The 115,343-nt window shown below is 42.0% G+C and carries 112 protein-coding genes, 3 pseudogenes and 2 riboswitches (1 of these 117 running past the window's edge); of the genes and pseudogenes, 23 read left to right on the top strand and 92 right to left on the bottom strand.

Features of this window, described 5'->3' with window-relative positions:
* The 6 genes from AB1K91_RS07680 to AB1K91_RS07655 all read right to left on the bottom strand — a co-directional run.
* On the bottom strand, positions 1-434 hold the 5' portion of the coding sequence (locus AB1K91_RS07680) for a 2-keto-4-pentenoate hydratase (protein ID WP_413089187.1). Its footprint begins 361 nt before the window's first position; only the first 434 of its 795 coding nucleotides appear in the window; the start codon lies at positions 432-434; its stop codon lies off the left edge, out of view.
* A gap of 202 nt (positions 435-636) precedes the next feature.
* The gene (locus tag AB1K91_RS07675) at positions 637-825 is read right to left on the bottom strand and encodes a hypothetical protein (protein WP_413089186.1); all 189 of its coding nucleotides are present in this window, start codon (positions 823-825) and stop codon (positions 637-639) included.
* 142 nt (positions 826-967) lie between these two features.
* Positions 968-1,597, bottom strand: a complete 630-nt coding sequence (locus AB1K91_RS07670) for a DUF2306 domain-containing protein (RefSeq protein ID WP_413089185.1) — start codon at positions 1,595-1,597, stop codon at positions 968-970.
* 56 nt (positions 1,598-1,653) lie between these two features.
* Positions 1,654-2,193, bottom strand: a complete 540-nt coding sequence (locus AB1K91_RS07665; RefSeq protein WP_413089184.1) for a TetR/AcrR family transcriptional regulator — start codon at positions 2,191-2,193, stop codon at positions 1,654-1,656.
* 439 nt (positions 2,194-2,632) lie between these two features.
* On the bottom strand, positions 2,633-3,199 hold the full coding sequence (locus AB1K91_RS07660; protein ID WP_413089183.1) for an NADPH-dependent FMN reductase: 567 nt from the start codon (positions 3,197-3,199) through the stop codon (positions 2,633-2,635).
* Complete coding sequence (locus AB1K91_RS07655) at positions 3,196-4,266, bottom strand: LLM class flavin-dependent oxidoreductase (protein WP_413089182.1); 1,071 nt, start codon at positions 4,264-4,266, stop codon at positions 3,196-3,198. Before AB1K91_RS07655 ends, AB1K91_RS07660 begins: the two co-directional genes overlap by 4 nt.
* Before the next feature lie 120 nt (positions 4,267-4,386).
* On the opposite strand from AB1K91_RS07655, the gene AB1K91_RS07650 reads away from it, so the two are divergent.
* Entirely contained in the window at positions 4,387-4,755 is a 369-nt protein-coding gene (locus AB1K91_RS07650; protein WP_413089181.1) for a winged helix-turn-helix transcriptional regulator, read from the top strand.
* 38 nt (positions 4,756-4,793) lie between these two features.
* Here the strand turns inward: AB1K91_RS07650 and AB1K91_RS07645 are convergent, their stop codons facing one another.
* The 5 genes from AB1K91_RS07645 to AB1K91_RS07625 all read right to left on the bottom strand — a co-directional run bounded on the left by AB1K91_RS07645 (position 4,794) and on the right by AB1K91_RS07625 (position 8,696).
* Positions 4,794-5,432: an FMN-dependent NADH-azoreductase gene (locus tag AB1K91_RS07645; RefSeq protein WP_413089180.1), complete on the bottom strand. Its 639-nt coding sequence runs from the start codon at positions 5,430-5,432 to the stop codon at positions 4,794-4,796.
* 177 nt (positions 5,433-5,609) lie between these two features.
* Positions 5,610-6,116 (bottom strand): DUF3231 family protein, encoded by a 507-nt coding sequence (locus tag AB1K91_RS07640; RefSeq protein ID WP_413089179.1) that lies wholly within the window; start codon positions 6,114-6,116, stop codon positions 5,610-5,612.
* Between the two features lie 341 nt (positions 6,117-6,457).
* The gene (locus AB1K91_RS07635) at positions 6,458-7,108 is read right to left on the bottom strand and encodes a DUF421 domain-containing protein (protein WP_413089178.1); all 651 of its coding nucleotides are present in this window, start codon (positions 7,106-7,108) and stop codon (positions 6,458-6,460) included.
* Between the two features lie 67 nt (positions 7,109-7,175).
* The gene (locus AB1K91_RS07630; protein WP_413089177.1) at positions 7,176-8,036 is read right to left on the bottom strand and encodes an SDR family oxidoreductase; all 861 of its coding nucleotides are present in this window, start codon (positions 8,034-8,036) and stop codon (positions 7,176-7,178) included.
* Between the two features lie 180 nt (positions 8,037-8,216).
* Positions 8,217-8,696, bottom strand: coding sequence for a GNAT family N-acetyltransferase (locus tag AB1K91_RS07625; protein WP_413089176.1), 480 nt, complete (start codon positions 8,694-8,696; stop codon positions 8,217-8,219).
* 150 nt (positions 8,697-8,846) lie between these two features.
* On the opposite strand from AB1K91_RS07625, the gene AB1K91_RS07620 reads away from it, so the two are divergent.
* From AB1K91_RS07620 to AB1K91_RS07610, 3 genes are read left to right on the top strand one after another with little or no spacing between them, the layout of a single operon-like run.
* Positions 8,847-9,179 carry a PadR family transcriptional regulator gene (locus AB1K91_RS07620; protein ID WP_413089306.1) on the top strand — a complete coding sequence of 111 codons (333 nt, stop codon included), beginning with the start codon at positions 8,847-8,849 and terminating at the stop codon, positions 9,177-9,179.
* Positions 9,179-9,676 (top strand): hypothetical protein, encoded by a 498-nt coding sequence (locus AB1K91_RS07615; RefSeq protein ID WP_413089175.1) that lies wholly within the window; start codon positions 9,179-9,181, stop codon positions 9,674-9,676. Before AB1K91_RS07620 ends, AB1K91_RS07615 begins: the two co-directional genes overlap by 1 nt.
* Before the next feature lie 3 nt (positions 9,677-9,679).
* Positions 9,680-11,098 (top strand): serine hydrolase domain-containing protein, encoded by a 1,419-nt coding sequence (locus AB1K91_RS07610; protein ID WP_413089174.1) that lies wholly within the window; start codon positions 9,680-9,682, stop codon positions 11,096-11,098.
* Positions 11,099-11,132: 34 nt separating this feature from the next.
* Here the strand turns inward: AB1K91_RS07610 and AB1K91_RS07605 are convergent, their stop codons facing one another.
* The 24 genes from AB1K91_RS07605 to AB1K91_RS07490 all read right to left on the bottom strand — a co-directional run bounded on the left by AB1K91_RS07605 (position 11,133) and on the right by AB1K91_RS07490 (position 34,108).
* The gene (locus tag AB1K91_RS07605) at positions 11,133-12,161 is read right to left on the bottom strand and encodes a DUF2332 domain-containing protein (protein ID WP_413089173.1); all 1,029 of its coding nucleotides are present in this window, start codon (positions 12,159-12,161) and stop codon (positions 11,133-11,135) included.
* 117 nt (positions 12,162-12,278) lie between these two features.
* Entirely contained in the window at positions 12,279-12,647 is a 369-nt protein-coding gene (locus AB1K91_RS07600; RefSeq protein WP_413089172.1) for a VOC family protein, read from the bottom strand.
* Positions 12,648-12,676: 29 nt separating this feature from the next.
* Positions 12,677-13,105, bottom strand: a complete 429-nt coding sequence (locus AB1K91_RS07595; RefSeq protein ID WP_413089171.1) for a DinB family protein — start codon at positions 13,103-13,105, stop codon at positions 12,677-12,679.
* Between the two features lie 498 nt (positions 13,106-13,603).
* Entirely contained in the window at positions 13,604-14,047 is a 444-nt protein-coding gene (locus tag AB1K91_RS07590; protein ID WP_413089305.1) for an SRPBCC family protein, read from the bottom strand.
* Between the two features lie 396 nt (positions 14,048-14,443).
* Positions 14,444-14,929 (bottom strand): hypothetical protein, encoded by a 486-nt coding sequence (locus AB1K91_RS07585; RefSeq protein WP_413089170.1) that lies wholly within the window; start codon positions 14,927-14,929, stop codon positions 14,444-14,446.
* Positions 14,910-15,740 (bottom strand): DUF3100 domain-containing protein, encoded by an 831-nt coding sequence (locus AB1K91_RS07580; RefSeq protein WP_413089169.1) that lies wholly within the window; start codon positions 15,738-15,740, stop codon positions 14,910-14,912. Before AB1K91_RS07580 ends, AB1K91_RS07585 begins: the two co-directional genes overlap by 20 nt.
* The gene (locus AB1K91_RS07575; protein WP_413089304.1) at positions 15,724-17,004 is read right to left on the bottom strand and encodes a M20/M25/M40 family metallo-hydrolase; all 1,281 of its coding nucleotides are present in this window, start codon (positions 17,002-17,004) and stop codon (positions 15,724-15,726) included. The genes AB1K91_RS07580 and AB1K91_RS07575 overlap by 17 nt, the downstream gene beginning before the upstream one ends.
* A 329-nt stretch (positions 17,005-17,333) precedes the next feature.
* Positions 17,334-17,633, bottom strand: a complete 300-nt coding sequence (locus AB1K91_RS07570; protein ID WP_413089168.1) for a hypothetical protein — start codon at positions 17,631-17,633, stop codon at positions 17,334-17,336.
* 33 nt (positions 17,634-17,666) lie between these two features.
* The gene (locus tag AB1K91_RS07565) at positions 17,667-18,944 is read right to left on the bottom strand and encodes a M24 family metallopeptidase (RefSeq protein WP_413089167.1); all 1,278 of its coding nucleotides are present in this window, start codon (positions 18,942-18,944) and stop codon (positions 17,667-17,669) included.
* Entirely contained in the window at positions 18,941-19,069 is a 129-nt protein-coding gene (locus AB1K91_RS07560; protein WP_413089166.1) for a hypothetical protein, read from the bottom strand. The genes AB1K91_RS07565 and AB1K91_RS07560 overlap by 4 nt, the downstream gene beginning before the upstream one ends.
* Positions 19,070-19,102: 33 nt before the next feature.
* A complete protein-coding gene (locus tag AB1K91_RS07555) occupies positions 19,103-19,927 on the bottom strand; it encodes a dihydrodipicolinate synthase family protein (protein WP_413089165.1) in 825 nt (274 codons plus the stop codon).
* Between the two features lie 292 nt (positions 19,928-20,219).
* On the bottom strand, positions 20,220-20,759 hold the full coding sequence (locus AB1K91_RS07550) for a PadR family transcriptional regulator (RefSeq protein ID WP_413089164.1): 540 nt from the start codon (positions 20,757-20,759) through the stop codon (positions 20,220-20,222).
* Between the two features lie 42 nt (positions 20,760-20,801).
* A complete protein-coding gene (locus tag AB1K91_RS07545) occupies positions 20,802-21,977 on the bottom strand; it encodes a YhgE/Pip domain-containing protein (RefSeq protein ID WP_413089163.1) in 1,176 nt (391 codons plus the stop codon).
* A 180-nt stretch (positions 21,978-22,157) separates the two neighbouring features.
* Positions 22,158-23,306 carry a family 43 glycosylhydrolase gene (locus AB1K91_RS07540; protein WP_413089162.1) on the bottom strand — a complete coding sequence of 383 codons (1,149 nt, stop codon included), beginning with the start codon at positions 23,304-23,306 and terminating at the stop codon, positions 22,158-22,160.
* A gap of 15 nt (positions 23,307-23,321) precedes the next feature.
* On the bottom strand, positions 23,322-24,107 hold the full coding sequence (locus tag AB1K91_RS07535) for an HAD-IIA family hydrolase (protein ID WP_413089161.1): 786 nt from the start codon (positions 24,105-24,107) through the stop codon (positions 23,322-23,324).
* Positions 24,108-24,129: 22 nt separating this feature from the next.
* Positions 24,130-24,387 carry a DUF6171 family protein gene (locus AB1K91_RS07530; protein WP_413089160.1) on the bottom strand — a complete coding sequence of 86 codons (258 nt, stop codon included), beginning with the start codon at positions 24,385-24,387 and terminating at the stop codon, positions 24,130-24,132.
* Positions 24,384-25,598, bottom strand: coding sequence for a sn-glycerol-1-phosphate dehydrogenase (locus tag AB1K91_RS07525; RefSeq protein ID WP_413089159.1), 1,215 nt, complete (start codon positions 25,596-25,598; stop codon positions 24,384-24,386). Before AB1K91_RS07525 ends, AB1K91_RS07530 begins: the two co-directional genes overlap by 4 nt.
* Positions 25,598-27,088: an alpha-N-arabinofuranosidase gene (locus AB1K91_RS07520; protein ID WP_413089158.1), complete on the bottom strand. Its 1,491-nt coding sequence runs from the start codon at positions 27,086-27,088 to the stop codon at positions 25,598-25,600. Before AB1K91_RS07520 ends, AB1K91_RS07525 begins: the two co-directional genes overlap by 1 nt.
* Positions 27,089-27,117: 29 nt before the next feature.
* Complete coding sequence (locus AB1K91_RS07515) at positions 27,118-27,741, bottom strand: YesL family protein (RefSeq protein WP_413089157.1); 624 nt, start codon at positions 27,739-27,741, stop codon at positions 27,118-27,120.
* Positions 27,742-27,772: 31 nt separating this feature from the next.
* Positions 27,773-28,612, bottom strand: a complete 840-nt coding sequence (locus tag AB1K91_RS07510) for a carbohydrate ABC transporter permease (RefSeq protein WP_413089156.1) — start codon at positions 28,610-28,612, stop codon at positions 27,773-27,775.
* The gene (locus AB1K91_RS07505) at positions 28,612-29,550 is read right to left on the bottom strand and encodes a carbohydrate ABC transporter permease (protein WP_413089155.1); all 939 of its coding nucleotides are present in this window, start codon (positions 29,548-29,550) and stop codon (positions 28,612-28,614) included. The genes AB1K91_RS07510 and AB1K91_RS07505 overlap by 1 nt, the downstream gene beginning before the upstream one ends.
* Before the next feature lie 28 nt (positions 29,551-29,578).
* A complete protein-coding gene (gene arfA, locus AB1K91_RS07500; protein WP_413089154.1) occupies positions 29,579-31,099 on the bottom strand; it encodes an arabinosylfuranosidase ArfA in 1,521 nt (506 codons plus the stop codon).
* A 238-nt stretch (positions 31,100-31,337) separates the two neighbouring features.
* Complete coding sequence (locus AB1K91_RS07495) at positions 31,338-32,678, bottom strand: ABC transporter substrate-binding protein (protein ID WP_413089153.1); 1,341 nt, start codon at positions 32,676-32,678, stop codon at positions 31,338-31,340.
* A gap of 299 nt (positions 32,679-32,977) precedes the next feature.
* On the bottom strand, positions 32,978-34,108 hold the full coding sequence (locus AB1K91_RS07490) for a GntR family transcriptional regulator (protein ID WP_413089152.1): 1,131 nt from the start codon (positions 34,106-34,108) through the stop codon (positions 32,978-32,980).
* Positions 34,109-34,333: 225 nt separating this feature from the next.
* Between AB1K91_RS07490 and AB1K91_RS07485 the strand changes: the two genes are divergently transcribed.
* A complete protein-coding gene (locus AB1K91_RS07485; protein WP_413089303.1) occupies positions 34,334-35,023 on the top strand; it encodes a YjjG family noncanonical pyrimidine nucleotidase in 690 nt (229 codons plus the stop codon).
* Positions 35,024-35,188: 165 nt separating this feature from the next.
* On the opposite strand, the gene AB1K91_RS07480 is transcribed toward AB1K91_RS07485, so the two are convergent.
* Together AB1K91_RS07480 and AB1K91_RS07475 are read right to left on the bottom strand one after the other, a co-directional pair.
* Positions 35,189-36,064: a LysR family transcriptional regulator gene (locus AB1K91_RS07480; protein WP_413089151.1), complete on the bottom strand. Its 876-nt coding sequence runs from the start codon at positions 36,062-36,064 to the stop codon at positions 35,189-35,191.
* A 15-nt stretch (positions 36,065-36,079) separates the two neighbouring features.
* The gene (locus AB1K91_RS07475) at positions 36,080-37,384 is read right to left on the bottom strand and encodes a CitMHS family transporter (RefSeq protein WP_413089150.1); all 1,305 of its coding nucleotides are present in this window, start codon (positions 37,382-37,384) and stop codon (positions 36,080-36,082) included.
* Positions 37,385-37,587: 203 nt separating this feature from the next.
* On the opposite strand from AB1K91_RS07475, the gene AB1K91_RS07470 reads away from it, so the two are divergent.
* A complete protein-coding gene (locus AB1K91_RS07470) occupies positions 37,588-38,202 on the top strand; it encodes an RraA family protein (RefSeq protein WP_413089149.1) in 615 nt (204 codons plus the stop codon).
* Here AB1K91_RS07470 and AB1K91_RS07465 read toward each other — a convergent pair.
* A complete protein-coding gene (locus AB1K91_RS07465) occupies positions 38,192-39,046 on the bottom strand; it encodes a LysR family transcriptional regulator (protein ID WP_413089148.1) in 855 nt (284 codons plus the stop codon). The two genes, AB1K91_RS07470 and AB1K91_RS07465, sit on opposite strands and share 11 nt — an antisense overlap.
* A gap of 30 nt (positions 39,047-39,076) precedes the next feature.
* Entirely contained in the window at positions 39,077-41,794 is a 2,718-nt protein-coding gene (gene acnA / locus AB1K91_RS07460) for an aconitate hydratase AcnA (protein WP_413089147.1), read from the bottom strand.
* Positions 41,795-42,113: 319 nt separating this feature from the next.
* On the opposite strand from acnA, the gene AB1K91_RS07455 reads away from it, so the two are divergent.
* On the top strand, positions 42,114-42,386 hold the full coding sequence (locus AB1K91_RS07455; protein WP_413089146.1) for a hypothetical protein: 273 nt from the start codon (positions 42,114-42,116) through the stop codon (positions 42,384-42,386).
* Positions 42,387-42,514: 128 nt separating this feature from the next.
* On the opposite strand, the gene araA is transcribed toward AB1K91_RS07455, so the two are convergent.
* The 19 genes and pseudogenes from araA to abc-f form a co-directional block, all read right to left on the bottom strand.
* Positions 42,515-43,987, bottom strand: coding sequence for an L-arabinose isomerase (araA, locus tag AB1K91_RS07450; protein WP_413089145.1), 1,473 nt, complete (start codon positions 43,985-43,987; stop codon positions 42,515-42,517).
* A gap of 15 nt (positions 43,988-44,002) precedes the next feature.
* Positions 44,003-45,694, bottom strand: a complete 1,692-nt coding sequence (locus tag AB1K91_RS07445; RefSeq protein WP_413089144.1) for a ribulokinase — start codon at positions 45,692-45,694, stop codon at positions 44,003-44,005.
* A 12-nt stretch (positions 45,695-45,706) separates the two neighbouring features.
* Positions 45,707-46,405 carry an L-ribulose-5-phosphate 4-epimerase gene (araD, locus tag AB1K91_RS07440; protein WP_413089143.1) on the bottom strand — a complete coding sequence of 233 codons (699 nt, stop codon included), beginning with the start codon at positions 46,403-46,405 and terminating at the stop codon, positions 45,707-45,709.
* A 153-nt stretch (positions 46,406-46,558) separates the two neighbouring features.
* Positions 46,559-47,974: a M20 family metallopeptidase gene (locus AB1K91_RS07435; protein WP_413089142.1), complete on the bottom strand. Its 1,416-nt coding sequence runs from the start codon at positions 47,972-47,974 to the stop codon at positions 46,559-46,561.
* A 158-nt stretch (positions 47,975-48,132) separates the two neighbouring features.
* Positions 48,133-48,465, bottom strand: a complete 333-nt coding sequence (locus AB1K91_RS07430) for a PTS sugar transporter subunit IIA (RefSeq protein WP_413089141.1) — start codon at positions 48,463-48,465, stop codon at positions 48,133-48,135.
* Between the two features lie 11 nt (positions 48,466-48,476).
* Positions 48,477-48,803, bottom strand: coding sequence for a PTS sugar transporter subunit IIB (locus AB1K91_RS07425; protein WP_413089140.1), 327 nt, complete (start codon positions 48,801-48,803; stop codon positions 48,477-48,479).
* 14 nt (positions 48,804-48,817) lie between these two features.
* Positions 48,818-50,251, bottom strand: a complete 1,434-nt coding sequence (locus AB1K91_RS07420) for a glycoside hydrolase family 1 protein (protein ID WP_413089139.1) — start codon at positions 50,249-50,251, stop codon at positions 48,818-48,820.
* A gap of 59 nt (positions 50,252-50,310) precedes the next feature.
* Positions 50,311-51,648, bottom strand: coding sequence for a PTS sugar transporter subunit IIC (locus tag AB1K91_RS07415; protein WP_413089138.1), 1,338 nt, complete (start codon positions 51,646-51,648; stop codon positions 50,311-50,313).
* Positions 51,649-51,736: 88 nt separating this feature from the next.
* A complete protein-coding gene (locus AB1K91_RS07410) occupies positions 51,737-53,608 on the bottom strand; it encodes a BglG family transcription antiterminator (protein WP_413089137.1) in 1,872 nt (623 codons plus the stop codon).
* Positions 53,609-53,697: 89 nt separating this feature from the next.
* Positions 53,698-54,288 (bottom strand): type 1 glutamine amidotransferase family protein, encoded by a 591-nt coding sequence (locus AB1K91_RS07405; protein WP_413089136.1) that lies wholly within the window; start codon positions 54,286-54,288, stop codon positions 53,698-53,700.
* 21 nt (positions 54,289-54,309) lie between these two features.
* Complete coding sequence (locus AB1K91_RS07400) at positions 54,310-54,738, bottom strand: GNAT family N-acetyltransferase (RefSeq protein ID WP_413089135.1); 429 nt, start codon at positions 54,736-54,738, stop codon at positions 54,310-54,312.
* Between the two features lie 11 nt (positions 54,739-54,749).
* Positions 54,750-55,217: a GNAT family N-acetyltransferase gene (locus tag AB1K91_RS07395; protein ID WP_413089134.1), complete on the bottom strand. Its 468-nt coding sequence runs from the start codon at positions 55,215-55,217 to the stop codon at positions 54,750-54,752.
* Positions 55,218-55,337: 120 nt separating this feature from the next.
* Positions 55,338-56,054: an AAA family ATPase gene (locus AB1K91_RS07390; RefSeq protein ID WP_413089133.1), complete on the bottom strand. Its 717-nt coding sequence runs from the start codon at positions 56,052-56,054 to the stop codon at positions 55,338-55,340.
* Positions 56,055-56,759: 705 nt separating this feature from the next.
* Positions 56,760-57,161 carry a YvaD family protein gene (locus tag AB1K91_RS07385; RefSeq protein ID WP_413089132.1) on the bottom strand — a complete coding sequence of 134 codons (402 nt, stop codon included), beginning with the start codon at positions 57,159-57,161 and terminating at the stop codon, positions 56,760-56,762.
* Complete coding sequence (locus AB1K91_RS07380; protein ID WP_413089131.1) at positions 57,158-57,736, bottom strand: TetR/AcrR family transcriptional regulator; 579 nt, start codon at positions 57,734-57,736, stop codon at positions 57,158-57,160. The genes AB1K91_RS07385 and AB1K91_RS07380 overlap by 4 nt, the downstream gene beginning before the upstream one ends.
* A 515-nt stretch (positions 57,737-58,251) precedes the next feature.
* Positions 58,252-58,338: a putative holin-like toxin gene (locus tag AB1K91_RS07375; RefSeq protein ID WP_413089302.1), complete on the bottom strand. Its 87-nt coding sequence runs from the start codon at positions 58,336-58,338 to the stop codon at positions 58,252-58,254.
* 347 nt (positions 58,339-58,685) lie between these two features.
* Positions 58,686-59,873, bottom strand: a complete 1,188-nt coding sequence (locus tag AB1K91_RS07370) for an acyl-CoA dehydrogenase family protein (RefSeq protein ID WP_413089130.1) — start codon at positions 59,871-59,873, stop codon at positions 58,686-58,688.
* Between the two features lie 196 nt (positions 59,874-60,069).
* A riboswitch (SAM riboswitch) is annotated at positions 60,070-60,171 on the bottom strand.
* Positions 60,172-60,628: 457 nt separating this feature from the next.
* A complete protein-coding gene (locus AB1K91_RS07365) occupies positions 60,629-60,715 on the bottom strand; it encodes a putative holin-like toxin (protein WP_280137069.1) in 87 nt (28 codons plus the stop codon).
* Positions 60,716-60,877: 162 nt separating this feature from the next.
* A pseudogene (abc-f, locus tag AB1K91_RS07360) lies at positions 60,878-62,088 on the bottom strand (ribosomal protection-like ABC-F family protein); the annotation flags it as partial.
* Positions 62,089-62,278: 190 nt separating this feature from the next.
* Between abc-f and AB1K91_RS07355 the strand changes: the two are divergent.
* Complete coding sequence (locus AB1K91_RS07355; protein ID WP_413089129.1) at positions 62,279-62,974, top strand: FadR/GntR family transcriptional regulator; 696 nt, start codon at positions 62,279-62,281, stop codon at positions 62,972-62,974.
* 33 nt (positions 62,975-63,007) lie between these two features.
* Here AB1K91_RS07355 and AB1K91_RS07350 read toward each other — a convergent pair whose 3' ends face one another.
* The 9 genes from AB1K91_RS07350 to AB1K91_RS07310 form a co-directional block, all read right to left on the bottom strand.
* Complete coding sequence (locus tag AB1K91_RS07350; protein WP_413089128.1) at positions 63,008-63,151, bottom strand: hypothetical protein; 144 nt, start codon at positions 63,149-63,151, stop codon at positions 63,008-63,010.
* Positions 63,152-63,185: 34 nt separating this feature from the next.
* Positions 63,186-64,517, bottom strand: a complete 1,332-nt coding sequence (locus AB1K91_RS07345; RefSeq protein WP_413089127.1) for an MFS transporter — start codon at positions 64,515-64,517, stop codon at positions 63,186-63,188.
* A 56-nt stretch (positions 64,518-64,573) separates the two neighbouring features.
* Positions 64,574-65,332: an SDR family NAD(P)-dependent oxidoreductase gene (locus AB1K91_RS07340; protein ID WP_413089126.1), complete on the bottom strand. Its 759-nt coding sequence runs from the start codon at positions 65,330-65,332 to the stop codon at positions 64,574-64,576.
* Positions 65,333-65,345: 13 nt separating this feature from the next.
* Complete coding sequence (locus tag AB1K91_RS07335) at positions 65,346-66,293, bottom strand: transketolase family protein (RefSeq protein ID WP_413089125.1); 948 nt, start codon at positions 66,291-66,293, stop codon at positions 65,346-65,348.
* Positions 66,290-67,126: a transketolase gene (locus AB1K91_RS07330; protein ID WP_413089124.1), complete on the bottom strand. Its 837-nt coding sequence runs from the start codon at positions 67,124-67,126 to the stop codon at positions 66,290-66,292. Before AB1K91_RS07330 ends, AB1K91_RS07335 begins: the two co-directional genes overlap by 4 nt.
* A gap of 241 nt (positions 67,127-67,367) precedes the next feature.
* The gene (locus AB1K91_RS07325; RefSeq protein WP_413089299.1) at positions 67,368-67,802 is read right to left on the bottom strand and encodes a GNAT family N-acetyltransferase; all 435 of its coding nucleotides are present in this window, start codon (positions 67,800-67,802) and stop codon (positions 67,368-67,370) included.
* Positions 67,803-67,814: 12 nt separating this feature from the next.
* The gene (locus AB1K91_RS07320) at positions 67,815-68,117 is read right to left on the bottom strand and encodes a DNA-binding protein (RefSeq protein ID WP_093727381.1); all 303 of its coding nucleotides are present in this window, start codon (positions 68,115-68,117) and stop codon (positions 67,815-67,817) included.
* 661 nt (positions 68,118-68,778) lie between these two features.
* The gene (locus AB1K91_RS07315; RefSeq protein WP_413089123.1) at positions 68,779-69,645 is read right to left on the bottom strand and encodes a YitT family protein; all 867 of its coding nucleotides are present in this window, start codon (positions 69,643-69,645) and stop codon (positions 68,779-68,781) included.
* Between the two features lie 195 nt (positions 69,646-69,840).
* On the bottom strand, positions 69,841-70,722 hold the full coding sequence (locus AB1K91_RS07310; protein WP_413089122.1) for a DMT family transporter: 882 nt from the start codon (positions 70,720-70,722) through the stop codon (positions 69,841-69,843).
* Between the two features lie 367 nt (positions 70,723-71,089).
* Here AB1K91_RS07310 and fbp point away from each other — a divergent pair, with 367 nt between their 5' ends.
* From fbp to AB1K91_RS07295, 3 genes are all read left to right on the top strand, one after another.
* On the top strand, positions 71,090-73,021 hold the full coding sequence (fbp, locus tag AB1K91_RS07305) for a fructose-1,6-bisphosphatase (protein WP_413089121.1): 1,932 nt from the start codon (positions 71,090-71,092) through the stop codon (positions 73,019-73,021).
* Positions 73,022-73,139: 118 nt separating this feature from the next.
* Positions 73,140-73,559, top strand: a complete 420-nt coding sequence (locus AB1K91_RS07300; RefSeq protein WP_413089120.1) for a MarR family winged helix-turn-helix transcriptional regulator — start codon at positions 73,140-73,142, stop codon at positions 73,557-73,559.
* A gap of 15 nt (positions 73,560-73,574) precedes the next feature.
* Positions 73,575-73,967 carry a rhodanese-like domain-containing protein gene (locus AB1K91_RS07295; RefSeq protein ID WP_413089119.1) on the top strand — a complete coding sequence of 131 codons (393 nt, stop codon included), beginning with the start codon at positions 73,575-73,577 and terminating at the stop codon, positions 73,965-73,967.
* A 213-nt stretch (positions 73,968-74,180) separates the two neighbouring features.
* Here the strand turns inward: AB1K91_RS07295 and AB1K91_RS07290 are convergent, their stop codons facing one another.
* The 5 genes and pseudogenes from AB1K91_RS07290 to AB1K91_RS07270 form a co-directional block, all read right to left on the bottom strand.
* A complete protein-coding gene (locus AB1K91_RS07290; RefSeq protein WP_413089118.1) occupies positions 74,181-75,410 on the bottom strand; it encodes a CynX/NimT family MFS transporter in 1,230 nt (409 codons plus the stop codon).
* A gap of 403 nt (positions 75,411-75,813) precedes the next feature.
* Positions 75,814-77,444, bottom strand: a pseudogene (locus AB1K91_RS07285) (pyridoxal phosphate-dependent decarboxylase family protein).
* A gap of 208 nt (positions 77,445-77,652) precedes the next feature.
* Positions 77,653-78,804: a methyl-accepting chemotaxis protein gene (locus AB1K91_RS07280; protein ID WP_413089117.1), complete on the bottom strand. Its 1,152-nt coding sequence runs from the start codon at positions 78,802-78,804 to the stop codon at positions 77,653-77,655.
* A 49-nt stretch (positions 78,805-78,853) separates the two neighbouring features.
* Positions 78,854-79,564: a hypothetical protein gene (locus AB1K91_RS07275; protein ID WP_413089116.1), complete on the bottom strand. Its 711-nt coding sequence runs from the start codon at positions 79,562-79,564 to the stop codon at positions 78,854-78,856.
* Positions 79,565-79,607: 43 nt separating this feature from the next.
* Positions 79,608-79,976 carry a hypothetical protein gene (locus tag AB1K91_RS07270; protein WP_413089115.1) on the bottom strand — a complete coding sequence of 123 codons (369 nt, stop codon included), beginning with the start codon at positions 79,974-79,976 and terminating at the stop codon, positions 79,608-79,610.
* Positions 79,977-80,058: 82 nt separating this feature from the next.
* Positions 80,059-80,145: riboswitch (cyclic di-GMP riboswitch) on the bottom strand.
* A gap of 310 nt (positions 80,146-80,455) precedes the next feature.
* Here AB1K91_RS07270 and AB1K91_RS07265 point away from each other — a divergent pair.
* From AB1K91_RS07265 to AB1K91_RS07220, 10 genes are all read left to right on the top strand, one after another.
* Positions 80,456-80,950: a hypothetical protein gene (locus tag AB1K91_RS07265; protein ID WP_413089114.1), complete on the top strand. Its 495-nt coding sequence runs from the start codon at positions 80,456-80,458 to the stop codon at positions 80,948-80,950.
* Between the two features lie 106 nt (positions 80,951-81,056).
* Positions 81,057-81,659: a glycerol-3-phosphate responsive antiterminator gene (locus AB1K91_RS07260; RefSeq protein WP_413089113.1), complete on the top strand. Its 603-nt coding sequence runs from the start codon at positions 81,057-81,059 to the stop codon at positions 81,657-81,659.
* Between the two features lie 246 nt (positions 81,660-81,905).
* Complete coding sequence (locus AB1K91_RS07255) at positions 81,906-83,198, top strand: ABC transporter substrate-binding protein (RefSeq protein ID WP_413089112.1); 1,293 nt, start codon at positions 81,906-81,908, stop codon at positions 83,196-83,198.
* Between the two features lie 134 nt (positions 83,199-83,332).
* Positions 83,333-84,223 (top strand): carbohydrate ABC transporter permease, encoded by an 891-nt coding sequence (locus AB1K91_RS07250; protein WP_413089111.1) that lies wholly within the window; start codon positions 83,333-83,335, stop codon positions 84,221-84,223.
* On the top strand, positions 84,213-85,037 hold the full coding sequence (locus AB1K91_RS07245; protein WP_413089110.1) for a carbohydrate ABC transporter permease: 825 nt from the start codon (positions 84,213-84,215) through the stop codon (positions 85,035-85,037). The genes AB1K91_RS07250 and AB1K91_RS07245 overlap by 11 nt, the downstream gene beginning before the upstream one ends.
* Before the next feature lie 13 nt (positions 85,038-85,050).
* Positions 85,051-86,148 (top strand): ABC transporter ATP-binding protein, encoded by a 1,098-nt coding sequence (locus AB1K91_RS07240; protein ID WP_413089109.1) that lies wholly within the window; start codon positions 85,051-85,053, stop codon positions 86,146-86,148.
* A 6-nt stretch (positions 86,149-86,154) separates the two neighbouring features.
* Complete coding sequence (locus AB1K91_RS07235) at positions 86,155-86,967, top strand: sugar phosphate isomerase/epimerase family protein (protein ID WP_413089108.1); 813 nt, start codon at positions 86,155-86,157, stop codon at positions 86,965-86,967.
* A complete protein-coding gene (locus tag AB1K91_RS07230; RefSeq protein ID WP_413089107.1) occupies positions 86,954-87,766 on the top strand; it encodes an HAD-IIA family hydrolase in 813 nt (270 codons plus the stop codon). The genes AB1K91_RS07235 and AB1K91_RS07230 overlap by 14 nt, the downstream gene beginning before the upstream one ends.
* A 460-nt stretch (positions 87,767-88,226) precedes the next feature.
* Positions 88,227-89,639 (top strand): YhgE/Pip domain-containing protein, encoded by a 1,413-nt coding sequence (locus tag AB1K91_RS07225; RefSeq protein WP_413089106.1) that lies wholly within the window; start codon positions 88,227-88,229, stop codon positions 89,637-89,639.
* A gap of 149 nt (positions 89,640-89,788) precedes the next feature.
* Entirely contained in the window at positions 89,789-90,445 is a 657-nt protein-coding gene (locus AB1K91_RS07220) for a TetR/AcrR family transcriptional regulator (RefSeq protein ID WP_413089105.1), read from the top strand.
* 230 nt (positions 90,446-90,675) lie between these two features.
* On the opposite strand, the gene AB1K91_RS07215 is transcribed toward AB1K91_RS07220, so the two are convergent.
* The 20 genes and pseudogenes from AB1K91_RS07215 to groES form a co-directional block, all read right to left on the bottom strand.
* Positions 90,676-90,825 carry a hypothetical protein gene (locus AB1K91_RS07215; RefSeq protein ID WP_413089104.1) on the bottom strand — a complete coding sequence of 50 codons (150 nt, stop codon included), beginning with the start codon at positions 90,823-90,825 and terminating at the stop codon, positions 90,676-90,678.
* A 676-nt stretch (positions 90,826-91,501) separates the two neighbouring features.
* Positions 91,502-91,843 carry a hypothetical protein gene (locus AB1K91_RS07210; protein ID WP_413089103.1) on the bottom strand — a complete coding sequence of 114 codons (342 nt, stop codon included), beginning with the start codon at positions 91,841-91,843 and terminating at the stop codon, positions 91,502-91,504.
* Positions 91,844-93,682: a DUF6792 domain-containing protein gene (locus AB1K91_RS07205; protein ID WP_413089102.1), complete on the bottom strand. Its 1,839-nt coding sequence runs from the start codon at positions 93,680-93,682 to the stop codon at positions 91,844-91,846.
* A 5-nt stretch (positions 93,683-93,687) separates the two neighbouring features.
* Entirely contained in the window at positions 93,688-94,305 is a 618-nt protein-coding gene (locus AB1K91_RS07200) for a hypothetical protein (RefSeq protein ID WP_413089101.1), read from the bottom strand.
* 666 nt (positions 94,306-94,971) lie between these two features.
* Complete coding sequence (locus AB1K91_RS07195; RefSeq protein ID WP_413089100.1) at positions 94,972-95,739, bottom strand: ABC transporter ATP-binding protein; 768 nt, start codon at positions 95,737-95,739, stop codon at positions 94,972-94,974.
* Between the two features lie 41 nt (positions 95,740-95,780).
* Entirely contained in the window at positions 95,781-98,135 is a 2,355-nt protein-coding gene (locus AB1K91_RS07190; RefSeq protein WP_413089099.1) for an FtsX-like permease family protein, read from the bottom strand.
* A 570-nt stretch (positions 98,136-98,705) separates the two neighbouring features.
* Positions 98,706-99,047: a hypothetical protein gene (locus tag AB1K91_RS07185; protein ID WP_413089098.1), complete on the bottom strand. Its 342-nt coding sequence runs from the start codon at positions 99,045-99,047 to the stop codon at positions 98,706-98,708.
* A complete protein-coding gene (locus tag AB1K91_RS07180) occupies positions 99,048-100,886 on the bottom strand; it encodes a DUF6792 domain-containing protein (RefSeq protein ID WP_413089097.1) in 1,839 nt (612 codons plus the stop codon).
* Positions 100,887-100,891: 5 nt separating this feature from the next.
* The gene (locus tag AB1K91_RS07175) at positions 100,892-101,503 is read right to left on the bottom strand and encodes a hypothetical protein (protein WP_413089096.1); all 612 of its coding nucleotides are present in this window, start codon (positions 101,501-101,503) and stop codon (positions 100,892-100,894) included.
* Positions 101,504-101,933: 430 nt separating this feature from the next.
* A pseudogene (locus AB1K91_RS20005) lies at positions 101,934-102,658 on the bottom strand (hypothetical protein).
* A gap of 250 nt (positions 102,659-102,908) precedes the next feature.
* Positions 102,909-103,685 (bottom strand): putative hydro-lyase, encoded by a 777-nt coding sequence (locus AB1K91_RS07160; RefSeq protein WP_413089093.1) that lies wholly within the window; start codon positions 103,683-103,685, stop codon positions 102,909-102,911.
* Between the two features lie 76 nt (positions 103,686-103,761).
* The gene (locus AB1K91_RS07155; RefSeq protein ID WP_413089092.1) at positions 103,762-103,950 is read right to left on the bottom strand and encodes a hypothetical protein; all 189 of its coding nucleotides are present in this window, start codon (positions 103,948-103,950) and stop codon (positions 103,762-103,764) included.
* 12 nt (positions 103,951-103,962) lie between these two features.
* Entirely contained in the window at positions 103,963-105,159 is a 1,197-nt protein-coding gene (locus AB1K91_RS07150; RefSeq protein ID WP_413089091.1) for a class I SAM-dependent rRNA methyltransferase, read from the bottom strand.
* Between the two features lie 184 nt (positions 105,160-105,343).
* Positions 105,344-106,321, bottom strand: coding sequence for a Gfo/Idh/MocA family protein (locus AB1K91_RS07145; protein ID WP_413089090.1), 978 nt, complete (start codon positions 106,319-106,321; stop codon positions 105,344-105,346).
* 1,160 nt (positions 106,322-107,481) lie between these two features.
* Positions 107,482-107,871, bottom strand: a complete 390-nt coding sequence (locus tag AB1K91_RS07140) for a hypothetical protein (RefSeq protein WP_413089089.1) — start codon at positions 107,869-107,871, stop codon at positions 107,482-107,484.
* Positions 107,831-108,115, bottom strand: a complete 285-nt coding sequence (locus AB1K91_RS07135) for a hypothetical protein (RefSeq protein WP_413089088.1) — start codon at positions 108,113-108,115, stop codon at positions 107,831-107,833. The genes AB1K91_RS07140 and AB1K91_RS07135 overlap by 41 nt, the downstream gene beginning before the upstream one ends.
* A 297-nt stretch (positions 108,116-108,412) precedes the next feature.
* A complete protein-coding gene (locus tag AB1K91_RS07130; RefSeq protein ID WP_413089087.1) occupies positions 108,413-109,042 on the bottom strand; it encodes an Ntn hydrolase family protein in 630 nt (209 codons plus the stop codon).
* 578 nt (positions 109,043-109,620) lie between these two features.
* Complete coding sequence (locus AB1K91_RS07125) at positions 109,621-111,405, bottom strand: ATP-dependent nuclease (protein ID WP_413089086.1); 1,785 nt, start codon at positions 111,403-111,405, stop codon at positions 109,621-109,623.
* A gap of 673 nt (positions 111,406-112,078) precedes the next feature.
* The gene (gene groL / locus AB1K91_RS07120; protein ID WP_413089085.1) at positions 112,079-113,710 is read right to left on the bottom strand and encodes a chaperonin GroEL; all 1,632 of its coding nucleotides are present in this window, start codon (positions 113,708-113,710) and stop codon (positions 112,079-112,081) included.
* Between the two features lie 51 nt (positions 113,711-113,761).
* On the bottom strand, positions 113,762-114,046 hold the full coding sequence (gene groES, locus AB1K91_RS07115; protein WP_413089084.1) for a co-chaperone GroES: 285 nt from the start codon (positions 114,044-114,046) through the stop codon (positions 113,762-113,764).
* Positions 114,047-114,312: 266 nt separating this feature from the next.
* Here groES and AB1K91_RS07110 point away from each other — a divergent pair, with 266 nt between their 5' ends.
* The gene (locus tag AB1K91_RS07110) at positions 114,313-115,041 is read left to right on the top strand and encodes a CPBP family intramembrane glutamic endopeptidase (RefSeq protein ID WP_413089083.1); all 729 of its coding nucleotides are present in this window, start codon (positions 114,313-114,315) and stop codon (positions 115,039-115,041) included.
* A 6-nt stretch (positions 115,042-115,047) separates the two neighbouring features.
* Positions 115,048-115,251 (top strand): DUF4305 domain-containing protein, encoded by a 204-nt coding sequence (locus AB1K91_RS07105; protein ID WP_413089082.1) that lies wholly within the window; start codon positions 115,048-115,050, stop codon positions 115,249-115,251.
* Positions 115,252-115,343: the final 92 nt, after the last annotated feature.

The following is a 115,343-nucleotide window of genomic DNA, read 5'->3' as shown; positions in this document are numbered from 1 at the left end:
CGGGAGTCAGGAACCTCTATGCCTGCAGACAAAACACTTTTCTCCAAGATTTCCTCCTCTTCTGCTCCGATACTCAAATCCTCTTTCAGAACAAAAATGATCTCCGGTTCGAGTAAAGGCGACATCATGGAAGCAAGCTCTAGTTCTGTATCACCTGTATGTATCGTATCTTCGAACAAGGTGCCATAAGCTGGCTCCGTCGCTCCGAATAATGCCTGCGTGGCTGGACTTGTCATACTGATTTTATGACCTTTTCTCTCTTTTCCTGCACGCCCTTCCCTCGCCGAAGCAAATGCCTCTTGCACTTCATAGGCTTGTTCCGCCGTGAGCGCATATTGGCGGCTGATAAAATCTATCGGTTCCCTCGTTTCATACACTGCAAGCAGTCGTCCTGCTAATTCTTCTTTATCAACTTCTTTTATCTGTTCAGCCATCTTTCCCTCTCCTTTTATTAGAATTATCTGATTTATAAGATTATATTATATGAACAATATTATAGCTAGGGAATTTCTGGTTTGTATAAAAATCACATACTTCTTTTTTCAAGAAATATAGACTATCCAATATCCAGGTTGGAACCCCCGTAATATTGATCATAAAAAACACCTATCCACTGATAGGTGCTCCTTTTTCGCTTTATTTTTCAATCACTTTCGCAGATGTCACATTCGCCAGATTCACCACTTCTCCTGCTGCCCCGAACCAGCCGTTCTCGCTTGCTTTTATTTCATTTACCACATGGACATAGGATCCTGACTGATAGTCTGTGAATGTGTATTTCTCCCCGCCAATAAACGTAAACTCTACATCAAACTTCTCCTGCACGAATAGTGCCTCCTTTAGAATTTATCTTCTTAAATGAATTTCCCCTTGCTTGCTATGTTAAACGCTTCTTTTTTGGTTGACGCAATATTCAATACTTATGATGGGAACGTGTTATTCTTGGTAAAACATCGAGATCAAAGGATTAATACACAAAGTTGGTTTTTCGTTTAAGATAAAAAGCGATGAGCAGTAAATTCGGTACCCAGCATATCCAGGCGATATACGGATAATAAACTTCATAGAGGGAAGGCCCGAAAAGTAGCATGAATATCCCCAGCCATATGCGTAAGGTCACAGCTGCGAATGTCAGACTGTAATTGATCATGGTCCAGCGTCGATGCTGGGCTATTTTTCGTTGGACGGCCGCTCTGACTGCAAGAAATACAGTAATCAGCCACAGGATGGCAAGCATTCCAAAGCCAAATTGCGCGATTACTCCCCCGGTGGCATAGTAAGCCAGATACAGGCCAGATAGTCCCCCTCCGGTTACTCCCGCTGTGTAGAGATAACCCATTCGCTTGTGAAGCTTATCCTTCTGCTTGTTTCGATTCATAAGCAGAAAAGGTCCAAGTACGAGCGCGAAAATACTGGTGACAATATGAACACCAAGCATCCACTTCCACATACTCGATAGAACCTCACCAAGGCTTAATTTCTGCAAAATGAACCCTGCCTTATCCAAACCTATGATTCCATATTGAACAATCGAATAACCCGCAATCCCGACAGCCAGCACTATTACAGCACCCATTCGGACCCTTTTCATCATCATATTGTTTGTCCTCCTCTTTTTACCAGTGGTCAAATGCAACTATAATAAAAGACCATTCAAATGGTCTTTCTTAAAAAATCGACATACCTTCCAGCTGCTTTCGCTGCTGCTTCAAAATTTGCTGCGCGATGCAAATGAAGAGATACAAATCCATGAAGTGCAAGAAATATCGAATAAATTTCTCCATTCTGCGGATTAATGCCGCCTGCTTCTTTTACGGCTGCTTCAAATCGTTCAAAGCTTTCTGTCGCAGGTCGCTGCATCAAACTATCCATTTCATTACTTTTCAGCATAAACATCAGCTCATACTGATGCGGATAGTCGAGCCCGAATCGGATGTATTCCAAGAATAAATCCTGCACCTTATCGCCCTCTTCTTGCTGCATGATTCGATCAATAACACTATTCAGTTCTTGAAAATAATAGTCAAGCACTTCAGAGAACAACGCAGTTTTATTCTTGAAGTGATAATATAATGCACCATGGCTGCAGCCTAAATGCTTGGCAATTTCCCGCATCGATACTTTTTCATATCCTTGTTCGATGAATAGCTTCCTGGCCTGCTGTATAATTTTATCTTTTGTTAATTCCGCCATTTCAATCTCCCTTTTTGACCAGTGGTCAATTGGATTATATGCAATATAATTTGTTTTGTCTACCATATTCTGAAAAGTAGAATATCCCCTTTTATTCGACACTTTCTCTTATAGAACTACAATTTATCCCTCTATAAAGCCATAATCAAAGCCCTTACATATAAATAGGACAAGTATAAAACGAACGGAAGGAAGATGCTGAATGTTCCTAAAGAAGAAATGTATCTCCATCTTACGTGCTTTTAAGAAAGGTGATCCCGGCGGTGCTTCCATTCTTTACATGCGTTATCTCCAAATATCTACTGTTAAATTGTTTTCGCTCGCAGCCCTACACCCCGTTAATCATTAGACTATCCCACAAACAGGCATTTTTCGTGTACAGAGACTAACGATTATAAATCAATATACAGAAGACTCCCAATAAGGGAGCCTTCTCACTTTAGAAATCATATTCCGCTTCTTTTTTCGCTCGCACGGCTGCTTGGGCATCCGCCAAATCAAAAGCATCTTCAACCAGTCGCTGAAGCCGGAAATGTACATCATCATTAATGATTTTCCCGTTCAGGAAATCCTTTTCTTCTATGAATACGTAGGAAGATACTAGATGCGCCTTCATATACGAAAGGATTGGCTTGAGCTGCTGCTCTGCCACAAGGAAATGTCTGGCCGAACCGGCAGTTACCACGATACCTGCAACTTTATCACGTAACGCTTGTGTCGGCAGGAGATCAAATATATTCTTCAGCGTTCCCGGGATCGAGGCTTGGAAAATCGGCGTACCGATAAATAGGATGTCCGCTTGCATGATCTGCTCGGTCACATATCCTGTATCACCTGGGTAATCCAAGTAGTTTCTCCCATCGCTGAACTGAATCTCATAATCAGCCAAATCCAATAAAATATGTTCCGCATCTGGATAGGCTTCGATCATTTCTTCCCACAGTAAAGACAATGCATTTTTTGTCTTTGACCCGACAATTGAGCCGGATATACCTACCACTTTCATTGCTCAGCGCCTCCCTGCTTCGTATATTTCTTGATAGCCGGCAAAATCTCTGTACCGATATACTCGATATTCCGCTCCATTTTCTCGAAAGGTACACCGCCGAAATCAAGCTGTGCCAAGTAACGCTGATGCCCGAATTGCTCATGCTGGTAAAGAATTTTCTCAATGATCTGCTGCGGGCTGCCGACATTGATGATGCTGCGATGATCTGCTCCTTGAGCGAATAGCTGTTTTGGGAATCCTTGGCCATTTGTCTTTTTCATGCCTTCATTGATGTGCGGATAATAATCGCGCAGTGCTTCTTGTGTCGTTTCAGCAGCATAGAAGAATCCTGTCGTTGCCACTGGCAGCTGGGCTGGATCGAATCCACGTGCTGTCAATGCTTCCCGGTAAGCATCTATTGTTTGTTTGAATACGCTAGCTGGTCCGCCTAGCATTGCCACTGTCATCGGGACTCCGGCATAGCCTGCTTTTATGGCACTGACTGGCGTTCCTCCAACAGCACGCCAAATCGGCAGAGAGCCGTTGACTGGTCGCGGCAGTACCTCTGCGTTTCGCAGAGGTCTGCGGAATTCACCACTCCAATTTATGATTTCTTGCTCGTTTATTTGAAGAAGCAGATCGAACTTTTCCTCGAAGAGAGCCTCATAATCATGCAGGTCATAGCCTAGCAGTTCAAACAGCCCGACTCGGGATGCACGGCCGGCAATCAGTTCCGTCCGTCCATCCGATAGAAGGTCGATCGTTGCAAAATTTTCATATACACGAACTGGGTCCGACGTACTGATGATAGTTGAGGAACTCCCGATTTTGATATTTTCTGTTGCCTGCGCAATTGCTGCCAATATGACAGCATGGGCCTGGGATGCAAAGTAAGGCTGATGGCTCTCACCAACACTGAAGAAATCGATTCCCGCTTGATCTGCCAGCTGTGCCAGACGAACGATCTGCTGAATTCTTTCCTTGGCAGAGATGCGTTCTCCTGTTCGTGGATCTGCCAAATGATCCCCTAATGTGTATATTCCGAATTCCATACCTTTACTTGGATCAATGCGATATTTTTCCATAATACTGTCTCCCTATTCTTTATCGTAAAACCATTATCCTCCAAAGCTCACTTGTTGGAAAGTACGCACTTGAAAGTGGTATAGTATAGAAAAAGATACTGTGGATTGGGGGATATGAAAATGAAGGATATACCTGAAGAAATTGAGCCAGAAATGTGTAAGGTGACGGATGCGCTCGGAATCCTCGTTGGAAAATGGAAACCAGTCATCCTGCTGCATTTGCTTAAAAATGGTACGCAGCGCTTTAACGAACTGAAACGCAGTTTACCCGGTATCACGCAGAAGATGCTGACAAACCAGCTGCGTGAATTGGAAGAAGAAGATATCATCGAGCGCAAGGTGTACGCACAAGTTCCTCCAAAAGTCGAATATTCCATTACAGACTATGGCAGAAGCCTCGAACCGATTCTGCATGCAATGCATGAATGGGGAGCCAAGCACACGATTCATAAACAATCAAAGAAACACGATCAAGCAGAAGCTAAATAAATAAAAAAGATGAACTGTCGCCAGTTCATCTTTTTTATTTATGCTTGGTTTTTCAAACGTGCCGCTGCTTCTTTCACTTGTGCAAGACCAGCTTCAACGATAGAAGCTGCTTCGTTAGGAGAAGCGTTATGTCCTTCGATGATCACTTCGTCGATGATTTCCATTCCGAAGATACCACCGAAAACATTGCGCATGTAGTTAACAGACATATCCATTGTGGAAGCTTCAGGTGTAGAGTATACACCGCCGCGTGCGTTCAGGAAGATTGCTTTTTTGTCTGTCATCAATTGGATCATGTTGCCTTCTGCATCATATTTGAATGCAAAGCCAGCAGCATAAACGTAATCGATGAATGTCTGCAATTTAGCAGGAATCGTCAAGTTCCAAAGCGGGAACGCAAATACAACAACATCAGCCGCTGTCAGAAGATCCATCGCTTTTTGTTTAGCTGCCAATAGACGCTGCTCTGTATCGTTCAATTCCGCACCGTTTTGCACTTTACCAAAAGCATCGAACAACTCTTGGCCGAAATATGGTGTATCCTCTGCGAATACATCATAAGTAGTGACAGAAAGATTTTCTGCACCTTCAATTTCCTGCATGAAAGTTTCATACATTTTACTAGAAATCGCCTCGGAAGCCGGGCGGTTATTTGCTTTGACTATTAATACGTTCATTCTGTAAAACCTCCGTTATTCCCCATTCAGGATTCGTATTCCCCCTAAATCCCCTAACATCTATTATTAATTTTTTTATCTAAAGCAGCAAGTACGCACTTTAAAGTGGCATAGTATCTTTTATGATACTATTGGGAATGGCAGCAAAAAAAGCAGCCGATTCAGGCTGCTTTCACTTTAGTCCTTTTTATCCTGATGCAGTGGCGGCGGGATCAACCAGCCTTTTTCCTTCAACAGCTTCAAGAATTTTGCACCAAGCATTGCTTTATTTGTATGGAACTGTCCGAACATCATTCCCACATCTTCCCTGATCGACTGCCCCATCATCGTACTGCAGCTGACAAGTCCGGCAGCAATAGCGGCCGATGCAGTGGCTGCCACATCCGGGTCAATGAAGCGTGCGCCGACCGGGATCGATTCAAGTTCCACTTTCGGCGGTTCCGGTGCTGCCGGAGGCAGGGCAACCCCATTTGCCTTCAGTATTTCTGAAACCTGCTTGACCTCTGCCTGCCCTCCATCGATTGCTTCCCCGATCAATTTCTTCAAATCATCATCGCCAACATGATTCAATAGCATCTGATGATTGGCGATCATTTTATTACCCGTCAGAACAAACGTCCACAAACCGTATACTTCGCCATAATGCAACGGCTCATCCTGCGGGTTTCCGCTCAAAATTCCCATCGTCATCCTCCTAAACAAGTTCATACTCGTGCCGCCTTTCCCTTGCACACTGTTAGAATTACCAGTTTTACCGAGTTTATGTAGATGTTTAAGAATGTCTTTCATCAGGTAAAAAGAATGGAAAAGTGTTGACGACAATGGATATACTTCTGCTCTAATTGCACTTGCTATTTTGGAATTTGGACAACACTTGGAGGGCAAGAGGCGTTATGCCCGATTACGATTGCTGAATGGTCAATAACAGACTCCGGCATGCCTTCCATTGCGTTCGCTTATTTAATAAATGTAGTGTGTGCAGTGAATACAAAAGGGATATGCAAGAAAATGCCCCTTTCAAAACATCAGTCCAGCTGTTGAGGAGGTTCAGGCTGATGTTTACCCTTGATTTCTGAAAACAGATTGGATGCTGCCGTTTGTGCCGGCGGAGGGCTTGGGTTACTTTGATTTCCTTTTAAGATTCCTTCGATCATCTCTTTTAGTTCGGCTACTTCCCCCTTGGTTGCTGGTTGTCTATTGTCTTTCAAAAGATAGCCCAGCTGACCGCTAGGCTCAACAGTGGCCCACATAACATCTTGAATGGTGGAAATCCCTTGCTGCCGGAGACGCATTTCCAGCTTATCCACGGATAATTTCAATTTTTGAAGTGTTTGTACGTCTAATTGTCCATTCTCAATGATGACTTTTGCTCTGCCAGTAAAAAAGGATTCTGCCTTATCCCATTTTAATTGGATATATTCAATGACATGCAATGTAAAAATTAAAATTGCAGCAATGCCAAATGTCCCCCAAAGGTTTTTCCCGCTCACTGGCTGGATCAGCAATGTACCAATCGATATCATGATGACGGTTTGGGAAATGGTCATCTGAGAAATGGACCTTCTCCCCGAAAACCTGATCAGTAATATACCAACGATAATAATAAGGACAGCTTTCCAAATAACGTTCCAATCCAATTTCAACTCACCTTCCACAACCTTCGTTTCTCTTAACATCTCCCTTCAAACCAAAAAACATGCTTGAAATCTAAAAAAGCCAGCCCTTATAGGCTGACTCTAATTATCAATGAGCATTTTTCAATTGAATGATTCCTTTACGAAGCGGTGTCACTGGTCTGCCAAGCAATTTTTCAAAATCATCGCTTGCTACTTCAAGGGCCCCTTCCCGGATTCCTTTTTGGATATCGACGAGCATCGGCAGAAGGAAATCAGGTACACCAGCTTCTTTCATGACTCCTGTATAAGCTTGGTCATCGACTTGCTGTACTTGAACATCTTTGCCAAGGACTTTTCCTACTTCGGCGGCTATTTCTTCTTGGCTAAGGAGTGGTCCGGACAGCTCATAGATTTTGTTTTCATGACCTTCTCCTGATAGCACGGCTGCCGCCGCTTCCGCATAGTCCTGCTGCAGAGCCCAGCCAACTTTCCCGTCTCCCGCAGAAGTCACCCACGGTGCACCTGCAAGCACGCCTTGAATACTTGCTGCTTCGTTCTCAAAATACCAATTGTTGCGCAGGAAAGTGTAAGGAATACCTGTATCCATGATGGCTTGCTCTGTTGCCTTATGCGTCGGGGCCAAGAACAAATCGCTCTCCTGTGCATTCACCAGGCTAGTATAAGCAATGAATTTCACATTCGCCTTTACAGCTGCTTCCACTGCTTGTGTATGCTGGCGAATCCGTGTTTCGTTGTCTCCATCTGCAGATATGAGCAAAAGACGATCTATTCCGGCAAATGCTTCATCCAGTAAAGCAGGTTCATCAAAATCCCCACGACGGATTTCCACTCCTTGAGTACGAAGAGACACTGCTTTTTCCGGGTTGCGGACACTTACCGCAATGTCCTCTGCCGGAACTGTTTCCAGCAGTTTCTTTACAACTTTGCTGCCAAGCTTACCGGTGGCGCCAGTTACTAGAATTTTCATATGTATAACCTCCATATAGATGTAATTAACGCAGATACTTGTAATTAATATAGTTACCAGTTCCGGTTTTGTCAAACAGATCGCTTTGACATTTCCTAAAACTTAAAAAGTGACAGAGATTGGTTTACACGTCATCACTTTAGTAAAGGCATCATTATCATCCTAGTGTTTCACCTAAGCTTATACCTTAACCGCTAACGGATAGCTCATCACGATCAGGATCCCTTTTGAACCCATTACTCGTCGGCCGGTGTCCTGGTAACCATATTTTCCATACAGCTTACGGGCAAATTCATTGGCTTCATTCACTGCAAGTACAATCTCGTCTATATGAGGGAATTGAATCTGGACAAATTCCGGAAGCTGCAGCAGCGCAGCTTTACCGTATCCTTTCCCCAGGTGATGATAATCCGTGGAGAGCGTGCGTAAAAGTATGGCATTGGGATTATCCGAAAAAGGCTGCACACCCTCCTGTTCATGTAATAAGAAATAAGTCACAAGACGGTTTTCGTCCATCCCCAAAATGGCATGGCGGTTCGGTTCCTCCCTGCATAGCGGGATGCTCTTGGCTGGGTGGCCGGTAAATCGCAGTTGTTCTTCTGATAATGAATACGTATTGACTACATTCGTATGCTCTTCTTGAAAGCGTATCAGTTTCATATTTTTCTCCATTTTCATTTTTTGATGAACTAAATTTAAACTGAATCTTGTCATTAATCAAGAACTTTTGAATCAGATTACACACCCCCATTTTATAATCAAAACAACTATATACTTGATTGAAATATATAATTGTTTTATCCTTATGCTATGAACAAAACCAGCTTACTCAAAGGTCACTTGGAAATGTGTGTATTATCGATTCTGAAGAAGCAAAAAAGCTATGGGTATGAAATTATGAAAGAACTGGAGAAGTATAACTTAAAACTGAAAGGAGTCAGCAGCATTTACCCTATCCTAACCAAATTAAAGGAGCAGCAATGGGTAGATGTCAGCAGCGAAATTACCGATAACGGTAAAGCACGTATCTACTACACCATCAATCAGCACGGTGAAAAGCATTTAGAGAAAATCATCGGTGATTGGATAGAACTGCAGACCAATATCAAGGCTTTACTCACGAATAATGAGGAGGAATTGTAATGGATGTAGAACTTACATGGAAAGAAAAGGAGTATTTGAAGAATGTCTCTCAGGAGTTAATCAGCAGAAAGGCTGCGAAGGAACAAATTCATCTCATCGAACAACAGCTCCTGGAACATATGGAGGAATCCAGACTGCATGGCATCGATCCACTTGAAGACTTGGAAACACCAGCAGAATTCGTTAAGGATTACTTAGAAATAAATCAGACACGAACTGCTTCCCAACATAAAAGATCCTTATCAAGGAAGCATTATCTTCTGGGATTTTCATCTTTTATCACGACATATTTATTATCCCAGCTCATATTATCCATGTTCCTCACACCATCATTCAGTCCGGCATATGACAATGCTGACTTCAACTACAATATTCTTTACAACATCTCAGATAATTTATGGTGGAATACCACACTTGTCATGATTAGTTTGCTTGCTGCAGCAATCATCACATCTTTCATAAGCTTTTACGGTTTTAGAAGAATGAACAGGTCCTAAACGATGAAGCATATTTTCCCTGGCTTCCTACTCATTATCTGCTTCATGCTCTTTCCATACTCTGTCCAAGCAGAAACAAACAAAGATATCAAATTGACAGACTACTTGGAGAGGTATCTGGAACAAGAAAAAATACCCGGTGCATCCATTTCCATCGTTAGCAAAGGCGAGACAGTGTATACATATAACTGGGGTGTTACAGGGGAAGATGAACAGCCCGTCACCTCCCAAACTCCTTTTGCTATAGGTTCCATCAGTAAATCCTTCACCGGTCTGGCAATCGCTGAGCTAATCGATGAGAGACGGCTTTCACTTGATGATCATATAAGTGATTTTCTGCCTTCCCTGCACTTACATGGCGCAGAAAATCGTATCACGATACGTCATTTGCTGACGCATACAAGCGGCATCAGCAGCTATGACGGATTAAAAATTTCCGATATAGGAATTGCCGAACAAATTGAATTAAAGAAAATTGCCCAGAGACTGTCCGGCATATCACTTACCAAAGAACCAGGTTCCGTTCATCAGTATAGTGCTGCAAATTATTTGATTCTTGGGGCTATCATCGAAGAGGTAACAAAGCAAAGTTTTGCTGACTATATGCAGCAACATATTTTTACACCTCTTGGAATGACACATACTGCAGCCGATGAGGATGCAGCCAATCGTACTGGTTATCGCTCAGGCTACCAATCCTGGTTCGGTTTTCCGGTTAAAAGCAAGGTGGCATACGACAATAGCGGCGCACCATACAGCACGATCACTTCAAGCACAAAGGATATGACACAATTCATCTTACTGCTCTTGGGCAGGCACAACGAAGATGTAGGCGCCTCCATTTTAAATAGATACACCGAAAAACTCTACGAAAGAAAATCTGATGTCTATTACGGTTTTGGACTTCGGCATACCAAGCTGGATTCCGGACAGGATATTATCTGGCACTCCGGATCCACACCAGATGCTCATGCTGAATTATTCTATATTCCAGAGGAAGATTGGGGAGCTATCATATTAACGAATAAAAATCACATCTTCGAAGAAACTTCCCTGCCACTGCTTAAGCAAGGTATCATTGATATTATGCACGACCATAAACCTGGAAACATCCCTAGCTACCATCCAACCTTTCAACTTATTTTGTGCTTGTTGTTAACGGCACTTTTTCTATGGACGATTTTTTTGATAATAAAAAGAAAAAACCTCAACAGGAAGAAGGGATTGCTTATAATAGGCACACTTTCCTTGGTACTAGGAGTCATTATCATACCAATCTTGATCTATATGACACAGTCACCATGGAGAAGCATCTCGATATTTGCTCCCGATATAGCTTTCCTGACACTGTCGCTTGCAGTTTTAATAGTGATGAGCGGAATGATTTGCTTTTTGGCTTATTTTCGTAAATCAGCAAAATAGAAGAGCACATTATCATCCAGTGTGCTCTTCCAGTTTAGATCAGCCATGAGAAATACCAGCCATGACTGTCTGTTTCAGCTACGGTGGAAAAGTGCCCTTTCCCATTTTCATAGTAATCCAGATGAAGCTTAGCATCTTGAATATTATTATAAATATGATAGACGTTTCTAGTTGCCCCGATGGTTTCAATCTTTCTTAATAACAACTTTTTATCATCTATAGATAATTGGTTCGCAACATGAGTATGGTAAACGCAAAGTGTATTAGATAACGGAATATCATCAACATAACGATTGATCAAGTCCAACCCATTCCCCTCTATCAAGGACAGTTCGTTATGCAGCACATAGTCAACTGCTTGATTGAACATTGCAACTCTCTCTTTATGTTCGGGCCAGATAAGTGATCTTAGCCATAACTTGTCCTCCTTGTTGCGCAAATCTACAATATTCAAGTCGAAGCCTATTCGCATGCCTACTTTTGGTGATTGTTTTGCTACTTCCGGAAAATTATCTCCTTTTATATCCATGGTGATTTTTAAATGTGAACCGCTGTTACCGTACCAATCGTCAGAACCGTATGAGTAAACGTATTTGTCCCATAATAGTTGAAAACCTGCACTTGTACCAATTTCCATCAATGCCAACGGGTTATTTGTTCTCTCGTAGATTTTCGAGAATATTGGATATAAGTAGCCACAGCGTCTCACTTCATTGGTCTGGACAAGCTTCTCTTTTAACAAATGCACAATCTCATCTTTATAAGAAAGACAAAACTTTTTGAATACTGGAAAGGCACCCTGTGGATTTTTGGGATGACTCACAATACTAGGATAGAATTTTTCCAAAGGATGACGTCTTCCTTTCAACAGAAGATAATGCACGGATCCGAAGAACAAATTGGGTATTGGTTGACCAGGGCGTGCGTTTTGACAGAGCTCTAGCAATTCGATATCACTGGATACTCCGTTAGCTAATTCTGCATAAAGGAGACTGGAGCCTTCACATTCTCTCACGGAGAAAACAACGAACTCATTTGCGATTATATCCAGGCTTTTCATCATATCCCTTCCCTCTCTTATATATTTTCTACTCTGTTCCATTAAACCCTTTTTAAACAAAAAGGAGCGTACTCCTTGTACGTCCTTCTCAATGTGTATGAATAGTTCAATTCTCAAATCTCATGACGTCACCCGCACATAATAGCCATCGGGATCGACCACGCGAAAATCAAGTTTTCCCCATGGTCGGGCCCTGATTTCCGATTCTATATGATTAGGGTAAAGGCTGTTAAATTTGTTATATACCATCTCTACGTCAACGACTGGAAGAATCAGTTCCACACCTTTGCCCTTCTTGGATTCAGCCATTGCAGCAAAATAGTGATCATCATTCAGTACGGTTTCGTCTGTCAACAATAAGGAACCTCCCCCATCGGCCTTAAAAAGAGCCCTTTTCTCGTTATGCTCAGCGCATCCCTTCCCTAACAGACACCGATAGAAAACAACGGATGCAGCCAGCTTTTGCACGAACAATTCGGTATTGAACATGTATATCACCACCACGTTTTTTTCTAATACTAAAATAAAGGTCCATCAAATCCATTCAAACTGGCAATTACCCCAATCTGACCAGCATGGTACGCTTCATGTGAATAAACATGATGGAACAGCCAGCTCATGGTAGGGTCGGACGGAGGCTGCCAACCATCTGAAAAATCAGGCACATCAATCAACCTGTCCCAATCCTTTGGATGCAAGGAATATAATACTTGATCGGTTTGTTCCCTAATTAAAAGGTACTGTTCCAAAGGATGCTGATCATCTCCCGATATTCTGCTTCCTTCCCCCAGACCGATCTGAAATATCCAATAATCCTCTGTCTGTGCCATATGCTCTATTACCCAGGAAATCGTATTATGGTAAGCATTTGCATCCCATTGTTGCGGCGTAAGATTCTGCAAATATGGAATGAGAATTTTCCTGACATCATTTCTATATCGGAACATGAAATAACCCCTTCGAGCAGAATTCTTGTCATTTTATATAGAATATTCTATCAACTAAAACAATAATTGGAAAGAGAGTGATCGAAGGAAACTGGTGGATCTTAAACTATGCGTCACGTCTATCAAAGTAACGGACACGGAAACAGCAAAGGATTTCAATTTCGAAAAGTTAAGATTCCCGCTGGTGAAACAATATAGGAGAGCTATCATCGGATAGAATTCCTGTAATTCTGAAACTAGCAGTAGACCAATACGATTGATTATTAAAGATAATCCCAAATCATGCCAGGCCGTCAAACAGAGCAATTGGATACGACGATGGAATCGGGGAAACGAAAGCAAGTGGCAATCTTATTCGACGAACCGCAGTCATGTCCGTCTGGGCGGTTCACTTAGCGGCTGAAATTCGTTAATAGAAAAAACAATAGCTTAAGTAGAATCGTATATAAACAAATAAAAGGCTGTCGTGATCCTTCCCGACAGCCTTACGTTTTATGTTTAATGAATCAAGGAGGCCCTCAGGCTGCTGATGCCATTTTCTAAATAGGCCTTCAAACATGTTAATGTGTATACCCAGCCTTCTTTTTGTCCCAGCATCTTGCTTACTAGATCAGGATCCTCTTCCTTGAATCCTGATTCTTTCACTTCGATGATCGTACTTTTCTCATCTTCTTCCTTCAGTGTAATGGTGACGGTCGTTTTCTCCTGCGATTCTTCTCCCCATGAAAATACAATTTTTTCATTTTCCACAACTTCCGATACATGAATTGCAGCTTCTGCATTGTATTCATCATACTTCAATATAATGGATGTTCCCTGCTTCCATCTCTCAGAACTCGAGGAGAACCAAAAGTTCCCGATTCTTTCAGGGTCAACAATAGCATCAAATACCTCACTCGTCGAATCATATATTTTCATTTTTGCAGTTACTTGGGTATCCATCATAATCAACTCACTTTCAGCTTTGTCTATCATCTATTATATCCTTCTCGCAATAAGCTATGATATATTCCTTGCATTATAAACCACATCAGACCCGGTATGATCAACATCCCTTTTAGTATTGCATTGTGTCCAAAATTGATATGGAGTTAAGTTTATAATAGCAAATACATTAAGTAGTGCATACTTCCATATCAATCTCAAATAAACCTTTTCTTTTTAACCCGGAAGCCCGTATCGATTCTGGATCACTCGTAGTCATCAAGCTTGTAAAACTTGAACAAAGACTGACTTGTCGAAAGCCAGCGGCAACCCTGGCAGATAACCCAATCTCCCTTTTTCTTAACCATGGGGCCAAAGCCGTCAATGTAAAAAAGCTGGAGGATGCCCTCCAGCTCATTTGCCTGCCAAAAACAATCCTAATTCTGATAACAGCGCACTTCCGACATATGTCCCCGTAAAGACGAATACAGCTACAATACCGACCTTCCAAGAGGTCTTGCGCAAATCGACTAAACGATCCACCACTGAGATTCCAGCAAAAGTGAGAATAGGAGTCGTAATGGAGAGAAAGTCAACATAGCCGATTGCCTCCACAAAGAAATCAAAACATATACAGAGAATAAGGGAAGTGACTGCGACCCAGCCGAGCATCGGGAATTCCTGCAGAAACTTTACTGGTGCTTTTTTCATCAAATCAGACAGTAGTACACCAATCATCGAAAATAACCATAATGTCAGAAGCCCCATGATTGTCATCCATTCAACTGGTGTAGAGTCAGGATTCTTCAGCAGCTTGATTTGCTGGGTGAAAAGGATCAAAGCGGTACTAAGCAAAATGATAAGGCCATATTTTACGTATTTATTCAGCTGCATGGACATCGTCTGGTACCTCCTGCTGTTTTTTCTTTCTTGTCAGCTTATTGTAAAGGAAGCGCTGCAGCGGTACGGCTAGGAATACCATCGTGAATGTCCCAAGGAAACTCGTCAGTAATTGACTTGCAGCGGCATAACCAAGGATGGTGCTTTCCATTCCTGGAACACGCTCGATCAATGTCGCAGATGAAGCCGTCATCATACTAGCAGAACCTACTCCGGATGCCATCGCCAATGCTTCGACGCGGAAGCCGATATCAAGCATAATTGGTGCAATCAGACTGAAGAAAATAGTTCCAAAAAGTGTTCCGATAATATAAAGGGACAGCACTCCCTGTCCTTCTTTTGATTCAAGTGTGTATTTTTCCGATATGTAAGCAAGCTCTCCTTCACGTCCAAGACCGAGCGTCGCCCCGATTGCTTCACGGCGCAACCCTATAAGCAGCGCCACAGGCAAACCTAATAACACCGTTCCGAGATTGCCGAGTTCTTGGGCGATGAATACCCAGCCGACGTTTAGGATTTCCCTAAGCTGCGGAGCGACATCTGCCCCATACCTTGCCATCAGCGGCAGCATGATGAAAATCAGATATTTGCTGGAGAATTGTACATTCTCCTTGCTGTATATTCTTTGGAGAAATCCTTTGCGAAAGATCGGCAAGCCGAGAACCATCGTTATCAAAATTGCAAAAGCAAGCGGCAGCAAAGAAATGGAGAAAGTACCAAATGACAGGGATTGTGTCCCGATCATTTCTGCTGCGGTAATGACGATAAGTGCAAAGATAAGTAAAATAACATAATTACGCTTCAATCCCATGTTCCTCCTTCTCTTCCAAGATGTCTTGGATCAGCTTTACATACTGCTCATAAGACCTTTTATACAGCTTGGTTTTGTCAATCTTGCCATTCATTTTATCCAGCACTTGGAATAGGAATCCTGGAAAGATATCATAGATATAATCCGGATCTATGTCGATGAAATCATCACCATGAATCGTACCGGTAAAACCGCTGTAGCCGATTTGGATACATGGCATCATGAAAGATAGATCCCCGATATCGCCAGCAGCACTGATGCTGTTGTCTTCGAGAATCGCCTCGATTTGTTCATTCTCTTCATAAGCAGCTTTTACGAAGGTGGATAAATAACGGTCCTGCTGAAACGGCAGATATCCCATTTGTGTATCGATATCCACCTCACCCTGCAGCGCCATCGCACTGCCCTGCGCAGCCGCATCCAAACGTTTTGCGACAGCTTGCATATAGGGTGTCGAGAGTGTACGCAGATCGGTGCCTACCTTTATACGATTCGGTATGACATTCGTTGACATATCTGACTCCATCACAATCGGATTAAGCCGCACCTTTTCCTTTTCGTCGAGCTGCTGCCGACCTAGACTGATCGCCGTGTGGAACAGCGTGGACATATTGTAGGCATTAACGGATGAAAAAGGATCGAATCCGGCATGTGTCGATTTACCTTTAAAAGTGTATCGTTTATATAAAAATCCTGCTAAATCACAGTCAATCTCGATTGTCCTTTTCGTAAATTCCCCGCCTATTGCATGGACACAGATGCTTAAGTCGATATCATCGAAAATGCCAAGCTTCATCGCTTCCGGTTTTCCGCCGTAATGCGTGATGACCCCCTTCACCATCAGTTCATCACGAAAAGTAAGATCCAGATATTCTTCGGCAGGAACGAAAATGAAACTGATGGTGTAATCGAACTGTTCATATACTTTCGTTTCGACTAGCTGCCGATAAAGAGCAAGTGCTATGGCAACTTGTGTGTAATGCCCGCAGTTATGCGCAGCACCGGTATCCGGATCCGCTCGGAAGTGCGTCGGTGCATAGACGGCATCCAATTCCGCCACAAACGCCATATGCAGTTTTTTTCCTTCACCTAGCGTTGTCCGCAGTCCGGTAGTACTGAATTCCTGAATGGTACATTCCGGATTGCAGTCATTCAGATAGTCAATAACAATCTGTTTTGTACGTTTCTCCTTATAACCCAATTCAGGGTTGGCGTAAATGGACTCCCCCAATTTCTTGATTTGCTCGTAATGTGTACTCAACAGAAAAATCCGCCTCCATTCAATAAAAATTTTAATAATTAAGACTAATTTAACTATTATTATCGAAGAGAGTCAATAGAATATATGTAATTTACTAAGCTAAAACCGAACTATAATGTTTTAACAATCAATTTAAATTCGTTAATGTTCGGATTTATTCTATTGCACTTGACATAGAGACTCTTCAAAACTACTACATGCAAACATAGACGAGTTCGTATAACTGTACTCTTTCAAACGGTGCATAAGCTATTATTCTATCTTGCTCCGTCCCTTGCATTTAATATATAATCAATAGCACCTAAACTTCGGTGCCTAGATAAGTCCCTAGATTAGAAGCTGCTGCCAATAGCTGCGTACTTTGGTAATATATAATCAATTTCTGTTTTACTGAGGAAACAAACGGATTCAACTTTCTTAATCCCTGCGCTGCGGGAAACAGTTAAATTAATATAAGTAATAATATGTACTTCAATATTATCCTTCCAGGAAAAAAAGCCCTTAAAGTAGTAATCATATCTTAAGACTACATAAAGGGCTCTTCCCATCATTATGTGTAATTTAGTATCCATAGATAACGCATTGCATCCATCACTTGCCATGTTCAGGACAACAATTGAATTCGGTGTCATGAATATTTCTCTCTGAAATTATAGTCTTTCGGATTACGGATGGCTCAGTGTAAAGGCAAAGTTTTTCTTTAACAAATACGGACGAAAATACCCATTCATTGTGGACATTGGAAGCACTTCCGGATGAAGCTGGATACCTAATGTTTGGCTCATATAATGTCTCCGCGTCTGAAATCTTTTCCATAATTCTGGATAGTACTCAGCTAACTCAGCCCTTAGCTCTTCGTCCGCGAGGGCTATACCATCTTCAGCATTTGCTCCACCGTATCCTGAAATACTAGGAATGATATCTACTTGGAAGATCATTCCGCTAGACAATTTGATTTTCGAATTAGGATAGATAGGTGAAGACATCCATTCTTCCCCGGCGGTTAAGTGGCCCGGATTGAGCTTCCATCCATATTCTGATTGGGGCAGGACAGACTCGATTATTTCATACAGTTCTCCACCGGACATACCTATCTTCACATTTTCATACCAAGCAGCACTGGCTGCATAATAAGGCTTAGCAACTGCGTCGATGTAATCTGAAACGTCTGCTGGCAGTTCTTCAGCAGAAGAAACAATATAAGCAGATCGGTTTGTGAGTCCTCCTCGATAACCTAATGTAGCTGAAAATTTATCTCCAATCTCAACTTTCTTAGCTCTAGGAGCCACTACCGCGTTCGTAAATCGATCACCAGCAGCGCAAATCGTCTGTACGTTAGTTGGCTGTCCATAAGCGGCTAATTCGTCTGCAAGCTCCAATTCTGTTATTCCTGGTTCTACTTTATCCAGCATTCGCAAAATTCGAGACGATGCAAGCGAAGCTCCAAATTCATAATGCGCTATTTCATTTGCATTCATTATTGTACGCGCACCATCACCCGGATGAATAAATAATGAAGTTGCATTAATAACACTACCTGTATGACTAACAAGTTCCTTAACAGCATTTACGATAAAATAAGGTGTATCGAATAGCTGCGTGTTATCCTCATTATTACTTGTGAACATTTTCCACCCAGCTATTCCAACATGCATCCCTTCTTTTATTCCGGCAGGCTCGATAAGCTCTGCAAATGTTTTGTCAGTCTGCATCGGCTGATTGGGAAGAGAGAAATATGGTACATGGATGGCTTCAGCATCTATTCGACTGTATTGCTTCATGCGGAGAGATTCGTTACCTAATAACAAATAGGTGCCTCCGTGACTATGTAAAACCAAAACTGCTTCTTCAAATCTGGGTTCGAATCCAGTAAGATAGCCAAAGTTAGTGCCGTGTTCGCGGTCCCCATAAACGAATAGAACATCCAAATTCTCTTCGTTCATCCGAGCAAGTATTTTTTCTTATGAAGCTGCATGGTTTCATCTGTTAAATCAACTGGAATAGCAGCAGATGTCTCGACAGGTGCTGTTACTTCACGATAACGTACTCTATCCATAATATTTTCCATGTTAATCTCCTTCTTGTTTAAGGACTAATTGCTTTATTGATTACCAATTGGACTTCTGCTAGTTCCTAACATTGCACCTTGACTGTTTAGTTCCTCTCTTAGATTGATTATTGGTGTACCAGAGTAGACCCTTTTAAGTACATTCTCCACCTTTTGTTTTTCCTGTCCTTCTAAATCCTGACCTTTTAACAACGCTTCAAACCAGTTTTCAATTTCAATTGGCGCTACATTACCGGCTATAGAGGACAAACGGTTAAAACCGTGTTTTACATTAGCTTCTAAATCTTGCTCTCCTCCAGCGTAAATGTAGAAGTGTTTATCACTATCAATTCTCAATTTTTCGATTTTGTTTTTATCACCTGCTTCTTTGATACCTATAACTTCCTTCATTCTTGCTAATTTGTTTATGGTATCGACTTGTAAATCAAAACCTGTTCTCCCCGGATTGTTATAGAGGATCGCATACTTACCTGATATAGTAACTAGACTCTTTGTATAGTGGAAAGCTTCTTCCTGAGAAGGTCTTATATAGGGAGGATACCCTATCATGATGGCAGCAATATTTGTCTCACTTACATGCTTAGCTAGCAATTCGGCTTCCTTTTGTCTAATGGAAGCCACGCCAAAGATAATCTCCATATTACTGGTCAACTCACGATTCTTATTAACAGCATCCAGCAATTCTATTTTTTCACTAAGACTGAGGCTATGCTGTTCACCTGTGGATCCGCAAACGAATACAGATCGAACACCCTGCCGATATAAATACTTAATATGGCTTATCGTTCCTTCCACATTTAAAGTCTCATCATTATAAAAAGCAGTTGGTACAGCAATGTGATAGTTTTCGTTCAACATATAAATTCCTCCGTTCGCAAATTAATTTATTGTTATTGCCAACATGCAGCAGGAATATCGGTTAACTCACTGCGTAATACGGACGCAACTACTGCAAACGATAAAGGAAGATAAGTACTTTGTACAGACCTCAAATTCCCAATATTTTGATTTAAAAAGAGATAGAAGGAACGAATTATAATTAATTCGTTCCTTCTGCATTTTCATAAGGCAGGTTTTTACCATAGCTTCACAACCAAAAAAATACACAGCAAAAGCCATGGGCCCTTGCTGTGTATATCAGACATCAATATTAAAAATCTCCTTGTTTCACTCGCTTGATTAACTCTTCCAGCCAATGAATGGTATGTTCATTTCTTGTCGTTACATAGCTGCTGATAAAGTCAATGAACTGTTCTTTATCTGCATCCCTTTGGACAAGTTTATCGAATGCTTTGACTTGCTCCCAGCGATCTGTAATCTTTTCTAACTTATCTTCCAGGATACTGACAACTTTGCTGCGATCGACATATTTGATATTAGCCAGGCAAACGATCATATCACTTATCTTATCCGTGTTTTTCATGACTTTATAGATTTTTTTCGGCAGTTCTTCGCGACCCTTGGCTGTAATTTGGAACACTTGCTTATCGGGACGATGTTCTTCTTTGATGATTTCAACTGCCTCGATCAATCCTTGCTTTGCTAACGAATCAAAGTGATAGTACAGTTTGCTTTCTGTCAATCCGCCAAGCTTATCCAATGGGATAGGCTCTGATAGCTGCTTTTTTAATTTATAAGGATACGTATTATCCTCCATCAATTTGCTGAGTATGAAAATTTGAATGGACATTCCCTTTGCTCCCTCAAGCAGGATGATTTTATTATATCAAATTTAGACTGTCGCTTTAATAGCTTCCTCTCTTACATTTCCAGCTTCTTCAGCTTTCGGCTTATGAAGGAAAGCAACAATGATGATGTTAATCAGCATCGCGGCTCCTCCAACTGCAACCATTGACCAGATGAATGGACTTGGACTTGTGCTTCCGAATAGGTTGGCAAAGTAGGCTTGAACAGAATAGTACATCGGTGAAATATGACTCATCCATTCGTATGGCGCGTACATCATTTCACGTGACATAGTAGCTCCATTTGCTAGTGTCTGCATCAACAATACTGGCAAGTTCAGCAGCATACCGCCTTGACCAAGCAAGAAGATGAAGATGGCTGTGAAGTTGAAGCATACCATATAGTTCAAGATTTGCTGCCCAAGCATACCGAAGTACACATCGCCGCCTGGATCATTCACCAAGTAGACGATTCCGGTCGCAACCAATGCACCTAATACCGCAATGATTAATGCAGTCAGTTGGACATATAGGAATAGACGCGCTCTGCTCGCTTTTCCTTTACTTTCTTTAAATGCACCTACTAATTGCATCGCACCAATCATCGCACCAACATAACCAGCCATTGTCAGGAACATAGGCAGCATGTTGTTATTCATGCCATCTGGCATTTCATTGATAGTGACGATGTTTCCTTGATATGCAGTTTCAATCTTATCGCTCAATTCAGCAGCTTGATCCTCCGGTACATTGAAGTTCATCAACACACCTTCTGCCGTCTGTTTGGAAAACTGGGTGCTCAATTGATCATTGATCTGTCCAACGACCGAGCTCATTGTGGAAGAAACGGTAGTTGCTCCTGCTTCATTGATCGTAAAGTCGATACTGGAGGATGCCTCCCCGCTTTGTACATTTTCCGAGAAATTCTCCGGAATGTGAACGACCAATGCTAAGTCATTTTTCTCTAAATCCTTTAAAGCTTCCTTATTCGTCAAATTTGTCTCAATATCTTTGAAAGGCAGCTTTTCAGATAGCTGGCCTGCAATGGTGGCACCGACTTCTCCTACATCGTCATTGACGATGGCAACTTTTAATTGATCGACATTGCCAGGGATTGCTGAGTAACCAGGCAGGAAGATCCCAAGCATGAAGACCGCATATAAAATCCCCATGAAAATAGCTGCAATAGCACCTTTATTTTTCAAAAACTGACTAAATTTCATTTTTGCATCCTTCCTTAAATAAGATGTAAATTAGTTTATTTGTAGTACTCAAATTAGAGTACTTTCGTTAGAGCACTTATCATTCTATTGCTCTTTCTGTCGAAAGTCAATAAGGGTTTTATTTATTCACAAAAAGTACAAAAAAAAGCCCTTATACTAGGAGCGTATAAGGGCTTTCACTTATTCAATTATAATAACTGCTTTTGGCTTGCTGATTGTCTCGAACTTCAACCCTGGTTCACCGAAATACGGCATTCCATCCTTCCAAAAGAAACGCTGGATGCGAGCATGGCGATTGTGATCATATAACGGATTTCCTTCTATCTCTTTATATGATCTGGCATGATAAACAAGCAAATCGAAGCCTTCTTCCGTCACGGTAAAGCTGTTATGGCCCGGTCCATAAAGCTTCGTATTTTCTGAACTCGTCAGCACAGGGTCGGGTAGTTTCGTCCAAGAGGCTGGATCAAGCAGATCCGCGTTTTCATCTGCATGTAAAAGCCCCATCGCGTAGCGATCATCCGTTGCGCTCGCAGAGAAAGTCAGGAATACTTTCCCGTGACGATGTAGGAAAGCCGGGCCTTCATTAACGTCAAAGCCTGCTCTTTCCCAATCATGCTCAGGCTTTGCAATCAGGACTTGCTCGCCTTTTAACCTCCAAGGAGTCTCCATTTCCGCGATATAAAGATTGGAAATCGTGTCATGCTCTGTTTTCTGGGCCCAGACCAGAAAGCGCCTGCCTTGATGTTCGAATGTTGTTGCATCCAATGAAAAGCTCTGGAAATCGGTATTGATTGCTCCTTTTTCCGTCCATTCATCAAACAGCGGATCTCCTGTACATTCCAGTACATATGGACGGATTGCCCAGACATCTTCTTTATCTCCCGCGGCAAAATGTATGTACCATTTTCCATCGATATGATGCAACTCGGGCGCCCAAATATGCTCCGACAATATACCGGATGCATGTGCCCTCCAGATTGTATGTTCCTCTGCTTCGCGCAGCCCTGCAAGCGTCTTGGAGCGGCGCAGAACGATTCTGTCATACTGGGGATAAGAGCCAGTGAAATAATAGAATCCGTCTTCCGCTTTTAGAATATAAGGATCCGCACGCTGTTCGATGAACGGCTCTGGGTACTCTTCCATTTCAAACTTGCCTTGTATTTCGTAGGTTCCTGGCTTACTCGTATCCGGCACATCTGCCCACGACACCCGATAGTCTGCTTCCACATCCTCATCGATATAAACCGTTACCGTCTCCGGAAGCTTAATAATCTCTCCTTGCTTCGCATAAACTTCGACACTTTCGACATTCATCGTTTTCATCATAGTCCCTCCAGATTCTTAAACGAATGGAAGCTCCTTTATGGAAGGCAGGACCAAGTCTGGTTTGATACTCGATATGTCCGCCTGCTCCTTTGTTGTATTTCCCGTCAGTACCAGTGCTGTTTTCAGACCAAACATTGCTCCCATGGCAATATCGGAAGTCAGGCTGTCTCCGACTATCATCGTTTTTTCCCGATTGCTGCCTGCTTGCTGCATGACCTTCTGATACATGAAATGTGATGGCTTACCGACAATGATATCCGTCTTCTTGCCTGTTGACGCTTCGATGGCACCAATCAGTCCGCCTACATCAAGCTGCAGTCCTTCTTTTCCCGGAAAAACAGGATCCTGATTCGTTGCAAGAATCCTGGCACCGTGCATGACAGCGCGGAAAGCTTGATTCAAATCATGATACGTCACGCCAGTATGCAAGGATATGACAAGCCAATCTGCTTTCTCAGGTTTTGCCGCGAGCGTCAGACCTGCCTCTACCAATTCTTCCCGCAGCCCTTCCTCGCCAAGTATCCAAACCGGCAGCTTCGGGTAGTGCGTCTGCAAATAATCGGCTGCGAGAAAAGAGGATAGAATGATATCCTCCTTCTCCCAGCTGATGCCCTGTGCCTGAAAATAGGCAGCTATCTGCTGGCGCGAATGGGTACCTCGATTGCTAAGCCCGATCACTCTTTTACCTGCTTCCTGCAGGGTATGAATCGTCTCAGCAGCTCCTTCGATCAACGTGAAATCCTTCCATACAGTACCGTCCAAATCAAATAGAATGCTATCCAATGCTTGATAATAAGTCATTCCGTTCGCCTCCTTTCTTCGATTATACCTGCTGCCAGCGATCCCCGTCAGGAGCTGGGCAGCGTTTATTTGGAAGGGAGGCTCGGAAAAGGACAAAACAGCCGCAGTGCTTACATGTATGATCAGCTGTCAGTGACGGACACTCTGAGCAGATGGCCAAACGAGCAGATACTGTCGCTTCTTCAACCAAAACTGGCTCCAGTGCCAATTGACCTGCCACAAGTGCAGCTGCTTCCTCCACTGAATACGTTTTTCCCTGCGGGCAAGTCCGGCATGTCATCGGCTGCCAATCCGATCCTGTGGCGGAAAGCTGATCTGCTCTGTCTTGAATTGGTTAATGAGAAACAGCCCGGTACATCGGTCACGCAGATGGTAAGCTTCATTCAAGCTATCTTGTACAAGCTTATCGTCAATCCCAATCTCTTGAGTCGAAGCTGGTGCTCCGACTTGATACAGATAATAGCGCAGGGCTTCAGCTGTCGGCAGCGCTGCAATCTTCAGGCGGATTTCTTCCCAGTTCTCCCGCAGTGCAGCACTGTTTGTTCCTCCTGCTTCCGAAGCATCAAATTGTTCAGCCCAGTTTTTGTACAATTCCGTTATAATTGCACAAGCAACTCCGACTTTGGCTCCATGAAGCAGCTGCCGTTTATCTGTCTCAAGTAAATGCATTTCCCAATAATGGGACAAATGATGTTCTGCTCCTGAAGCCGGACGGGAAAAGTCAAGTATTTGCATGACGATGCCAGACTCGATCAAAGCCTCCATCAGGATCCTTATGCCTGCTTCATTTGCTTTGGCTATTTCCTCAATATGGTCTACGCAAGTATCAAGTGAGTGCCGGGTCATGTTGGCAGCCAACGCATTATACGGTTCTCCTCCGACTTTTGCGGATATTTCCCAGTCAAGCAATGATGTGAATTTCCCCAAGATATCCCCAAAGCCAGCTGCAGTAAGGGGGCGAGGTGCTGCACACAATACATCCAAATCCGCAAAAACTGCCACTGGGGCTGCTGTCTGGATCGTCTGCTTCACTCCCCGTAAAATCAGAGGTGCTCCTTTTGAAGTGAAGCCGTCGACGGATGCCGCTGTCGGAACAGCGACGAATGGAATGGAAAGCTTCTGACTGCAAAAACGAGTGATGTCATGTATCGTCCCGGCCCCAACCGCCAGCAGGACATCCGTATCAATCGGCGTTTCAACAAGCACTTGCACAAGTGACGCTTCGTCGGCATTCACTTGACCATGATGATTTGCGAGAAGTTCGATGACATGAACATGTATGCTTTCTGCCTGGAGCAGCGATGCCAGCTGATCACCTGCTGCAGCTTTCGTCTTTGCATCCACAATGAGGACAGCCCGACTCCAACTATTCCCTTCCAGATAAGCACTGATGGATGCCAGTGCACCAGCTTCCACTTCAAGCTGCGGAAACGCGTCCTGACTTATCCCGAATTCCTCTGCCAATGCCAGCATATCCGCTGATAACTGCATCAAGCCCCCTCCTCGATGGTCAAAACTGTCACGCTCATCGGCGGTAAAGTGACGCTCAGTCCGCCATCCCGCTCAGTGAAGGTGGAGAAAGGCACCACTGTCACATCCTCAGGCTGTTCAAATGTGTTTCGGGCATCTTTCTTGTCAGCCGTAAGGATCTTACCGCTCACTGAACCCAATGCTGCACCGCGAATCTCGGTATTCACTTCCACTTCATTTGTGTGATCCAGATTACACAAACTGATATGAATCTTGCCATCTTGCCCTCTCGATACAGAAGTACTGACAGCAGGGTATGCCAGCTCCCCATGCTTAATCTCTTCCGATACCAGATGGAAGGAAAGACGTTCTGCATCCTGGTGCACCTGGTACAAATCAAACACATGGTAAGTCGGAGTCTTGATCATCTCCTGTCCTTCTGTCAGGATCATCGCCTGCAGAACGTTCACCGTTTGCGCGATATTCGCCATCTGGACCCGATCGCTATGGTTGTTGAAAATATTCAGTGAAGCACCGGCAACAAGTGCATCACGAATTGTATTCTGCTGGTACAGGAAGCCTGGGTTGGTTCCTGGTTCAACGTCGAACCATGTCCCCCACTCATCAATGATCAATCCGACACGTTTCTCGGGATCGTATTTATCCATGATGATACCGTGCTTTTCAATCAGCTCCTCTATGAAAAGCGCCCGCTTCAATGTCAAATGCCATTCATCTTCGGTAAAATCGGTAGCAGAGCCTTTACCAAGCCAGAAATCACCCGGGATCGTATAATAATGCAGGCTCAATCCATCCATCAATGCAGCAGCTTCCTTCATCAGCGTATCCGTCCACTTATAATCATCGATATTGGCACCGCCGGCAATCTTATACAGCTTATTATCGCCATAATTTCGTACATATGTCTGATAGCGCCGGTACAGATCTGCATAATATTCCGGGCGCATATTTCCGCCGCAGCCCCAGTTTTCATTGCCGACACCGAAGTACTTCAACTTCCATGGCTCTTCTCTTCCATTCTCCTGGCGCCAAGCCGTCATTGGTGATTCGCCGTCGAATGTCATGTACTCAACCCATTCGGACATCTCCTGAACAGTCCCGCTGCCGACATTTCCACAAATATACGGCTCAGCTCCAAGCAGCTCGCAAAGCGTGAAGAATTCATGTGTGCCAAAGTGATTATTCTCCACGACTCCTCCCCAATGGGTATTCACCATCCGCTTGCGTCCCTCACGGGGGCCGATGCCATCCTTCCAATGATATTCATCGGCAAAACAGCCGCCCGGCCAGCGCAAAACAGGGATGTTCAGCTTTTGAAGAGCTTCGAGTACATCGTTGCGGATACCTTTTGTATTTGGAATCGAGGAATCCTCTCCAACCCAGATACCTTCATAAATACCCCTGCCAAGATGCTCAGCGAAATGACCATATATATTTTTATTGATTTTTCCTTCTGTGACGTCTGCCTGAATGATCAATTTTGTCGACATGCTTTTCGCTCCAATCTATCAGAAATTTACTAGCTAGCTAACTGTTCCTGCTGTTTCATTGTGCTGAATACCTTCATGCTCAGCCACATCCAGCCGAACGCGCTGACGCTGAAACAGAAAAACACAAGCAGCACCGGCAAGCCGATACTATGGTACAAAAGTGCAAACAGGAGTACTGCGATTGACAGTGTCATATGGAATCTTGTCAGTCCAATGATGAATGCATTCCTGACAACCTGAAATGTACCTGCTTTATAATGCGCCAGCAGTGGAAAACTCCAAAATACGACTGTCAGATAGCAGAAAATGAGCACATAGAAAAGGAAAGGCACCAAGAAGAACAACTGACCATCTGCCTGCCTGATAAGCAAATAGTTGATATACAGGATGAAACCCGCTCCCCCGAGCAGCCACCCAAGCTTGTTCGCTGACCAGAATTCCTGTTTGTACGCTTGACGGAACGTACGGTGCATCTTCACTTCCTCTCCATTCAAAAGCCGGCGGGACACCTGTAAAGCAGCCACCGTTGCCGGAGCAGCCCCGGCAACAACCAGGCCTAAGAGGCTGTATAACAGGAATAGTGCATTCAAGTATGCAAAACGGGTGATCCACAAAAGAGACTTATCGAGATTTTTCATCGCTTTATTCAACATGTTCCTAACCCCTCTCCATCAAATGCAAGACTCAGCCTTTGACACCACCGACAGTCAATCCTGAAATGAAATAACGCTGGAAGAAAACGAATAGGATGACAATCGGAATGATCGTCATGACCGACCCCGCAATCAAAATGTCGTAGTTATTTCCGTACGGCGTCAAAAGCGTGGCCAATCCGAGCGGCAGGGTGAACATATCGTTCGATCGCAGTACGAGCAGCGGCCACAGGAAGTTATTCCAGCTGCCCAGCCCTTGCAAGATCGCCATCGCTGCTAGTGATGGTCCCATCAGCGGCAGCATGATTTTAAAGAATATACCGTATTCGGTCGATCCATCGATTCGCGCTGCATCCATCAATTCCTTCGGCAAGCCTAATGCATATTGCCGGAAGAAGAACACTGCCACCGGGGCAACGACACCTGGCAAAATGACGCCAAGATACGTATCGATGAGCATCATATCCATCATAAGGCGGAATAATGGCAGCATCAGAATTTCGAATGGCACCATCAAAATGAACACAACCGCCACGAAGAAGATGTTGCTTCCTTTGAAGTCATACATCGCCAGCGCATATCCGACCATGGAAGAAAAGAACAAGGACAGGACAATCATCAAAGCTGAAATCCAAATACTGTTTCCGTACCATGTCCAATACTCTGGAGATTGTGTGAAAATGTACGTATAGTTGCTTAACGTCAATTCATCCCAAGGAAAACTGAATGATATACCGTTCCTCATCAGGGAAGAGGAAGGGATGAAAGAAGAAAGCACCATGCTTATGATCGGGAAAAGCGCTATCAGGCTGACAATGGCCATTACCACAGTTGCAATGACTCCGATGAGTCTGTTGTTAGACTTTTTCATCACCTATCCCCCTTCTTGAATGTACCAGTGGCAATCAAATAGATAATGCTGATTACGAAGATGATGAGCATCAATACGACACCAAGAGCAGCACCGAAGCCCATATCGTTCTGTTGGATACCTTGCTGGTAAATATAAGCCGCAATCGACAGACCGATGTTACCCGGAGACCCGACAGCCCAGAACACATAGCTTTCTTCAAACATACGGAAGCCATTGATTATCGTAATCGTACTGACGAAAATGATGATTGGTTTCAGCATCGGCATCGTGATGAAACGGAAGCGCTGCCATCTCGTGGCACCATCGATTTCGGCTGCTTCGTACATCTCATCCGGCACATTCTGCAAAGCTGCCAGGAAGTAAAGAATATTTACGCCGATCCAACGCCAGCAAGCAAGTAATACCATCAGTCCAATAGCCGCCCATGGAGTAAACATCCATTTAAGCGGTTCAGAACCGAACAATCCAATGAGCTGATTGGCCACTGCCCCTTCTTGCTCACTGAACATGAAACGGAAAATCATACCGCCGACAATTGTGGATGTAAGCGCCGGGATAAAGAGTGATGCACGGAAAAGTGTCCGAAATCTCACATGTTTCGAATTCAGGATCACCGCAAGCACCATCGGAACGATCGTCAGTATCAATACGGTAAGAACCACATAAGCAGTCGTATTGGAAACTGCCCTGTAGAATGTTGGGTTGAACACACGTTCATAGTTGCTCATCCCAATGAATTCCACCTGTCCCGGAAGCACACTCTGGAAACTCATGATCACACCCTGGATAGCGGGGTATACAGTGAAAAGGAGCAGCGAAAGGACAAATGGCGATATGAAAACGAAAGGTACAACTTTCTTTGAGTTCAGGAACCGGACGAGCTTGTTTTGTTTCTTTCGTGCTCTCACCGGTGTCACTGGTGTAGCTGTATTCATCAAATCCCCCCTTGGGTCTTAGTTTGATTTAGTTTGATTTAGCTTGACGCAGCCGGATAACGTTCCAGGAAGTTTTATTCAGATGTACCTTCAGCCTGCCGTCTTCCAAGCTGGATTCCCCATTGCCGTGCGGCGTGACACGTGCCGTATCCTTCGTATTGACAGCTTTCAAATCATGATGCTCAAGCACGATATGCTCTTGTAGTTCATAACCTTCAAAGCTTCGGACATCCACTTCCAGCGGAATCGCTTCTTCCAGATGCTTATTCACTAGGAAAACCGTAAGCTCCTGTTCCTGCTCGTTATAAACAGCAGCACTGTCGATGTAAGGCACATCCGTGAAGTCCTTGCTGTCATACTTCGGAGAAGAAAGGATTGGCTGAAGGCTGATACCCCGGCCATAGACGGATGCATGCAGATAAGGATAATAGATTGTCTGTTTCCAAGATTGGCCGTTATTTTCCGTCATGATCGGTGCAATCACGTTCACCAGCTGCGCCATGCAGGCCATCTTCACCCGATCAGCATGACGAAGCAAAGTGATGAGCATGCTTCCAACCAGCAGGGCATCTTCGAAGTTATAGACATCTTCCAGCTGCGGAGGTGCGACTGTCCATGGATCCAGTTTTTCATCCTGCTCCCTTGAGTGGTACCAGACATTCCATTCATCAAAACTCAAGTTGATTGTTTTCTTGCAGCGATGCTTGGCTTTGATGTAATCACAGGTAGAAGTTACAGTCTTGATAAAATGATCCATATCCATGTTCTTCGCCAAGTAATTGGCTGGATCATTGGAGCTATTGCCGTAATATTGGTGCAGCGAGATATAATCCACTTCGTCATAGGCAATATCCAATGTCGTTGCTTCATACTCCGGGAAAGTCGGCATATCAGTATTCGAGCTGCCGCAGGCCACGAGTTCAATGCTCGGATCGACAAGCTTCATCGCTTTTCCTGTCTCTTTGGCGATTTTGCCGTATTCAGCTGCCGTCTTTTGCCCTACCTGCCACGGTCCATCCATTTCGTTACCCAAGCACCAGGTCTTGATGCTATGCGGCTGTTCATAACCATGCTCCCTGCGCAAATCACTCCAGTACGTTCCGCCCGGATGATTGGTATATTCAATCAGATTACGAGCGGCATCGATTCCTCTTGTACCAAGATTCACTGCCATCATGACATCCGCCTGCACTTTTTTGGCCCAATCGACGAATTCATTTGTCCCTATTTCATTGGGCTCGATCGTACGCCAAGCAAGCTCCAACCGTTTTGGACGTTTTTCCTTCGGTCCGACACCATCTTCCCAGTTATAAGCAGAAACCATATTACCGCCAGGATAACGCACGATTGGTACCTGCAGCTCTTTTACCAATTCGATGACATCCTTCCGAAACCCTTGCTCATCCGCTTCTGGGTGACCTGGTTCATAGATACCGCCATAAACAGCCCTTCCTAAATGTTCAATAAACGAACCATAAATCCGCCGATCCACTTCGCTGATTTGATAGTTTTTGTCCAGTACCATTGTTGCTTGCAATTTATCTGCCATGTATCCCAACTCCTTTTGATTGATAACGCTTACAAAAAGAAAGAAAAAAGAAGGCGACCTGCATCGCATCATGTACGAACATATTTAGACTCGTGTTTCAAACATTCAAAATATGTACGTATAAGTTTATATGTTTAGTATAGTCAGATATCTTTATAAAAACAAGCGTTTTTTGTGATAAAAGGAAATTTTAAAAAAGGAGCAGCGGTTGATCCGCTGCTCCCATACTTTATCCAACCTATTGCTTCATTGTGCTTTCAATCTTATCGGCAGCTTCTTTCATTGCTTCCTCAGGTGATTTGTTTTTCTGTCTCAATACCGAATCTGCTATGATCGTGTTATATTCGGTCGAGACATCCGGTGTATTCTCTGTAATATTGAGCGTGTTGATTTCGTCCTTCACATCCAATAGCATATCGAAGATGCCATCGCCGAAGAATTGATAGTATTTGTTGTCTTCCTTTACTGCTTCGCTTTCCCATACATCCCAGCGAGGCGGGTCGAACCCGAGAATCTTCCATAAATTAATGCTGCCCTCTTCCGAAAGCTTTGCATAAGCGAGGAATTCCTTCGCCAAATCCTTATCTTCCGACTGGTTGGTCACGACTGTACCTGTTCCACCCATACCAGCGGAGCGCTTACCGCCTTCTTCCCATGCCGGAAGCGGCTTGATAGCTATCTTGCCTTCCATTTCAGGCATATTGTCAAGGAAACGCCCCATATACCATAGCGGAGCCAAGATGGCAGCAGATTTGCCTTCTGTGTAATATTTATAGAAATCTTCTGATTGGTTATTGCCACCAGGGGTCAGTTCAGCAATTTTTTCGGTATAAATAGCATCGTACAAGAATTGGAGTGTCTTTACATTTGTTTCGTTATCCAATGTCAAATTTCCTTCTGCATCAAAGAAGTCGGAATCCTGCTGGGAAACCATCGGCCATAAATCCATAAGGAAGTCAGCTGTACCAACATTCCACATCACTGCATCCGTTTTCTCCGTCACTTGTTTGCCAGCTTCCACGAAATCATCCCATGTTTCGATGGAATCGATATCGACACCCGCCTGTTCCATGATTTCGGTATTATAATACATGACAGTTGCACCTACATGCGTAGGAACGCCATAGTAGTCTCCATCCTTGGCATATAGCTCGAACCTTGCCTGAACGGAATCAGCCAATACCGGCTCAACATATTCATTCATTGGTTCCAATTGAGGCTCACCCTGCAGATAGTTAGGGAATTTGCTCAGTTCGATATCCGCAATGTCTGGTGCACCTTTACCAGACTGCAAACTCAACAATAGATTATTATGCATTTGATCAAATGGATAGGTTTCTGCAACAAGCTTAATCGGTCGATCCGGGTATTCTTCATTCCAGCGTTCTGCTGCATCTTTGAATAAATCCATATGCTGACCGACAAATGTCCAATAAGTCAATTCAGTTGCGTTCTCAAGATCTCCACCGACCACTTCTGTTTCATCCGCTTCGCTTCCTCCGCTACTGCCGCCTTTGCTGCAAGCTACCAGCACAATGATCATCAAACCGATCATCAGCGTCTTCAAGATTTTCTTCATCAAAGCTCCCCCTCATTTTTTAATTCAAAAAGCAAACTTTGAAAGCGTTTACCAAAGAGGTCATACCTCCCTTTCCGTTCAGCCAACTGAAGATCGTTCTGGATGATAGCGCATACATTTTCATGTCAGCCTATACGGTGTGTGTTATGTACATCGTATCACCGCTCCACTAATCAGTCAATAAGTTTCATTACATTAACTCAATAACTTATACGAACAAGGTTTAAAACAAAGAAAATATAACTAAAACTTGTTTAATAAGTTATAAAAATGGAGCTGACGTCATCAGCTCCATTTGCTTACTTTGTTTTTTCCAATGTCTCTTCTCCTATAGCTTGCGTCGACTGTCTTGGTACAAGTTTTGTCGGAAATACAATACTATCGATTGCGGCCTCATAACCCTTCCCTTGCCCGCTCTCAATTAAATCCAGGATCAGTTTGCCGGCTGCTCGGCCAAGCTCTGCTTTTGGATGTGCGACAGAAGTCAGCTTTACCTCAGATAATTCGGTCAGGAAGGAATCATCAAAGCCGACGATGGACATATCCTGTGGAATCTTGATATTTCGTTCCCGGAGGACATTGATTAGCTTGATCGCCAGTTCATCGTTATAGCATACCAATCCAGTTGGCTTTGCTTCTGATTGATTCAATAAGGCTTCAAGCTCTTTTACAGGCTTCTCATGCTTCTCTTCCGTGCTGTAGGTGACAATATGATTTGGTGTGATTGGTACCTTGTGTTCGCGATGAGCCTTCAAATAACCTTTCATCCGCAGCGTCCCTTGCATATCATCCGTTTTGAAAAAACCGATGATATCCCGATGACCTTGCTTGATTAGATGCTCCGTCTGAAGGAAAGCACCCTGCTCATCATCTACCAGCACCCGAAACGGCTCCAGTGCATCGTAATACGCATTGATCATGATATACGGGATTTGCAAACGTTCGAGATTCAAGTAGTAGTTGATATTGGGATTTGCCGATGCACTTTTGGTCGGCTCGATGATTGCACCATCAAAACCAGTAGTTATGATTCGCTCCAAATACTCCCGTTCTTTCTCATGGTCATTATTCGTATTGAACAGACTGACATTATAGCCATGATCACTCAAATAAGCTTCAGCTCCGCGAATGATCGACGGAAAAATATAGTCGGAGATATAAGTCGTCACAATGGCGATATTCTTATTGGGCATCCCATTCTGCTGCAGCTGCTGTTTTGACCGATCGGCACAGAATGTACCCGCTCCTTGTTCACGATACAGCCATCCTTCTGTAACCAGTTCCCCTATCGCCAGCCGGACTGTATGACGGCTTACCTCGAATTGCTTCATCATTTCACTTTCGGACGGGATTTTTGCATGCGGCTCATACGTACCATCTAGGATTTTAGACTTGATTGCTTGCTTTACAATCCCATATTTTGTCTGCATAACTAACACCAGCTTCCTTGACATGTTCGTATAAGTTAGCATATCACAAGTTATGCGAGTGACGCACTATCTTGTTCGATATTATATCCGACGTACAATTTCACTAATGCATTTTTTTGCTGTTGCATATATGGTACGATCAGAACGGAAACAATTAATTCGTACATAAACTCTATACTCACAACCAAATAAACCGGCAAAATACACCTGGAGGAAGACGACATGATGAAAAAATACGATGCTTTATTTTTCGATGTAGACAACACCATCCTGGACTTCACCAAAACCGAACAGGAAGCCCTTCCGCTTCTATTCCAGCAGTACGGCTTGCCTACAGATGAAGCCGCCATGGCTTCATACCGTACCATCAACCAACGACTATGGAGTTCTTTTGAAAAAGGGGAGATCGACCGCGACACTGTCGTTCGTTCCAGATTCACTGAGTTCTTTGCACTGTATGACCGTCAAGTAGAAGGAGCAGAACTGGACACCGCTTATCGGGAACTTTTGGCACAAGGAAGACATATGATAGCTGGTGCCGCTGAGGTATTGGATAAACTGTCCAACCATTATCCATTGTATATTGTGACGAACGGTGTTTCAGAGACACAATTCCGACGGCTGAAAACTGCCGGACTGCTTCCTTACTTCCAATCCGTATTCGTTTCGGAAGATACCGGTTTCCAAAAACCTTTGTCTGGTTTTTTTGATTATGTGTTTGAACGCGTTCCCGGAATCGAACCGTATCAATCGTTGATCATCGGCGATTCCTTGGTAGCCGATATCCAAGGCGGAAATATGGCAGGTATGGACACATGCTGGTTCAACCCTAGCAGACTGCCGAACCATCTGCCGCTTACACCGGATTATGAAATCACTAAGTTGGAAGAATTGCTGGATATATTGAAATACTAGATGTACATACTTTTAGTAAATATATAATCGAAAGTACACCAAAAATAGTGTGGTTCAAAAAAGGGGACATGTTCATGCCCCCTTTTTTGAACCTTTTTTCGATAATATAGGTAAGAGCATGCAGTTTAAACTGATGCACAAAAAAGATGCGCTAAAAGCGCATCTTCAAACTGTTTTATCTTGCATATAACTTTGTACATAATCAGAGAATTGACGTAAAGCAAAGAATTGTTCATGTCTCTCCAATTTCGAAAACATCCACGAGTTCCTGGTGATTTTATTGCCCTCTTTATCTTGTATCGGAAGCTTATAAAGTTCACTATGGTTTCGTACCACTAAACCTGGAAGAATCGAGAAGCCTAAGTTATTTGAAATCATGTCCAGACAAGTGTCTGCACGATCGACTTCCATTATGACCTGAGGGGCTACAGTGAAATGCTCATACCACCATTTATCTATCATATTCTTCAGTTTAATATCCGTCTTATAGCTGATCATTGGCAGCTCCGGCAAAGCATCGATGCTGATAGGTTTGCTCGAGGCAACCACCATATCCTCCTCAAAGAGAAGCTGCTTCAAACCTGCCCAGCCATAGTCCCCTCTGACAAATGCTACATGTAATTCATCTTTAACAAGTAATCCGAATATATCCCTGCTCCACCCTGTGACAATTTGAAAATGAATGCGTGGATATAGAATTTGAAAGTCGCGCAGTACATCCAGGAAGAGAAATTTTGTGAAGAAATTCGAAATACCGACTTTAATCGTTCCGCTAGGTTCTGCCTGCATACTCCATCCGATTTCCCTTATCTCCTGCTGTTTTTTCAAAAGATATTGCGCTTTGCTTGCTAGGTACTCTCCTTCGGTCGTGAAACTTATCCCTCTTCGTTCTCTTCTTACCAGCGTAATACCGTATTCGGTCTCTATTTGTTTGAGCCTCTTCGTCAAAGCTGGCTGCGTCAACCCTAAGTTATGGGCAGTTTTCGTGATATTCCGACTCTTGTATAGATCCTGGAGAGTAAGCAGGGTGCTGAATTTCATCAAATCATTCCTTTATCAAATAATGATACCGAAAATTATGGCAACCAGTATCATGACCACGCTTGTGCCGACTGCCCATTTTAAAATGAATTTTTGATGATCACCGAATTCGACACCTGCCATTCCTACAAGCAGGTATGTCGAGGCAATCAACGGACTCATGGCATGTAATGGCTGACCAAGAACGGATGCCCTGGCGATGTGTACCGGGTCCACTCCATAAGCAGCAGCAGTTTCAGCGATGATCGGCAGTACACCAAAGTAATAGGGATCATTCGCCATAAAATAAGTCAGCGGCATGCTCGTGACGGCAGTTATGATAGCGAACCAGGAGCCAAACTGTTCAGGTATGACCGAAACAAGTGCCCCCGCCATTTCATCGACCATGCTTGTGCCTGAAAGTATACCTGTAAACACACCCGAAGCAAATATAAGGGATACAACAATCAAAACATTGGGTGCATGCGATTCCATCCGTTTCTTTTGTTCTTCAAGATTAGGATAATTGACGTATAACGCTATCCCAAATGCAATAACAAACAAAACCGGAAGCGGAAAGACACTAGTAACGAGTCCGACAATCAAGAGAACGGTGAGAGCAAAGTTAAACCAGATTAGCTTCGGGCGTTTGGTGGTACTGCCCGCTTCCAGCGTGGCTGCTTCCTCCATTCTCGTATCATCCATAAAACCAGGCTCCAAGCTGATAATTCCAAGCCGCTTCCGCTCTTTCTTCCCAAGGATGAAAGCTGTAAGGAAAACCCAGCATAACCCAGCTAACATGACAGGAATAAGCGGAGGGAATACCTCTGTTGGATCAAGATTCAAAGAAGTGATTGCTCTGGCAGTAGGCCCTCCCCAAGGGACAATATTCATCACACCGAACGCCATCATCGCAGTGCACGTCAGTACAAGCGGATTCATTTTAAGCTTTTTATAAAGCGGGAGCATAGCAGATACTGTGATTATATAGGTAGTGGTACCATCTCCATCGAGCGCAACCATCGTGGCTAACACAGCTGTACCGATAACGACCTTCAACGGATCTCCCTTTACAATGGACAAGATCTTATTTATCAGAGGATCGAACAATCCGGCATCAATCATAATTCCAAAATACATAACAGCAAACAAGAGCATGATCCCAGTCGGAGCTACCCCCACAAGGCCATCCAGAATCATCGGCCCCAGTTCTAAACCAAACCCTCCTATAATAGCGAAGATGATTGGTACTAATATGAGTCCCAGCAATGCCGATAAGCGTTTCGTCACAATAAGCAAGATAAACGTAAACATTAGCGCAAACCCTAGCAAAGCAATCATTTTTCATGCCACCCCTTCTTTGTAATCGCTTACAAAGAATATATAGGATAACCGTAAAAGACGGAAATATCGTATATTCATCCACAGCGATAACATATGGTTATCCATACAGAGTTATTGGCAGGCATAACTTTAAACTATTTAAAATTTGCTAGATTTCACATTATACTAGGTATATCACAAACTGAAAGGGGCGGATGGACATGGATGGCATCCTTGAGAAACTAAGTCAGCTGACTACTACAAGTCTATCTGATGCATTGGATATAACGCATAATATGGATAGCACAATCAAACCCTTGAACACTGCACACAAAGTATGCGGCAAGGCATTCACAGTGGATTTACCTGCGGGGGAGAATAAGACGTTATTAAAAGCCATCAGCGAAGCAAGCGAAGATGACCTTCTTGTATTAAGTGCCAAGAATGAGACCCGCTATGCATTTGCCGGAGATTTCATCATCGGCATGATGCAGACACTTGGTATTCGCGGAGTCATTGCCGATGGCGTTGTCAGGGATTTACACGGCGTCCTGGATCTCGATTATCCGGTATTTTGCCTTGGTACTACAATGGCAGCCGGGAAGAAGAATATTCCTGGAACTATCAGATCCACTATTTCATGCGGCGGAAGTATTGTCAGACATGGCGATTACATCGTCGGCGATGCGGATGGTGTCATTGTCATTCCGCAAGAAAAGGTGAACGAAGTCATCCAAACTGCATCGGAAAAGCTGGAAAAGGATGAGATCCGGGAACAAAAATACGGCAAGGACCAAGAGAGTGTTCGCACTTACTTGAATACAGTCATTGATTGAGCAACATCTGGACAAACTCGGACGAAGCAGCATTTAAGCTGCTCTCTTCGAAATAGATCCACGTATGGATCTCACAAGGACCACCATTATCCAGTAAGATATCTTCCAGGAATATATCTTCATGACTGCTTAATGCCAATTCGGGAAGGATGGCGTAGCCTAAGCCCTGCACTACCATCTCCTTGCAGGAGTCGATATCATCCACTTCTACGCTGATTCTCGCTTTTTGGACATAGTTATTGTCCCACCAGCCTGCAATGAGATCTTCCATCTCCTTATCCATCCGATAATGGATTTGGGGAAGCTGGGGAAGAATGGCTATGTCAATCCGTTCCTTGGAGGCAATACATAGTTTGTCTGTGAATAATAATTGCTTTTCTCCTTTCCAATCCGGTAATTCCGCTCCTATAATAGCGAGCTCTATTTTATTATGTATGAAAGCTTTTCTGATTTCCTTATTCCAGCCCGTAACGATTTCCAGGGATACATCTGGATATTTCTCTTTAAAAACTTTTAAGACGGCCGGCAGGCAGTATTTTGCATATAAATTCGTCGTACCAAGACTCAATGTGCCGCTTACCCTCTCCTTCAGTTCTTCCAATTCTTTTCGCACTAACTCATACTCCTCCAGCATCGTGCCCGCACAAGAAACGATATAGTGTCCGAAAGCCGTCAGAATGATGCCCTTGTTTTTCTTCTCGATAATGCTCGCGCCGAAATACTTCTCCATCTTCTTCAATCTCTTTGTGACGGAAGGTTGGGAGATATACAGCATCGATGCTATTTGTGTTATATTCTGATGCATTTTTAAGTACTTTAATATAAGCCAATCTCTCTCATCCATTCCGTTACCTCCTTGCCAAAAGAAGAGGGTTCAGACATGCGAACCCTCTTCTTGCTTCATGAAGTAGTCAAACATATGGGGTAAGATGCCCCCTTTGAAATAGTATTTCAGATCAATGATGCTGTCCAGCCGTATAATCGTATCGAATTCCACTATTGTACCATCCTGCCGTTTCATCTGTACCTTACATATATCCTTCGGTTTGCTCCTGCTTGTTACCTGTTCAAATGTAAACATCTCTTCTCCAGTAATTCCAAGCGTTTCAGCAGTGTTAGCTGGTGTGAACTGTAAAGGTAAGATTCCCATACCGACCAGATTGCTGCGATGGATTCGTTCAAAGCTCTCTGCAAGCACGACTTTTACTCCAAGCAATGCAGGGCCTTTTGCTGCCCAATCACGAGAACTCCCAGTTCCATACTCTTTTCCCGCTATGACAATCAAAGGTGTTTGATTATCTTTGTATAGATTGGCAGCCTCATAGATTGACATGATTTTTCCAGATGGGATATGTTTCGTAAATCCACCTTGTTTTTCAGGTGCAAGCTTATTATACAATCGGGCATTTCCAAAAGCAGCTCGCTCCATAACCAAATGATTTCCCCTTCGTGAAGGAAAAGAATTGAATTCCAACCTCGGGACACCTTTGGAATTCAAGTAACTCCCTGCCGGACTATCAACCCGGATAGCTCCAGACGGCGAAATATGATCGGTCGTAATGCTATCTCCCAACAACGCTAAAACATGTGCATCCTCGACTTTTTCACCAGGAACGGAATCGGCAGCATATCCGATGAAAGGGGCTTCTTGGATATAAGTGGAGTCATTATCCCAGTCATATAATGCACCATCCGGTGAATCCATCGCGTCCCACTTGGGATTAAGCTGATCCATATTACTATATCTTTCCTCGAACATTTCCATTTTGATATAGGTGTCAATGTACTTTTCCACCAGATGCTTTTGGGGCCAGAGATCCATCAGATAAATCGGCTTGTCATTTTGATCGAACCCTATTGGCTCCTGCGTGAAATCCTTATCAATTGTGCCTGCCAGGGCATATGCGACCACGAGCGGCGGGGAGGCGAGATAATTCAATTTGACAAGTGGATGAATCCTGCCTTCGAAATTCCGATTGCCGGAAATGACGGAAGCCACCGGCAGGCCAGTCTGTTCAATCGCCTCTTCAATACCTTTATCCAATGGACCCGAGTTGCCGATACACGTCGCACATCCGTATCCGGCAATGTGGAACCCCAATGCTTCCAAATCAGCTAGCAAGCCAGATGCGCGCAAATAATCCGTCACGACCCGCGATCCTGGAGTGAGTGACGTTTTTACATGCTTTGGCACCTGAAGACCAAACTGCCGAGCCTTTTTGGCAATGAGACCGGCCTGCATGAGGACATGTGGATTGGAAGTGTTTGTACAACTAGTTATGGCTGCTATCACGACATCTCCAGGCTTCACTAATTGATTTGCTGGAATTGTTCTGTCTTCGTCCTGCGCATTATCAAGATGAAACCCGCCCTCTTCCATCGGCTTATTCTTTAGCTTTTGATAGTCGCGCTGCACTTTTCCTAAACTTATTCTGTCTTGCGGACGCTTAGGTCCTGACAGCGAAGTTTCCACTTCGGTCAAGTTCAACGAGACAGTATCTTTATAATCGATTTGCTTACTATCTTTGTCATCATAAAACAAATGCTGCGCTTTGTAATAATGCCTTACCAACCGCACTTCATTAGGACTTCTGCCAATGTAGGCCAAGTACTCCAATGTGCGGTCATCTACTGGAAAATACCCCATCGTTGCACCGTACTCTGGTGCCATATTGGCAATGGTAGCACGATCAAACACAGTCAGATGTTTAACGCCTTGTCCATGGAATTCCACAATCTTTCCGACTACATCTTTCTTACGGAGGATACTGGTGATGGTCAGTGCCAGGTCGGTAGCAGTAGCTGTCTCCGGAAGTTCACCTGTCAATTCGAAGCCGACCACCTCAGGGATGGTGGAATACAAAGGCAGTCCCAACATGGCAGCTTCCCCTTCAATGCCTCCCACACCATAACCTAAGACTCCCAACCCATTGATCATCGTAGTATGTGAGTCCGTTCCGACCAATGAATCAGGGATAAGAATTGTTTCGTCACCTTGCTGTAATTTCGATACTACAGATGATAGATACTCCAGATTTATCTGGTGCATGATACCAGTGGATGGAGGGAAAATCCGGAAGTTATCCAAGGACTTTTTCGCCCAGTGCAAAAAACGAAAACGTTCTCTATTTCGTTCAAACTCCAAGTTTTCATTTAACTGAATGGATTCTTTTACGCCATAATAATCCACTACAACCGAATGATCCACGACAAGATCGACCGGGATTTGCGGGTTTATTTTATGTGCATTGCCTCCAGCGCGGCTTACAGCCTGCCTTAATGAAGCTAAATCGACAATCGCCGGAACTCCTGTCGTATCATGTAGCAGCACACGTGCAGGTTTAAAAGGAATTTCTTGATCATCTTTCTTATCGTCAGCTAAAAGGGCTTCGATGTGCTGGCGGGTGATCGAACTGTCGTCATAATGCCGTATCATTGATTCCAGCAGTATTCTCCATGTATAAGGCAAACGAGCCATATTACTATGAAATAGATTGTCTACTTTGCAAAGGTCGTAATACGTATAGCTCTTTCCATCAAAGTCCAGTCTGGATTTCAGACTATCTCTAAATTCCGTTATACCGGATGCCATAAAGATACCCCTCTCCTCTTGCTTAGGTGTATCATAATGCATCTGAATGATGAATAAAAATATCGGTTTTTCATAATTAGGTATAACAAATGGTTATAACATTCAGCCTATCTTAATTGCATACCGATAAAACAGATTAATTGGATTATTCAACAATAACGAATCGAATCAATGCAATATTTAGACAGGAAATTATAAGAGGGAGTTTATTAATGCCAAGTGATTTCTATTTTGGAGGTATTTCTTATTCCATGCTTCCTATTACCTTTTTAAAGACGGGCAAATATCGTAGAACAATTCTACAGAAACGAGGGCTGATATGAAGTTGATTAAGAGCGTATCTGTTGGGTTCCTACTATCTATCTTGCTCTACTTCTTAGGAGTAATCATTGTTTTTCCAGTTTTGTTCAATATTCTCGATGTGGATACAGCATTTGATTTACGCCTGTTCGAGATTCCTTTGGCGGCTATTGTACATAATGCAAACGAGATGTATGGAGGCATTACAATATGGGGTATTCTATCCGTTGGTGTCCTAGGTGGCATTTTAAACTACGCTCTATTCCTTTTGCTAAACAGGAAACATGCATAATCTGCAATATACCAAAAGGCTTGCTTACCCCCTTGAACAGGGTATAGCAAGCCTTCCAAAGTGTTCAAAGGCATTTTCCATCAGGGTTGCCGATTTGACAGCACAATAAGATTGGAAAACAGCCGTTCTTACTTCCACACCACTTGGTTCCACTGCAGTTCTTTCCGGAATTGCTTCAAGCTTGTATCATTATCGATTGTCACGCATTCAATACCGACCATCTCTGCAAAGTCTTCGAGCTGCTCTGCCGTGAGTGCAAACGTAAGTGCAGTGTGATGTGCACCGCCGGCATAGATCCAGGCTTCTGTCGCTTCACTCAAGGATGGCTGCGGCTTCCATAGCACTTTGGCGACCGGTAAATTCGGTGTGTCTTTTTCCGCTTCAATTGCATCTACTTTATTGACGACCATGCGGAAGCGGCCGCCAAGCTCGATGATGGAAACATTGATTGCCTCACCAGCAATGCCATCGAATACAATTCGCGCTGGATCCTCCTTACCGCCGATACCAAGCGGATGCACCTGGATGGACGGGCGGTTGGCCGCAACAGTCGGGCAAACCTCCAGCATGTGGGATCCCAATATCAATTCGTTGCCTTCTTCCAAATGGTATGTGTAATCCTCCATGAAGGACGTCTTCTCATTGTTCGCCATTGCTTTCAGCAAACGTACAAGTGCCGCAGTTCGCCAGTCCCCTTCTCCGGCAAAACCATAGCCCTGCGCCATCAAGTGCTGGACAGCAAGACCCGGCAGCTGTTTCATGCCATGCAAGTCCTCGAAGTTCGTACTGAATGCCTGATAGCCGCCACGATCCAAGAAACGTTTCAACGCCACTTCTATTCGGGCCTGTTCCCGGATGGAAGCAAGCTGATCCTCATCTGTTGGCAGGTCGTATACTTCTTTGTATGCTGTTACGGTGTCCTCTACATCTGAGTCGGAAACTTCCTTCATCTCGGCGACCAGATCCCCAATGCCGTAATAATCGACAGTCCAGCCGAACTTTATTTGGGCTTCTACCTTGTCACCATCTGTAACCGCTACAGTTCGCATATTATCCCCAAAACGTGCTACCTTGATCTGCTGGCTTTCATTGAAACCAACCGCGGTCGTCATCCAGTCCGCAATACGCTTTTGCACTTGCCTGTTGCCCCAATACCCGACAATCACTTTCCTGGCTTTGTTTAGCCGCGTTCCCATGAATCCATATTCCCGATCGCCATGGGCAGATTGGTTGAGGTTCATGAAATCCATATCAATGGAATCCCATGGTACATCCCGATTGTACTGCGTATGCAAATGCAGAAGCGGTTTCTGCAATGCCTTCAGGCCGCCAATCCACATTTTTGCAGGCGAGAATGTGTGCATCCAAGTGATCAAACCGGCGCATTCCGGATCCGCATTCGCCTCCAAACTAACCCGATGGATATCGGCTGCATTGGTAAGCACTTCCTTGAAAGTGATCGGAAACGGCAGTGTACCTTGCGCATTCAGCTTATTGATGAGGTCCTCTGAATTTCCTTGGACTTGATTAAGCGTTTCTTCCCCGTATAAGTGCTGACTTCCTGTCACGAACCAAAACACATATGGCTTTACTTGCAGCATGCTAGCTCCCCCTTATCACTGTAGTGTCAATTTCCTTTCGGATTGCGAGCGGATTGCTTTCAGACGTTTCATTACGTCGTTATCTCCCCGGCCGAAATAGTCGTGCAGTTTGTTGTACTCCTGATAAAGCAATTCGTAGATCTCAACATTCTCCGGTATCGGATGAATGACTTCTTCCTTTACCCGAGCCATATTTTCCGCTGCATCAAGGATGCTGTCATATCCCCCGACCTCTGCACCCGCAGCCACGGCACCGAACATCGCAGCACCGACAGCTGGTGTTTGTATCGAATCCGCAATATAGATTGGCCGGTTCGTTACGTCTGCAAAAATCTGCATGAGCAGTTTATTCTTCTGCGGCAGACCACCACATGCATAAAGCTCCTCAACAGCTACTCCGCTTTGATGGAAAGCGTCGACAATTTTACGAGTGCCAAATGCTGTTGCTTCCAGCAAGGCACGATACACTTCCTCCGGCTTGGTCGCCAGCGTCAGCCCAAGCACCATTCCGCTCAATTCCGTATCAACCAGTACCGAACGATTGCCGTTCATCCAATCAAGCGCCAGCAATCCAGTCTCTCCCGGACGATAAGCATGAGCACGTTCCTCCAGCCACTGATGGACATTTTTCCCGGCAGCTTCTGCCTGACGATGGACATAAGCAGGGACCTGCTCCTCCACGAACCAGCCAAAAATATCACCGACGGCAGACTGACCTGCTTCATAGCCATAGTAGCCTTCAATGATGCCATCCTCGACCACGCCGCACATTCCCTCGACTGTCCGCTCTTCTGTTCCAAGCAGCATATGACAGATGGACGTCCCCATTGCCATCACCATTTTTCCAGGTGTCACTACCCCCATCGCCGGTACGGCTGCATGGGCGTCGACATTTCCGACTGCAATTGCCATACCTGGAGACAGATTCATGGCAGCTGCAAATTCAGCCTGCAGTTCACCAGCCTTCGTCCCGAGTGGATAAACATCTCCCCGTAATTTTGTATCAGCCAGATCCCGCATAGCAGGGTGCAAACTACCGAAGAAATCAGCGGACGGATAGCCATCCCGCTTATGCCAAATCGCTTTATATCCTGCCGTACAGCTATTTCTTTTCAGCTCTCCTGTCAGCTGGGAAATGACCCAGTCGGTAGCTTCGATAAACTGATCGGCCGCTTCATAGATATCCGGAGCTTCATCAACGATCTGCCAAATTTTCGGGATCATCCACTCTGAGGAGATTTTTCCGCCATAGCGGGCAAGGAAGGCTTCTCCTTGTTCACCGGCAATTTCATTCAGCTTGTTTGCTTCTTCCTGTGCAGCATGATGTTTCCAAAGCTTCACCCAGCTGTGCGGATTATCACGGAATGCCGGATCAAAGCATAATGGTTCTAGATTTTCATCCACTGGCAAGATCGTACAAGCGGTGAAGTCAATACCGAGTCCGATTACATCTGTCGGATCGACCCCGGCAGTCTGCATGACTGCGGGAACAGACTGCCGCAAAACATCCAGATAATCCATCGGATGCTGCAGCGCCCATTCATAGCCTAAAGCTTTATCCAAATGCGGCAATTTCACGTCCATGACACCATGTTGGTATTCGGTCACATGCTCCGCCATTTCCATTCCATCTTTCAGCCGGACGAGCACCGCTCTGCCAGACTGTGTCCCGTAATCAATTCCAATTGTAAATTTATCCTTCCCCATGGAATCCTCCTCCTAAGTCGTCTGGCCGTAGTATGCGTCAACACCGTGTTTTCGCAAATAATGCTTATCCAGCAGCTGCTGGTCCATATCCTCTACATGCTGATCCAGCTGGTATGAGAGATGTGCCATCTTCGCTACTTCCTCCAGCACAACAGCGTTATGTACCGCTTCGGCTGGTGTCTTGCCCCAATTGAAAGGCGCATGCTTATGCACGAGGACACTAGGCACTTGATTCGGATCAATCCCCTTTGTCCGGAAAGTCTCCACAATCACGTTGCCAGTCTCTAGCTCATAGTCCTTCTGAATCTCTTGTCCGGTCATAGGACGGGTGCAGGGAATCGTTCCATAAAAGTAGTCCGCATGAGTTGTTCCCAACGCAGATACTCCTTTGCCGGATTGGGCAAAAGATGTCGCCCATGTAGAATGCGTATGGACAATCCCGCCAATATCTTCAAAATGCTTATACAGCACCAAATGCGTCGCTGTGTCTGATGATGGTTTCAAGTCTCCTTCCACCACTTCGCCATCCAAGTTGACAACCACCATGTCTTTTACCGTCAGCTTTTCATACACCACTCCGCTAGGTTTGATCACCACCAAGCCGGCATCCCTGTTGATACCGCTTACATTTCCCCACGTAAAAGTAACCAGCTTATGTTTAGGGAGATCCAAATTCGCTTGCAGCACTTGTTCTTTTAATTCTTCCAGCATCAGGCTCACCTCTTCTTGTACGTATATTTGATTACTTATTGTGATTTTACATCAATTTGTACGTACAATCAATCACTTTTTTCAAACATAAACGTACAAGTTGATTAACTGGCATAAAAAAGCAGACACTCCCGAGAAAATGTCTGCTTGTCTTTATTTTTTTCTTTTAATCGGTGCTGGTTTCGTATCGTTCGGAATCAACGATTTATACGTTTCTCCATCAAGATTGGCCTGATGTTCTGCTTTTATTCCTTCTAGCAGTTCGGGCTTTTGCAACAATTCCACAGCGGATGCAGCCAGCACTTTTCCTGTGAACAGCATGCCTTTATGGGCAATGGATGACTTACCTTGCGTAACAAGCTGCCAGCTATGGAATGGTGTTGCAAATGCGCAGGTAGTGACATAAATTTGACCAGTAGGGACAAGCCAGCTGACATCGCCGACATCAGTGGATCCTCTGAAGAAACCTGGTTCTGATGGGAAATCCAAAATACCTCGTGCAAGTATCTTATCCTCATTTTTCTGTATCACTGCTTTTTCTTCTGCGCTGAACGTTTGTTGTACCTCTTGGGCAAATGCATATTCTTCTTCCGTATAGCTAGGTGCTTCGGTCGCTTCCATATGCTTATGCATCAGCTTGCCTAACGTGGCATTTGGAATCAAGTCCGCTGATGAAGCATCGAATTGGACCTCCAGTTCAGTTCCTGTCATCAAGGCTGCTCCCCTGGCAACATCTTTTACCCGCTCCAGAATCGCTTCTACCTCACTTATTTTGGGAGCACGTATCTTATAAAGAACCTCTGCATTTGGCTGAACGACATTGGGACTCATTCCACCAGCGTCGGTAATCGCATAATGCAGCTGACCTTCCGGAATGATGTGCTCTCGTAGGAAATTAGATCCGATGTTCATCAGTTCAACCGCATCCAATGCACTTCTTCCGAGATGCGGACTGAATGCCGCATGACTGCTTGTACCAGTAAAACGGAAATACACTTGGCAAGTCGCAAGCATCCTTGCATGATAGACCTGATTTTCATCCCAAGGATGCCAGGTCAGTGCAACATCCACATCGTCGAAGAGGCCGGCTCGAGCCATGAATGCCTTACCGCCTCCGCCTTCTTCCGCAGGACAGCCATAATAACGCACTGTTCCTTCCAGTTTGTTTTCTTCCATTAGCTGTTTCACTGCCATCGCTGCTGCCATTGCCCCAGTTCCGAGCAGATTATGTCCACATCCATGTCCGTTTTCGCCTTCTGCTATCGGAACCTTTGTTACGCTGTCTGCCTCCTGACTCAAACCAGATAATGCATCGTACTCGCCTAAAAATGCAATGACCGGTTTCCCGCTGCCGAAGCTAGCAACAAATGCAGTCTCAATTTCCCCCGCATTGCGCTGCACATCAAAACCTTCTTCTTCCAAAGTCGCCGCTAGTATTTCAGCAGATTGGACTTCTTCATATCTCGTCTCTGCATAATCCCATATTCGATCGCTGACAGCAGTCAGCTCGCTCCTTTTGCCTTCCAGGATCTCTGATATACTCTCATAGACATTTTGACTCGTTAGCAAATTGGAATTCCTCCTGATAGTAGAATTCATTCACTTCTATTATAGCATCATAATTCTGAAAACTCAGTTATCTAATTCAATAGTATGCAAATAGACTCAAGCAAATGCTTGAGCCTGTTTTACTTAGCAACTTATCTCCTCATCTTAATCTTGTCAGCCTATTTTGAAGTCGGAAGCAGTTCTGTACACAATGCCAAAAACTCACTCGCCATTATTTTAATTGTTTCACTCGATAGCATCTGATCTTCTGCATGTGCAAGAAGCAGCGAAAACGGCAGCATTTCTCCTGTTGCTTCTCTCTGAACAAAGGAAACATGCACTTTATGAATTTGGTTGTATGCTTTATCTCCTGATGCCATTGCAGATTCCGCGCCCTCAAAATCTCTTCCTCTTGCCAATCGCATGGCCTCTACGTAATGACTGCGCGCTTCCCCTGCATACGCGATGATCTGAAAGGCTGCCTGCTGCATTTCTTCCAATGTCTCTTTCACCAGAGCACCCCCTATTGTCGCTGACTTGCTAGCTGTAGCGCTTTTTGCAATAACTTCTCTCCATCCGCAGTGCCATATAACCTTACATCCATCACATCTACTGGAATTCCATATGGCGCTGCTCGCTTTTCTGTTGCTCGTCTTGCAAATCGAACCTGAGGACCTAACATGATGACGACCACTTCATCATGATGGGCTTGCAATTCTTCCTCTATTGCTCCTTCCGGGATAGCATAAATATAATATTCTTCTCCTGCAGCTTCTGCTGCTTTTTTCATCTTGGATACAACCATTGACGTTGACATTCCTGCTGAGCATGCTAATAGAATTCGCTTCATGCTGTTTCCTCCTCTTATTTGTATTCTTCTTCCGTTATGTTCAGCAACTTCGACTGAATGACTTGCTGATACCAGAATGCTGATTTCTTTAGCCTGCGGTTCCGGTCTTTCTCCAAATCTATTTCAACTAACCCATATCGGTTTTTGAACGCATTCATCGGCGATACATTGTCTGTAAATGCCCAAAGCATATACCCCAGGCAATTTGATCCCTCTTGGGTTACACGAAGCGTCTCTGCCAAATGCTCTCTGATGAAAGCAATCCGATAGTCATCCTCTATTCTGCCGTTGCCTCCTCGGAAGCGCTGCTCATTCTCTACACCCATACCGCTTTCAGCTACAAACCATGGCATATTTCCATACTCCTCTTTCATCCGCATCCCCATATCGTAAATGATTGACGGATAGATTTCCCACCCACGATAAGGATTCATTTTGCGACCAGGCAGATCGAATTTATCATAGTAAAAAGCAGGGTGAAACGGAGTGTCCGTACGCCATTGATAGGCTGGTGCCTTCACACGATGCGGATAATACAAATTCAATCCGACTATATCCACCGTATGCTCCTTTATCAGAGCTAAATCTGCATCTGCTGCCTCAAACATGATGTTATGTTTTTTCAGCAGGCGAACTAATTCTTCTGGATACGTCCCTCTTATACTAGGATCCAAGAATACACGATTATAAAAGAGATCATATATTTCTGCTGCTTGTTTATCATGGTGTGCCGAACTTCTCGGATAGGTTACTTCTGGATTTAAAATGATACCGATTCTACTGTTATCTCGTTTATTGATCGGCAAAGAACGGAATAATGCAACAACCTTTGCTGCAGCTAAGGATTTGTGATAATTCCACTGCATCCACTTTTTTGTATTCTGTTCATATGGGTAACGGATGGCATCCAAGTAGATCCGTGTTTGGGGCACGATTGGTTCGTTGAAGGTGAACCACAAATCCACCTTCCCACCAAAGCGTTCCAGTGCGCGCTGTGCGTATAGGACGTACAAATTCACCACATCACGTGAGCTCCATCCGTCGTATTTCTCCAGCAAGTAAGCAGGCACTTCATAATGCTCCAAGCAAATCATCGGTTTGATTCCTTGGCTTAGAAGTTCATCAATCATGCTTTCCACATAAGCCGCATATGTCTCATCAACGATACCTTCCTCATAATCAATAAGAAAACGAGACCAATTGATAGAAGTCCGATAATGTGTCAGGCCGATCTCCCTCATGTACCCGATATCTTCCTGATAACGATTATAGAAATCTGTCGCTACAGCAGGACCGTATCCGTTATGCCATACATGCCGATTTTGTTTGTACCATACATCCAAGTAGCTATCCTGGCCTTCTTTCTTTCCGCACCAGCCTTCTGTCTGCCAGGCTGATGCTGCTGCACCCAGTATGAAGCGGTCTGGTATACGAATCTGCTGTGTCATATATTACCTCTCCCTTTCCATACTGTAAGCTGTCTGATGAGTGAAATCAGAATAATTCACTACACTATCTTCGTACTGCTTTCATCATTGGAACCTTCGTCTAGTCTGCGTGTGCGGTTCGCAATGAAAATGAAAGGCAAATAGATCAAAATGGAAGCTGCTATACAAATCAATTGGGTGACAACCGCCCCCCAGCTGCCGCCTGTAGATAACCATGCATTGATGATTGGCGGTGTTGTCCACGGAACCATGACAACAGCTTTATCTGCAAATCCGATAACCGTCGCGATATATCCAATTGTTCCCGTGATAAGCGGGGTAATAATGAATGGAATTGCCAGAATCGGGTTCAGCATGACCGGTACACCGAAAATGACTGGCTCATTAATATTGAAGATACCAGGCCCTGCCGATAACTTTGCGATGCTGCGCATCTCTTGTTTTTTTCCTGCAATGAATATCGCAGCAAGAAGTCCAATCGTGACTCCGGAGCCACCGATGTTCATGTAAACATCCCAAAAAGGCATCGTAATGATATTCGGGATCTCCTCACCAGCAGCATAAGCGTTCATATTGACGGTAATAGATCCTAGTAAAAGCGGCTCCCGGATTGGCTTGATCATCTGGTTGCCATGGATTCCTATCACCCAGAAGAATTGAGCAACGAACATTAGTAATAAGATACCCGGCAATCCTTGGATGGCCGACTCCAAAGGACGCTGAATTAAGTTATACACTGCTTCATGTAAATAGATTCCTGTTAAACGATGGAATGCAAAGCCGAAGCTGGCTATGATCGTCACTGTAATAATCGATGGAAATAAAGAAGCAAATGATGTCGTTACATTGGATGGAACGCTGTCAGGCATCTTTATGGTGAGTTTATCCATCTTGGAAAACCAGGTGAACAGCTCTACAGATATGAGAGCGATGAACATGCCTAGGAACAGACTTTTTGGATCTGAGAACTCCCTAGCTAATACATTAACCACTTCTTGAACTGAACCATCGACCTCTAAAAATACCGTTGTTGGTATGACGGAAATATACGACATCAAGGCCATTAAACCAGGGAATAATGATTTGAGGCCATTGATTCTGCCAAGCTCTATCCCGATCAAAACCACTGCCGCAATGGTAATGAAGTTTAGCGTCGCATAATTTATTGCGCTCATGATCCCTTGTAATTCAGCTAAGAATGAAAACATACTGAATGCAGCTAAACCGGTTTCCGGGTCCAGGATCATATTCTCGACCAGGACTGCAAACGCTCCGACAATGATCACCGGCATCAGGGTAACGAATGATTGCTTGATTGCTTTTATATGTTTCTGATTGGATATGGTATAAGCTACGCTTTCTAAGGCACCTGTGAATTTATCCATTTTCTTGCCCATCTGACTCTCCCCCTTCGCTTATACCCGAGTCTATTATAAAAGCGCTTACATTTACATACATTGTTTTTCCTCTTTCATAGGAAAACTATCAGCTTAACAGGGGGAGGCAAGCTGCTAAATCCTGCGCTTGTATGAGCTGTTTCACTTTCTGCCTATCCTCGATAAAAACCACCATGCTCTCGTAAAGCTGCTGTAAACCCTCGTTATATTGTTTTGGCACACAGAAAAGGAATATGACTTGCACTTCATGTCCTCCCCAATCAATCGGCCGCTGTAACGTGCAGCAGAGCACAACCGGTTCATCCATCACTGGGTAAATAGGATGCGGGACTGCAACTAAGTTTTCCTGAAATGTCGGGGCCATCTCTTCCCTTTCCTTTATGAGCGCCAGCAGATTAGATGGAACTATAAAGCGTTTTTCCATTTGCGCAACCAAAAATTGTAATACATCGTCACGCTTTGTATAAGATTGCTGCAAAAAGATATGATCTGCCGGGATATAGGCAGACAAGGTTTGCAATCTATCTGCAATGATCCGTTCAATATGTCCTACATCAGACTCCCGAAGCAGTGTATGGACATTGATAATTGGTTTAGACAGTGTATTCGACAGCGGTACCGTAGTGATAATGAGATCAATATCTTCAAGTGACCGTCTTTGTAAATCCGCAGCGCTGCACGTGCCTGCAATTTCCATCCTGCCGCTAAATCGGGCTTGCAGCTTATAATACAGCAGCTGCGAACTGGCGATTCCAGTTGCACATACGACCAAAGCTCGTTTTTTCACCCGCTGACTTTCCTGTCTCTCCATCGCAGCTCCGACATGCAAAGCCAAGTAGCCAAGTTCATCCTCATTAATTGACACATCCGTCAGCTCCTGAAGTTTTTTCCCCATCAATACGCTGGCATCGAATGCTTTCGGATATGCTTGTTTAATCTCAGAGAGCATCGGATTCCTTATCGTAAGTCCGTATTTAAAACGGTTTAATGCTGGTTTTAGGTGCAGAGCAATACCACTGAGAAGTTCATTATCATTAGCAAGTGAGAGCTGCATATGTTCATCTGCCACCCGGAGCAATGATGCTGAAATTTCAATGATGCGGGAATCCACTACCTTCGTAAAATTCTTCATTCCTTTGTCTTCGTAAGAGACTGATTTAGCTCCCAGTAAATGCATCGTCATGTATACGACTTCGTCTATTGGCAGTTCTACTCCCAGTACAGTACCAACGCTTTTTGCCAGCTTCTGAGCAACTTGATATTCCTTCAACCTGGAAAGATGCTCTTTGTCTGCTTTTGATATATCCGCCACTAAACCTGCATCCATCCGTTCACTCGCTATCCAAATATGAATAACTAGATTATCCACGCCGATCTCCGTTACCAACGTATCTTCTTCCTTGAGTACAGAAACAACCAAATTCCTGAGCTGCTGATACAATTGCCCCTTAAGCCCAGGTATAGATGTATCTGCTTCAAGGAATGTGCGATATACGTTTCGCAGCTGTCGCTCAGACCCAATGACACGTATCCCGTATCTTGGCTTAGTGATAACAGTGAGACCCCTTCGTTCCAAATCTTTTTTTAACACTCTCAAATCATTCTTAATGGTAGATTCGCTGACATACAGTATTTCTGCAGCATCCTCTAATTTGAGGTAGGTCTTTCTTTGTAACAACAGAAGGGCTAATTTGGTGACACGGTCCGATTGATCCTCCATCTCCTGCGTCTGCATTTTCATACGGTTATATGCTTCCGAATCTTGCAGAATCAATCTATACCCCTTCCCTCTTTTAGAATCGATGACCGCTCCAAAAGTTGGCAATGTACTAGATATTACACGCATATCGGTCCTTACAGTTCTCGCTGTTACTCCCAGCATGCCAGCAATCTGTTCACCAGTATATCTGTCGCCAAGTTCTAACAATTCAAGAATTCCAATCTGTCTCTTTGACAGCAATTTGTATCACCTCTTCCTAAAAGATGATCTCATACAGATGTCCGATAAAGGAGGTCCCTCTTAATGTTTTCTACTTAAATAAACTTGGTTTACTTTGAAAAAGCAACAGAACCTTCTTTAAAGAATCGATACCACTGATCAATTTTCTCTTCTTCCCTAACCCTAAGTAAATTCAATATGTCCTTGGCGAATTCTAAAGGTGCGGTCCCATTAGCTGTAACCAGATTTCCATCCCTCACAGATTGCGACTCGATATAGTATTGCTCGCCCTTGTAATCAAGAGCACCTGCTTGTAGGTATTCCAAGCTGTTGCTTGTATGCTTCACTCCATCCAAGAAACCATGTCTTCCAAGGAAGACTGTTGCATCGCAAATAGCAGCCACCGGAATATTACTTGCAGCACAATGTGCTACCAGCTCTTTTACCGGCACGGTTTCAGGCTGCCTCCATGTGTTGCCGCCAGGCAGGATGAGCAAGTGAAAGTCGATCGTCTCTGTATCTGCCAAACTATAATCTGGGAGAACTCTAAATCCGCCGATAGACGAAACTGGTTGTCCATCCAGCGTGACGGTCTTCACCTGGTAGTCTGAATGTGGTGCTTGCAGTTCTGCAGCTATATAGCTTGCTTCCCAATCTGCGTACTCCTCGATCAGAAAAATAAGGACTGTTTTTTTCATCATGGCACCTGCTTTTTTGTTTTTTTAGACTTCCCGACTAAGAAACATGATTCTGTCTATTTCCTCGAATCCGTTTCGTTTATAAAATGTTTCGGCTGGTAATCCTCGGTCCGTCAACAATGTTATCGTCTTTGTATCTGTTGTTTTCAGCAAATAGTCCATCAGAGCCTTTCCGATGCCTTTATTCTGCTGATCAGATCGTACACACATCTCATTGATAAAGAATTCTTCCCCTGACCACCATTTCCTTTTCGCCCCAAAGATAAAGCCGATGACCTCTTCCGCTTCTACTGCAACAATACCTGTAAACCCTGGTGTTCGGTAGAAATCCAGCAGGTAAGGGCATGCGGATTCTGCTGTCCAAGCTTCATTCCACGGCGCTCCATTAAAAACCTTAGCAAAGGTATCACTGCATGATTCCAGATCCTCTTCCTTACAAATACGGATTTGCATAACGTGCCTCCTTACAGTTTCTTCGTCTTCACCATCGATGCTGTCTCATATCCCAGTCGTTTATATAAGTGCTGTGCAGCTGTGTTAGCCACAAAAACATTCAATGCTAGATTGCCGATGCCTTTACGCTTTGCCACTTCTTCTAAATGTGTCAGTGCTGCACTGGCATAGCCCATTTTACGGAATGCTTCATGTATATAAATATGGTAGATAAACGCCCTGTCCCGTTCTGCCTGGATGTTATACCATATAATGCCGACATTCTCTTTTTTATCTTCACAAAATACATGCCCAATGAATTGATCTTTTTTTCTGTTCTCTTCTGACAATGAATTGTTAAGCTGGATCTCTGCATCCTTAAGGGCTGCTGCTTTCGGGATACCTAGATTAGCCGATACATTTTCTGCATAGTTAAGAATTTCAAATTCAATATAATGATGCACCTCTTCCGTATTCATTTCTTTGAACATGACTGTCATATAGCTCATCCCCCATATTCCATATTTTTCTTTTTATTGTACAGGAATAGGTCCCTAAAGAGAACCGGCTCTTGGACATCCAATCGAGGAAACATCGATGGCAAGCTTACGAGAATAGCGCTATTCTTCCAAAAACAAATGCTTCAAATACCCTTCTCGATTTTGCAGGAACCCTTTTGTTATCTGATAATGCTCCGTCTCTTCGTAGCCTACCGATTGTATGCCTTCCTCACTGAAATGCAGAATTTCCGCTCCTGGGTATCCCAGTAGGATCGGCGAGTGCGTCGCGATGATGAATTGCACTTGCTTGGTTTTTTCCAAATCACGGATGATGCGCAGAAATGTCAGCTGCCGCTGCGGAGACAATGCTGCCTCCGGCTCATCAAGCAGATAGATGGCCCGCTCGCCAAAACGGTTCTGAAATAAAGAAAGAAAAGCTTCACCATGGGATTGGTGATGCAACGATTTACCACCATAGGCATGAAACGATCCAATTTCATCAATATGGGAAGCAAAATGATAGAATGATTCAGCACGCAGAAAAAAGCCATTCGTCACTTTCGGCAGCCAAGATAATCGGATATTATCCGCAAGCGCCGCTTCGGATGCTTCTACTTCATATGTATTGTTTCGTCCTCCCCCAGCTGTATTGAACCCGCATATATCTGCGATTGCTTCCATCAAAGTTGATTTCCCACTCCCATTTTCTCCAACAAAGAAAGTCACTGGCTTTGCCAGTTCCAGTTCGTCGAGTTGCTGGATTGCCGGGATAGAGTAAGGGTATGTATGTGGATGATGGCTGCTGTCCCGCAGCAGCTTCACTCTTTTTAAAAACAAATGCTCAGCTCCTTTGTTCGACTCTAAAAGCCAGATTGTATTGCTTTTTTCATCCGGTAAAAACAAACGTAATGATAGATCAACTCACCGATAAATAAAAACAAATAAGCAAGGAGCACATGCAGAATATCGTTTATACGAATCCACTCCAAAATCTTTGCCAGCACAACAAAAGAAATAAGCTACTGCCTGTCATCCAACCGATTTTCATCTGCTTGCTGTGGTAGGATAATCGCTCCATATCACTCAATCGACAACTTCTTTTCCGAGAAAAAACCAGCCTCAACATAAATCCTACTCCCACTACAAGCATTACATAGGTAAACGCAGACATCACTCAACCACCTTTTACATGTAAGACTATGGAGATCAGTATTCCACTTTGCTCTCTATCCTCCTGCATTAACTCTTCATTCCTGATGATTTTTCGAAATAAGCAGTTAATAACATAAGCCCTTCTTATACATTTTTTTGCCCCATTTGAATGGTCAGCTGTATATTTATATTTTCCCCGCGGATCAACCACCTGCTCAATCCAGTCCGCTAGCCTGAATATCAGCATTCCAGTACCGCAGCCTGCATCGAATAAGCTTCCTGTTCCAGCCAAGGAGAACTTATGGACAAATTAACACAATAGTATGCTGGGTAAAGCGGTCGGTATTTGGCGTAATAAGCAGCAGTCCCTCAATTTTTCTCCGTATTTGTTCATCCGACAGACTTCCTTTCAGATTGTTTCAACAATGGATAAATGAAAAATAACGGATAAATCAATAAATAAAGATTCATAACCCACCATGCTGGGTCAAAGTCCCCTATAAAAGACCAGTATGCAATTGCTTGCAGACCAGAACAAAAGGTGAGCACTAACGATATGAGTGCTACCATCCTCCATTGAGCTGCATGTTTCCGATACAGATACAGGCTGTACAGCCCCGTAACTGAAATGAGGATATCAAGCGGCAAGAACGACCAATTCCAGGCAATCGTCAGTGGATCATCATAATCCTTAAATGCCCAGCTTTTTGGTATGATGTGTAAATATGTCACAACCCAATAAATGATGAACCCAATATCGGTTACAAGGAAGAACGGTCTCAAGTATTTCATCGTTCCATTTCCTTTTTGCCAGTTTCAGATAAGACACCATAAAGCAAAATATCCACCAATTCGCATAATTTCTCCTCAATGCTCATCCGTCTAGCCTGCATTCCATTTTTAGCATATAGCTCATTTATTGCTCCTATGTATAAATCAATCAGTATCTCTGTCTGAATCGGTCTGATACTGCCTTCGTTTACGCCTTCATCGATTATTTTACCAACAGCCTCCCACTCTTGTTTCATAAATTCATCCAGCATAATCCACTGCTGATGATAATGGCGTTTAAGATCAAGTAACAGACGCATATCCAGTACACCATAACTATTAGGCAGCAATACCAGCAATTTGCGAAGCTTTTCACTGATTTGTAATGTTTCATCCATCATAATTTCTTGTTCCATTTGTTTTATTTCCTTCATCAACTGGGTGACAATCTCTCCAATCAAGCTAGCTTTGGAGTCGTAATGCTGGTAAATGGTTCTTTTACTCGTGCCTAAATTTTGGGCCAATTCTGAAATTGTAAATGACAGACCCCGTATTTTTAACAATTGAATCGTTTCTTCCATCACTCTCTCCCGCATGATTTCCTCCTTTTGGTACCAAAGATACTTTTATAGTACCAAAGGTTGTTGGCGGTTTCAAATATCTTCCTGTGCAATAAATACCATGTACAACTGTCAAATCTTTTTTTATTTAGCAGCGAGATTACTGCTGATTACATTTCTCGCCTTCAATCGGATTGTCTGCCTATTTCCTCTGATTAAGTCATTGGGAAAGATCTGGTTGCCGGATCCAAGCGAATGAAGACAACTCTCTCCTGAATGCTTTGAAAGGCGGAACGAAACAACGGAGAATCAATCGAAGGATAACGACTTACTCATAAGATGGAGGCGTGATTGAAATTCCTGCAGAACTCCTCCCATTGTCACATGACAATACCTTCCATCTGAGCTACTATAATACTTGTGCACAGAAAAAGACCGCCCGGTGCTGCCAACACCAATCGGTCTGTCCAGAAATAGCATGATTCCCTAGGGGATCTGCGCGAAAAAGAGGTAACCTAACCACCCTTCTCGAGCTGCCGACTCAAGGGTGGTTATTTTCTCCGGTTGTTTTCCGACAAGATCGCAACAATCAACGTCCCAAATCCGATCATCAGCTTCAACGCCTCTGCCACCGTCATTCGCTACACCACCCTCCATAAAGGAAAGAGTAATGCGCAAACCACCCTTGAGTCACCTATGCTATTGTCATACCATTATATCAAAGGTCAAAAAAAGCCCATATATAACGAAAGTCCATTTTTTACCATAATAAGTGTTACTATAGTACCTGCCTACTATGCAATCAAGATGAATCAATGCCGATGATGGATGACTATTGCCGTAGTGCACCCGAACCGAAATAAGGCTGCCGCACCCGAATGAATCCGGCGGTGCGACAGCTTTACCTGTACCTGTACTTGAATAAGCTTCCAGCGGTGCGCGGAAGCACGAATTGGACATCGATGATATCCTCCATCCGGTACTCTTATGAATATACAGTCGGAGTCGGATACTCCCCAGTCAACACCCAATTGCCAATATTTTTTCGTTTATATTCGATCGGATTATGAAGGGAATGGGTGCGGACATTTCGCCAAAATCGGTCAAAATTATTTTTCCTCGTAGCTGAACGGGCACCCATCACTTGAAAGATATTGCTCGTTACATTCAAGGCAACCTTGGTGCCAAAAGCATTTGCCGCTCCCGTCAAAAGAGCGGTTTCCCCTCGTTCCTCTTCTGTAAGGGAACGATCTTGCCCCCAAGCTTCATCTACCTTTCTACCGGCTTTTTCCACTAATTGAACTGCAGCCTGAATATCAATCCAAAAGTCCCCGTAACTCCGCTGCACAAATGGATCATCAATTGCTTTTTCATAGTCTGTAAGGTACCAAGGCCGTGATTTATCAATCGTATATCTCCTCGCTTCTTCCAATGCTCCCTCAGCAGAACCAACAAAAACATTCGCCAAAACAATTTGCGATAAGATAGCATCAAAAGTAGCTAAAGGGGTTCCTTTGGATTCCGTAAAATCAATCACTTCATCAGCTTCCACCACAACATTTTCAAACGTAACCGATCCGCTATCCGTTTGCCTTTGTCCCATTCCGTCCCAATCATCATTTATGGTTATTCCATCCCTGGAAGTCGGGATAATACCAAGATAGAAAGTTGTTTTTTCTGGATTGTCATACCATGTGATAGCCAAACGATCAGAATCTTTAGCACCTGTGCTAAACGTGTTATGTCCATTTACAATAAAACCGTCACCATGACTTTTTCCAATCAAACTAGGTTCGATTGGATTGGACGAGTTTCCCCAAAACCAGTTGTTTTTTGCTGATTGTGTATAAAAATACTCCTTTTGTTTCGTTGTACCCCCGATATGCGGCAAAACAGTTTGAAAGGCATGGTAACCATATAGATGACCAAGAGCTGCATCAGCTTTTGCCAATTCCCGAACAATTCTAAGAACAAGTGACCAAGGCTGCCCTTCACCGCCGTATTCTTTAGGAATGAGAAGATTCAATAGTCCACTTTCTCTTAAAGCATCTCGTTGTTTCTTAGCTGTGCCACCAGCTTTGTCCCGTTCTGCTGCGTCCTTGGCAAATTCTTGGGCAAGTAAAGTTGCAGTTTGCAGGTATTGCGTTGATTCATTTGCAGTTATGGTTTCCATTTAAATCTTCCTCTCCAGTTAATTTCTATTTAAAAAATCCACCAGAAAACAATTCTTCTATAAGGAGGAATCATTGCTCTAGTGGACTAGTCGACAACGCATAACTTATTATTTTTTCTCAAGCAAGCCTGGCAGAACTATCAAAAAACCTCTTCTAAATAGTAAGAAGAGGTTAAAAAACCGATCAATTATACTCTTCTTATCTTTCAAGCATACGCTTGCTGGAATTGGCACAGTTCTGTAAAAGTCTGTTGCCGAGGTATCCTTGGGCCAGTCCCTCCACCTCTCTTGATAAGTTTATTTAATTATTAATTGAAATATAAATTACACAAAAATTAAAGTCAATGCTTTTTGAATATTTTTATAATTATACCTTCATTTTGGAGATAATCCGGGTTTAAAAGTTGCTTTGCTATCTAATCCAATGCCTCTGCTGGGTATGTATTTCCTATGACAGAAGCATCAATACGGTAAGAAAAACAATATTTGACAAAAAGAATTTATGTGAAGATGGAACAAGTCTGAATCCGGTTTGACAAGAACCGAAGGCGGAAATGAATAAGTAAGCATCTTTTGCTCCAATAGTCACATGACAATCCCTTCCAATTGCGATACTATAATATTCGTGTACAGAAAAAGACCGCCGGTGCTGCCAACACCAATCGGTCTGTCCAGGAATAGCATGATTCCCTAGGGGATCTGCGCGAAAAAGAGGTAACCTAACCACCCTTCTCGAGCTGCCGACTCAAGGGTGGTTACTTTTTCTGGTTCTTTTCCGACAAGATCGCAACAATCAACGTTCCAAAACCGATCATCAACGTCAACGCTTCTGCCACCGTCATCCGCTACACCACCCTCCATAAAGGAAAGAGTAATGCGCAAACCACCCTTGAGTCACCTATGCTATTGTCATACCATTATATCAGAGGTTCCAATAAGCCCATATATAACGAAAGTCCATATTTTACCAAAGTCAACGCTACTATAGTACCTGTCAAAGTGTCCTAAAGGCAATTCTGCAGCAACTTCTTCCCCCGTATCTCATACCGTAAATCGGCCACATTATGAATGAACTTCTGATCATGCGAGACAAAGATTACAGTTCCCTTATATGCAGTAATAAATTGCTCCAAAGCTTCAAGCGCGTAGATATCGAGAAAGTTGGTCGGTTCATCCAATAGCAGAATATTATACTCTCCCAGGAACAACTGACATAAATGCAGCCTTATCGATTCACCACCGCTCAAGGTCGAGGTTTTTTTGCCAAGTCGGTACCTCTGAACTGCATGGAATGCAGCATGCTTCGCAGAAAAACCTCATCATGGACAGATCGATTTTTAACAAATTGCAGTACGGATTCATCCGTTGAAAATTGATAACTCATTTGCTGGAAATAACCGATCTTTGCTTTCGGAGAGAGAATGAGGCCTTCTCCATTCTCGACGATATGCCGTAACAGGGTACTCTTACCAGAACCAAGAACCGTTCCTTCCGGTAATCGCAATCTTTTTACCGAGAGGCACCTGAAAGCTGATGTCCTGCAGCAATACCTGTTCTTTCACTTTAAGCGTCAGTCGATCTGCCATAATCGGAAATTTATTATGCAATTCCAAATGGCGGATACGCGGGAATACAATCGGCTGTTCTCTTTGCACAGCCTCGACTTCCTGCAGCTTTTCCATTCTGTGTTCAATCGATTTGGCTGCCCGCTGCATTGCTTTTTGGCTCGTGCCTTTGGATTTCGTCTCAATGATTCGGTTTGCTTTTGACTTTGATTCCTTTTTGGACATTTTCCCTGCCTGGGTAATTTTCTCCGCCTTTTCATCTTGTCATGCGCCGCTTTTTCAAGTCGGCTCTTTTCTTTCATATATTGTTCATGCGCCTGCATTTGCTGCTCTCGCTCTAATTCTTTCCGCGCCTCATAATCAGAGTAATTTCCCGGATGGACATTCACTTTTCCATCAGCCACCTCCCATATCGTTGTGACAAGTTCGTCGAGTACAGCACGATCATGGCTGATAAGGACGAGCGCACCATAGTAATAACGCAGCTCCTCCAGTAAAAAAGCTATCCCATCTTGATCCAGATGCGTCGTCGGTTCATCAATCAATAACGACTCATAATAATGGGTGAATAATTGAGCGAGCTTTAGCCGCGTCTGCTCACCGCCGCTTAAATGCTGTGAATCTTTCGGAACCGCCAGTTTCCCTGCCAATAAAGGAAATCGGTGTGGACCAGCCAATCATCTTAGTCGGACATTCGTGCCGACCATAAATGATCCTATAGAACTTAAGCTCCATCCTTCGTATAGAATGTTTTTTCTTTATAGGCGCCTCCCCATTTTGCCGTATTTCCAGCAAACCAGTATAATTTAAGCAGGAACTTCTATAATTGAGGTGGTCATCATGAACTTTAATCCAGTAACAAACAAACGGTTATACATACAAATTTACGAACAAATCGTCGAGCAAATGAAATCCGGTGCTTTCAAAATCGGCGACAAGCTGCCATCGGAACGGGAGCTATGTGAACAATTCGGGGTCAGCCGGGCGCCGGTCCGTCAGGCATTGAGCGCGCTTGAGATGAACGGGTTCACCTTCTCCAGACAAGGAGAAGGTGTTTACATCAAGTCCTTGCCGGCCGATGAAGTTCTGTCTCCTGCCTTCCTTAAAAATGTCTCTCCAGAAGATATTGTAGAAGCTCGGATGAATATTGAACCGCTCATCGTGCGATTTGCGGCCATGCGTGCGACAAAGGAAGATTTGGCAGAGCTTAATGAGACAATCAAGCAAATGGAGAAGGAAACGAATGAAGGGGTATACGTGCCGGAAACGGACGAGAAACTGCATAACGGTATCGCAAAGGCTTCCCATAATGACTTGTTCATCCAATTCATGGCTACGATCAGCAATGCCATGAAGCAACAGCAGATGTGGACCTTCATCCGGGATCGGACGGTAACGAGACCTGACTTCCGCGGCGTGAATTTCCATGAACATAAAAATTTAATCGAAGCGATTGAAGATCGTGATGAGGAAAAAGCAGAGTCCTTGATGAAGCTTCACATGGATAATCTGTACGAACGTTATTGGAAAGTATAAAAGGAGTCAGCATTTGCCGACTCCTTTTCTTCATCATTCCGTTGCTACGCTCTCATCTCGGCATTCCAGGCATACCCCGTATAATACACGGCCGCCTTCCGGGCTGTCTGTCACATCAATCACATCTTCGCAATCCTGACAAATAATCGTTTGCTTCGAATTAAATTTCTCTTCCATTTTCTTCGCCTCCGATTGATTTTATTGACATGCACTAGCTTGATTTACCGAGTTTCTTTTCAGCAATCCTGGACACTGCTTTACCGGATTGCTTCACTAGAAATATTATGATGAACGAGCTTAGAATCATGCTTACACCGAGGAAAATCATACTCATCGTGAAAGAACCGGTTGTATCCCGGATGTACCCCACAGCATATGGCCCAAAGAATCCGCCAAGGTTCCCGATGCTATTGATCAAAGCAATCGCTCCTGCAGCTGCAGATTCTGTCAGGAAGGATGGCGGAATCGCCCAAAACGGTGAGTAGGCTCCGAAAGCTCCGCACAGTGCGATTGTCAGTAACACAAAGGACAAGACAATATTCGTTTCCGCTACATAACTGCTTGCAATCATCGCTACGGCGCTAGTCGTCAAGCAGGCTGCCACATGCCAGCGTCTTTCATTCTTTTTATCCGAATGGTTTCCTACCAGGATCATTGCTACCATCGCAATGGCATACATCAAGCCAAGCAGCCAGCCGAGCCCCTGTGTGGTGATGGACAATGACTCGGCCATCGTCTCTGTCACGGTTGGCAGGAACATATTGATGCCATAATAGCCAAACATCCAGCAGAAGTATCCTGCTGACAGTATCAGGACGTCCCGATCCTTAAGTGCCTGGGCAAACGTGTAATGCTTTACTTGCTGCTTTGCCTCCTTTTCTTTTTTGGTCACTTCCGAAAGCCAGTTCTTCTCTTCTTCCTTCAGCCATTTCACATCCTCCAGCCGATCATCCAGATAGAAGAAACAGATGATACCAAGGATAAGTGCTGGAACCGCTTCCAAAATAAACAACCACTGCCATCCAGCGAGGTTTAACCATTCAATCTGCATCAGGAACGTGGATAACGGTGCCCCGACCGCGTTGGCTCCGGGTATGGCCAGCATGAAGGCCGCAATGGCCTTGGCGTGGTGCTTCGATTGGAAGAATCCACTCAAATAATAGACCATACATGGATAGAAGCTTGCTTCTGCTACCCCTAATAGGAATCGCGCCGTATAGAACTGCCATGGTTCGGTTACGAATGCCATGAGGATAGCAATGATTGCCCACGAAACCATGATCCGGCTGATCCAGCGCCGTGCCCCGATTCTGGTCATGATCGCACTTCCAGGCACCTCCAATAAGAAGTAACCTAAGAAGAATATACCCGCTCCGAGACCAAATACAGCATTCGAGAAGCCAAGATCTTCATTCATTTGTAAAGCGGCAAAACTGATATTCACACGATCCAGGATCGAGATGAAGAAACAAAGAAACAGAAACGGTATCAGACGTAATGTCACTTTCCGGGTAGTGGATTTCTCCAGCATGTGCTGCTCCAAGATTATTCCTCCATTCATTTCAGATGACAGGCGGGGCTAGCGGCCCGCCCTGTTTTTTAGTCCATATGCGAGCCACCATTGATATCGATTTCTTCCCCAGTGATATAAGAGGATTCTTCCGAAGCAAGGAATGCGACGGCAGAGGCGATTTCTTTCGTCTCCCCTGGTCTGCCCAGCGGGATTCCAGATATGACTTGCAGTGCATCCTCCTGCGGGAGTGATTTCCAAATATCCGTATTCACCAGTCCTGGCGCGACACAGTTTACCGTAATGCCATCCAAGCCCACTTCCCGTGCCAAGTTCTTAGAGAAGCCGAGCACTGCCGCTTTGGATGCAGAATAATGCGCACCGCCGAATACACCGCCGCCCCGTTTAGCAGACACGGAAGAAAGACTGATGATGCGGCCGAATTTTTGTTTGCGCATCGGCTCCAATACCGCTTGTGTACAAAGGAACAAGCCGAACATATTCACGTTGAAAACCTTGGTGATGTCTGTAAGCGTCATTTCCTCTACCGTCACTTTTTGCGAAATGCCAGCATTGTTGACCAGAATATCAATCCGCCCGAATGCTTCAAGCGTTTTTTCCACCATGCTATCGACGGAAGCTTTATCCGTCACATTGACTTCCACTCCAAGTGCTGTTCCGCCAGCTTCTGTGACGACAGCTACCGTCTCTTCGATGCCTTCTTTATTCAAGTCGGCGATGACCACCTTTGCCCCTTGCTTGGCAAGTGTCAATGCAATAGTCCTGCCGATTCCTTTTGCAGATCCACTACCTGTAACGATTGCGACTCGTTCATCCAATTTGAACATGTTCTCCCGACCCCTATGCTAGTAATTTATTTGCTGTTGCGACAATGTTTTCTACGGTGATGCCGTTGATTTCAAGGAGCTTTTCATATGGCGCGGATTCACCGAATCTGTCCTGCACACCAATTCGTGCGAGCTGCCCTTTTCCTTCCTCAGCAATAACTTCTGCCACTGCACTGCCAAGACCATTCAGGATGTTGTGATCCTCGACTGTGATGATTTTTCCAATGCCTATGCATTCTTTTACTGCTTCTACATCAAGCGGCTTGATTGTGTGCATGTCGAGCAATTTAACTGATACACCGCTTTCTGCCAGCTGTCCTGCTGCAGTCATCGCTAAATGAACGGTGTCCCCATTGGCGATGATGGCAATATCATCTCCATCACGCAGCTTCTTTGCCTTGCCGATTTCAAATGTTTCGTTTTCGTCATAAATCATCGGGACTGCGTCACGCGTAAACCGCAAGTAAACCGGACCATACATCGCAGCTGCTTCGGCAATCAATTTGCGGGTGGAATGATAATCCGCTCCCATGATCACCGTCATATTCGGGAAGGAACGCATCACCCCCATATCCTCGATCGCTTGGTGGCTGCCGCCATCATTACCAGGTGTCAAACCGCCATGGGAGCAGGCTATTTTCACATTCAGGTTCGGATAACATACTTCCTGACGGATCTGCTCAGCCATACGCAAAGATCCGAACACCGCATACGTACTGATGAACGGAATCTTCCCTGTTGTTGCAAGACCAGCAGCGATACCCGCACCGTTTTGCTCGGCAATCCCGACATTGATATGCTGCATCGGGTATGCGGCGATGAATTTATCTGTTTTACATGACTTTCCGATATCGATATCCACCACATAAATGTCTTTATTAGACTCACCCAACCGGACAATTTCATCTCCGAACGCTGCTCTGGTAGCCTTTTTCTCAACTACTTTCTTGGTGACACTCATACCGGCAAGCCTCCTTCCAGTTCCTTCATCGCCAACTCGAATTCTTCTTTATCTGGTGCAGTCCCATGCCATGCAGCTTGATCCTCCATGTAGGAGACGCCTTTTCCTTTTACCGTATCGCACACGATACACTTCGGCTTTCCGTTCTTTTGTTTCGCAAAGGTATCCAATGTTTCCACAATCTGCTCCATGCAGTGTCCATCGATACGGGTTGTATCAAAACCAAACGCATCGAATTTCTTCTCCAGATCGAGCAATGGCATGACATCTTCACAGAAACCATCGATTTGCAGACGGTTGTTATCAACAAAAACGATCAAGTTATCCAACTTATATTTGGCTGCGGCCTGAACCGCTTCCCAAATCTGTCCTTCCTGGCATTCCCCGTCGCCAACCATCGCAAATACTCGATAATCTTTTTCGTCACGCTGCCCAGCTATTGCCATTCCGACAGCACAGGAAAGTCCTTGACCTAACGACCCTGTCGATATATCAATCCCAGGACATTTCTTCATATCCGGATGACCTTGGAATGGTGAACCGTACTGACGCAATTTGTATACGCTTTCATTTGGGACGAAACCTCGTAAAGCCAAAGCTGCATATTGAATTGGTGCAACATGTCCTTTAGATAAGACAAAACGGTCGCGATCTTCCCATTTTGGATTGGCCGGATCTACATTCATCTCCCTGAAATATAACGCAGCTATAACATCCGCAGCCGACAACGAACCACCTGGGTGCCCCGACTGTGCTTCATACACCATGGTGACTGCTGTTTTGCGTAATTCAATCGCATGCTGTTTCAACTGTTCGACATTCGTTTGCTGCATATGCCACACTCCTATTCCTAAGTGCACCCTTGTAAACTCATATACTTGTATACTTGTATTACAAGTGGTGTTGAAATCATCATAACCCCATTTTTAAATGGTGTCCAGTGTAAATGTTAATTTGATGCAAAAACCTAGATAGAATTGTTGCAAAATCACATGATAAGTACAAAAAAAACACAATCCTCTACACAGAATTGTGTTTAAAGCCAACAAATATTATTGCAACAAAGAGAAATTTTTACACTATCTGTTTTACCATCACTAGCTCTTCCCACATGACTTCTCCTGTCATGCCGAATCCTGCACTTTCATAGAGCTTCCTTGCGGTATGATTCTCCGGAACAATGCTTGTATAAAAAGAAATAGCTCCGTACCGTATTTTGATCAGATCGAATAGCTTCACAAGCGCCGCCTTTCCGTACCCCTTCCCTTGATGCTGCTTATCGATCATGAAACGGCACACTTCCACTCGCTTCGTTTCCTGATCTGTTCCAAACATCAGAAAACCCACTAACCTATCATCCACATAAATACCATGTGGATACCACTGCTTCTCATAAGCGGCCTGTGCAAGCGACACGGCGTTTTCAGCTACATTTTGTTTTTGTTCCTCAGTTACTGCCAGCTTTACACAAGCATGCCAGTTGTCTGCGTCGATGGCTCTTAAGGTCATTTGCACGATTGATCATTCCCTTCTATTATGGTAAATCTCATTTGACGTCACCCACTTCATGAATTGGCGGTAAGGGTAATATGTCGTACCATCCAACTCCATTTTAGGAGCATCCGGATGCTTTCTCAGTAGATCTGCCACCTCATCTCTACTCAAATTAAGATATGTATGCAAATCCTTCTCTTTGATCAAAGTAGGATATTCATCGTCAAAAAGAAACTTAGCTTCCGGATTCTTGAAATTCTTTAATCCATTACCGATGAAATAGCCAAATGCTGCCAGACCAACACCAATCCAGAAGAAATCCATTTCTATGTTCATTTAAATAACCTCTTTCATTTTCCTTCTAATTTATAGATTTTAGGAATAGTACTTTATTCGTTCTTTAATAAATCAGAAAAACGATAACAATTGATGCAGCTTCGCAAAAGGATTAACAAGGCCATGCTGTACACTATCAATCCGCTAAAGCCAGAAATCCTTATTATCTACCTTTATAAGGAATAGTCTGTAGTTTGATGCCAACATGGCCACCACTATCTTCCGGATAAACGCTCCAAGTTGTTTTATAAGAAGTACTACGAAGTGGCGACGTAAAAGTTCCGAATCTTAAAGAGATTCTTCACTAATATTTCATAAGCAAATGTGATTCTACCCCTTCTTAGACTTAACTTTCATACCGTGCATGTCCTATATATAAACGGTATCATTAGTTACTTCCTAATCACGATATAGATCAATCGATGGGTGGCAACTAACACTTGCCCTTTTTGTGCCAGTCATTTTACTCGCTGAACTCTAAAGAAAAAATCTATCCTTACTCCAATGATACAATATTTACCACTTTTTATGTTTATATTCTTTTACTTTTATGAATATACAGTTTCCAAATAACTATAGAAAAAGCGTCATCTCTATGGTAAAGAGATGACGCTTTTTCAAGAATGATACTTATATGATTTGATACGTCTGGAACTTAATGAATATCATTCTTCCTAAAGTTCCCGCCCTTGACTTCTGCTACATCATAAATCGTGACAAAAGCTCCTTCATCAATATCCTTGATGATTTCCTTCAGTTTACTTTCCTCCAGACGGTTGATGACACATGTGATCTCTACAAATTTATCATGTGTATATCCACCATATGCTTCCTTGTAGGTAGCACTTCTTCCTAAGCGGTCGCGGATGGTTTCTACCATCAATACAGGATCGGTGGTAATGATTTTGAAGGTTTTTGAACCGCTTAGACCTTCTTCAACAATGTGGATGACTTTGGATGCGATAAAGTAGGCGATTGCTGAGAGGATAGCTCCTGTCAGACCGAATACAGTGGATACGAAGATGAAGACAAACATATTAAGGAAAAGGATCAAATCACTTGTTCCAAACGGTAATTTACGGGATAACAGAACGGCCAGCATATCGATTCCGTCCACAGCTCCGCCATTACGTAATGCAAGACCCATACCGAAACCTAGGATGATACCGCCGACAACAGTAACAAGCAGTGTATCTCCTTCAATGATAGCTGGAATGTGGTGCATTACAACAGTTCCGATCGATAATGACGCGATTCCGATAACAGAATAAATTGCAAAGCTTTTTCCTATCTGTTTATAACCTAACCATACGAATGGAAGGTTGATAATAGCGATAAGTGCGCCTAATGGTAGTCCGGTTAATTGTGAAATGACGATACTGATACCAGTGACGCCTCCGTCGGATACGTTATTTGGGATCAAGACGGTTTCCAGGCCGTATGCTGCGATGAATCCCCCAAGGATGACGGCTAATCCTCGTAATAAAATGAATAACTTACTACGGTTGCGTTTTTTGCCCATAAATATACCTCATTCTAAATTTTTTACTTAATAAGTTTATCATAAGCAATACCGCCTCTGCTAATTCGCAATATTTTTTTCCTAAAAAAAAGACTACCTCCTCTTGGAAGCAGCCTCGTTTACTCATCTATACTGCCTGCATCCCGGCAGTATATTTCCCTTAAAACCGTAATGTAAGGTATGGAAGAAAGAAATTTAGTCAGCTCTTTTTAACTTTTTTCGTTGATACGTAGATAGCACTACCCCTCCCACTATAAATAGTGAACCTAAAATCTCTGCACCAGTTATAGGTTTGGATAGTAATAGCAATCCCACAATCATTGCTACAAAGGGTTCTAAATTAGATAATATGGAAGCCTTTGAAGCATCCACATGTCTAATGTTTTTATTCCAAATCAGTGTAGCAATACCATGTACAATAACGGCAGTTCCGATCAAAAAAGACCAATCCGAAATCTCAGTGCTGATTCGCAAGGGATTGTCTAGTAAAAAAGCAAAAGGAACCGACACAATGAGGCCAACAACATTTGAATATAAAGTGATGGTGAGTGGATCGATTCTATTGGAAAGAAGCCTCGTCATGATAATCATAATGGCGAATGTCATCATCGTTAAAACAATCCATAATAGACCTTTATCAATATGCAAAGAGGATAAATTTCCTTTTGTTACAACAAAATAAATACCTATGATTGCCACGATAGACCCCATCAGCATATGAATTGTTAATTTTTCTTTTAAAAAGATGGCAGCCAATACGCTAGTTAAAATAGGCGTGGTAGCTAAAATTAGCGCTGATGTTGTTGGATCGGCAGTTTGCAATCCTACAAAAAAAGACCATTGGTTTATAAAAACACCAATAACCCCCAGGAAAATAATAGCGAGTAAATCCGATTTTTCAACTCGTTTAAACTGTTTTTTATATAAGAATAATCCAACTAAAAATATTACAATAAATAAAAGTCTCAGCATGGTTAACAATGTCGGGGAAAAGTCTCGGACTAAAATCTTTCCGAATACAAAATTGCTGCCCCAGACCATTACACAAAAGGTCAGCCAAGTGTATGCTTTTAACATATTTCCATCCTTTCTACAAAAAAATACTAACTGTCCCATTCTATACTAACCAGCATTTTTCGTATACATTATGTGCCTGCTAAAAAAGAGCCATTTACCTCAGATTAAGCAAACCGCTCCCATCTTAATACTAGCCAGACACATCAAGCATTAAGACGTTTTTTTACATCATACAGCCCATGCCGCCCATGTCTGATATCACCATGTTTCATTCCATATTCATTAAGGGAAAATTACGATACTATAATAGTAGTCTTTTAAATTAGGATAGGCTTCAACAAAAACAACCAATCATCGTCGTTTTGTCTTATAATAGAATCAGTAAAATTATGTAAAAGTTAGTAATTCTGAAAGGAGCTACATAATCTTGAACACCAAATACTTAGACTTACTAGCTCAGAAATATGACACGGAAGAAAAAGTCGTCACAGAAATCATCAATTTGAAAGCTATTCTTAACCTTCCTAAAGGGACCGAGCATTTTGTCAGTGATTTGCACGGTGAATATCAAGCATTCCAGCATGTGCTGCGCAATGGCTCCGGCAGGGTGAAAGAAAAAATCAGGGATATCTTCAGCGGCGTCATCTTTGAAAAAGAAATCGATGAACTGGCTGCTTTGGTTTATTACCCGGAAGAAAAACTGCAGATCATCAAAAATGATTTTCACCAGGAAGAAGATTTAAACGAGTGGTATAAAAAGACAATCAAACGGATGATCAAGCTCATCTCCTATGCATCTTCTAAATATACGCGCTCCAAGCTGCGTAAGGCATTGCCTAGTCAGTTTGCCTATATCATTGAAGAGCTTTTATATAAAACAGAAGAATCCGGCAACAAGGAGCAATATTATCACGAGATCATTGAACAAATCATCTCGCTCGGACAAGCCGATAAGCTTATTACCGGGCTTGCCTACAGTACACACCAATTGGTAGTGGACCATCTGCATGTTGTTGGCGATATCTATGATCGTGGACCTGAACCAGATAAAATCATGGAAGAACTCATCAATTACCATTCCGTTGATATCCAATGGGGCAATCATGATGTCCTCTGGATCGGTGCTTTTGCGGGGTCGAAGGTTTGCCTGGCGAATATCCTGCGTATATGTGCACGTTACGACAATTTGGACATTATTGAGGATGTGTATGGCATCAACCTTCGTCCGCTGATGAATTTGGCTGAGAAATATTATGACGATAACCCAGCATTCCGTCCCAAAACACATGCAGATAAAAAGACATCCGAGCATGAACTGGTCCAAATCACCAAAATGCACCAAGCAATCGCAATGATTCAATTCAAATTGGAAAGCCCGATCATCAAAAGACGACCGAGCTTCAATATGGAAGAAAGGCTGCTGCTTGAAAAAATCGATTTTGACTCAAATGAAATAACGCTGAACGGCACCACCTACCCACTGGATAATACATGTTTCGCCACTATTAATCCAAAACAGCCCGAAATGCTTTTGGAAGAAGAACAGCAAGTGATTGATAAGCTATTGTTCTCAGTCCAGCATTCGGAGAAACTGGCCAGACATATGAATTTCCTCATGCGCAAGGGTAGCCTTTATTTGCGTTATAACGGCAATCTTTTGATTCATGGATGCATTCCTATCGATGAAGAAGGCAATATGGAGAAAATGGAAATCGAAGGCAAGTCTTACGCAGGTCGCGAGCTGCTTGATAGATTCGAACAATTTCTCCGCCAGTCATTCGCCCACCCGGAAGAGACAAATGACTTGGCGACAGATATGGTCTGGTACCTATGGACAGGTGAATATTCTTCCCTATTTGGCAAAAGGGCCATGACGACCTTTGAACGTTATTTCATCAAAGATAAAGCAACGCATAAGGAAATAAAGAACCATTATTACCACCTGCGGGAAAATGAAGAAACCTGTGAAAAAATCCTGACAGAATTCGATTTGGACCCGGAACACGGGCATATCATCAATGGTCATACGCCAGTCAAAGAAATCGAAGGCGAAAATCCGATCAAAGCAGGCGGTAAAATCATCGTCATCGATGGCGGCTTCTCCAAAGCCTACCAGTCGAAAACAGGCATCGCCGGATACACATTATTATATAATTCCTACGGCATGAAACTTGTCGCCCATAAACATTTCAACTCCAAAGATGAAGTGCTGCATGATGGGACGGATGTGTTATCCGTGAAAAGATTGGTCGACAAGGAACTGGAGCGGAAAAAGGTCCTCGAAACGAATGTTGGAAAGGAATTGTGCAAGGAAATCGATATACTCAAGGATTTGATGGAGTATCGGTATATGAAATAACGCAGCCAAAGAGCGCAGAGAATTCTCTCGGCGTTCTTTTTTATGTGTTGCTTGCTTTTCAGATATAATCAGTTATACTGATTATATAATTAACTGATTAATTTCAGGAGGTGAGAATATGAATAAATGGAATCAATCCTATGGTTTCCTGCTTGGAAAAGTGCTGCAGCAGATGGAAGAGAAATTTGCTGAAGGCCTTGTTCCCTATCAAATCAATGCCCGGCAATACGGCGTCCTCTTATATATCGAGGAAAATCCCTATTGCTCCCAAAAGGATATTTCGGACAATCTGCAAATCGACCGCACAACGATGGTCAGTCATATCGACCACTTAGAGAAGCTGGAATTTGTCGAGCGAACCAAAAATCCGAATGACCGAAGATCCTATAGCCTGTTAATTACCAAAAAAGGCAAAGAAGTACTCTCTTCCCGCTGGGAATATTTAAACGTTATTGAATCAAAAGTTTTAACACCTTTGGATCAGCAAGAAAGACAATTATTGAAAGATTTTCTCATTAAGATTTGGAAATCAATATAAAAGAGGAGACTAAAGATGAATACATTAGATTACTTCAATGCACGCCTGGAAGCTACTATAAGTCCCATGGATTACCTGAGATCAAATAAAGCTAATAAAGACAATTACTTTTTAATCGACGTTAGGAATGGCCCAGCACATGTAAGAAATGTAACCATTGAAGGTGCCGCTGTTATCCCTGAACAAGAAATAAAAGATCGTTTGCATGAAATACCAAAAGAAAAAGAAATCATACTCTATTGCTGGGATGTCTGGTGCAATACTGCGGCCAAAGTAGCGAAGTATCTATTAGAAGAAGGATATAAAGTGAGGGAATTGACCGGAGGTATTGCTGCATGGAAAGAAATGGACTTTCCAGTCTCAACTGCGGCATCAGAAGATAATATAGCTGATAATTGCGGATGTTAACCTAGAACAATTATGAAGGTAAAGGAGAATAGTGTGTTAAATCAATCCGGCATATCTTTTAGCCTCTCCAGATTTTACACCTAAATCTCCAACTTTACCCATTAAACATATTGAAGGGACCTCTAATTAAAAAGAAGATCACTGGTTGATCTTCTTTTTAATCTGTATACAAGGGGATCTATCAACACTTTACTTTTACTTATAAGTGACGATTTACTCCTCACCTGTCGGTTTTGTCCCAAAGAGGATTTTTTGATTCTTACCTGCAATCGTCCCCAAAAAGGCGATGCATAGGGCTGCGATCATAAGAATGATGAGCGGTACCATCCAACCATTCGTCTTTTCAGCGATGGTACCAAGCAAAAGCGGTCCCAGGGCTGCAACCAAATAGCCAACGGATTGCGCCATACTTGATAGCTGGGAAGATTCCGCAATTGAATTGGTCCGCAGCACAAAGAACATCATGGCTAAGCTGAATGCTGTTCCTGCACCAACTCCCGTCAATATAAGCGGTGCGATGATAAGATGAGAGGAAATAAACATCACCCCTACTAAACCAAAGAAGAATAAAAGACCCGCGATACAGCCGATCAACCGCTGGCTTTGCATTCTGCCCGCTATGATGGGCGCGATGAATGTAGTCGGAATCAACCCTAGCTGATAAATGGCAATGAGCCAGCCTGCTTCACTTTCGTCGAATCCTTTGGACATTAATATATCCGGCAGCCATGTAAACAGGCTGTACGGTATGAATGATTGCAGCCCCATGAATAGCGTCACTGCCCATGCAATTTTCGACTTGAATATTCCTCTGGATGGCTTGTTCTCTACCTTCACAAACACTTTCTTTTCCGATGAACGTGTTGCAGGCAGCCGAAGCAATAATATAATGAGTGCTATTAACGAGAGCACACTCCATATTTGCATCGCATTTCGCCATCCCAGCATCGGGATGGATGCTATCGGAACGGAAATACCCGAAGCAAGTGCACCGAAAATATTCATGGATACGGAATATATGCCCGTCATGAGCCCGATTCGATATGGAAAACTGGACTTGATCAAACCCGGCATCAGCACATTCCCGAAAGCAATTGCCATTCCAAGTAAAAGCGTACCAAATAACAACAGCGGAAGACCGCTCAGAGCCCGAATAAAAATGCCAATAGTCAGCATGCACATAGCAGCTAACAGCGTTAACTCGATGCCGAATTTGCTCGATATTTTAGGCACCAGCGAAGAAAAAACACCAAAAGCAAGCAACGGCAAAGTATTTACCAGACCAATCATCGAGTTGGAAACGTCCAATTCCTCTCTAAAGAAAGGTATCAGCGGCCCAACCGAAGTGAGCGGTGATCGTAAAGTTGCAGCAATAAAAAGAATTGCTAGTATCAATAAAATTGTATAATAACGTTTATGCGTATTTGTATTAGATCTGTTCACATAAAATATCCTTCCTAAGTAAGATGCAATAATTCATCATAACAAAAAATCACTATATATTTAACCTTCACTATGTACCAAGGGACATCATTATATCGCCCGGTATTATATTACCAGCATGAAGAAGTATGCAAACTCTAATAGTATCACCATATACTCCATTTGGATACTGTCCATGGATGTTACTCTCATCATCCTCCTCTCTTTAAGTGAATAAATACCCCAGGATCGGCATTCATACCGATCTTGGGGTATTCGTTCGTGTTAGTTTAGATTTTATTGAATGCAGTTGCTCGCAAGTCATCTGCTCTGCATAATGCCTTGAAGCATATTTACAGAGATCGCTTCCTGCATGGCACTGTAATATTCTTGGTGAAATGTGCAGTTAAGGAGCTAATCTCTTTTAAGCTTTAATGCTCGATCTTTGATAAAGCTCTACATGCTCTTTCAAAAATCCAACATACCTATCGACTTCCTCAATTGTAGAATATGGAGAAATTGTAAAGAACTTATGGGCATACAAGGATATCCTCTTATTTGAATTTGCCGCTCGAACGAGACATTGCTTTTTCGTGTTTCCAAAGAAAATTGTATCACGTTCCGCACCAATGACCTCTGCAAATGCATCGTTGAATTGATTGATTTCCAGCATCTCTTCAATAGGTAAAAGTCCGTTTATTTCATCATCCATTTACTTCGCTCTGGATAGAAGCGGAATGTTGTAACTGGGGAGATGTCATTTGTTATTGCCACATTTGGAATTTCTTGCAGCAATTTCTTTCGGAATGCAATATTGACACGTATATAATTGGCTAAAAGCTTTTGATAGCCTTCCATCCCCAAGGCTGATAATGAAGCATATATTGCCAGTGCACTTCCCATTCGCGAGCACTCCAGCGTGTAGCCCGTGTGATAACTGCCGTAGCCTCGATTCCCAACATATGGGGTTTCAGCTGCATCTAAATCAACGTATTTAAGATACTCCCTGTTTTTTATCAAAAATAAACTCGTGATATACGGGGTTTGCCCAAGTTTATGAAAATCAAAAACCATACTATCCGCAAGTTTTATACGCTTAAACTTCTGTTGATAGGATTTCAATACCTCATTTACATTGTCTTCAAATTGCAGAGGATTACTTTCAAAATCGTAATCATTAAAGAAGCTATACATGCCCCCCATCGCAGTGTCTGCATGTATATAGATTGGGTCAACGCCATATGTACGCTCCAAGTCTTCCGCTAGCTGCTTGATGCCTGCAATATCATCAATCCCGAAAGTATCCGTTGTTCCCATTGTGGCAAGAACGTAAAGCGGAACACCACCATTAGAGATGACATCTACCATTTTTTCTTTCAGATCGGCTAGGTTCATGGAATGATCGACATTAGCTTTTACACGTATCATATTTTCTACACCTATTCCCGTTGCCTCTACTGACTTATACAAGCTGTAGTGAGATAACTCTGAACAGAAGCAATAGAGATTTTGAGGTATACCATTTTGATTGGAGTCTGGGGCGTATCGAGCTATGGCAAGACGTAAAGAGTTAAAAACAGCACCTTGCCCTCCCCAAGTTGTATATCCTGCACTGATATTCTCGTCGTATCCAACTAGCTTGGATAACATACTCGTTATTTTGACTTCCGCGGCAGCCGCTGCCGGCCCCTCCACATCCCACAAATTGTTTCCATTGACCAGTACAGCTACAAAATTCCCGATGATACTGGATATATTCGGAAGCGGAGCTGCATTGGCTACATAATTTCGGTTGACATACCTGTGTCCTTCCACTAACTCTAGAAGTTTCTGGATTACCTCTTTCATGGGCATTCCTTGTGTTGGAACATCTGCTTCCTCAATCACACGATTATAGTAATCCTCTGTGTAATCAGGCATTTCACCAAGCGATAGTTTGTCAGGATCCTTTAACTCATCTATTTTTGTTAATATTACATTCAAATAGGACAGCAACTCTGCTCTTTGGTCGTCATTTCCGTCCATACTGGGAAATAGCTTTTGGATTTCTCTCATTATTTTAACTCCTCGATTATTAGTAAAGCCGCGTTGCCAGGAAGGTTCTGTACATCTTTTTATCCAAGGACGACTGTGGGTGTATTCTGTTTTAAAAAACCTTCTTGAAAAACAGATTAGAGTTTGAATCTGTTTTCAAGAAGGTTCACATCTGCGTTCGTCCGATACCTATTTCTGGTTTAGATCGGCAGGATAGTTACATTTTCCTTTAACTCGCTTTCACTTCATCTGTTTTAACATCTTCATTCTCTTCTGATAACGCGACTACTCTATTTTTGTGGTTTACAAGATTCTTTGCTTCATCAACAAGCTTTTGAATCGTATAAAGCTCATCATCATTAATCTCAATGAGTTCTTCAAACATTTCCACAGATTCGCGAGAGATAGCAGCGATTTCAACGATTGTTGCCATGATTTGCTGAGAAGCGGCGGACAATTCTTCCGTACTTGCAGAAGAGTTTTCGTTATTTTCAGCAATGATCTTTGTGGTGGCCAAGATCTCTTCAAACATATTTCCAACTTCCATAATGTTGGCATTCGTATCTTTAAATTCTTCCGTTCCATGATTCATTGACTGAACGACCGTTTCTGTTTCTTCTTGTATATTTTTTACGATATTGGATACTTCTGAAGATGATTGACGAGTCTGTTCTGCCAGTTTTCGTACTTCATCTGCCACAACGGCAAATCCTTTTCCATGTTCACCTGCACGAGCAGCTTCTATGGCTGCATTCAATGCCAGCAAATTGATTTGCTCAGAAATCTCTGAAATCACTTTTACAATGCTGCCGATTTCATGAGATTTCTCTCCGAGTTTGTTTATAGCTTCTGAGGTTGTATTCACCGTTTGATTGAATTGATTCATTTTTTCCAAGGAATGTTTTAGTTTCTCATTTCCTTCTTGTGTCAGTTCAAGCGTAGTAATCGATTGTTCTGAAATCTGATTGGATCTAGTTGATAAATTTTCTATCGACTGTGTCATTTCTTCCATGGACGCAGCACTTTCTTCCGTGGCTGCTAGTTGTTTTTGTAATCCTCTGCCTACCTCGTCAATTGCAGCCCGGACAATATCAGCTTGCTCAGCTGCATATTCACCAGTTTCAGCAAGATTTTCCCCTTTATCATGAATATCTTTTGTAAATGATTCTAACTTCTGTTTTATTCGGCTGAAATTCTCTCCGGCGCGATTCTTGATTCTTTCATCGTCACTATCTGGATTGTTCACTGCCGATATCTCTTTCATATCAGCTAATAATTCTTTATCAAATTGTGTATGACGTTTCAATGCAACATATTGGTAAGCAAAATAAACTAATGCTATCAATAGAATTACTATTATACCTATCAAATAAATTTCCATGATATATTAAACTCCTACCTCCTGATGATTGAATCAGAATTATGTTTTTTTAAAGTTCCCTTATTATGATATATGTTCCATCTGCTACATTTGCAGGAATGGCTTGCAGTTTGTCATTATCTTTATACATATGAACAATATGGTTACCTTCGAAATCTTTATATTTTTTCATGTTGTGATATTTTTCCATCACACGAATCGATTTCGGATTAGTCGCTTCGCCCACTATTGCCTTCAATCCCTGCGATGTTGCTTTTGTAATCAGTTTATTTCCTAATTGCTTAATTACTTCATGACGATCCTGTTCAGCTATCACGCCCAACATGAACAGGTGTAACAAATCCCCATCAGAAATTTCTTTTCCGTAACGTCTTTTGTAGTCTTCGATAAATCGTTTGTCTACGTCCTCCAAAACATGAAGGATGACGTTCATATCATAAAAAGACCCCTCGAATACATCTTCACCGATAATTTCCGGTGCATTGGTATCACCCGCAAGCACACCCACAACATGATTATCAGAGTCTAAAGCGACTGCGCAATATCCTTGATCTACAGTTGAATCCAAATAATCTTTCGTAAAAGCATAAAAATCTTCATACTCAATATTCAACTGTCCAACCATCGGTTCTTGTACCCATTTTCCTTCCACATCTACTCCAATAAACGTACGGGCAAGGCATTCAGCAGCTTTCTGTATCAGCTCCGTTTGGTCATTCGTTAAAATTTCATATGTATACAATTCTTGTGTTGCTTGCATTATATATTCTCCCCTTCAACTACAAATTTTTACTGACTGAACACTACATAGATTGATCTACTCTATCTATCATTTTTCCTGTGAATTCAATCCTTTCAAGCGCATTCCTGATTTGCACTTGAGCTATTTTTGATGATGGTTTTATTACAATCGTATCCTTAAAACCTAAAGTGGAGTAAAATTGCATTGTTTGCTCCAGCTGTGGCACAACTTTGGACGGTACTGGTGTCTGATGCGTCCCATCGACGACAAAAGTATAATCTTTTTTAGAGACTTTACTGATCGTCTCCTGTAAATCGACCATATATCCCTCTGCATCTTCTTCCCTGATCAATCCATGCACTTGTACTAGTACTTCTTTGGAACTTTCGTCAATCGCCATCTTATATTTCTTCTTATCCACGACTATCATCTTGTTAACTCCCTTTTCTAAAGTCTGATGTAACTTCTCGAATGCGAAAAAAGCTATCCTTAGTGACAAGGACAGCCAACGTAGCATCAACCCGACTGTCATCTTCCAGATGGATATTAGACTCGTGGCTTTGCGTACCTACCTTTCGATAAGTTGGCTTATTAGGTTCTAAGATTATAGTTCTAAATACGTAAAAACACACTCTCGCATACCCTCATGCATTATAATTTACCTATAATCCTTTGTCTAATTATCACTTCTAATCCATTTCGTGGGTAAAATGAGTCGTCTGTTCATACTTTTCGATGCTGTCACAGGTCTACTTTACTAGATACCAAAGGACTACTCCCCTTATATCGGTTAACCACAAACAATTTAAATACAAAAAAGTATTAATTGCTCAATTTTTTCTAGGCATTCGCCCAGTCCTTTGGGCAATGACCTACATATCGTACATGGAAAGCAATGGAGGTAAACATATGACCAATTTTTATTCTTTCCAAGGAACTGTAACGATGATTAGTGATTTTATGGGGAATGGCCGAGCCGACGGCTGCTATAAATTCTTCACTGTCGAAAATGAAACAGGATCGATAATGAACTTTGTTGTGTCCCCTACGACTTATTTCGTGGATCATGCAATGGTATCCGTGGGTGATCGTGTGACTGGCTATTATGATGGAGATGCCCCTGCGATTCTAATTTATCCTCCACAGTTTCCAGCTCTTGTCATGGTGAAAGAGAATCAGAACCAAAATGTAAAAGTCAGTTTCTTTGATAATCAGCTGGTGAGCAGTGATGGACAATTACAGCTGAATATTTCGCCATATACACCATTAGTACTGACGAACGGGCAAGCTTTTACAGGCAACCTAGCGAATCGCGATTTGATTGTGGTGTATGGACCTGCTACGAAGAGTATCCCTGCACAGACTACTCCGTATTGGGTAATTGTTTTGTGTAAAAGTTTATAAATGACAGTCGCTTATACGGTAAATCTAAATATATCCCTCTCTTTTAAATCATCCAAAAAAACTATAAACTAACGATAAAATACACGCTATCGGAGAGGGACTGCATATGAACTACAATCACGCACGCGCTACACTGCAAGAAAGACTCACTTCCCACAAAATGGTTGCCTCTGTAAAAGAGCCGAAGCATCTAGAAAAAGCAATTAAGTATAAAGATAATATCAGCGCTGTCTTATTGATGACTGGTACCATCCTGACCGTGCGAAAGTATGTCGAATTCATTCAATCGCATGGCTTGCCTGTCATTTTGCATGTAGAGAAAATAGGCGGACTGGAAATGGACCGGGACGGGATAGAATTTGTCAAACGGAATGTGCAGCCGCATGCGATTGTGACGACACGAAATGGTGTCATCAAAAAAGCAAAAGCCAGCGGACTCGTCGTGGTTCAAAGAATCTTTTTAATCGATACGGAAGTTTATACAAATCTGCTCAAAGACGTTAGTCGTATCCAAGCTGATATCATTGAGATTATGCCGTGCCGGGCACCTGACTTTCTCCAAAAGATATCAGCAGTTTCTCCGGTGCCAACCATTACAGGCGGGCTGCTCAATTCTATCGATCATGCACAGGAAGCATTAAAAAATGGTGCACTTGCCGTAACCACATCCAATCCGGATATGTGGAAAATCGACCTGAATAGTTTGTAAATGAAAGATTTACACTACATTCATACTAATCTAACACTTGGGTATTATTGTATAAGTATAAAGTGAATAGAAACGGTGCGAACAGAGAGACCTCAAATTTGATGTATAGCAACCTATACATTGTATTTGAGGTCTCTTTTCGTTTTCTTCCGTTAATTTTAGGAGGTGAAGAAGAACAGCTCTGTTCCTTGTACTGCATAGGAGTCCTGAATTACAAACCATTACAAAAAGGAGATCTGAGAAACCATGAAATCATTCGTAAAAATGTTCAGTGTTCTCACCATCATCTTGTTATTGGCGGCTTGCGGAAACGCCAGCAGCACTGCCAATGGCAAAGACGGTAAAACCGTCATTGAATACTGGCATGTCAATGCAGAAACACAAGGCGGAAAAACAGTAGAAGAGCTCGTGAATAGCTTCAATGAACAAAGCGATTCTGTCGAAGTCGTCGCAAAATATAACCCTGACATGTATAAAGGACTGATGCAAAACCTGCAAGCAGAAGCGGCTTCAGGTAAATCACCAGCTGTAGTACAGGTCGGCTGGTCCTTCCTGGACTATTTTTCCAATAACTTCAGCTATGTAGAACCTCAGGAAGTCATTGATCAGCATTTCCCGGATGATGAATCATTCTTGAAAGATAACTTCCTTCCAAACGTCATGGACTTGGCCAAGAATTCAGATGGATCACAAGTGGGGATTCCTTACTCCCTAAGCACACCCGTGCTGTACATTAACAAAGACATGCTGAAAGCAGCAGGACTCGATGAAAACGGTCCGAAGACATGGGAAGAAGTGCGGGAATTCTCCAAAGTGATCAAAGATAAAACCGGCAAATACGGGTTCTATATGCAGGAACCTGCTGATAACTGGGCTACGCAGGCGCTATTGGAAAGTAACGGAGCCCGCATGCTGACGGATGGACAAGCTTCTTTTGCTTCCAAAGACGGCATCGAAGCATATCAATTGCTGACAGATATGGTTGTGGAAGATGAAACAGCACTTCATGTTCCTTGGGATCAAGGTGTTCAAAGCTTTATCGATGGAAATGTTGCCATGGCTTATACAACGATTGCCCGTCGCTCACAAATACAGGAAAACGTTCAATTCGACGCTGCTACTGTCACTTCCCCGGCTTGGGAAGGAAAAGAAAAACGTCTGCCTGCTGGCGGTGCCATGTTAGCCATCACCGCACAGGAAGAGGATCAGCAAAAAGCTGCATGGGAATTCATGAAATACTTGTACAGCGTGGAATCCATGGCGAAGTGGACGGAAGGCACTGGTTACGTCCCTCCACGCAAGGATGTAGCAGAAGCAGAAGAAGGCTTGAAAAGCTTCTTGGAAGAAAATGAAATGATGAAAGCAGCCATCGATCAAATGGATGGTGTTGTGCCTTGGACTTCCTTCCCGGGAGATGCAGGTTTGGAAGCTGAGCAGAAAATGCTTGATATCCGTGATGAAATCCTTGGTGGAAAAGTGGATGTAAAAGAGGGTCTAACCTCTGCAGAAGAAGAAATCAATTCACTGCTGAAGAAATAATGTCATGCTGTCTCTTCTTCAAGGGAGCGGCACTCCCTAACTTACCAGAGTATCCCCCTGCTCAGGTTCGTTACGGAATGACTGCTCCCTTTTATAAGAGGCTTTAGAAAACCTACATGCGGGATGTGGAATCTTTGAAAATCACCTTAACGAAAGACCATTGGAAAGCATATTGCTTACTGGTCCCTTCTCTGATTGTCTTTGTACTATTCATGTTTTGGCCTTTCATCTACACTATCTATCTGAGTTTTTTTGATTGGAATATGGTGAAACCGACGAAGGAGTTTGTCGGGTTTGCCAACTATAAGGATATCCTGTCAGATCCAATTACATATAAAGTGTTTGGCAATACGATTTTATATATCGTTTTATTGTTATTGATCAATCTTTTTGTTCCTTATATATTTGCTTTCGTCCTCGATGTCGTATTGAAACGATTCAAGAATTTCTATAAAGGAGCGCTTTTTTTACCGTCTGTTATTTCACTGGTTGTCGGTTCAATCTTGTTTACCTGGCTGCTTAATCCCGTCTCCGGACCTGCCGCTATCATTCTTGGCTGGTTTGGGGTTGAGATGCCGATTTGGAGCAAGATGGATGGCTGGGTGATTGTCGTCTTGAGTTTGATTACTTCTTGGAAAGTTTTCGGCTATAACTTCATCGTGCTCTATGCCTCCATCAATGGTGTCCCGAGGGAAGTGATTGAAGCAGCCAGATTGGATAATGTGCCTTTATGGAAGATATTCATCCATATCATACTGCCAATGAGCAGTGCTACAGGCATTTATGTCTTGATCATCACCATCGTCCAAGGACTGCAGTATGTTTTCACACCGATCAAGGTCATCACCCAAGGCGGACCGAACTATGCCAGCTCCAACGCGATTTATCAGGCCTACCATGAGGCCTTCGTTTTGTACCGGACAGGACATTCCGCCGCCTTGTCGATTCTGACGATGCTGATCTTCATCATTCTGCTTATTTTGGAATTCAAGTTTGTCGAAAGAGGTATCCATTATGAAAACTAACCGCTTTGCATCGATACCTTGGCATATATTATTCATCGGGCTGATCATCATCCTGATTTTTCCGATCATCTTTGCGATTGGAACGTCTTTCAAACCATTACAAGATGCATATAACAATGTACTAAATTTCATCCCTATCAGCCCCACACTGGAAAACTATCAAACTTTCTTTGAAAGTCTGGATGTCGTCAAGATTACTTTCAATACATTCATCATTGCAGCCACAGTTACGTTATTTAAAGTTTTCACCTCGTTCCTGGCAGCATATGCATTCGTCTTTTTCAATTTCAAAGGCAAGAACATCTTGTACTTTGTGTTGATCAGTACAATCTTCATCCCCTTTTCCGTCACCATGATCCCGAATTACTTGGTCATCTCCGACCTGGGACTGGCTGATAGTGTATGGGGTGTCATTTTGCCGCAGCTGGCGGATGCAGTCGGGATCTTCCTGCTTCGTCAATCGATGAAAACGATCCCTGTTTCACTCATCGAAGTAGCCAGACTGGATAATCTGGGACATGCGCGCATCATGAAAGACATCGTGCTTCCATTAGTGAAGCCAGCGGTAACGTCGACTGGAATTTGGTTCTTCATTCTGTCGTGGAATGAATATGTCTGGCCGGTACTCATCTTGAAGACGGTCGATAATTATACATTGCCATTGGCTCTGCAAATGTATATCAGCTCTGAAGGCGGCACCAACTTCACGGTTGCCATGGCCGTGGCTGTCATTACGATGATCATACCATTGACATTATATTTGCTGTTCCAGCGTTACATCATTGGAACGTTTACTTCATCAGGAATTAAGTAAAGGGCGGGATATCGTGAAGGAAATCCGATTTGAAAATGTATCTAAATCATATGGCAAAACAGAGGTTGTGAAAGATTTGAACTTAACCATCAAAGAAGGAGAACGATTAATCCTGCTTGGTCCGTCTGGGTGTGGTAAATCCACCACATTACGCATGATTGCAGGGTTAGAAGACGTTACATCCGGATCTATTTATATGGATAAACAGAAAATGAATGACGTGCCCAGCGGCAAAAGAAATGTGGCCATGGTGTTTCAAAATTACGCCTTATATCCGCATATGAAAGTGATTGATAACATTACGTATGGATTGAAAGTGAAAAAGATGTCTGCGGATGAAATCAAGCGTCGCACAGATGCCGCCCTGGAGATGCTGCAATTGAAACAATACAAAGATCGCTTGCCAAAGGATTTGTCCGGTGGGCAGCGGCAACGGGTTGCCCTCGCCAGAGCGGTTGTGAAACAAGGCGATTGCTTCTTGCTGGATGAACCTCTATCAAACTTGGATGCCCAATTACGCGTGTCTGCCCGGAAAGAATTAGTCAAGATTCATGAAACCTTCAAGCAAACACTTGTATATGTGACCCATGACCAAACAGAGGCCATGACAGTCGGCGACCGGATCGCCCTGATGTATCAAGGGAAGCTCCAAATGGTCGATACGCCGGATAACGTATACCATCGCCCTGCTAATATCTTCACTGCCAAGTTCATTGGTTCCCCGCCGATGAACGTAGTCGATGCAGACTTTCAGCAGGACAAGCTCCTATTTGACAAGCAAGCGCTGCAGTTGAGCCCTGAATGGAGCCGTTTCATTCAGGAAACCGGAGCAGCTGAACTGGCATTCGGCATAAGACCTGAGCATATTCACTTAAGTAAGACACCACTCGATAACAGCATCACAGGTCAGGTCAAACAAGTGGAGAACCACGGCAGCAGCTATGGTGTTTATCTCGATGTGGAAGGCCAAGAATGGATCGCCATGAGTGAGTCGAAAAACTGGCTGCCGAATGAAACAGTCTATGCAGAAATGCGGATGGATAAAATCCACCTATTTGATAAAGAAACAACCAATTCTATCGGTTATCCGAAAAACTACTATGGAGAGTGATGTACGATGAAAAAAACTATTTGCTATTCTGATCTGGCTCTATTATCCAACAATCTATTGCACAATATCGATACACTGATCGAACATGGCGCAGACAAAATCGAATTACTCATGGACGGACCAGAGTGGAACGCGATGGAAAACTTGTTCCAGGAACTTGCACAAAAACTGCTCTCCATTCCTGTTGGTTATACCATTCATCCACCAGCTTGGGATATCAACCTGACAAGTGAGAACTATGCAACACGGGAAGTCGCTTTCTCTGAATACAAAAAAACGATCGAATTCGCTGGCTCCATCCAGGCAACACACGTCGTCATCCATCCCGGATTCTGCTTCTCACCTGTGTTTGATAAACAAATAGCACAGTTGCGGGCCAAGGAATACATCAGCGAGCTTTGCCGAATTGCCAAACCATTACATGTAAAGCTGGCAATCGAAAACGTCGGCTATAACGGAAGCTCCCTTTTCACACAAGAAGAATTCACAAATTTCCTGGCTGATATCGATGAAACAGCAGGATTCCTTATCGATACGGGGCATGCCCATTTAAACAATTGGGATATCCCGCGATTGATAAACGAAACGAAAGACCGTTTGCTTGCATTGCATCTTCACGATAACGATGGAAAAGGTGATACACATCTGGTCATTGGCGACGGCACAATCGAATGGGACCCCATCTTCACAGCCCTCCGTGAAGATGCACCACATGCTGAATTGATCCTGGAATATGCACCAAACACACCGTTAGAAAAACTTCAAGAAGGAAAAGACCTGCTGCAAAGCAGAATAAAAGCGAACCTTGAGCTCAAGTAAACTAAACATCCACGACTTTGACGCCTATTGCTTTGACTTGGATGGAACCATTTACGTCGGGAATCAACTTCTTCCCGGCGTAAAAAATACAATCGATCTATTAAGAAAGCATGACAAAAGCATACTTTACATTACAAATGGACCAACACGAACAAGAGAAGAATGTCAACAATTGCTATGTGGCCTTGGATTGCCAACAAAACTGGAAGAAGTCATTACCGCATCCTCCTTGGCCACTAGTTACTTTATGGATTATCATCCTGACGCTTCTGTTTACATTGTGGGAGAAGCAGCCATTGCCAAAGAGTTCTCGCCTTACCCTTTGCGAATTACCGGAGATCCTTTTCAAGCCACACATGTACTGGTTGGATTGGACCGAGCCTTTACATACGACAAACTGAATACCGCGATGACAGCCGTACGCAATGGTGCCAAACTTATCGCAACCAATCCCGATCCAGCCTGCCCCGTTCCTGGAGGCTTTATCGCCGACACGTTTGCTATCGCCAAAGCAATTGAAGTCGCTGCTGGACACAAAATCGATGACATCATCGGCAAACCATCAGCGTATTACATCCAAAAAGTTATGGAACACTTGAATGTTCCAAAAGACAGATGCTTGATCATTGGCGATCGGCTTGATACCGATATTGTGATGGGTAAGAATAATAACATCAGCACTTGTCTTGTGTTAACTGGTTCATCCAGCCTTTTGGATATCGAACAAATGAATATAGAACCGGATTATGTCATTGAAGATCTATATGGAATGGTTGAAGACATTGCAGCCACTTTATAATTTAATAAAGAAACGTCAGACCAGGTACAAGAGGGCTGACGTTTTTTCATGATTTCACTGAATCCCCTTGCTTTATCTCATACACTAAGCAATCAGGAAATCTATTAAGTCACGTAAAGATCAACTTATCTTCCATGATCTATCGAGACTGACGACATTATTTATGAGGATCATCAGCAATCCTATAAAATGTGGATGTCAATTGCGGATGAGCCCTTTAATGAAGCGAATAGAGAGATAGATAGGTTTTAAGGAATTGAATTTTTCATGATTCAGACCGGTCAATATGAATTTCCATTCATTCGTACTTTTTTACAATAGATTTACATTTTAAAAAGTGAGTAATCACTTCATTTTCTTTGTGGCGTGCTATATACTGGTGGTATTAAGAACGATACTGATGTGAATCCCATCTGTAACTGGGTTCGAATTAGTAATGGGAAAAAAGGAGGGTTTTTAGATGAGAAATGAATGTAAATCATTGATGAAAAAAAAGGCGAGTTTAACCGGTCTGATTGCTGTACTATTTGTACCGATTCTGTATTGCGGCACATTCCTATGGGCATTTTGGGATCCATATAGCGAAACAGATGACCTTTCTGTAGCTATTGTCAATCATGACGAAGCCGTTGATTTCGAGGGTACACAGTTGAATTTCGGTGATGAAATCGTTGCGCAATTAGAACAAGATGATAACTTTGGGTGGGAGTTTGTTTCAGAAGAAAAAGCTATGGAAGGTCTGCAAGATCACAGATACTTTATGATGATTGAAATCCCCAATGATTTTTCCAATAATGCAGCCACTGCTTTCAGTACAGAACCCAATCCACCGAACCTTCGATATATGCCGCATGAAAGCCTCAATTTCCTGGTAAGCACAATTGAAAGAAGTGGCGTAGAAAAACTGCAGCAAGAGGTTTCGAGTACGTTAACATCGAGTTACCTTCAAACCCTGGCAGATGCCATGAATCAAACGAGTAATGGAATGACTACAGCCAGCGAATCGACAACCCAATTAGCAGAAAGTATAGCAGGGATGCAAGATACTTACGATACCACGGTACAGACTCACCCCAATCTTGCTGCTGCCCAAAAAGAACAATTAATATCCTCCTTTCATGCCATTAATGAAGGCGCAAACAGCATTGCCACCAGCTTAACAAATGGGGCTGAACAACTTGGGGGCATAAATACCTCCCAAGGAAACCTGAATATGATTGCATCCCCAGTAACAATCGATACTGACAAGTTTACAAGTGTTCCGAATTATGGACATGGATTTGCACCATTCTCATTATCTCTTGGTCTCTTTATAGGAGCAATGCTGATTTCGATTGTTTTTCCTGTTCGGGAACCTGTCACCAAACCGACATCATCATTTAGCTGGTTTATAAGCAAATTCAGCATTATTACAGTGGCAGCTGGTATACAGGCAATCATTGCTGTAGTATTTCTCTTGAGTGTCCTTGACTTGGAAGTGGGTAATGTTGGCTACTTCCTATTGTTTACTGTCTTTTCTAGTTTAGCTTTCATTGCCTTGATCCAACTTGTTGTTTCCCTATTAGGGGAGAAAGGGAGATTCATTATCATTCTGTTGTTGATTTTACAGATTACCAGCAGCGGCGGGACATTCCCAGTAGAAATGATTCCGGCACTCTTACAGGAAGTGAGTGGTTTCCTGCCGATGACCTACTCCGTTTCTGGATTCAGGGCACTTGTAGCGAACAGTAATTATGATCTGATGTGGCTGAATATTGGTTTTCTATCCATATTTGTCTTCGTTTCCATACTGGGTACCTTGCTATATTTAACCATCAAATACAGAAATACAGATAAGGAACGAAGGGAGATATCAAACAAAAACTTTGTTTAAAGAAGCCTATTTCAGGGATGATGACTTTGTGCAACAAGGAAAGCAACTATGATAAAATAAATTAACTGAGATTCCGTGCATGGCTGCTTTCATAAGCATTTTGCATGGATTTATTTCCAAAATAATCCATGAGTTGGGTGAAATGATTGATGGAACAAAGACTAGCGGATAAAATCAAAGAAATAAATGAAGAACATCTGAAAATGACACAAAAACAAAGTAGAATCATCGAGGCTGCCATTGAAGAATTTTCCCAAAATGGCTATGCCTCCACTTCCACAAGCCAAATTGCCAAAAAAGCTGGCGTTGCGGAAGGTACTATCTTTCGGCACTATAAAAACAAGAAGAATTTATTACTCTCCATTGTTACACCTACAATGACAAAATTGATAGCCCCCTTTGTCATGGATGAGTTTGACACTGTCTTTGATCAAGAATATGAATCTTTTGGTGACTTTCTTAGGGCTATCCTAAAAAATCGAGTTGATTTTATCAAGGAGAATTTATCGATCCTAAAGATTTTTATGCAGGAAATTTCATATCATCCAGAATTACAGGAAAACTACAAAGCGTATATCGCACAACCCTTATTTAAACGCTTGGAGAACACCATCATCCATTTTCAAGAGAAAGGTCAAATAAAAGATTTGCCCGTTCATACCGTCATCCGCTTCACCGCTTCTACAGTCATTGGGTTCTTATTTACCAGACACATCATCTATCCCGACATGAATTGGGACGATAATAGTGAGATCGAACAAACAATAAATCTTATTATAAATGGACTTTCGCCTGAAACGGATTAAATTCTCGATTGCATAAATTGCTTTCTGTATAACCCTATTTCGTCATTTCGGATTAACTATGTTAACAACAGAAAATACAAAACGAAACAAGACTACTTTCTTCATAAAAAAGTAGTCTTTTAAATATTGCACTTCCCGTTTTATTACGATGAAGTCTGCTCCTATTAAGTTAAACAATGAATTAAATAAAAGGCGTACCTTAGCGGAACGCCTTTTCAAGCTTCTATAAGTTATTCAGACTGCTCTGTATCTTCCTCTGTATCGTCGGATTCCTGTTCTTCGATTTGATCATCATCAGCTGGATCCTCATCATCATTATTACATGCCGCCAACGTCAGAACTGATACCATACCCAATGCCACCATCCATTTTTTAAGCATGGAAACCTCTCCCTTATAAGAAATTAAGGTACATAAGTAAGATACCAGAAGCCTGTTAAGGAAAGGTCAATTCATTGTAAACAGGCTGTTAATGTGAACGATCATTATTGACGCTAATCGACATTTTTTATAAATCCTAAACCTGGAAATGGAGCTAACCACAGTTTAATCTGTTTATGCTTTTTGACTAATTTGAATTGCCTGGATTTGTCGATATATACTGCGCATATTAATCTAAAAGGAATTAAATAGTGAAGACAGGAACAAAAGAAACATCACCCAGCTCCAAAGCAGTTGCCTCAGCAACAGAGTAACAATTAAGTTCCATGGAAGATATCTCGAACGTGACTGTTTTTCTTTCAGATTTAGCGGAAGAGTTACAGACGATTGTTAATCGGTTTACGTATTAAAAAGATCCCTCGGAGATAGTCTGAGGAATCTTATAATGAGTACGCTACTGCTTTTATGTTATGCAAGAATTACTGTGTGTCGGGATACGGATCGGGTTACATTAGCGATGTTACTTGTTTCAAGTGTGTTACCTATTCGCTTGTTACCCCATAGAAGCTTACGTTAACAATCACTTTTCCGGATCCGTCTTCCATTTTTTCACACTTTAATCAATAAAGATAAGATTTCAAGGCAATCAGTATGCTTATTGCGATGGGGTTTATATCTAATCATATAAGGATGCTATTTCTTTAAATGTAATGGTGGCTTTTTGCGTTTTCATATCAGCAACTTGATCGCTAAAATTTCGTACAATAGTAGGTATCTTCTCTAACGCTCTTCCGTTGATTCCGGTATCTCTGCTACTTCTTTTATTGGTTACATCTTTCATCGCATCAATCACTTTTCCTTTTTGATCTTCTCCAACGAGAATGTTATTGGCAAGCTTATAAAAGACTTGATCTTCATCAAGAATATCTTCCACTTTACTTTTTAATACTGCTTTCTTGTAGCTAAAATCTTCCTCGGGAATCAAAACGATAGATTCTTGAATAGAGAATTCAGACATTCATATCCTCCTCGACAAATCAAACAGTGTTGATACTTCTTCGTCCTCTTTGAATAAATCTTCAATTGCTTTTCGATAATTTTCTATATAATTAAAACCAGTATCTACGGAATGTTTCATATCGGCTATCTCTTCATCAAGATCCGCTTGCTCTAAGGGGAGAATTTCGTGTAGTACATTCACGGAGCTAATTTTATAAGAAGGGAATCTGTATTGTCCAAGCTCATATGCGTAGCTACTGGGACTGGATTCTACATTATAGATTTCATGCATAACTTTCCATCTTTGATCTTTATAAGCGAACTCTATTTCATCTCTTACAAGCGTCTCTAATTCGGTAATAAGAGTTTGCTTGACCTCTAAAGAAGTTACACCTTGTGTATACAACCTCAGAGCAGCAGACATATTCACTTTTATCGGATCCCCGCCTCCAGTATCTGATGTGAAAACAAGGTCTTTCCCGACATAACTCCTATTTCCTTCTGCTAGTGCATCAAGCATTTCGGTGATGCTGTGACTTTCCACAATGCCTTCTAAACTTTCTAGGATGCCGCTTTCCTTTATTCTGTCCAGGATATTAGGGATCTTATAATATAGAATTGCGGCAACAGCTGCTAATCCAGTATCTCCTATCCCTCTGCGAATCTTATCGAACCAACCATCTTCATTATGCATATCCACATTAAAATCCACCGCATCATTTAATCGAGTTAATTCTTTTTCTAAGTTGGTCAACTCTTTTATCATTACATCCTTTTGTTCCTTAGATATATACCCATATTCATATAAGCTATTAAATATCTCCTCGGAATTCTCTTCGATTAAACGTATATTTTCTAATACAACAGGCAAATTGTCTTGTAACCCTTCCATTGTTTCATCTACTTCGTCGGGATAATTAATGTACCAAGCTCCAACTCCTACAGCATTATAGGATTTCAGGTTAGTTATATTGACACCAAGAGCTTCATTTAATCCCTGATTGAAACCACCTTTTTGATTTCCTCTTGAGAAAGCAGCTGCAAGATTTCTCAAATCATTGACCTTAGAATCTGGTATATTATCTATCAATTCTTTAAGCCCGGATACCTCTGGGTTTGTATCTACCATTGTTGTGTTATCAAATGGGACAAAACCAAATTTCTCACTTATTAGATACAGCGGGTCATCTTCAGATACAGTATTAGAAATAGTAACCTGAGCATCACTATAGTAGTCCTTTGTAAACCCTTTCAAGTCAGCAAGAGGAATTTTATCAATTTCCTCAATTCTTTTGATATCAAACTCCTTTCTTACTGCATTATAAAATTTAGCATCGAAGCTGATTATCTCGTAAGGTGAAAAGGTTAGACCATTTACTCCGTAGACTTCATCAAAAGCTTCTTCTGACAAACCAGTCATAGAACTATTATGGAGGCCTAAAGAGTGATTGAAAGAAATGACTTCACCTTCATCGGGATTAAAATCGAAATGATCTTTCGCCTCAATAACAAAGGTCCTAGCAGCTTCAGCCTGATCAAACTTCTCGTTCGCAAAAGGGCCTTCTACATTGTATAACCAGTCTGATCCACCCTGGGTACCTTGCGATATAAGATATAGATTTTTTTCTTCGCTGTCAGAAACTGTAAAAGCTGTGCCATCGTAGCTGGAATTTATCCCTTTTATTTTTTCGGAATCAGAAGAGTGATACATCTTAATTTCCCCTTCAAACAGCTCTCCAGTTTCTTCTAGATAAATAGTTTTAAATCTATCACTAAACTCTTGCTCATCCATATTTTCATACTCGGCGTCAACAAGTCTCATCCATATATTAGAGGAAGTAATCTGATCTAATGACACATAGTTCACTCCTCTTCAGGCAAGATCTTTATTGTCTTTAAAATCTCTAAAGCACTTTGTTTCGCTTTTTCTTGTTCTTTCTTACATTCATCCTCATTAAGGTCATCTCTACAAGTCATATTTGTGAAAACTTGTATTTCTTGATGATTATCGTTCCAAACTAATGTAGCTAAGAATTCATCTGCACCATCCTGATATTCCGCTATTTCAGTGTATTGATTGCTAATTCCCGTATCCATTGTCTTAAAATCGAGCTCTTCCCCTGTGCTCCCTGCCATACTTTCTTTCGTATATTTTATCTCTCGCGTAAAATTGAAGTATTTAAATAAGTGGTTCGTAAATACTTTACTATTCACATCAGCGCTAGATATCTCAAACATTTCACCACGATTTCCGTCTGCAATTTGATGGCTTTTTTCACCCACAACCATATTTTCAGGAAAGTCCATCGTTATTGTGCCGATTTCCGACTTGAACGGGTAATATCCTTCTCTAACGGGTTCGGTGGATATTAAAAAATTCTCGGTAAATTGATCATTGAATGCCGCCACATCCGGCTTGGATTCAACTTCATTTTGGTTTCCATTTCCCGAACTTTGATTAGAACCATCGCCATTTGACACGCCGCATCCTCCTATAATTAAAGTGGTTAAAATGAGGGCAATTACAATTCTTATTCTCACGTAGCATAACCTCCAAAATGGGTATTGCTGCAACCATTAAAATTATATAAAACATCCCCATACATTCCCAGATATTTGATGTAGAAATCTTTAAAACACTCCTTTTGTCCGAGGTTAAAAGGACCTGATTCGGTATTATTTTTTTGTAAGGTATGACAATAAAACTGGTCTATTGGACACTATCTTATAAACGTCGTAATCACCCACTTTTATTTTCGTTCAACTATATGGATGTAATAATCAATATATTGATTGGAACCATTTCCGTTGATTACCCTACATCCTCCTACAATTAAAGTTTTTAACATGAGAACACTAACAATTGTTAACCTCCTAACCTCTAATTTTGAAAATTTTCATTTGATATATGCACGTTGTCTCAAGGGCCTCACTTAAATGAACAAATTCCTGGTGCATGGATTGGTAGTTCTGCCATCCATCACAAAATAAAAAACCGCCCTTGAGGACGATTTGATCTATACCTATTGCTTAAGCAAAATGTTCGCATGTCTTTCCTTACAAATATTCTTAAGAACTATTCCCTTAGAACTCACCTAATAAATTTCTCGTATGAACTTTATGCAAACCCCAACGACAAATTATAAATCAAAACCCATTCTCCATTAACCATTTCATAATGCTCTCTTCTCTTTCCTTCCTATCGCCTTGCTGTGCATCAAATTTACCTATCTTCTTCTGTGAAACAATGTCTCCATCTACCATAAACAGTATTCTTTCCGTTTTTGCTGCCACCTTCACATCATGTGTAACGAGCATTACCGTTGTCCCGTTTTTATTGATCTGTGCAAGAATTGACATAATTTCTTCTGTCGATTGGGAGTCTAATGCTCCGGTCGGTTCGTCTCCAAATAGGATATCCGGATCATTTATCAATGCTCTGCAGATGCCCACCCGCTGCAGCTGTCCACCAGAACCTTGTGTGATATTGTGATTGGCAAGCTTTTCAATTCCCGTCATTTTCATCAGCTTTTTTGCTTTTTTATTCACTGCATGTTTATCCGCATCTGATGGTACAAGGGCAGGAAACATAATATTGTCAATCAAGGACAGATTCTTCAATAGATTAATATCCTGAAAGATAAAGCCCATTGTTTTCAGTCGAATCTTCGCCAATTCTTCTTCTTTTAGACCGCCGATTTCCTGGCCTTTAAACTTCACACTGCCAGATGTCATTCGATCCATACCACTTATATTATATAGCAGTGTTGATTTTCCGCTTCCGGATGGTCCCATGACCGATATGAATTCACCTTCTCTTACCTCCAAGTTGACATCCTTTAAGATATGAAGCTCATTATCTTTTCCTAATGCTACTTTTTTGGTCATACTTCTTGCTTCTATTATATTGGTCACCTATATTCCTCCCATGCCAAAATATTGATATCAAAGTACTATTACTTTCTTAAAACGACAGATAAATCATCTTTTACGGCTACCTTACAGGACATAAATATCGTCAATCCAACGGCTATCATCAGCGCTAGCGGACAAAGCAGCCAAGTCTGCCAGATAATATGAACAAATTCAATTCTTGCCGCTCCCATAGAGGACATGGCCATGCTTACAAGAAATTCGCCTAGGAAATTCGCAGCCAGAACTCCAAGTATGATCCCCAATAGCAGTACCATCAAAGTGCCTGCCATATATTGATGACTAATTTGCTTTGAAGTTAATCCTATACTCCGCATGATGGCAATCTGGGACATATCCTTTGATAACAACATTCGAAGGAATAATGCAGTGATTAATACAGCGATGATGATCGCGATGGCGATTCCGCCTATCACGACGGTCCCCATCTGATCGATGATATTACCAAGCGTCTGCTGCGTATATTCTTTGATATCATTTACCTGCGCCGTGCTGTAAGCATTCTGGTAGTAGTCCATTTTCTCACGAATAGCCACACCTTCAGCCAAATCCAGACTCATAATATACCAAAGAACGGCCTCTTCATTTACCCCAAGACTCGTATGCGCCTTTGCTGTTTTTCCTCCATTTGTAATATCCTGATAAATACCTGTAACTGTTAACGTCTGTTCTTCCCCGCCAGCCCTGACGGTTACTTCATCTCCTACTTTCTTGTTTAATCCATCTTTTGCAGCATGGGCTAGTGATAACGAGATCTCTCCTTCTCCCTCCGGCGCTCTGCCTTCCAGAAATTTCAACGGAAACACGGAAAAATCTCCTATTTCAATATTCATATTGTCCCAGGTACCTTCTGCGTTTTTGACCTGGTAGGAACTTGTGATGTAGGGTGCATACTTTTCAATATCCGAATCATTCTGCAGTTCTTCCTGCAGCTTGTTAAAATCTTCTGTAATGGAATCTGTCCTTCGAAGATCGATTCTCATATCCTGTTTTCCTATCCCCATATAGGAGGAAAATTCAGGTGAATTCATGGTGTTATACATATTTACAGGAAGTATGACAATGAACGTACATACGATAAAAATAACAAGCAGCAGCCTGTATAACTTGAATCGTTTGCCTACATCCCGCAGCCCCATGTACATATTCGTGCTGAAAAATTTATTCTTTAACAGCGGGAAACTGTATTTTCGGTTCTTTCCACCCTCCATGATATCTGAACGTAAAGCTTCCACCGCAGAAATCTTATCGATTCTCTTCAATACTTGCTTGCAGTACATCACAATCATGAAATACACAAGTAATGGAGCTATAAGGGATAGAATATATTTTAAGCTTCCTGATAAATCGGAAGCTATATAAAGTCTCATATTACTGTTTAACAGATTTACCACTGCAAAAGACATGACATAACCGATAATACCGGCAGCTGCTGAGATGACTCTGTATTTGTTAAGATAGACCTTTTTTATATCTTTTTTGGATATCCCCATTGCTTTCATAACACCGATTTCCCTGATATCTTCATCAATCGTTGCCAGGAATGTAAGTCTGATACAGAGTGAAGCAATCACAAGAAGCAGAATGCTTATAAATATAATAACAATCGCAATTATCATATCCGACAGGGCATTAAAAATCGCAAATATCTTACCTTCCAATATAGGACCGTTTGCCGGAAGACCAGCTTCGTTGTAGGCAGTCTGAACAGCAGCAGGATCACCGGTTTCATTCAGCTTGAATTCAATCAGATATTCCAGTTCCCCAGCCTGCATTTTAAGCATTTCATTATAATCATCCTGATTTATCACAAACCGTTTCGAAGAAGTAAGGGGCGAGTTCATCTCAAAATCCCTTGCATAATCTGAAATGACAAACGCCTTCTCATACCAGCCGCTTTTCACCGTAATCGTATCCCCAATTTCTAAATCATGTTGTTCCATGAAGTAGATGGGAACAGCTACGAAACCTTCCTTCACGTCCAGCTTTTCATTATCCAGATCCACTATAAAATCAAAATGCTTATTCTGGACCACAAATGAAATATCCTGTATCGTCCCAGCCATCGTTTGATTTTGACCGAAGTGAATATTGCTTCCATCAATATTCTGAAGAACCATCGTTTCCTGCATCGCTATATGGTCACGGTATTGTTCTGTGAATTGGTCGATCTTCCCTTGGTCATATTCTCCGGCATGCATCACCGCAATGTCAGCTGGCTCTGCACTTTGCTGGAATTTTGACATCCCCTGAATCAGATTGCCAATGTTATTAACGGCACTGGCTGCCAAAATAACGGCCATTGTGATAAAAACAAATACTGTAGTCGTTACAATTTTGTTCCTGATGAAATCATTTTTCACCATTTTCAAAAACATGTTTTTCTCCTTCCTGCATCAATAATATTTGTTTTCTGATCTAGCCTTGGCTGTAACAACTATTTCATTTCTTCAGAGGAATAATTACCAGAGGCTTTATAAATTAAGGAGATGCATTCACATAAGCTTTTAAGGATTATTGACTTTCTAAAGTAATCATACAAAATGGTATTTATTTGAAAAACCTGATTGAGGCTGATTATTTATTACGCCTTTAGACTTAATTTTAGTAGGTTGACTATGGGAGGATGCTAGAAAAAAATTTACACAAAAATAAAAAGGAAGCCTTTCACAAGTTTTCCAATCTCATGAGAAGCTTCCTTTTAAATCTTAATAATTTCGTTTTACCTTCATCTACATATATCAAGGATGTAGCCGCTTATAACATCTTACCGCCCATGCCGCCAGCGTTTCTTCTGGCTTCTTGCTTGTAGCTATTACTACCTCAGTAGTTAAGAACTTAACTGCTATGGATGCTTTTTGAAGTGCGAAATGTGTTACTTTATACTCGTAGATTTACTCATTCACTAGTTGCTGCATTGAAGCCTACGCCGGAGGGTATTTATATAATCAATCGTATAAGGATGCTATTTCTTTAAATGTGATAGTTGCTCTTTGCGTTTTCATACCAGCAACTTGGTTGCTAAAATTACGTACAATAGCAGGTATCTTCTCTAACGCTCTTTCGCTAATGCCAGTATCTCTGCTACTTCGTTTAGTAGTTACATCTTTCATCGCATCAATCACTTTACCTTTTTGGTCTTCCCCAACAAGAACATTATTAGCAAGCTTATAGAAGGTTTGATCTTCACCTTGAATTTCTTCAACTTTATGTCTTAATACCGATTTCTTGTGACTGAAATCTTCTTCCGGAATTAATTCTATGGATTCTTGAATTGTGAATCCAGACATTCATATCCTCCTCGACAAATCAAACAGCGTGGAAACTTCCTCATCTTCTTTGAACAGCTCTTCAATCGCTTTTCGATAATTTTCTATATAACTAAAACCTGTATCTACAGAATATTTCATCTCGGCTATCTCTTCATCAAGATCCGCTTGCTCTAAGGGGTAAATTTCATGGAGTACATTCACGGAGCTAATTTTATAAGAAGGGAATCTATACTGTCCGAGTTCGTGCGCATAGCTGCTAGGACTGGATTCGACATGATAGATTTCACGCATAACTTTCCATTTCTCGTCTTTATAAGCAAACTCTATTTGATCTCTAACAAGCGTTTCTAATTCGGTAATAAGGGTTTGCTTGACCTCCAAAGAAGTTACACCTTGCGTATATAATCTCATAGCGGCCGACATATTCACTTTTATCGGATCACCGCCTCCAGCATCTGAGGTGAAAACAAGGTCTTTTCCGACGTAACTCCTGTTTCCTTCGGCTAATGCGTTAAGCATTTCAGGAATACTGTGACTATCTACAATGCCTTCTAAACTTTCTAGCGTGCCGCTTTCCTTTATTTTGTCTAGAATATTGGGAATCTTAAAGTATAAGATCGCGGCAACTACCGCTAATCCAGCATCGCCTAACCCTCTACGAATCTTATCGAACCAACCATCATCATCGTGCATATCAACGTTGTATTGTATAGCTTCCTGTAGGTTAGTTAATTCCTTTTCTAAGTTACCCAACTCTTCAATCATTACTTTCTTTTGATCCGCTGTTATATACCCACCTTTATATAACTCGTCAAAAATAACTTCAGAGTTTTCTTCCATTAACCGTATGTTCTCCAAGACCCGGGGTAAGTTGTCGTTTAGACCACTTATAGTTTGATCTACTTCTTCAGGGTGCTCTCTATACCACTTTATTGCACCGCTGATACTATACTCATCCAGACTTTCTATATTAGCTCCTAGAAGCTGATTCATCGACTGATTAAATCCACCTTTTTCATCACCTTCTGCGTAATCGGTAGCGAGTACTCTTAGACTTTCAATAACAGGAGCGGGTATTTTATCGATCATTTCTTTAAGACCATTGACATCAGGATTTGTATCTAGAATTTTCGTTTCGCTTAACTCTGTAATAAACCCGAATTTTTCACTTATCGAATAAAGCGGGTCATCTTCGGAAACTGTATTGTGGATTTTGACATCTCTTTCTCCATAGTAACCAAGAGTGAAGTCCTTGATATCTTCAAGAGGAAGTTCTTGTATTTCACTCGTACTTCTAAGATTGAATTCTTTCCGAACATCTTTAGCAAACTCCAGATCATAACGAGCTAGTTCGTAAGGCGACAACATCAATCCATTAACACCATATACCTCATCAAAAGTTCCATCGGCTAAACCGGTCATACCACTATTATGAAGACCCAAGGAATGATTAAATGAAATAACTTCACTCTTATTTGGATCTATATTGAAGTGTGTTGTTGCATCTTCTGTGAATTCTTTCGCAGCTTGAACTTGGTCAACTGATACTCCTGCAAAGGGACCCTTTATATTGTAAAGCCAGTCCTCCATTCCTTGCGTGCCCTGTGAAATTACATAAAGGTTCTGCTCTCCGCCGCTTGAGATGGACAAAGCGGTCCCATCGTAGTTAGAATCCACCTTTTCTGCTCGTTCGGAATCGGAAGAATGATACACTTCAACTTCACCTTCGAACAACTCTCCGGTTTCTTCTAAATATATAGTTCTAAAGGTTTCTTCCATCTTTTCGGGGTTATTTCCATACTCTGAGTCGACAAGCCTCATCCAAATTGTATTTAATGTGATTTTGTCTAAAGACACATTAATCACCTACTTTTATTTTCGGTCAATTCAATGGATTCGATAACCGATATCAGCTTTTCTTTTTCGGAATCTTTAAGCTCAGAACATTTCTCCTCGCTTAATCCCTCTATGCAGTTCCATAAAGAATAAAACTGAATTTGTTCGTTTTTGTTTTCATTCCAAATCAGCCCCAGGACACCATCTGCAGTTACGGCGTATTCAATATATTGTCCTTCAAGGTTCGATTCAGTCGGTTTAAATTCTAGTTCTTCCCCGAATCGGTCTGACAAGGATTTCTTACTAATTTCCTCGCTTGTCATAAAAGCGTAATACTCAACGATTACATCAGTTACTATTTCTTTTTCCTTGTCGGGATGGAAAAAAGGTATTACTTCACTTCTATCATTAGGACCAATATTATATCCCCCGTCATCAATGATCATATCCTCTGGAAAATCCATAGTAAAAGCTCCAGACTTACTCTCTAGAGGATAATACCCTTCTCTTACTGGTTCAGTAGACGTCAAAAACTCTTCGGTAAATTGATTGTTAAAAGCCTCTACATTCGGCTTAGTTCTAGCTTCATTCTGATTATTGTTTCCTGAAGACTGGTTGGATCCATCGCCATTAGACACTCCGCATCCTCCTATAATCAAAGTTGTTAAAATGAGAGCAATCACAATTCTTAGTCTCACGTAGCGTAACCTCCAATTTGGGTATGCTGCAGTCAATAAAATTATATTAAACATATCCATTCATTCCCAGTCGTATGAGGCAGAAGATGTAAAATACTTCTTTAGTCCGAGGGCAATAGGACCCGAGTCAGTATACTTTCTTTCAGTAACTTCCAAATGCAAGAAATGACAGTCACTTCTACAGCATAGGAACAATTAAGTTCTATGAAAGAATTTCGAATGTGCCTATTTCTCTTTTAGGTATGGGGGAATTTCAGGCAGTTGTTAAGTAGTTTAAGTATTGAAGAAAGGTGCCTCGGTGATATTATAAGGGTTCAATTCATATGTGAGCCACATCTGTAGATATTTTCCATATTGAAATTTTCATCACTCAATTTCTGTCAAATTCAATAGAACGAATAACCGATTTAAATTTCTCTTTTTCGGTGTCTTTTAGCTTTATACATGTTTCATCACTCAGTTCATCTTTACAATCCCAAGTAGCATAAAATTGAATTTGTTGGGCATTGTCGTTCCAAACCAAACCTGTGACACCATTCACCTTTCCGCTTTTCGCTTCGGCGTACTCAGCATTTTGCCCTTTTGCTCTGGACTCAAGGGGTTCAAATTGTAACTCTTCCCCAAAGCGGCCAGACATCGATTTTTTACTGATCTCTTCGTTTACCATAAATGCATGTATTCTATAATAATACTCCAAACTAAGTCCCTTTCATTATCCGGGTGATAAAAAATAATTACTTCACTTCCATCATTTGGATCCTTAGAATACCCGGTATCATTCATCACCATATCCTCTGGAAAGTCCATAGTAAAAGCTCCAGACTTACCCTCTAGAGGATAATAACCTTCTCTTACTGGTTCGGTGGATTTTAAAAACTCTTCAGTAAATGGATTGTTAAAAGCCTCTACATTTGGCTTAGCTTGAGCTTCATTCTGATTATAGTTTCCTGAAGACTGGTCAGATCCGTCGCCATTAGACAATCCGCATCCTCCTATGATCAAAGTTGTTAAGATGAGAGCAATTACAATTCTTAGTCTCACGTAGCGTAACCTCCAATTTGGGTATGCTGCAGTTAATAAAATTATATAAGACATATCCATTCATTCCCAGCCGAATGAGGAAGAAATACTTTAACGGTTCCCAGGGGTTATTATGAAATGGTTCTCCTTTCACTTTAACATTCATGAGTGAAATGTGGAGTGAAGCAAAGTTCTTAGGCATGTAAGCTAATGAGCAAGCGACGAAACATAGAGTTGTTCCTGTTTTAGTAGAAGAATAAAATTCAGAAAAAGCGCTAAACATTAAGGTTTAGCGCTTTTTTAGACTTAACTAGAAGCCATGTATTCAATAATTATTACGTAAAAATTCATCATTAGTAACATTCGTTATAAACATATGGCCCGGCGCATGTGTAATCACAAGTGGAATTTGAGAATGAATCGCTGCAGATTGAGGTGTTACGCCACATTCCCAAAAAACAGGTGTTTCTCCTTCTCCGAACTCCGTAAATTCTCCAAAATCAGGCTTGCTGATATCGTTAATACCTATTTCTTTCGGATCTCCTACATGAATTGGAGATCCATGCATGTTTGGAAACTGTGCAGTGATATCAATTGCCTTTTGAACCAGCTCATTTTTAATGGGTCTCATGGAGACTACGACAGGTCCACTAAATTCACCAGCTTGCTTCGTTTGACGGTTTGTTATGTACATCGCCACATTTCTATTTTGTTCAATGTGTTTTAAAGGAACGCCTCCCTTTAGTAATGCACTTTCAAAAGTAAAGCTGCACCCAATCAAAAAAGATACAAAGTCATCCTGCCAGATCTCTTTAAGATCCTGACGCTTCTCCGTTAACATACCGTTCTCATATACAAAGTAAAGCGGGATATCACTTCGAATATCTGAGCCAGCAGCAAGAGCAGACTCAACCACACCTGGTTCTAATACATCAATAATTGGACAAGACTTCGGGTTTCGATTAGCAAACAATAGAAAATCAAAAGCATATTCCTTTGGTACAATTGCTAAATTGGCTTGAACATAATCACTACCTAAGCCGGAAGTATGGGTATTGTGTTCACCGCTTCTGATCTTTTCTCTTATGGTGCTTGGTTTCATTTGTAATTCCCCCTGTCTGTCTATTTAATTCCAATACTAACTCACTGACTTTTATTGTGTATAGCTTTCTTTCCTATTATCTCGGACGTTCTAATTCCTTATATTCCTCCATATATTTACCGCTATTAGCTACGAATGAATGGTAAAGTGCTTTAATTGCTAAATTTTTCTCTAAACCCATTTCAGCTTTCAGCCTCTTTAACTCCTCATGTAACTCACTCTGTTGATTAATTAATTTCGTCATCGTTGTTTTATTGTATTTCATTTGAACACATCCTTAATTCATTACCTTTATAAAGACAACCTTTAGATAGTTAAATTCAGGATATTTGTCTGGTACAGTAAAATCTTCTGGCAGTTGGTGTTCTTCTAAAATCTTATAGCGTGTATTAGATTCCGTAAATGCTTTATCGATAAATGATTTGAACTTTTTCATATTGAAGCTTGCGTTATTTGTGGACGCAATGATAATTCCACCTTGATTTGTAATTTTCAAGGTATCTTTTAGCAGCTTCGGATAATCCTTAGCCGTGCTGAATGTTATTTTCTTTGTCCGCGCAAAGCTTGGCGGATCTAATACGACAACATCAAACTTCAATTCATGACGGTCTGCATATCGAAAGTAATCAAAGACATCCATCACCTTAATATCCTGCGCTTCATAATCAATTTCGTTAACCGCAAATTGCTCAATAGTCTTAGGCAGGCTTCGTTTTGCTACATCCACACTAGTTGTCTTTATCGCACCACCAAGAGCCGCCGCTACAGAGAACGCACCTGTATAAGAGAATGTGTTTAAAACCGTTTTTCCTTCTGAATAATGGTCACGTAATGCTTTACGTACGTTACGTTGATCTAGGAATATCCCTGTCATTGCGCCATCATTTAAATCTACTGCATATTTCATCCCGTTTTCCAAAACGATCAAAGGAAATTCTCCCTTTTCACCTGACACATAATCATCTTGTTCCACGTATTGGCCATTGGTGTTAAAGCGTAATTTTTCATATAAACCACGAACTTCTACCACTTCACTCAATGCTTGATATATATCTTCACGGAAAGAATAAATCCCTTCACTATACCAACTTACCATACAAAAACCATCATAGAAATCAATGATCAATCCGCCGATACCGTCTCCTTCCCCATTAAACACACGGAAAGCAGTTGTATCTTCCGCTTCATATAAACTCTGCCGCTTTGCAACAGCTTCACTAATTTTCTTAACAAAAAACTTTGTATCGATTTTCTCATGTTCCTTACGAGTTAAAATCCAACCTATCCCTTTATTTTGTAGACCATAATAGGCTGTTGCAATGTACTTGCGGTTGGAGTCAGTTAAGCGTAATATGCTCCCCTCATCCATCACCACTCCTGAAGTTTCGATCGCTTCTTTTGTGAGCAGCGGATAGCCATTCTTTATATCTTTAACCGACTTTGGTTTTACTTTTACTTCTACTAACTGTCTCATTTAGTCATCCTTAATTTTTATGATTTCTTTTTATTATGCCATTATTTTATAGAATAAGCGAAAGGAGAAGCGGAACCACTCACTGTTACTTTTGCCTTCACTCTCACTCTATAGACTACGCCCATGGCGGGCACACTTAAGAAAGGAGCCCTGATTCAAATCAGCGCTCCTTCTTTTATTACCTTTATTTCTTAAGCTTAACAGGTACACCACTTCTCGCAGACTCCAAAGCAGCATACGTCACCTCATGAGTTAGATATGCATCACTATAATCAGAGCGGATTTGGGAGGTGTCGCCAGTACGAACGGCATGAATAAATGCCTCATTCTCCCGAACATATGGATTGTCCGTATCCTTAAATACCGTCTTTATGCCTTCTTTGTCTATTTCTAGTTTATCGCCCTGCCAATCTAGCATTCCTTTATCTGTGTAAAACTTGAGCCCAACATCTCCCATACCACCGGGAAGGATACACGTATTCGACAGGTTAGCTATCACGCCATTTTGCAGCCGTAAACTTACCGTTCCAATGTCAGGCACCGTAACATTATCATGCTTATTATGCTGTACTTGATTACCATACATCGCGTATACTTCTTCAACCTCACCGCAAATGTATCTTAGTAAATCTACAATATGCGTTGTTTGTTCGATAAATTGACCGCCAGACTTCTCTTGATCTCTCCACCAGCTGACCATGGGCATCTCGCCCATCCATTTACCTAATACCATACCAAGCGTTTGATCATTTACGTTTTCCTTTAGATATTGAACCGAATCACTGTATCGAAAATGATACCCAACAGACGTAATCAGAAAACTTTCATTCATACGCTCTAACACCTTGGCTGGAATCTTGTCCTCTGTCCCCAGTGGCTTTTCGATGAGGAAAGGAATACCGCGCTCAATAAGCTCCAATTCAATCTCTCCCCGAACCATTGGCGGCGCGACGATATAAACCGCATCAAGCTCCTCTGCATCCAGCATTTCCACATACTGATCATACCCATTTGCACCCTCATAATCAGACGCCATATCTGCTGCTTTCTCGTTGCTTGTTCCGAAAATAGCCTGAATCTGAACCCCATCCATCTTTGATAGAATATCCGCATGCTTCCGGCTAAACCAACCTGTCCCAATCATTCCAATTTTGAGTGTCATGTTTTTCTCTCCCTTGTATGTTGATAGTAACTGTAAAAAAAGAAAGATGATGTTTACGTTTCTGCAGCGGGGTGTGCTAACATATCACTTTGTTGAAAACAGCCTTGAGATAGTTAAATTCCGGATTGTGATCTTGTACTATAAAATCTTCTGACAACTGATATTCTTCTAAAACCTTATAGCTTCTACTAGTTTCAGTAAATGCTTTATCGATAAAATGGGCCAGAGCAAATCTGGGAATTGGAAAGCTACTTTCAATTATTTCAAATCAATAATAATTCTACTATAGATCATAAGATGAAATTGTTGAAGATTGAGAAAATCCCCTCCAGAAGTATGTTGACTATCGAAAGACTTCTTAGATTTAATTGGATTTTTTGAAAAATACAGTCAAAATCATCTATAGGTTTTCAAATCCTTGTGTAGCAAAAGTTTGAGGGCAGGATCTAAGAATATTCCTGTCATTGCACCACCATTTAAATCTACCGCATATTTCATTCCGTTTTCCAATACGGTTAAAGGAACTCTCCCTTTTCATCTACCACATAATCATTTATTCCACGTATTGGCGATGGGTGTTAAAGCGTAATTTTTCATATAAACGACGAACATCTACCACTTCACTCAATGCTCAATATATATCTTCACGAAAAAATAAATTCCTTCACTGCCAACTCACCTTATAAAAGCCGTTAAAGACAAATTAGGCTAAGATATATGTGATGTTTATTGATAAATACCGTTCATAAATATCCTCCTAGTTTCATAAGTTCTAGTAAATAAGAAATTAAAAAAGAGTGTCTAAAACTTTTAAATCTTAGAAACTCTTTTTTAGAATTGTTCAGTATATTATATTTAATCTATCTGGCTAAGAAGGAAGAGTATCCCTTCTTATGTATCTGTTTATTTCATCATCACACTTGTACCGATTCCGCAAATACAAGAAACCCTCTTCTGCTGTCTGGATTTTTAATAGATTGTTTTATCCAACGTCTCTTGACTTTTTTCTACTTAATTCGCTCAGTTAAAAGAATAAAAAAATGCCTCTTGGTCCAGATACAAAGGTTTTTAACGCTTCTGTACTACACATTCAGCAAACAAAAAGCTCCTCTTTATTTCTGGAAAGTATCTTCATTTTATAGAGTGAGTAATGTTTCCTTTTACTCTATAATATAAAGCTTTGACAAATCATTCGTTTCACTATTGAAATAATTCCCGGAAATTTTGGTCAAGTTATCGTGAATTTTATAAAAAGTTCTGAATACATCATGACACATGCAATCCATACTTTGTTTTGGACTTAGCATATAGCAGCGAATAGAAGGAAATTTTTTACCCTTGCTTTTCTCACTAAAATAAGTTGCCGCGGCCCTATGAGAGCCATCAATAATAAAAGTTTGTTTCCCTTTTTGAAAAGGTTCATATTTTACTGCAATAACAGGATTTTTATTTTTAATAGCTTCCGGAAGAAAACTATGATTCAACTGCCCAAAATCCACATTCAACTTATCAATGCGTATTGGATTTGATTTTTTTGTCTCTTTTAACAATTTCTTTTGCCTTTTCAAGGCTCCATATGAGAGAAATAGAAGCTCCATTATGGAATTGAATAAGACGTTCATACATCTGCCCCTCTGCAGGCATTGTATTTTTTATTTCCATAAAATCTATTGCTTGAGCCTTTAAGATATCTTCATAATTTTCTAAAAGAGCTATAATTTCTTGACTGTCCCTATACATGATTTTCAATGTTCTAAAATAACTGTGTAAATTATAACCACTTTGGTATGCCATGTTTATACCTCTTTTATATATAATAGATTCTTTACTTTCATTTCTTTTTATTTCAAGGTTCCGTGAAGTTAATCTATAATCTTCAAAATGGTTGATCATTATGTTGATGGTTGAATTAATATTTTTGAAGAAGAAACTTAAATAATAGAAACCTCTCTCCGTCTAGTGATTTCAAGAAAATTCATCACTTTTTAGTCTTATGTAGCAATTTTAATGAACTAACTGTTATTTAAGTTAAATACTTCACAAACCCCTTTGATCAAAACATTATCTACTTAAGTTGATAAAAAACGATTCCTATTTGACCCACTTAGATTCGGATGGAGTTTGGTTCAGTTCGTAAACCTTTACCTTCCCCCCCACAGTTTCCACACTTTTCATCACTAAAGTGTAACCAACTTCAAAATGTTGTATTACTTCCTGAAATGTCATATCATCCAGATCTGTCTTAACAAACGGATGAATAATATACATAGCTTCCTCATCACCAGCAACTTGGCTGCCCTCAATAATTCTATTTTCATATGAATCATAACAATATATCCTTGGATACAAAGAAAACTCCCAAATACATACCAGAAACTTTACATCATATTCATTAGGTAAAAGTCCCTCATGTTCTAATGTATTATTCCAACATTGCACTAAGCCTTTCAAAATTGACTCACCAGACAGTTTGTTAAATGTCTGAACATTTATTTTAATATAATAGTTAATAACATCATTTACATCTAAATATGTACCTTTGTTTTCTAACCATATTTTTGAAGCTCCTGTGTTACTAATAACGAACCTATCATCCACGGGATATATTTTTATTCGGTCATCGATGAACTCTGTTACCTCGTCGTTCTTTTTTTTTGATATACGACTATCCGCCATTACTACGATCTTATCTTTCCAAGAAAATGCAATTACCATTGTCATTATTATTACCTCACTAATACAAGTAGGATTTATCTTTTCGGGATTCAGCTTCTGTGTGTCGCTTGAACAAATTATGGACAGGCTTAGTCATGCAGATGGTCAAATTACAAAGAATGCGCACCTTCATGTAACTCAATAAATGAAAAAAGCCTCCCAAAAGTTCAGTGTACTTATGAGAAGCCTCGATTAAAAACCTCAATATATATCTCCCCCTATTCGTCCTTTCAACTCAATTTTATTGTCTAAGTCAATAAAAATAATTAATTTTTTTTATTAACCGTGCCCATTTATTCTTAATCTGACTCGATTCCGATATTCACAGATAATTTTCTATTTTTAAAAAAGAAAACTGCGTAATCGATTTACATCAACTTCTTCCTTACTCGAAAGCTGATACAAATACAATTGCAGTTTTCCTTGCTAATAACATCTACATACTCCCAAAATCATCTTACTTAAGTCGAATTATCTCCTAAAAACCCCTTGAATATCTCTTTTATATTCCTTGAAAAGGTACTGCTCGAGATTATTGCCTTTAAGGATCTCCTGTTTTAGGATAGAGATGCAGTACGACCCTTTTATTCAAGTTTTTCCCAAACATCAATAACAAACTCTGAGTCTTCTGGCGGAACCCATTCGGATTTTGCTTGGTTCAAGTTATCCCAATCATAGTACTCTAATATTGTTGAGTTACTGTGATCAATTTCCTCTTGAAGTTGAATACCATAAGAAGATTTTACAATATTTAAAAGTCTTAGGGGTATTTCATGAAGCTCTTTCCCTTGTAGATATTCATAAGCAGCAAATGATTTGGAACTACCCTTTTCATATTCTGGAGGCATTTCTTCCTCAAATGTATATTGGAAAACATACTTTTTGTTACTTTTTATATCACATAGCCTTTCAATTTTATGATTTAAAGTTAATACCTGTTTAAGCGTTGCTACTTTCTTTATTTCTCCTTTTTTATTTCTTTCAGTTATATCGAAATCGTGTATACAGGTATATTTAACCCCAAAGTTGTTGAGAACATTTAATACCACATACATTGTGCCTTTGCCCGCACAGTTTACAACGGATGTTTTATTGTAAATCTCACTATCCAATTCTCCACTACTGACTAGCTTTTCCCCAATTATTTTTAATGCAACTACCTCAGTATCACCCTCAACTAAAATTACATTACTTGCAAAAAAAATCTCATTTACAAACGGATTAAATCTTAATAATGCCTGGAATTTATCTTTTTCATGACTCGGTAATCCATATATGTCCGAATTCACCTGACTAACTAAAACATTTTTTTCCTTATTCAACGACAGCTTAGCTAATGTCCTATGCGGCTTAGCTAAATCAATAAAATTTGGAGAATGCGACGTTGCCAAAACCTGAAAGAAACCTTCATCTGCTAAGCTATATAGTGTTTCCCTAAAAACTCTCGCTAGATGTGGATGTAGGTATAACTCGGGTTCTTCTATAGCTATTATTAACGGGCGATTTACCCCTTTATCCTCTCCCTGGTATTTTTTCATGTACATCTTAAATCCTTTTAATATAGAGAGCATAAATGTACGTTGTACTCCATTACCTTGGTGAGACAGCATAGTTTCTAACCCATTATAGTCAAAATTCGGCTTTAAGGAAGTACTCACAATTTCATCAAGCGGGTTAACATCCACATTAAACCTAATTTTAGTTGACGTTACGTCATTTAAGAAGCCTTGCACTTCTTCCTCAAAGAATTTGATTCTCTCATTATCATGTGAATTAATTTTATCTTGTAATAGCTTTGTTTTTTCTTTTGCTTCTTTATATTCGTCCAGTTCTCTAACTACATCTTTATACAAAGCATATAAGGTTTTCATATAAGGAGATGAATCTTTTATATCATCATTGGCATTCTTAACCGCCGGAATGTAAATTACTTCAGGAAAAGCACTTAGAAAATGGGTTCCATTTTTTCCTCCGCCCATTTTCCCATCCCATCCTTCACTTTCAAGGTCATGCTCTTCATTCCCAGAGAGTTTAGAAGCACGCTCGACCTTATCTCCAAAACGATATACTGCTCTAACAATAAATTTATTAGTAGGCTCATGAAGTGACGCTCTAATACCATGTAAATTTATTTCTTCATCAGTTAATTCTGAAAAAGTAGCATGGAAACTAATTGGATTATCAGTTTGATGTCTATGATAAAAACTCTTATCCAAAGAAGTAGTGCTAGATCCAAATTTACACAATGCTTCTAATACAGTACTTTTGCTGCAGTTATTAGGACCAATTATTATAGATATATTTTCTATATCTATGCTTAGCTCCTTTATTCCTTTGAAATTTCTAATAGTCAGCTTTGTTAATTTCATATTCTCCCCCCCTCACTTCAATATTTTACCATCAGATAAGCGATAGCCCTAGTAAAATTACAAAATAAGGTGATTTTTGCTTCTATAAGATTAGTTTTAAATTGCTTCTATACTATTTTTGTAATGATGATGGTTGCCATTCTTATAACATACCGCACTTAAATATTGCACTTTTTTCAAGGGTTGTATTAACTATAAATTTAAATCCCTAAGGGTGAGAGCCGCTACCTCTGTCAAAACGCTGTAGTTACTAGTGCCGACATAAGTGAAACTAGAAACAACATTCTAAAGTCACGCTACTATTCCTTCGACTTCATTTCTACCGAAACAAAAAAATATAAAATACCTCTTGACTTTTACCAAACAAATGGTTGAGATAACCTAACAGTTGGATGAACTGCCAAAACTTAATCAGAAAGGCGAAACCGTATGTATGCCTCCTGGAAATAAAAAGTGTCCATTGATGGCCATTCGGTTATCTATCCAAGAGGGATGAGATATTTCGGTAATGCATCTACTCTGTCTTGAATAATCTTCATGTTACCAAAGAAATGAAAAAAGAGGCTTCTCATAAATTTGCTCAATTAATGAGAAGCCTCTTCTGGAGAGAGATGTTAGCATCTCTCTTGTCCCTTATTCAAAATCCTTGTATATCAAGGGTTTCGGGGGCAACTTACATCATGCCACCCATTCCACCCATGCCGCCCATATCAGGCATGCCGGCGCCAGCGTTTTCTTCTGGCTTGTCAGCTACTACTGCTTCAGTAGTTAGGAACATAGCTGCTACGGATGCTGCATTTTGAAGTGCGGAGCGTGTTACTTTTGTTGGGTCGACGATACCTGTTTCAAGCATGTTTACCCATTCACCTGTTGCTGCGTTGAAGCCGATGCCAACGTCTTCTTTTTTCAGACGTTCGATGATGACGGAGCCTTCAAGGCCTGCGTTGTGTGCGATTTGGCGAACTGGTTCTTCGATTGCACGAAGGACGATTTTCGCACCTGTTTCTTCGTCGCCAGTTAGTTCAAGACCTGCAACATTGTTGTAGATGTTGACTAGCGCTGTACCACCACCGGCTACGATACCTTCTTCTACTGCTGCGCGAGTAGAGTTAAGGGCGTCTTCGATGCGTAGTTTGCGTTCTTTCAATTCTGTTTCAGTAGCAGCACCGACTTTGATTACTGCAACACCGCCAGAAAGTTTCGCTAGGCGCTCTTGTAGTTTTTCTTTGTCGAATTCTGAAGTAGTTTCTTCTACTTGTGCACGGATTTGTGCGACGCGGGAAGAAATGTTTTCTGGGTTGCCGTTACCTTCAACGATAGTTGTGTTTTCTTTTGTAACAACAACTTTAGAAGCGCGGCCAAGCTGTGTGATTTGTGTGTTCTTCAGATCAAGACCAAGGTCTTCTGTGATCACTTCACCACCAGTTAGTGTCGCGATATCTTCTAGCATTGCTTTACGACGGTCACCGAAGCCTGGTGCTTTAACAGCAACAGCGTTGAATGTACCGCGCAGTTTGTTCACAACAAGTGTTGCAAGTGCTTCGCCTTCTACGTCTTCTGCGATCATCAATAGAGGCTTGCCTTGCTGTACAACTTGTTCAAGTACAGGAAGTACTTCCTGGATGCTTGCGATTTTCTTATCTGTGATTAGGATGTATGGATCGTCAAGGACTGCTTCCATTTTATCTTGGTCGGAAACCATGTATGGAGAAGCATAGCCGCGATCGAATTGCATACCTTCCACAACTTCAAGCTCAGTGTTGAAGCCGCGGGATTCTTCGATTGTGATAACGCCGTCGTTACCAACGCGCTCCATTGCTTCTGCGATCAGTTTACCAACTTCTTCGTCAGCTGCAGAGATTGCCGCAACTTGTGCGATGGACTCTTTGCCTTCGATTGGTTTGGAGATTTCTTTAAGCTGGGAAACAGCTACTTCAACCGCTTTTTCGATACCGCGGCGCACGCCTACTGGGTTCGCACCAGAAGCGACGTTTTTCAAACCTTCACGGATCATTGCTTGTGCAAGGACAGTCGCTGTAGTTGTACCGTCACCAGCGATTTCGTTTGTTTTGGAAGCAACTTCGGATACAAGCTGCGCACCCATGTTTTCGAATGCATCTTCCAATTCGATTTCTTTGGCGATTGTCACACCGTCATTTGTGATCAGTGGAGAACCGAATTTCTTATCCAATACGACGTTGCGTCCTTTTGGTCCGAGTGTTACTTTCACTGCATCTGCAAGTGTGTCCACACCGCGAAGCATCGCGCGGCGAGCGTCTTCAGAGAACTTAATGTCTTTAGCCATTAATAAAACCTCCTATAATATATTCTATGGTATATGAATCTGTTCTTCGGATTATCCTAATACTGCAAGGATGTCGCTTTCGCGAAGAATTAAGTAGTCTTTTCCTTCGTATTTCAATTCTGTACCAGAGTATTTGGAGAAGATGATAAGGTTGCCTTCTTCTACTTCTGGTGCAACTCTTTGTCCATTATCGGTTACACGACCGCTACCGACGGCAACAACTTTACCTTCTTGCGGTTTTTCCTTGGCAGATTCAGGAAGCACGATTCCGCTTGCTGTTTTCTCCTCCTGCTCTACAAGTTCAATTACGACACGATCGCCTAGTGGCTTCAACATGTGAGAAACCCTCCTTATATAATCGATAATTTATTTTTAGCACTCGAGTTAGTTGAGTGCTAACACAGTTATTATAATAATCAAAACGAAAACGGATTGCAAGCAAGACACTCAGATAGTTGTTCGACGAATTCTCCATTTCTCCTGCCAAGCCTTAGGTGATTTAACAGGGTAATTACAATGCACAGCGCTACATACTCATCCTGTTCTTATGTTAAAATACCTAAGATGCCAACTACATAAGTAAGGCGGAAGGAGTCGTTACATTGCCAGCACGCTATTGGTTCGTCATATTGACATACATTGTGATGCAGATCTCGTCATTGGTGCTGCTTCCATTTGTACCTTGGATGAGGGAGCAAGGATGGGATCTGGCCATTATTTCCTACGGATGGAGCTTGATCACCTTCCTGCTCGCTGTCATCATTACGTTCTTCCTGCTACGTCAAGATATGCGCACACCTGCTGTGCGCAATGCCGCTAGTCCTGGCATGACGGTTGTCTGGATCATCATCGGATTCTTTGCAGCATACTTCGGGCAAGTGATTGCCGGATTGATCGAAATCTATGTATTGAATATCAGACAAGGGTCCGAAAATACTTCTACGATTATGGATGCGGTTCGGACAGTTCCTGCATTTGCATTGATTGTAGTTGTATTTGCTCCAATATTGGAAGAAATCATCTTCCGTAAAATCCTTTTCGGAGAAATCTATAAGCGGACGAACTTCTTCATAGCAGTACTCATATCGGCACTTGTATTTGGTGCAGTGCATGGAGATTTCCTCCATCTTTTGCAGTACTTTGTCATGGGTGTCATTTTCGCTGCGCTTTATGTGAAGACGAAACGGATCATCGTCCCGATCATCACGCACGGTTTAATGAATCTGCTGGTCGTCATCATGCAGCTTTACTTCACACCGGAAAGACTTGAAGAAATTGAAAAAATGCAGAAACAATTAGAAAACATGCAAATGATCATCTTTGGAGGATAACTATTCATGATACGCTCGCCATTGCCCATTGCGATTTTTTATCTGTTCATCGGATTCATGTTCGTATTCTGGGCTATAACAGATGTAAGAAATGCAGGAGATTGGACATTTTTAAGTATCTTCTGTGCCATCTTCGCCACGTTTGATCTTTATACAGCTATTCGCTATATCAAACTTCATTTCAAGATTAAGAAAATGAATCAAAAATGAGAAAACCAGCCGCTTTGATGTGCACCCTAAAAGTTAGAGTCAATATTAGATAGCCTGTTGGCTGGTGTGGAGCCGGTATTGTACCGGACTCA

It is taken from the genome of Terribacillus jepli (assembly GCF_047228925.1).
Classification (GTDB): Bacteria; Bacillota; Bacilli; order Bacillales; family Amphibacillaceae; genus Terribacillus.
The sequence above is the reverse complement of the archived record's forward strand: the minus strand, read 5'-3'. Positions and strand labels throughout refer to the sequence as shown.

What these genes read in the sequence shown, in the direction of transcription:
- AB1K91_RS07670 (WP_413089185.1), bottom strand. Translation starts at nt 1,597, where the DNA reads ATGATGATGAAAAGGGTCCGAATGGGTGCTGTAATAGTGCTGGCTGTC.
- AB1K91_RS07665 (WP_413089184.1), bottom strand. Translation starts at nt 2,193, where the DNA reads ATGGCGGAATTAACAAAAGATAAAATTATACAGCAGGCCAGGAAGCTA.
- AB1K91_RS07660 (WP_413089183.1), bottom strand. Translation starts at nt 3,199, where the DNA reads ATGAAAGTGGTAGGTATATCCGGCTCAATTGTCGGGTCAAAGACAAAA.
- AB1K91_RS07655 (WP_413089182.1), bottom strand. Translation starts at nt 4,266, where the DNA reads ATGGAAAAATATCGCATTGATCCAAGTAAAGGTATGGAATTCGGAATA.
- AB1K91_RS07650 (WP_413089181.1), top strand. Translation starts at nt 4,387, where the DNA reads ATGAAGGATATACCTGAAGAAATTGAGCCAGAAATGTGTAAGGTGACG.
- AB1K91_RS07645 (WP_413089180.1), bottom strand. Translation starts at nt 5,432, where the DNA reads ATGAACGTATTAATAGTCAAAGCAAATAACCGCCCGGCTTCCGAGGCG.
- AB1K91_RS07640 (WP_413089179.1), bottom strand. Translation starts at nt 6,116, where the DNA reads ATGGGAATTTTGAGCGGAAACCCGCAGGATGAGCCGTTGCATTATGGC.
- AB1K91_RS07635 (WP_413089178.1), bottom strand. Translation starts at nt 7,108, where the DNA reads ATGTTAAGAGAAACGAAGGTTGTGGAAGGTGAGTTGAAATTGGATTGG.
- AB1K91_RS07630 (WP_413089177.1), bottom strand. Translation starts at nt 8,036, where the DNA reads ATGAAAATTCTAGTAACTGGCGCCACCGGTAAGCTTGGCAGCAAAGTT.
- AB1K91_RS07625 (WP_413089176.1), bottom strand. Translation starts at nt 8,696, where the DNA reads ATGAAACTGATACGCTTTCAAGAAGAGCATACGAATGTAGTCAATACG.
- AB1K91_RS07620 (WP_413089306.1), top strand. Translation starts at nt 8,847, where the DNA reads ATGAACAAAACCAGCTTACTCAAAGGTCACTTGGAAATGTGTGTATTA.
- AB1K91_RS07615 (WP_413089175.1), top strand. Translation starts at nt 9,179, where the DNA reads ATGGATGTAGAACTTACATGGAAAGAAAAGGAGTATTTGAAGAATGTC.
- AB1K91_RS07610 (WP_413089174.1), top strand. Translation starts at nt 9,680, where the DNA reads ATGAAGCATATTTTCCCTGGCTTCCTACTCATTATCTGCTTCATGCTC.
- AB1K91_RS07605 (WP_413089173.1), bottom strand. Translation starts at nt 12,161, where the DNA reads ATGATGAAAAGCCTGGATATAATCGCAAATGAGTTCGTTGTTTTCTCC.
- AB1K91_RS07600 (WP_413089172.1), bottom strand. Translation starts at nt 12,647, where the DNA reads ATGTTCAATACCGAATTGTTCGTGCAAAAGCTGGCTGCATCCGTTGTT.
- AB1K91_RS07595 (WP_413089171.1), bottom strand. Translation starts at nt 13,105, where the DNA reads ATGTTCCGATATAGAAATGATGTCAGGAAAATTCTCATTCCATATTTG.
- AB1K91_RS07590 (WP_413089305.1), bottom strand. Translation starts at nt 14,047, where the DNA reads ATGGATACCCAAGTAACTGCAAAAATGAAAATATATGATTCGACGAGT.
- AB1K91_RS07585 (WP_413089170.1), bottom strand. Translation starts at nt 14,929, where the DNA reads ATGTCCATGCAGCTGAATAAATACGTAAAATATGGCCTTATCATTTTG.
- AB1K91_RS07580 (WP_413089169.1), bottom strand. Translation starts at nt 15,740, where the DNA reads ATGGGATTGAAGCGTAATTATGTTATTTTACTTATCTTTGCACTTATC.
- AB1K91_RS07570 (WP_413089168.1), bottom strand. Translation starts at nt 17,633, where the DNA reads ATGACACCGAATTCAATTGTTGTCCTGAACATGGCAAGTGATGGATGC.
- AB1K91_RS07565 (WP_413089167.1), bottom strand. Translation starts at nt 18,944, where the DNA reads ATGAACGAAGAGAATTTGGATGTTCTATTCGTTTATGGGGACCGCGAA.
- AB1K91_RS07560 (WP_413089166.1), bottom strand. Translation starts at nt 19,069, where the DNA reads ATGGAAAATATTATGGATAGAGTACGTTATCGTGAAGTAACAGCACCT.
- AB1K91_RS07555 (WP_413089165.1), bottom strand. Translation starts at nt 19,927, where the DNA reads ATGTTGAACGAAAACTATCACATTGCTGTACCAACTGCTTTTTATAAT.
- AB1K91_RS07550 (WP_413089164.1), bottom strand. Translation starts at nt 20,759, where the DNA reads ATGTCCATTCAAATTTTCATACTCAGCAAATTGATGGAGGATAATACG.
- AB1K91_RS07545 (WP_413089163.1), bottom strand. Translation starts at nt 21,977, where the DNA reads ATGAAATTTAGTCAGTTTTTGAAAAATAAAGGTGCTATTGCAGCTATT.
- AB1K91_RS07540 (WP_413089162.1), bottom strand. Translation starts at nt 23,306, where the DNA reads ATGATGAAAACGATGAATGTCGAAAGTGTCGAAGTTTATGCGAAGCAA.
- AB1K91_RS07535 (WP_413089161.1), bottom strand. Translation starts at nt 24,107, where the DNA reads ATGACTTATTATCAAGCATTGGATAGCATTCTATTTGATTTGGACGGT.
- AB1K91_RS07530 (WP_413089160.1), bottom strand. Translation starts at nt 24,387, where the DNA reads ATGACATGCCGGACTTGCCCGCAGGGAAAAACGTATTCAGTGGAGGAA.
- AB1K91_RS07525 (WP_413089159.1), bottom strand. Translation starts at nt 25,598, where the DNA reads ATGCAGTTATCAGCGGATATGCTGGCATTGGCAGAGGAATTCGGGATA.
- AB1K91_RS07520 (WP_413089158.1), bottom strand. Translation starts at nt 27,088, where the DNA reads ATGTCGACAAAATTGATCATTCAGGCAGACGTCACAGAAGGAAAAATC.
- AB1K91_RS07515 (WP_413089157.1), bottom strand. Translation starts at nt 27,741, where the DNA reads ATGTTGAATAAAGCGATGAAAAATCTCGATAAGTCTCTTTTGTGGATC.
- AB1K91_RS07510 (WP_413089156.1), bottom strand. Translation starts at nt 28,612, where the DNA reads ATGAAAAAGTCTAACAACAGACTCATCGGAGTCATTGCAACTGTGGTA.
- AB1K91_RS07505 (WP_413089155.1), bottom strand. Translation starts at nt 29,550, where the DNA reads ATGAATACAGCTACACCAGTGACACCGGTGAGAGCACGAAAGAAACAA.
- arfA (WP_413089154.1), bottom strand. Translation starts at nt 31,099, where the DNA reads ATGGCAGATAAATTGCAAGCAACAATGGTACTGGACAAAAACTATCAA.
- AB1K91_RS07495 (WP_413089153.1), bottom strand. Translation starts at nt 32,678, where the DNA reads ATGAAGAAAATCTTGAAGACGCTGATGATCGGTTTGATGATCATTGTG.
- AB1K91_RS07490 (WP_413089152.1), bottom strand. Translation starts at nt 34,108, where the DNA reads ATGCAGACAAAATATGGGATTGTAAAGCAAGCAATCAAGTCTAAAATC.
- AB1K91_RS07485 (WP_413089303.1), top strand. Translation starts at nt 34,334, where the DNA reads ATGAAAAAATACGATGCTTTATTTTTCGATGTAGACAACACCATCCTG.
- AB1K91_RS07480 (WP_413089151.1), bottom strand. Translation starts at nt 36,064, where the DNA reads ATGAAATTCAGCACCCTGCTTACTCTCCAGGATCTATACAAGAGTCGG.
- AB1K91_RS07475 (WP_413089150.1), bottom strand. Translation starts at nt 37,384, where the DNA reads ATGATTGCTTTGCTAGGGTTTGCGCTAATGTTTACGTTTATCTTGCTT.
- AB1K91_RS07470 (WP_413089149.1), top strand. Translation starts at nt 37,588, where the DNA reads ATGGATGGCATCCTTGAGAAACTAAGTCAGCTGACTACTACAAGTCTA.
- AB1K91_RS07465 (WP_413089148.1), bottom strand. Translation starts at nt 39,046, where the DNA reads ATGGATGAGAGAGATTGGCTTATATTAAAGTACTTAAAAATGCATCAG.
- acnA (WP_413089147.1), bottom strand. Translation starts at nt 41,794, where the DNA reads ATGGCATCCGGTATAACGGAATTTAGAGATAGTCTGAAATCCAGACTG.
- AB1K91_RS07455 (WP_413089146.1), top strand. Translation starts at nt 42,114, where the DNA reads ATGAAGTTGATTAAGAGCGTATCTGTTGGGTTCCTACTATCTATCTTG.
- araA (WP_413089145.1), bottom strand. Translation starts at nt 43,987, where the DNA reads ATGCTGCAAGTAAAGCCATATGTGTTTTGGTTCGTGACAGGAAGTCAG.
- AB1K91_RS07445 (WP_413089144.1), bottom strand. Translation starts at nt 45,694, where the DNA reads ATGGGGAAGGATAAATTTACAATTGGAATTGATTACGGGACACAGTCT.
- araD (WP_413089143.1), bottom strand. Translation starts at nt 46,405, where the DNA reads ATGCTGGAAGAATTAAAAGAACAAGTGCTGCAAGCGAATTTGGATCTC.
- AB1K91_RS07425 (WP_413089140.1), bottom strand. Translation starts at nt 48,803, where the DNA reads ATGAAGCGAATTCTATTAGCATGCTCAGCAGGAATGTCAACGTCAATG.
- AB1K91_RS07420 (WP_413089139.1), bottom strand. Translation starts at nt 50,251, where the DNA reads ATGACACAGCAGATTCGTATACCAGACCGCTTCATACTGGGTGCAGCA.
- AB1K91_RS07415 (WP_413089138.1), bottom strand. Translation starts at nt 51,648, where the DNA reads ATGGGCAAGAAAATGGATAAATTCACAGGTGCCTTAGAAAGCGTAGCT.
- AB1K91_RS07405 (WP_413089136.1), bottom strand. Translation starts at nt 54,288, where the DNA reads ATGATGAAAAAAACAGTCCTTATTTTTCTGATCGAGGAGTACGCAGAT.
- AB1K91_RS07400 (WP_413089135.1), bottom strand. Translation starts at nt 54,738, where the DNA reads ATGCAAATCCGTATTTGTAAGGAAGAGGATCTGGAATCATGCAGTGAT.
- AB1K91_RS07395 (WP_413089134.1), bottom strand. Translation starts at nt 55,217, where the DNA reads ATGACAGTCATGTTCAAAGAAATGAATACGGAAGAGGTGCATCATTAT.
- AB1K91_RS07385 (WP_413089132.1), bottom strand. Translation starts at nt 57,161, where the DNA reads ATGAAATACTTGAGACCGTTCTTCCTTGTAACCGATATTGGGTTCATC.
- AB1K91_RS07380 (WP_413089131.1), bottom strand. Translation starts at nt 57,736, where the DNA reads ATGCGGGAGAGAGTGATGGAAGAAACGATTCAATTGTTAAAAATACGG.
- AB1K91_RS07375 (WP_413089302.1), bottom strand. Translation starts at nt 58,338, where the DNA reads ATGACGGTGGCAGAGGCGTTGAAGCTGATGATCGGATTTGGGACGTTG.
- AB1K91_RS07370 (WP_413089130.1), bottom strand. Translation starts at nt 59,873, where the DNA reads ATGGAAACCATAACTGCAAATGAATCAACGCAATACCTGCAAACTGCA.
- AB1K91_RS07365 (WP_280137069.1), bottom strand. Translation starts at nt 60,715, where the DNA reads ATGACGGTGGCAGAAGCGTTGACGTTGATGATCGGTTTTGGAACGTTG.
- AB1K91_RS07355 (WP_413089129.1), top strand. Translation starts at nt 62,279, where the DNA reads ATGAACTTTAATCCAGTAACAAACAAACGGTTATACATACAAATTTAC.
- AB1K91_RS07350 (WP_413089128.1), bottom strand. Translation starts at nt 63,151, where the DNA reads ATGGAAGAGAAATTTAATTCGAAGCAAACGATTATTTGTCAGGATTGC.
- AB1K91_RS07340 (WP_413089126.1), bottom strand. Translation starts at nt 65,332, where the DNA reads ATGTTCAAATTGGATGAACGAGTCGCAATCGTTACAGGTAGTGGATCT.
- AB1K91_RS07335 (WP_413089125.1), bottom strand. Translation starts at nt 66,293, where the DNA reads ATGAGTGTCACCAAGAAAGTAGTTGAGAAAAAGGCTACCAGAGCAGCG.
- AB1K91_RS07330 (WP_413089124.1), bottom strand. Translation starts at nt 67,126, where the DNA reads ATGCAGCAAACGAATGTCGAACAGTTGAAACAGCATGCGATTGAATTA.
- AB1K91_RS07325 (WP_413089299.1), bottom strand. Translation starts at nt 67,802, where the DNA reads ATGACCTTAAGAGCCATCGACGCAGACAACTGGCATGCTTGTGTAAAG.
- AB1K91_RS07315 (WP_413089123.1), bottom strand. Translation starts at nt 69,645, where the DNA reads ATGGGCAAAAAACGCAACCGTAGTAAGTTATTCATTTTATTACGAGGA.
- AB1K91_RS07310 (WP_413089122.1), bottom strand. Translation starts at nt 70,722, where the DNA reads ATGTTAAAAGCATACACTTGGCTGACCTTTTGTGTAATGGTCTGGGGC.
- AB1K91_RS07300 (WP_413089120.1), top strand. Translation starts at nt 73,140, where the DNA reads ATGAATAAATGGAATCAATCCTATGGTTTCCTGCTTGGAAAAGTGCTG.
- AB1K91_RS07295 (WP_413089119.1), top strand. Translation starts at nt 73,575, where the DNA reads ATGAATACATTAGATTACTTCAATGCACGCCTGGAAGCTACTATAAGT.
- AB1K91_RS07280 (WP_413089117.1), bottom strand. Translation starts at nt 78,804, where the DNA reads ATGGAAATTTATTTGATAGGTATAATAGTAATTCTATTGATAGCATTA.
- AB1K91_RS07275 (WP_413089116.1), bottom strand. Translation starts at nt 79,564, where the DNA reads ATGCAAGCAACACAAGAATTGTATACATATGAAATTTTAACGAATGAC.
- AB1K91_RS07270 (WP_413089115.1), bottom strand. Translation starts at nt 79,976, where the DNA reads ATGATAGTCGTGGATAAGAAGAAATATAAGATGGCGATTGACGAAAGT.
- AB1K91_RS07265 (WP_413089114.1), top strand. Translation starts at nt 80,456, where the DNA reads ATGACCAATTTTTATTCTTTCCAAGGAACTGTAACGATGATTAGTGAT.
- AB1K91_RS07260 (WP_413089113.1), top strand. Translation starts at nt 81,057, where the DNA reads ATGAACTACAATCACGCACGCGCTACACTGCAAGAAAGACTCACTTCC.
- AB1K91_RS07255 (WP_413089112.1), top strand. Translation starts at nt 81,906, where the DNA reads ATGAAATCATTCGTAAAAATGTTCAGTGTTCTCACCATCATCTTGTTA.
- AB1K91_RS07245 (WP_413089110.1), top strand. Translation starts at nt 84,213, where the DNA reads ATGAAAACTAACCGCTTTGCATCGATACCTTGGCATATATTATTCATC.
- AB1K91_RS07235 (WP_413089108.1), top strand. Translation starts at nt 86,155, where the DNA reads ATGAAAAAAACTATTTGCTATTCTGATCTGGCTCTATTATCCAACAAT.
- AB1K91_RS07225 (WP_413089106.1), top strand. Translation starts at nt 88,227, where the DNA reads ATGAGAAATGAATGTAAATCATTGATGAAAAAAAAGGCGAGTTTAACC.
- AB1K91_RS07220 (WP_413089105.1), top strand. Translation starts at nt 89,789, where the DNA reads ATGGAACAAAGACTAGCGGATAAAATCAAAGAAATAAATGAAGAACAT.
- AB1K91_RS07215 (WP_413089104.1), bottom strand. Translation starts at nt 90,825, where the DNA reads ATGCTTAAAAAATGGATGGTGGCATTGGGTATGGTATCAGTTCTGACG.
- AB1K91_RS07210 (WP_413089103.1), bottom strand. Translation starts at nt 91,843, where the DNA reads ATGTCTGAATTCTCTATTCAAGAATCTATCGTTTTGATTCCCGAGGAA.
- AB1K91_RS07190 (WP_413089099.1), bottom strand. Translation starts at nt 98,135, where the DNA reads ATGTTTTTGAAAATGGTGAAAAATGATTTCATCAGGAACAAAATTGTA.
- AB1K91_RS07185 (WP_413089098.1), bottom strand. Translation starts at nt 99,047, where the DNA reads ATGTCTGGATTCACAATTCAAGAATCCATAGAATTAATTCCGGAAGAA.
- AB1K91_RS07160 (WP_413089093.1), bottom strand. Translation starts at nt 103,685, where the DNA reads ATGAAACCAAGCACCATAAGAGAAAAGATCAGAAGCGGTGAACACAAT.
- AB1K91_RS07155 (WP_413089092.1), bottom strand. Translation starts at nt 103,950, where the DNA reads ATGAAATACAATAAAACAACGATGACGAAATTAATTAATCAACAGAGT.
- AB1K91_RS07150 (WP_413089091.1), bottom strand. Translation starts at nt 105,159, where the DNA reads ATGAGACAGTTAGTAGAAGTAAAAGTAAAACCAAAGTCGGTTAAAGAT.
- AB1K91_RS07145 (WP_413089090.1), bottom strand. Translation starts at nt 106,321, where the DNA reads ATGACACTCAAAATTGGAATGATTGGGACAGGTTGGTTTAGCCGGAAG.
- AB1K91_RS07135 (WP_413089088.1), bottom strand. Translation starts at nt 108,115, where the DNA reads ATGGCATACCAAAGTGGTTATAATTTACACAGTTATTTTAGAACATTG.
- AB1K91_RS07130 (WP_413089087.1), bottom strand. Translation starts at nt 109,042, where the DNA reads ATGACAATGGTAATTGCATTTTCTTGGAAAGATAAGATCGTAGTAATG.
- AB1K91_RS07125 (WP_413089086.1), bottom strand. Translation starts at nt 111,405, where the DNA reads ATGAAATTAACAAAGCTGACTATTAGAAATTTCAAAGGAATAAAGGAG.
- groL (WP_413089085.1), bottom strand. Translation starts at nt 113,710, where the DNA reads ATGGCTAAAGACATTAAGTTCTCTGAAGACGCTCGCCGCGCGATGCTT.
- groES (WP_413089084.1), bottom strand. Translation starts at nt 114,046, where the DNA reads ATGTTGAAGCCACTAGGCGATCGTGTCGTAATTGAACTTGTAGAGCAG.
- AB1K91_RS07105 (WP_413089082.1), top strand. Translation starts at nt 115,048, where the DNA reads ATGATACGCTCGCCATTGCCCATTGCGATTTTTTATCTGTTCATCGGA.